Origin of the sequence: Bifidobacterium sp. MSK.13.1, from assembly GCF_019131435.1 — a bacterium.
Lineage (GTDB): Bacteria > Actinomycetota > Actinomycetes > Actinomycetales > Bifidobacteriaceae > Bifidobacterium > Bifidobacterium pseudocatenulatum.
This window is the reverse complement of sequence record NZ_JAHOMM010000002.1, coordinates 57,672-173,014: the sequence shown is the minus strand read 5'-3', so window position 1 is coordinate 173,014 and position 115,343 is coordinate 57,672. Positions and strand designations below refer to the sequence as shown.

Below are 115,343 nucleotides of genomic sequence, written 5' to 3'. Positions count from 1 at the left end.
GAGGTAGCCGAGCGGATGGCCCACATGCAGGCCCTTGCCCGACGGGTACGGGAACATATCCATGGCGAAGTACGACGGGCGTCCTTCGGCGTTGCGACCCTTGCCGTCCTTCAGATCGCCATTGACGTTGGCGGCCCAGAAGGTGCCTTCGTCATCCCAAATCTTCTGCCATTTTTCCTCAATGCCCTGAGCCAAATCCGCGTTGTAACGGAACGACGGTTCGGCTGGTTCGTTCGACTGCGTCTGCGCGCTTTTCTCAATGTCACTCATAATGCATGAAACTAGCCGCGCAACTGGACACTTCGCAAGGCGTCAATCATTATGCAAGAAGCGTTTTGCAAAGCGTCACGCAAGGCGGGGGCCGTCAGCCTTCCGACGCTGCCGAGAGCGTTATCGCGGGAGGGTTGAGCGACATGTCGGGAACGTAGCCGATCGACTGTTTCATCTTGTCTATGGCCTGCTTCCACGAGCCGTCGTCCATCATGGACTGCAATGCGGCGTCGATCTGTTTGGCCAGCGTGGATTGGCCGGATTTGACCGCGATCGCGTACGAACGTTCGCCGAACGTTTCGCCTACGACCTTGAGATATCCGCCTCCCCTGTTGGATGCGAGGCCCGCCGCTATGGCGTCATCTGCCGCGATGGCGTCCGCCTGCCCGATCATCAATGCCGTTTCGCATTGCGGATACGTGTCGCGTTCGCTCACGGTCACATCTTCCGCAAGATTTCGCACGCTGTAGGAGGGTACTCCTCCTTTGGCCACGCATACCGTCCTTCCGGCAAGATCATCGGTTCCGGTGATGGTTCCCGCACTGTCGGAACGTACCAACAATGCCGCATGCACAGTCAGATACGGTCCTGCAAGCTCAACCTCACCATCCTGAACGTCATCAGCGGCGAAAGCATCGACCACCATGTCCACGGTGCCGTCTTCAAGTGACGAAACGCGCGTCGACGGCAGCACCTGTTTGAACACGATCTGTTTTTTCGCGAATCCCAGCGTGTTCGCCACATATTGCGCCACGGAAATATCGAAACCCGAATACTCTCCCCCATGCAGAAAACCCAAACCAGGCTGGTCCGCGGCCACGCCAATCGCAATGGTCGGCCCCTGCGCGAGACCATTGGTCACTACGGAAATGGAAGTGCCGCACGCGCTCGTGCACAATACGGTCGAAGCGGCGCATACCAGCGCCGCGATATTTCGTGACAGACGTGACAGACGTAGCATACGCGCGATTCTACGCGATTCTACTTGAACATGCGCGAACGCGTCAGGAACCAGGTGACAATGGCCGAAACGACCAGCGAGATTCCGATGATCACGGCGAAGCCCCACGGCTTGTCCGTCAACGGCATGCCTAGCATGCCCTCCTGGAAGTTCATGCCGTACATTGAGAAGATCAATGTCGGAATCGACAGCGTGATGGAGATGATCGTGAAGATGCGCATCACGTTGTTCAGATTGTTCGACACGATCGACGCGAACGCGTCGGTCATGTTGGCAAGAACGCCGCTGTAGATGTTGGCCATCTCGATTGCCTGCTTGTTTTCGGTGATGACGTCGTCGAGCAGATCCTCGTCTTCCGGATACTGCTTGATGCGCGGCAGCGTGGTCAGCTTTTCCATCACGATTTCGTTCGATTTGAGCGACGTGGTGAAGTAGACCAACGTTTTGCTCAGTTCGAGCAGCATGAGAATCTCACGATTCTGCATGGAATGGCGCAGTTTGAGTTCGAGCTTGTCGCTTTCGCGGTCGATGATACGCAGATACCGCAGATACATGGTGGCGTTGCGGTACAGGATCTGCAGGATGAAACGCGTTTTCATATACGTGTTGAAACCGCGGATCGTACCTTCCATGAACGGGTGCAACACCGGAGTGTCCTGCATGCAGACGGTGATGATGGCCGACTGCGTGATGATGATCGACAACGGGATGGTCTCGTACCAGTCTCGCCCGCCGCGCTCTTCGACGGTTGGAATGTCGACGATGATCATCGTGTAATCGTCTTCCACGTCCACGCGGGAGCGTTCTTCGTCATCAAGCGGGGCGCGCAGGTCGGCGAGATCAACGCCGGTTTCCATGGAAACGTTGGCGAGTTCCACATCCGTCGGATCCGAAAGGCATAACCAAGATCCGTTTTCGGGTTTTTGGATCTGCTCCACCTGGCCGTTAATCGTTCTGAACATTCTCAACATGTCTCTCACCCGCCTTTCGCGCTTTCCGACGTTCTATCGCTGTACGGCAGCCCGAATCCAACATCTCCGGCGATCGGTCTCTTGCGATCGATCTGGAACATTCGGGCAAACAACCTTATTTAGGATAGTCCCACCTTGAGAGTTGGCCGGCCGCGTGCCTGAGATTTCATCGAGAATTCATGTTCGACGCATGCGTCCGCGGCAGGCGACAGTCACTGCAGATCGTTGCGGTTACTGCGGATCACTGCACGATGGGCTTCCACAATGGCATGTTGGGGCCTCGCAATTCCTTCGGCCCATTCTCCCAATCGGTAAGCGCGGCGATGGCGGGACCTTGGTTGAAGGCGTCGAGCTTCCACTGCCATGTGTCGGGATCCGCAGGACCGTTGGAACCGCCTGTGTTGACGCTCATGCTCGTCCAGAAGGCGTTGCGCATGGCTCCGAGATTGTTGAGGTCGTCCGGATCCATGTCGAGCAGCACGGCGACGGTGGCCACGATCCACGATCCATGGCCGACTGCGAGCAGCGTGGTGGCCGTCGGATCATCGGCATGTTCGGCGATGATGCTTCGTATGGCTTGGGAGCCACGCTGGCCGGTATGCCTGCGGCTTTCGACGCCATGCTTGGTTTCGCCTCCGGTGTGGGCACGCCATGAATGGTAGTCGTCGGCGTACTGTTCGAGGATTTCCTCGCGGGTCATGCCTTCCCATTCGCCGAAGCTGCGTTCGCGCAGGCGTGGGTCGAGGGCTACGTCAAGTCCGAGAAGGTCGGCGATGGCGTGAGCGGTCTGTTGGGCGCGGAAAAGGTCGGATGATACGACGACCATGCGTCGGCTCGCGGCCGGTGCCTCGTTGATTTCGTTAAGATCGGCGAGATACGCGCCCTCGTACGCGGGTTGGGCGAGTTCATCATTATGGTCGGCGATGTGCGCGACTTTCGCCCAATAGTATGTTTTGGCGAGTTCATAAGCGCTTTGGTCGGCCTGCCACCTGCCGACGATGTCGAGGGGAATGTCGATTTGGCCTTGCAGTCGTCTTGCGAGATTGTATGCGGTGCGTCCGTGGCGCAGGAAGAGTACTTCGTCGATCATGCATTTCATTGTAGCTATGCCGTGCGAGTGTGGTGAGGGTCGCCCAGATGGCTGTGAGCGCGAATGCCGTGGTGGAGAGGGTTCCGTCGGTGAGGCATCCTGTTTCTGGCGGGCATTCGTCGTGGTTGGGGACGCGCGTTCCTGTGATGAGAAGCCGGTGGGTGTTGATGCCGTATGGGGTGCAGGTCATAAGGGTGGCCTGATCGGCGCTGGCGTCGTGTTTGTTTATCCAGGTGAAATCGTCGGGGGTGATGGTGCGGATTGTTTGCACTTGATAGGTGAGGGTTTCGCCGAGGGTGGTGATGGTGAATTCGTCACCTTCTCGGGCTTGGTCGAGTTTGGTGAACATGAGTTTGTCGGCGAGGCCCCGGTGTGCGGTGATGACGGTATGGGTTCCCGCTCCCCCGATTGGCAGGGATGTGCCTTCCCAATGCCCTGCGCCGATGGCGAGCGTCTGTTCGCTTGTTCCGTGGCGTATGGGTAGGCTGATGCCGAGTTTCGGGTAGTTGATGGTTGCCATGACGTCGCTGGGTGGGATGACGAGTTGCCGATTGTATTCGTCGGGATTTTGCGTTGCGGGTTCGCCGTCTGTTTGGTTGCTGGTTTGGTTTGCGAGGCGCGCGTTGTAGAGTTTCGCCTGCCGTTTGCTTTCTTGGATTGCCTTGTTTGCGGTGTTGGTGATGGTGGCTGCGTACGCTTTGACGTTGGCTGCTTGTTGGATGTTGTCTTCGGCGCGCATGATCAGGGGGATGCTGATGATGAGTGCCGTTGCGGTGAGCATGGCGGTTCCCACGCACCATCGGATGATGCTGCGTTTGTTGGGCGCTTTTTTGTGCCGTGGTTTGCTATGCGGGGGAATCGCCATGTGTTGCCTATTGTCGGATGTTGGCTAGTCGTTGCTTGATCGGCACATGCGCAGCATGACGATGCCTCCTATGAAGAGGAGTGCCGCGATGCTGAAGAGCATGGTGAGGCCTGCCGCACCAGTCAACGGTATTTCGGTGATGGTACGGATGTTGGTGACGACCACGGTGTGGCTGTCGCCTTTTTTGATGAGGTTGTTGGGGTCGGATTTGACGTCGAGGCTCCACGTCATGTTGGTGTCGTCAACGTTGACGGTGACGACTGCGCTGGGCAGCATGAGCGACGAGTAGTCCTGGGGCGCTTGTGTTTCGGTGATGGTGTATTCGCCTTTGAGTCCTTGGATTTTGGTTTCGCCGGCTTCGAATGTGGTGGTTGTGGTGGTATCGCCGCTGGTGGCGAGGCGGTAGGTGCCGTTGCCGAGGGCCACGAGTTTCAAAGGCGTTTTGTCGCTGGCGCCTTGGGCGATGGCGAATTTCGCGCCGGTGAGCTTTTGGCTTTTGGCGTCGACCTTGCGTAATGCGATTTCACCGGTGCAGACTTTAACCTCGTTGCCGGGCTGGTTGTTGTGGCCCTGCCATGCGTTGGGATTGTGGGAGTATTCCAAGTCGATGGAGTTGACGTTGCAGGGGCTTCCGATGACCGCATTGCCGTTGAGTCTGGCCTTGTAGGTGACTGTGATCGTCGCGCCGACCGGCAGGGCCGCCTTTGATGCGTCCGAGGCGAGAATGTCTCCGTTGACGCCGAACAGCCAGCTGATGGTTTTGCCGTTGACGTTTTCCTTGTAGAACGTGCTCGCCAATGCTTTGCCGCCGACGGTGATCGAGGTGAGCGAACCATAGTCGAGACCCGCGCCAAGCGTATCGTTCAACGCAAGATAGTAGTGCTCGTAGCCTGTCCAGTTGGGGATTTTCTGCGTCACACGGTAGGTCAGGTCCTTGCCTATCGCTTCGGATGCGCTGTCTTTCCAGGCACTGCCGACGTTGACTTTTTTGTCTGGCGATTCCACGTTGGATACCTTGTAGATCACTTGCCCGAGGGTCAGGGTCGTGCCGCCGGCCGTACGTAGTTGGTTGACGCCGTTGACCGCGGTGCCGTTCATCATCATGATGGACGCGGTTGTTTTGATGGCGGTGCCGCTGCTTAGTGTGGTTGTCGCCGGTGTACGGTCCACGATGGCGTAGATTCCCGGTACGAGTACGTTGCCGGTCGACATGGTGGCTTTGTCTTGGCTGAGTGTGGAAACCGCCGTTCCATCCTGCTTGGCGAAGTTGGTTTGTTTGGCGAGGCTGTTGCAGAAGTTGCGTAGCTTTCCGCTCCATGGATCGCTGCGCGAGTCGGTCAGGTTCTTCACCACCCACACCATCGGATCGTTTTTGCCGTTGACGGTAAGGTTCGTATCGGTGGCTCCGGCCGCTTTGGCTGCCGCGGTGATGTCGGATGCCAATGCCGTGTTCGTGGTCAGATCGTAGCCGACGATCGTGTTGCCGTCCACGCTTGCGGCGGTATATGTGGCAAGCTGGATGGCGCGGAGGTCCTTGCCTTCGAGGCTTTCCCCGTTGCTTGCCTTCACGCTCATGGACTGCTTGACGCCTAAATCGCCGAGTTGCGGCGTGGCTTGGGCCGTGCCCGGCATGGTAAGAGCCGCGATCATGCCCAGCGCAAGCATGGAGGTCCATCGGCGGCGTATGGTGTGTTGTGTCATGGTTCACCTTCTTTGGTTGTTGGTTGTCGCATAGGCGTCTTCGCTTATGCGTGCAGACCAGCATGGCAGAAACCAATATTCGCCCGCCACCTCTTTAAGAAAATCTGTGGATAAGTGGATGAGCGAACACTTATCCACACTTATCCACAACCCATGCATGCAACTGCCGTATAGGAATCCATGGTCGAACCGCCGCGAACGATATGCTGCAGATTCGCGATCTTCCGTTCCGATATCGGAGAACCGCAGACCGGACATACAGTCCCGTCTGCGGTTCTCCGATATTGTCGTTTCGACTGGTTCAGTATGGAACCGATCAGTCCTTGACGATGGTTTTGCCTGCCGTAGCGCCCGGAGTGAGATCCTGAATTTCCGTGATCTCCAAAACCGGAATGGTCATCGGCTTTTTCGTGCCGCGTTCTTCGGCGACTTTGACCTGTTCGTCATAGATGGCGTCATCGGAATGCAGCACGACGTTGCCGCGGAAACGGTATCCCTTCTTCTGTTCGAGGTTGGCGACCGCGACGACCAGATCACTGCCGTCAAGCAGGTTACGGTATGTCTGGCCCGCGGTGCGCTCGTGGTAGCCGATATGGTTGTTGTCGATGATGAACATGCTCATCTTCGGACCGAGATCGACCTGGCCTTCTTTGCTGATGGTGGCCACCCATGCGAGGTTGCTGTTGAGGAATCCCTTCATCTCATCGGTGAGATCTGCCATGATGCCGTCCTTTCGTCTATATGCCCATGGAATGCGGGCATACTTTCAGACTACGACAAGAAACCCCACAACGCATGTTCGCCCAACGTGAATAACATCACATACGCGCTCCATCTGAAACCGAATTTAGGAGAGATAACACCTGTTTCGCACTTTGCTGAGGCGTCAGACCACGATCATCCGCTATCCAATCAATCATGGAAAAGAAAGGATTGATTTTGGGTTGGCATCAGCGGTATCTGCTGGACGATATGCACGTCGAGTTGATTCGCAATGGGTTCAAAGACAAAGCCTGCAGCATGCCGATATCCGCACTTGGTTTAGATATTGTGTGTGAATTCCTTTATTCCATTGATGGGTTTTTCCCTCAAAAGAATTTATGCAGATTCAGACATTTCCGATTTAGCCTGGGCTTTTTGCGATGTGGCAATTCTTGTTTGCTGGCTTAGATATGTCAGACAGTATCTGCCAGAGAAAGCACAAAGGCATTTTATTCCATCCCCCATTCTCGCTTTGCTTGTATGCGCGTACGCAACGCCCCGGAGGCCCTGAATCTGAGAGGGCGTCTTCCTGTGAACTCGATGAGGCTCGCGCCCGCCAGCTCATCCACGTATTTGCGGATCGTCTGTTTCGTCAGCATGAGGTCGCCGCCTGCATCTTCGAGCGTCATGGACTTGGTGGTGTCGAACAGCTCCTCCTGCATGACTGCGTAGAGAAGCAGGGTCGCGTTCGTGGACAGTGCATGTTCCCTCCGTAGCTCGTCACGCAGGACGGTCGCCTTGTCGAGCTGGTCGATTTTGACGCCGAGCTCCTCGATCAGGGATTCCTGCGCCCGTTCGATGAGTCCGAGGATGGTGTATACGAAGAACGTGAGTTCCCCGCTGTTGAGTTTGTCCTCGGCCTCAGTGAACGCCTTGTAGTATTCGTTCTTGTTCTCCGCGATCGTCCTGGAGAGGGACAGCACGGTGGGCAGAGTGAGATCGTTGCTGAGGTAGAGCGCGAGCAGATACCTGCCTGTCCTGCCGTTGCCGTCGTAGAACGGGTGGATGTATTCGAACAGGAAGTGGCTGGCTATCGCCCGCTGCAGGAACGGTATGGTATCCGACCGGGCGAGGTCCATCATCTGTGCGAGCAGCGCTGATATCCGCGCCTCGCTGCTGACGCCGCTGTGGATGACGGTGCCGTGCGGTCCTTGGACCTCGACATCGCCTTTCCTGAACAGCTCCCCGTCGGGCCTGTTCTTGTCGTCGATCTCGTCGAGGGCTATCTTGTCGTAGATGTCCCTGATGTCCTCGAGAGTCTTGGGCAGTTCAACGTCGCGATTGGTGAGGTTGAGATACAGTTTCGCGAACTCGCCGAACCTGGCCTTCTCCATGTCGCCCTCGGTCCTGGCCTGCCGGGCTGCGGCCACGGCGGCTTCCGTCTCCTTCCGCGTCGACCTGACCCCCTCCATCTCGTTGGTGGCGAGCAATTCCTCGGATATGGCGTGGTAGATATAGTTCCACCGCATGACTCCTGGGATGCTCCGCCACATGGCCGATACCCGGCGTTCGGCGAGGAGCACCTTCTGTGTGAGCATGCACACGCAGCGCGGCGTGGCGATGAACAGTTCGCCCAAGGGTGTGCCGATTCCGGTTGTGAATGTGGAGTCCGCTTCGAGGCGTTGTCTGACGAGCCGGTCGTGGTTGGCGTAGGAGTCCATGCTCCTGTCGGCGTGGAACAGCCGCGCCAAAGTCCTGTATTCCATGCTCATAACGGTCACTGCTTTCAAAAAGTCATTTATATTTTATGAGAATTATAAATTAGAAGCACTCATAAGACAAGACAAAGCATCTATGAATGAAAATTAACAATAAGCCCATGTCGGCTCTACCGTCCGTCGCCGACACCCCTGCCGACACAGGTCGTTCATGCGTCCGTCTGTTCGGCTTGTATACGATCTTGCCGAAGGTTCTCCGCGTCGTCGTGGAAGTCCTGTTTCTTTACCACCTTATAACCGGTTTCTATCACCTTGAACCGTTTTTGAGGTTCGGCAAGCACGTCCGCGAAACAGCGTCGTTTCAACAAAAAGGACCACCCCTTACGGAGTGGCCTTCGATAATCGTGGAGCTAAGGGGATTCGAACCCCTGACCCTCTCCATGCCATGGAGATGCGCTACCAGCTGCGCCATAGCCCCAAAGTCTGCCCTGCAAACTCTGTATAATATACATCGCAGACATAAGTCACGCAAATTTCGGCGTGTCGCCCGCACTGAGGAATTGGCATGAGTAAAACCGCACTACGCAATCACCTTATGTGAACCTTATGCGGGCGACATGGGAAGTGCGCCACCAGCGACATTAGTTACTACTTGCATCTCCCGTCGAGCCGGTAGTACCGTCGGTGGATCCCGACGTGCCAGTGCCAGTCGAACCATCGGTTCCGCTGTTTCCGGATCCGGATGATGAGCCATCACCAGTGGTGCCGGACGTGCCTCCGTTTGAGCCAGTGCCGTTGGACGAATCCGTTCCGTTCTGGCTGGAACCATTGCTGGAATTATCGGATGACGACCCGCTGTTTCCGGACGTGGATCCATTGGTATTGCTCGATGTGCCGTTGGAAGTGGACGAGTCGGTGGATCCGTTGGTGGTTTTGTCGCTGCCGTCCGTGGTGGTTTCGTCGTTCGAATCCGTGGAATCGGACTTAGGCTTTTGCACGGGGGTCTGCCCGTCGCCAGTCTGATAGTCATCGGTATTTCCATGCGAAGGTACAACCTTCTCATGCACCACGTCACGCACCACGGTGTCCGTCCCCTGACCGCCGGTGAAAGCAAGAATCAATCCCGCGCTCACTCCCACACCAACCAAAGCACTGACGAATGCGATGATCGCCGGAGCGTACTTGCTATGCAACCAATTCGAGGAACGCTGCCCAGCATGCTGTACTCGGGCATCATGCGCGCTTCCGAGTGTTCCGGTCTTACCGGTAACTACGCCAACATCGCTGACGCCACGCTGTCCGTTCGGGAAAACGGAAGTCTCCCCTGCCCCGGCAATATCGCCGAGCGCACGAGTCGCATCCGCATATTCCTGTCCGGAGGAAATGACGCGCGGTAAACCGGACTGCGCTACCGCAGCCGTATCGGCAGACAATACCATCGTGACATCCGACGCAACAGGAGACGATCCAATAATCCTCGTCTCATCATCCTGTTCGGAAGAGCCAAGCACCTGCGTTTCATCCGCAGCTCGCTCATTCGAAACCGTCTCGCTACTCGACGGGAACGGCACGGCCTGTTGGATCTTCTCCCCTGATGCCTTCAAAACGTTCTTGTAGACCTGCGTGGCAACCGCGGAAACAACCGAACCCGCGGCCACACCAATCACCGATCCCGCGATACCGATTTTCGCGGAAAGTAGGAATGACGTGACCGCCGCCAGCGCACCCGCGCAAATCGACGAAAAAGAGATTCCCTTAAAAAAGTTTTTCACAAGCCATGACGATAGCTAATTTCGCTATGAAAGTACTGGCGATTCTGTGAAAAGCTTGAAAAAGCGGTGACAGACCAGCGTCCGACATCATGTATCGGCCGGCTACAGGCTGGCTACAGGCTGGGATGCTCCCATTCCTCGGAATCGGCGATAGCGGGACCGTGATTGTAGTCCATCAAACGCCAACGCAATGTGGAACCGATCTCCAATGGAATGAGCCGCACCCAGTGAGCGTTGCGCATCGACAAAATGTCGGCGAAATCGCCATGCGCATCCGCCATTCCCAGCAGCGTCTGCAACGTTTGGGAAATCCATGCACCATGCGAGAACACGTACAAGTCCGTGTCGGATCCGGCACGGAACGCCCAATCGTTCAACGCTTCGACGCCACGACGTCCGACTTCCTCCTTGGGTTCGGCACCGTATTTGAGTTCGCCGCCACGGAATTCAGCCCAGGAACGATAGTCTTCCGGGTACCGTTGCGCGAGTTCCTCAACCGGAATGCCTTCCCAATCGCCGAAGCTGCGTTCACGCACGCGGATGTCGGGATGCACTTCCAAGCCCAGCGGGTCGGCGAACGCATGCGCGGTGGCTGCGGCACGCCCCAGATCGGAACAGATGACCAGCCGGTTCGGAATATCGGGACGACGATCAACATACAGTTCACGCAATGCGTCGGCCGTCTGGCGAACCTGCCATTGTCCGACTTCGTCGAGGGGAATGTCGATCTGGCCTTGCAGACGATGCTGCGCATTGTAGGCGGTACGTCCGTGACGCACCAGCGTGATGGCGTGCACGTGTTCCGGTACTGCGCTGTTATGCTCAAGTTCGACGTTTCGAGGCATGCTGCTGCTCTCCGTTGCTTTCTCGATTATGGAATGTTTGCGAAAACTGCTTCGCTTGATATGAAAACATGCCTTCCGCATCTATACGGGAAGGCATGTTCATACGTGTTATTCCGCGGTTTCCGCGGTCTCTTCGTCGGAAGTCTCCGGATGTTCGAGCTGCAGGTCGATGCTCGGGCAATCCTTCCACAAGCGTTCGAGGCGATAGAAGTCGCGGGACTCCTGATGCATGACGTGGATCACGAAATCACCATAGTCGAGCAGCACCCACTGGCCTTCGGTCAAGCCTTCGCGGGAACGCGGTTGACGCTTGCCGCTTTTGAGATACAGGTCCTTTTCGATCTCTTCGGCAACCGCCAACACCTGACGTTCGTTCGAAGCGGTGGCGACGAGCATCGCGTCGGTAATGGCCAATGGTTCGGTGACGTCGAAGGCAACAAGGTCGGTGGCCTTCATACGGTCGGCCGCGGCGGCGGCGATGCGGATGGCGTCGATGGAATCTTGTACTGCCGGCATATTCAGCGCTCCCATTCGGGCTTCCAGCCCTCTACTACATGTTGTGTGTTTTCGGAATAGACCATGGAATCGTCCGGAACGTCGTGGCGTACCACGGAACCGGCTCCGGTAGTGACGCCGCTGCCGACTTCGACAGGGGCCACGAACAGGTTGCCGGCACCGACGTGCACGTTCGATCCGATGGTGGTGTGGTGCTTGTGCACGCCATCATAGTTGGCGGTGATGGTACCGCCGCCGATATTGGTGTGCTCACCCAAGTCGGCGTCGCCGACATAGCTCAGATGCGGCACCTTGGTGCCGTTGCCGATGTGCGCCTTCTTCATTTCCACAAAGGCGCCGGCCTTGGACTCCTCGCCAAGATCGTTGCCCGGACGCAGGTACGTCCACGGACCGATGTTGGCCGCGCGACCGATGTGGGTTTCCTGCACGCGGGAACGCTCCACATGGGCGTCGGCATCGATGACCGCGCTGATAAGTGTTGTGTATGGGCCGACCTGCGCGCCCTCGCCGATCACGGTCTGGCCTTCCAGGAAGCATCCGGGAAGGATCACCGCATCGCGTTCGATACGCACGTCATCTTCGATCCACGTGGTTTCAGAGTCGAGAATGGTCACGCCCTTACGCATCCAATGCTCGCAGATACGCTTGTTGTGAGCTTTGGCGAGCGCTGCGAGCTGCACGCGGTCGTTGACACCTTCGACGCTCAACGGGTCGGGGGCGGCGAACGCACCGACGGCACCGTTGGCTTTGGCGGTTTCGAGTGCGTCGGTCAGGTAGAACTCGCCTTGGGCGTTGTTGGATTTGAGGTTGGCGATCGCTTCAGCCAGCAGTTTGGCATCGAACACGTAGACGGACGTGTTCACTTCATGCACGGCCAGTTCGCTGCTGTTGGCGTCCTTCTGTTCCACGATGCGCAGCACGTTGCCTTTGCTGTCGCGGATGATGCGACCATAGCCAGTAGGATCGTCAAGAATGGTGGTGAGCACGGTGGCTCCGTTGCCGCTTTGCTCATGGAAGGCAAGCAGCTGGTTCAACGTGTCGGCGTCGAGCAGCGGCATATCCGAAGCTGCGATCAGCACCGAGCCGTCAAGACCGCCTTGCTCCTTCAACTGCGTCATGGCGCACTGCACGGCTCGCCCGGTGCCGGGAATGTCGTCCTGATTGACGATGGTGACACGCTCATTGTAGGAGCGGGCCGCTTCGGCGACTCGTTCCGCCTGGTAGTGCACGACCACGGCCAACGTTTCAGGGTCGAGCGCCGACACGGAGTCCATCACACGGTTCAAAAACGTCTTTCCGGCCAAAGTGTGCAGCACTTTCGGCTTGTTGGAACGCATGCGGGTGCCCTCACCCGCCGCAAGAATAATCGCGGCACTTAATGCCATGTCTAATCTCCAATTCCTCCGGCTCTCACAAATCCAGACACGAAGCCAGTTATCCGACGTTCCATCTTAAAACGAGCCCTCCCTAAACGCAAAACAACCACGTCTCGGAATGACTTGTGGAGCGCTGGAATGTCAGCATGCGTGCCTCGGAATGACTACCGTCTGATAGACGACTATGGAAAACAGCAATAACTACAAGGCGTTGCGCCGGAGACGGAGCGGATAGATTGATGTCCGACATGAACGTGGGGGTATCTCACGTAATGTATCACCATTTTTTGGGAAGGGAATGATAGTAATGTCAGACATCGCATATGATTGGATCGCCCTCGGCGTAGCCGCGATCCTGTTCGTCATCCTGGCGTTTCTCAAACGTAAGAAAAACGCGGGTTTCACCACACGCGTGTTGCTTGCAACGGCATTCGGTATCATTTTGGGAATCGCTTTCAACGGCCACACTGATTATGTCGGCGCGGTGGGTTCCATCTGGTCCAACGCAATTACCGCACTGGTGGTTCCGCTGCTGCTGTTCAGCATCATCTCCAGCATCACGAACCTTGGAGAGTCCATGCGCTTAAAGAGTATTGGTGCGAAAACCGTATTCTTCCTGCTGCTTAACACTGACGAAGTTGAATCCAATCCACTTCTTCAAAGCGTTCTTCCCTGCCGGAGTGGTCGCGTTCACCTCGGAAAGCAGCATCGGCACGGTTCCAGTCACCGTGCGTCAGTTACGTAGCGCAGGCGTTCCAGGAGATATCGCCTCGTTCGTTGCCGGAACGGAGCCCTCACAGAGGGCAAATATCACGAATGACGCCAAATCCGATTCAGCCAACGTCTCCCACCAACAGAGCGGTTTCGCTCTGAACTTCGCACCCAATGCAATGTTCTCCGCCAGTGGAGATGTCGCCTGCTGCGGCACGAAGCCGAACAAATAATCCATCCACAAATCAACAGACACCTGTGGGAGAATACCGGATCGAAGTGTTCGAACGACGTTAGGCTGTCAGAGCATGCCGAGCAGCTCGGCCTCGTCACGCATGGCGCGGTACAGCATCCACTCCTGCCTGGCGTCGGACAATGCGCGGTGCTCCTCCATGTCGGCGATGTGGTAGTCGACGATGAGGGTGGAAACTTTGTGGCTTCGTTTTTCCGGATGCAGTCGACGGCTGAGGTCCAGAGTGTCGACGAAATGGTGCGCAAAGCGCGCGTCTCGCTCCGAGTAAGCGAGCTGTACAGCATTGTCGAGGAACGACATGTCGAAGGACGCATTGTGCGCCATGACCACGGCTGTGTCCGAACACCAGCGTGCAAACTCATCCATGACTTCACGCACATCCGGTTTGCCGAGCAGCATGCCATCGTCGATTCCCGTCAAACCAGTGATTCTTGACGGGACGTGTTCGAACGGGTTGATGAGCTGGTCGAATTCGTCAACCAGCTCATCATTACGGATTTTGACCGCGCCGATCTCAATGAGCTTGGCACCTTTGCGCACACTCAATCCGGTTGTTTCCGTATCGATCACGATGTAATCCGTGAATCGTCCGGACAACGGGTCCAAACGTCGGGAATCGCCACTTCTATGCGCTGCCATTCATCTCACCTCTGCTCTTTCATTTGCGATGTATAGCTTAATCATTCCAACCTGACTTTCTTAGCCGGGGAAACATAACAAAAAAAAGATCCTGCAGCATGACGCTGCAGGATCAATGAACCGTTATTCAGGCTTTACCGCAAAGCTCGTTCAGCGGGTCGGAGCGACCGTGACCGGGCAACGCTGGAAGCTCTTGAGATCGACATAGCCGGTGGTTGCCATGGCACGACGGAGCGCGCCAATGTAATTGGTGGTGCCGTCCGCATTGTGGCTGGGGCCGAACATGATATCTTCCAGGGTGCCGACGGTGCCGACGTTCGTGCGGAAGCCGCGCGGAAGCGTCTGATGACGGGCTTCGGCACCCCAATGCATGCCCTTGCCCGGAGCTTCCTCGGCACGGGCCAGCGGAGAGCCAAGCATCACGGCATCGGCGCCAAGCGCGAACGCCTTGATGAAGCTGCCGGAGTCGCCCATGCCGCCGTCGGCGATCACTTGGACGTAACGGCCGCCGGACTCGTCCATGTAGTCGCGGCGGGCTTCGGCCACGTCGGCGATGGCGGTGGCCATCGGAGCGTGAACACCGATGGTGTTGCGGTTCGCGGATACTGCGCCGCCGCCGAAGCCGACGAGCACGCCGGCCGCGCCGGTACGCATCAAGTGCAGGGCCGCGGTGTAGTTGGCGGCGCCGCCTACGATGACGGGCACATCCAGATCGTAGATGAACTTCTTCAGGTTCAATGGCTCGTGATCCTGGGAGACGTGCTCGGCGGAAACGACCGTGCCGCGGATGACGAACAGGTCGACGCCCGCTTCGAGCACGGTCGAATAATAGTCCTGCGTGCGCTGCGGGGACAGGGCGCCCGCAACGGTGACGCCGGCGTCACGAATCTCATGCAGACGCTCGACAATGAGCTCCGGCTTGATCGGCTCGGCGTAGATCTGCTGAATACGCTCGGTCGCGCTTTCGGCCGGCAGTTCGGCGATCTCGTCAAGCAGCGGCTGCGGATCGTCGTAGCGGGTCCACAGGCCTTCGAGGTCGAGCACGCCAAGCGCGCCCATCTTGCCCATGGCGATGGCGGTGGCCGGGCTGGTCACCGAATCCATCGGAGCGCCGATAACCGGCACGTCGAATTCATAAGCGTCAACCTGCCACGAGGTGGACACATCCTGCGGATCGCGAGTACGACGGGAGGGAACAATGGAAACGTCGTCCAGAGAGTATGCCAGACGGCCCTTCTTGCCCAAACCGATTTCAATTTCCTGAGACATGTTTTCAAGGCTAATGCTCAGCAATGACAGTATGCAAGAGCGTGTCACCTGCCGCCACACCGTTTTTTTGGACATTAACAGGTGCCGTTAACACGTTCGTTATAAGACAGGAACTTATCACCTTCAATCCCGACAGGAGGGCAACACATGGCCAAAATCAAGGTCGAAGGCAAGGTCGTCGAACTCGACGGCGACGAAATGACCCGCGTCATCTGGAAAGATATCAAGGATCGCCTGATCCTTCCATACCTCGACGTGGATCTCGAGTATTACGATCTCGGCATCGAAAACCGCGATGCCACCGACGATCAGGTGACCGTCGACGCGGCGAAGGCCATCCAGCGTGAACATGTCGGCGTAAAGTGCGCCACCATCACGCCGGATGAGGCGCGTGTCAAGGAATTCGGCCTGAAGAAGATGTGGAAGTCCCCCAATGGCACCATCCGCAATATTCTCGGCGGAACCATTTTCCGCGAGCCGATCGTGATGAGCAACGTTCCGCGCCTGGTTCCCGGCTGGACCAAGCCGATTGTAGTAGCCCGCCATGCGTTCGGCGACCAGTATAAGGCCACTGATTTCAAGGTTCCGGGGGCAGGCACGCTTACCGTCACCTTCACTCCGGAAGATGGTTCCGAGCCGATCGAACATGTCGTGTACAACTATGGTGCCGACGGCGGCGTGGCCCAGGTGCAGTACAACGTGAACGATTCCATCCGTGGTTTCGCCCGCGCCTGCTTTAACTATGGTCTGATGCGCGGCTATCCGGTGTATCTTTCCACCAAGAACACGATTCTCAAGGCATACGACGGCCAGTTCAAGGATACGTTCGCCGAAGTGTTCGAAAACGAATACAAAGACAAGTACGCCGCAGCGGGCCTGACTTATGAGCATCGTCTGATCGACGACATGGTGGCCAGCTCCCTCAAGTGGCATGGCGGCTACATTTGGGCCTGCAAGAACTATGATGGCGACGTGCAGTCCGATTCCGTGGCGCAAGGCTTCGGCTCTCTCGGCCTCATGACCTCCGTGCTCATGACCCCTGACGGCCAGACCGTCGAGGCCGAGGCCGCACACGGCACTGTGACCCGCCACTACCGCCGCTGGCAGAAGGGCGAGAAGACCTCCACCAATCCGATCGCATCGATTTTCGCTTGGACCGGCGGTCTCAAGCACCGCGCCGACTTGGATAACACTCCGGAAGTCAAGTATTTCGCCGAAACTTTGGAGAAGGTCATCGTGTCTACCGTTGAAGGCGGTCAGATGACCAAGGATCTCGCCATGCTCGTTGGTCCGGATCAGGCCTGGCTTGACACCGAAGGCTTCATGAACGCTTTGGACGAGAATCTCGCCAAGGCTCTGGCCGAATGACCTAGCCGAATAACCTTTGGCTGAACGGCCAGCAGCAGGCTCAAAAGGGCTGGATATGTATGGTTCACACGCATATCCAGCCCTTTTTGACGTCCGGATATTACAATCGGAGCTCAGCATAGGAATCATCATTCGATTTTCATGAAGGAAACGGCATGACACTGCACCGCACGACCGTGACGAAACGTCTGTTCGCACTGTTGGCATCGACCTCGCTCATCATGACCATGGGCGCCTGCTCATCCGCCAATGAAACGCAATCGCATGAAACGGACTCCCCCAGCACCGCCACTGCCACCGATGCCGGCAACGTGGTGATCTTCACCCCTTCGGACGGCATCACCATCTCCCAGCAGACGCCTCTGAGCAAATGGGAGAAGCTGGTGCCGGAAATCGTTTCATCATTGAAAGACAATGATGTCAAAGGCGCCAACATCACCGTCAAAGCGGCGCCAAGTCTCGACAAGCAAAGCCAAAGCGTGCAGGATTACGTGGTGAATCACGTCAACAGCACCAGCGACGATGCGGATTCCTCCGACAAAACCACTCTGGTAGTGGCGCCGGTGGCCGACACCACCGAATCCGACCGCCAATATGGAGACTATGTGTCGCACGCCATCACATGGAATGGGAGCTCCTCCGACGAAGACGCCCAGGACTACGCCCAATCCGCGGAACGTTTGGTTTCCGCATTGCAGCTCGCTCAAAACGAGGGCATGAAAGTCGTGTTAGTGTCGAACACGCTGCAGGGTTTCACTCCGGATGTGTACGTGCCGATGACCACGGCCGAGCAGATCGGCCAGCTTCAAGCCAAACAGCTGGTCAGCAAGCTCGAGCTCGACAAAACCAGCTCCGACAATCCGAAGCATATCGAAGTGCTACTCCCCTACGATGCCGCCAATGAAAGCGGCAGCACAGCGGACGCGACTTTCGCGCAAGGCGTGTTCAAAGGCATTTGGTCAGTGCTTGGACCGTATTTCAAAGATGGGAAGGCCGTTTCCCCATCCGGCACGCTGACCTCGTCGAGCACGGAATCCGATTGGGTGTCCGTGGCGTTCGACGCGGCGAAAAGTGAGCGGGTCAAATCCACGCTCGCCGGACGTCTCGGCATGGATAAGGACACATCGCGCCATACCCGCATCGACGGCATCATCTCCTGCAATGATTATGTGGCCGGCTATGCTTCCGAAGAGCTCAACGATCTTGGATATACCGGTTCGGCGGCCGACATCAACCCATCCATCACCATTTCCGGCATCGTAGACAATATCACCGGCAAGAAAGACCTGAAAAAACAGTCCGTTCCCGATCCTGCGCAGGCGCCTGAATCCGATGACGGCGATTCCGATACGGAGGATACCAGCGATTCCCTTGACGAGCAGAACTCGCAATGGCCGATCATCACCGGTTACGGCGCCTACGTCAGCTCCATACCGAATATCGTGAACGGCAAACAGTGGATGACCGCTTTGGAAAATCGCAAGACCTTAGCATCCGACATCGCACAGACCTGCGTGCAGCTCAACACGTCGGGCAAACTTGCGAAGCTGACGTTCATCTCATCCGTCGCCATGGAAGACATGAAAGTGCCGACCATTCAGGAAGAGGCGCTTGCGGTCAGCGCCAGCAATCTGAAGAAAACGCTGATCGAACCGGGATATATCTCGCTCGCCGAAGCAGGCTTGTAGACCGGCAACAAGGTAATCCGGATTATCAGACATAGGAAATCCGACAAGAGATGGAAAAAGCTGGCCTCCGTCGAACCGCCGCGACGGAAGCCAGCTTTTTATGTTGCGGCCGGCACATTCCTACCGCCGATCATCGCATTCTACTTCTTCGGAACGTAGATGACGGTGTCGATCAGCATGCGGTAGTGATCAACCACCGCCTGACGGCGTGCCTTCATGCTCGGCGTGACCAAGCCGTTTTCTTCGGTGAACTCGTCCGGCACGATTTCGAACTTACGGATCGATTCGGCACGGGATGCGAGCTCGTTGGCTTTGTTGACGGCACGTTCCACTTCGGCGCGCACGATCGGATTGCGGGAGGCCTCCTCGAGGGATGCCGCGCATTCCGCGCCTTTCGATGCAAGCCATGCGTTCGTTTCGCCAAGATCCAACGCAATGATGGCCGCTATGAACGGCTTGCGGTCGCCGATCATCACGCATTGACTCACCACGGGCGACGTCATGATCGACGCTTCCATTTCGCATGGAGAGACGTTCTTGCCGCCGGCGGTGATGATGAGGTCCTTCTTACGTCCGACGATGGAGACGAAGCCTTCGTCGTCGATGGAACCAAGATCACCGGTATGCAGCCAGCCGTCGACAATCTGCTGCCTGGTGACGTCGGGATTGTTGTGGTAGCCGGCGCATACGGCCGGGCTCTTGATGCACAGTTCACCTTCCTCGTCGACACCCATGGCCACGCCCTGCAGAGGCAGTCCGATGGTGCCAATCTTGTATCCGGAGGTCGGATTGACGCTTGACGGAGCGCAGGTTTCGGTCATGCCGTAGCCTTCCAGCAGCGGCAGTCCGACGCCATTGAAAAAATGCGCGATGGATGAATCAAGCGGAGCGCCTCCGGAAACCGCGTATTCCACATGGCCGCCGAACACGTCCATGATCGAGGAGTACACCAGCTTGTTGTACAGCGCATGCTTGAGATTCAAGACAACCGGAATGCCTTCGCCTGACTGCTGTGCGTACGACCAGTCGCGCGCCGTCTGCGTGGCACCTGCGAAAATACGTCCTTTGAGGCCGGCTCCGGCCTTTTGCGACGCCGCATTGTATATCTTTTCGAAGATACGCGGCACGGCAAGGATGAACGTCGGCTTGAACGCTTTGAAATCAGCCAGGATCGTCTTCAAGTTGCTGGATAGGCCGAGCGAGACGTTACCTGCGAAGCAGAAGAACTGCATGTAGCGTGCGAACACGTGCGCCAGTGGAAGGAACAGCAGCAGACGACGGTTCGGCTTCATCGCGATATCGGGCATGGAGCTAATGCCCGAATAGGTGATGAACACGAAATTGGAATGGGTGAGCTCAATGCCTTTTGGCGTGCCTGTGGAGCCGGAGGTGTACACGATGGTGGCGAGGTCCGATCCTTTGACCGCATGTTCGCGCTCTTGGAATTCGGCGTCGGACACGGCATGTCCGTATTCGATCATCGTGTCGATCGCGCCAAGTCCGATGACGTAGACGTCGCCAAGATTGGAGCATTCGTTTCTGATGGATTCGATCTTGTCGCGTTGCGCGTCATCTTCTGCGAACGCCATTTTGACGTTGGCGTCGTTGAAGATCATTTTGACCTGCGCGGGAGAATTCGTCTCGTATACGGGAACGGTGAGCGCTCCGATCGACATGATGGCCACGTCGAGCGCAGTCCACTGCCAGCAGGTGTGAGAGATGATGGACACCGATTCGCCGGGCATGATGCCTTGGGCGATCAGGCCTTTGGCGATGGCGATGACCTTGGCACGGAATTCGGTGGCGCTGAACGACGACCACTCGCCATGCTCGTTCTTGTATTCGACCAATGAATCGTTCGGAGTGCGGTTCGCTCGTTCATCAAGCACCGAGAAAATGTTCTTATCCGTGTCGATCTGCTGTTCCAAAGGCCGCGTGTATTCCTTGTACATGGCATTTCTCCCCTGCGTAATCGTCGTACATGTAGCATCATAGCCTGAGAGCTTCACTTTTTTCGACGAGGCCACGACGTATGGACAAAATCAATGGTTCTGTCGACCCCTGTTTCACAGGCCTTTCAATCCGATTCTCACCGTACGGGTTTTGCTTTCCGGATTGGTGTATTGCCGTCCTTCCGATTTTATCCCCCAATGCAGGCACCGCTCGTCGCAATGGTCGGATTCGCCCTCCACACGCGCGAAACGCTCCCCCTGCGCAACATGTGCGCCGACATCGCGTTCCGCAATGGCGGGTTCGAACGTCGAGGTCAGGCCGGAAAGGTCGCCTCCATGCCGGATGGTGACCACGGCTTTGCCTCCCACGTTGCCGCTGAAGGCGATCACGCCGTCCGCGGGCGCGACGATGGCTTCCTGAGGGTCCGCAAGCAGGTCGACACCCCGATGGCCTGGAAGCCACTGTTGTTTCGGCGCATCGTACTTGCCGACCACCTGCGCGCCGTTCAGCGGCCATCGCATCAGGACGGCGCAGGAACCGGACGCGGTCGCCGCATTCGTTTTCGCATACGTCGGTTCGGCCGACCATAGGCAGCACACGAGCAGCATGACACATGCCAGAGCGCATACGACCATGGTTTGGCGCAACTGCTGGCGGATGCGCTTCTTTTCCTCCTGTGCGATTCTGTTCCGTCGGATTCGCCTGCGATATTCACGTTCGTCCATGATGGCTCCTTCACGTTGCTGTGTTTGCGCCGTTGCGTTGTGCTGTGGTAAATCGCCAGCATGACAGTGTGAAGTTGTGCTTGTCCAGCTGAAACGGCCCTGTGGTCGGAGGATGAGTTATCCACAGGCTCCGGGCGTGTCTCGGCATACGATGGAACGTATGAGCGATAACACGTCACAGCGCAAAGCGTTGCAGCAACTGGAAAGCGAGTCCGATTACGATCGGATCACCTACTATCAGAAGCCTTTTATGGTGCTGTGGGCGGCCGTGCAGGAAGCGTCAAGCGAATTGCAGGACGATTACGCGCTCTCCCCCGAACTGGCGCAGTTGTGGGTTGCCGAGCAGATCCGCAAGGTGTCGGACTCGCTGGTGGACCGTCTTGCGGAAACGGCTTTGGCGCACGGCGAGTCGAAATCGAATGTGGCGCGCGCGGCCGGGGCAAGTCCCGCCAACGCGTTGCGGCGCTTTCCTCGGCTCAAGACCGATGGACCGCACGAGCGCACGCTGATCGACGACGTGCTTGATTCGTTAGAGTAACAAAAAGCCCTTGATTTCCAAGGGCTTTCATGTGGCTCCTGCGACTGGGCTTGAACCAGTGACCGTCCGATTAACAGTCGGATGCTCTGCCAACTGAGCTACGCAGGAATATTCTCCTGTTCTAAGCTTCTCCCCGACGAAAATCAGGAAAAACCTAAAAACGCGCTCCTGCGACTGGGCTTGAACCAGTGACCGTCCGATTAACAGTCGGATGCTCTGCCAACTGAGCTACGCAGGAATGTGCTTCCTGTACGGAATTGCTTCCGTGCACAAGTCACATATATTACACAAATCCTTTGTCTTCGCAAATCGAGTGTCGCACAGCGTGTCGCGACATCACCATTCGAGTTCCGCGATGTCCATCGGATGCTCGTTGACGTCGACGGCGGTGACCTTGCCATCATGCATGCGGATCACACGGTCCGCGATCGGCGCGATCGCGGAATTATGGGTCACGATCACCACGGTGGCGCCTTTCTTACGGCTCATGTCCTGCAGAATCTGCAGGACCTGCTTGCCGGTGTTGTAGTCCAACGCGCCGGTCGGCTCGTCGCACAGCAGGATCTTCGGATTCTTCGCCACAGCTCGGGCGATGGCCACACGCTGCTGTTCACCGCCGGAAAGCTGCGCGGGAAAATTGTCGACACGATCGCCGAGACCGACGTCTTCCAACACTTTGACGGCATCCTGAGCATCGGAAACGATCTGCGAGGCGAGCTCGACGTTTTCCTTCGCGGTCAAATTCGCCACAAGATTGTAGAACTGGAACACGAAACCGATGTCCGTCCTGCGATAAGCCGTCAGCTGTTTCGGGGAATAGTTGGAAATGTCGCGTCCGTCGATGACCACGCTGCCTTCTGAATTCGTGTCCATGCCACCCAAAATGTTGAGCACCGTCGACTTGCCCGCGCCCGACGCGCCCAGAATGATGGCCAGTTCGCCTTTTTCGATGCCGAAGCTCACATCATCGTTCGCGGTGATGGTGGTGGAACCCATTTGGTAACGCTTGTAACTATGCTGCATTTCGATATATGCCATTTTGGTCTCCATTCCACGCCGAAAAATCCTTGACTCCCAATATTACGACTACAGTAGGGATTGTTGCTCATAGACGACGAGGAAGGGAACGTTATGGACATCGCCGACGACGCCGACCGTTTGCAAACACTGCTGTACAGCGCTTACGATTCCGATACCGTGCGCGAGATGGAACGTCCGCTGCTTGACGACGGCGTGCCGCTGATGCGCATGGCCGCCTCGGCTGCGGCCCATGTGACCATGACACTGCTCGATGATGAGGACCTCGCCGTCGAGGACGCGCGGGTAGCCCTCCTTGTAGGGGCGGGAGATAATGGCGGCGACGGTCTATACGCCGGCGCGGAACTGGCGAACGAAGGCGCGCATGTCACCGCGATCGCCGTGGGACGTTCCCTGCACGAGGAGGCGTTCGGCGCGTTCGTGCATGCCGGAGGCCGTGTTCTCGTACTTGATCCCGCCGCCGAAATCCCAGGATGCACCACGGGTTTTTCCGCGGGAGAGGCCGGAGAACGACTGCAGGCCGCCGTTGAATACGTTCAGGGTTCCCATGTGATCATCGACGCGATGACCGGAATCGACGTAAGCGGCGCATTGCGTGGCATCGCAGGCGCCATCGCTTCCTCCTTGGGATTCGATGGCGAACTTCCCGACAGGCCCGCCCTGCCGAACAACGAGCCTTCCTCCGCCCTGCCGCTCGTCGTGGCGATCGACACGCCGTCCGGCGTTGGCGTAAATGACGGTTCGCTTCCAGGACCGTACATTCCTGCTGATGTTACGGTAACATTCGGCGCGATGAAGCCGTGCGCGATGGTGCCACCCGCCTCATACGCATGCGGCCGCCTCACTTTGGTCGATTTCGGTTTCGACATTGATGATTGCGTCCCCGCGGCCGAAATGACGGACGGCGATTCCGTAACGGATTCGATTCGCCTTCCGCAACTTTCGGACGGCAAGTATTCGCGTGGAGTGGTCGGCTTGGTGACCGGCTCCGCCCGTTACCCCGGTGCAGCCGTATTGTCGGCCACGGCGGCGGCGCGCGCCAACACTGGCATGGTGCGCTATCTCGGCCCGCAACGAGCGCAGGACATGGTGCTTTCCTCGTTGCCCGAGGCGGTGATCGGCAAGGGCCGCGTCCAATCATGGGTGGTTGGTTCCGGCGTTCCCACGGGTGACGACGAAGCCGCCGACACCGACATTCAACGCGAAACCATAACCGCGTTGTTGAAGCATTACGCACTGCAGGAAAAAACCGGCTCCAATGACGACGCCAGGAATGAAAGCGCCCTGGGCATGCCGCCGATCGTGGTAGACGCCGGAGCTTTGGACCTGCTGCCAGGCAAAGTGCCGGCTCAAGTGGTTGTCACCCCGCACGTCGGGGAGCTGGCCCGCATGTTGACTCGGCTAGACGGAAACGAAGCCAGCGTCGACAAAGTGCGCTCGCAGCCGCTCGCCTGCGCCCGCAGGGTCCATGAGCTGACCGGCGCGACCGTATTGTTGAAGGGCGCGGTGACCATGGTGGTCGGCACGGACGGCGAAGGCAACGAGCGGGTGATTCTTTCCGGACGCGCGCCGGCGTGGATGTCCACCGCAGGATCGGGCGATGTGCTTGCCGGCATGTTGGGCGCCCTGCTCGCGCAACAGGACGATATGCTTGCCGAGGATCCGGCATTAGTTCCCGAAGTCGTGGCGGCCGGAGCCTACATACATGGTCTTGCGGGCTCGATCGCATCGCGATCCGAACAGCGTGGATGGCATCGTCCGCAGATCTATGGGCATTCCAAAAAGCAGCATTTCGGGGAAATCGGCCATCCGATCATCGCGAGCGATATTATCGGCGGCATTCAGCCGGCATTTTTGCAATTACTTTAATTGCAAAACAAATTTACCGAACACCAGCCCCAACATCGGTGGCTTTGCGCTACACTAGCGTTGCCAATCCGTATTTTGCAGGAAGGATTTTCATGACCTCCCCCAGTGCCAACGTCACCGATGTGGTCTTTGATTTTTGCGGCGTGCTTATCGACTGGCAGACGCGCGCATGCCTTGAAGGCAGGTACCCCCAAGTGGTTGTAGACCGTATTTGCGCGGATAATGATCCGTGCGGCTTCTACGATTATGAGGATCGCATGGACCATGGCGAGGATTTCGAAGCCATTTATCCCGACGTGGTACGTGAACAGGGCGAAGAGATCGCCGAGATTTTCCGCGATTACATCGAACGTTACGGCGATGCGCTCCCCCGCATGATTCCGGATATGGAACAGCTGCTTCGTGATTTGAAGGCTGCAGGCTACGGCGTGTGGGGGTTGACGAATTGGTCGCATGAGACGTTCCATTTCGCATTCGAACGTTTCCCGCAGCTCGGCGAGCTGCTGCAGGGCACGGTGGTGTCCGGCGTAGAGAAGATGCACAAGCCGAATGCCGACATCTACGAACTGGCGCTGAGCCGTTTCAATCTCAGGCCGGAATCCAGCGTGTTCTTCGACGACACCGCGAAGAACGTCACTGGCGCACAGGCCGTGGGCATGCACGCGTTCCGCTTCACTAACGCCGGTCAGGCTCGCCGCGATCTGAAATCTTTGGGCATGGATTTCTGACTTTTTCAAAACGAACACTTGAATTAACAAAGGGTGCGGATCGCACGCATGTGAACCGCACCCCGATTGTTGGACTGAAGAAATTCAGATTCGATTCCTTCACTGTTTGCAATTGGTTCTCCTGAGTCCGTTCATTAAACTTTCCCAGATTGCCAACGGCGTTTGTCAACGTTGATTTGTGTTCTGTGTCAAGGCGACGGTATCTAGCGTCGCTATGACGTTACTTCAGTTTTGCCGCGAACCGCGACTGCGGCGGAACAACAGGTAGCTGTATACATAAGGAACGAGCGCTGCACCAACCGCTATCGTCACAATAATTGCGACCATGAGCATGTCGCCCACAGGCACGACAGAGCTGACAACACCCGCCACAATCAACAGCACTCCCAACACCATGAAAGAGATGCCACCCACACGCTGCGTACGCTTCCAATTGTTCTCGTCGACCAGAGCCCAAGGCGTTCTGATGCCGAAAGTGTAATTCTGGCGCATGCGCGGAAGGTAATTGCCTAAGCCGACGAACAGCGCGCCCAATACCACGCTGACAATAAGCCCAACGGGACCGCCGGTAGCTGGGATTACACCGAATGCGGTGGCTTCAGTGAACCATGTGACACCGCACATGATGAGTGTGAACGCGATGACGAATCCACGATACAGTCCGCTGGCCTTCATGTAGTTTTCTCCCTTGGGGTCCATCTTCGGGATGACGAGGAAAAGTCCCAAGCACAGCAACGGCAATACATCAAGAATCAACGTTACGGCACGCGGGCCATAACCATTGACCGAACCATCGGCACCCCAATGAATCGGCACGTTTTCGGGAAGCCGACTATAGCAGGCAAGATGTGCGATGATGTTGACTACACACAGTGCAACAAGCGCAATGCACAGATTGCGTCCGATCGGAGCGATCTTCTCCCCCGAATCAGTCTTGTTCTTGTCTTCGGCATTGTTGATGTTGTTTTTTAAATCGTTCAAGTTGTTCCCGCGCATAAGACCCTCCTTTATTTATTGTCTGTTTGATCATTCGCTTGATTGACGTTTCCATCGCCGTCCATGAATCCCATGAACCATCCGATCAGATCCTGCATCACCGTGGTGTTGAGACTGTAGATGATGTTCTGCCCGTGCCGTTCGTCGGTTACCAGTCCCGCGGTTTTCAACGTGGTCAGATGGTGGCTGATCGACGGTTTGCTCATGTTGAATTGTTCCGCAAGTTCACCAGCCGTCATGTCACGTTCGCGCAGCAATTCCAAAATGCGCCGTCGCGTGGGATCGGAGAGCGCTTTGAATCCCTCCCCTGCCATACATTCCTCCTTCACTTCGCAATGTTCACACATTTTCTTATTTAGATAATTATCTAAATATCTACCGCGGACATGCGTGCGTTACGTTTCGCACGTTATGGTGGGAAGCATGATTGATTGGAGCAACCAGGACTGAGTTTTCAAAGAAGGCGCACCTTGCCCGTGTGGTGGAGCAATGGTGCGCCCGGTATTTCGCTTGACAGTCGCAAATTATGAGATCGTGGATCTGTCATAACGACTAGTCCACGATGATTCGACCTGTTTGAACGGTTGGTCGATAGTGATTTGTTTTACTGCTTCTGGTCATAGGGTGGGTTGATCATGCGGTCACGCCAATAGTAGACGTCATCATGTTCGCCGATTTCGCGATACACCTTGCATGGCTGTCCGAATGCGACCATATTGGCGGGAATATCTTTGGTAACCAGCGAGCATGCGCCAATCACCGAATTGTCGCCAATGGTGACGCCGGGAAGCACGGTAACGTTGGCGCCCAACCACACATTACGGCCGATGGTGACCGGCAGAGAATACTGTGTGACCTTCTCGCGCAGGTCAGGACGAATCGGATGGCCGGTGGTAATGATAGTGCAGTTCGGGCCGATCATGGTATGTTCGCCGATATGCACTTCACCATCATCAACTAACGTAAGGTTGAAATTGGCGTAAGCGTGCGCACTGAAATACGTGTTGCATCCCCAATTGGCATGTAACGGCGGTTCGATATAAGCGTCCTCGCCGAATTCGCCAAGCAGTTGGCGTGCGATTTCGTTGCGTTGCGTCATTTGACTGGGGCGGGTTGCATTGAAGTCGTATAGCAGTTCCATCTGTTCCTTCTGTGCTTTGATCATCTCTTCGTCATCGCAGGTGTAGATCAGTCCGGAATTCATAGTGTCAAGCACTCGTTGCGGCACAGTCATGGCAGCCTCCTTGCAGTCGTTCATGTCCGTTGCGATTATATACGAACACAACGCAACTCATGTCGTGATTCCGCATGCCTTTCGCGATTCTTTGCACAATCATCGGCCGCGCGTCTGCCAATATCGGAACGCCATGCAGTGTCATTTGCCCCCATTTATTCCAGCATTGAAAACTCTGCGGACGGACGGAAGTACGTTGTCAACCAGGCGGATGGAATGCGTCGCGTTCGCAGGTGGTGGGATAGCATATTGTTGGTTTTGTCGTTGTGATTGTTAATCGCAAATCAATAGCCAAAGGAGAATCATGGCATATTCCAAGAATGCGCCGTTCCGCGCCGATGTGGTCGGTTCTTATCTGCGTCCGGACGAACTCAAGCAGGCTCGCGCAGATTATGCTGCAGGCACCATCGATGCCGCTGGGCTGAAGGCCGTCGAAGACAGGCTGATCACTGATCTGGTTGCCAAGCAGAAGGCCGCCGGCCTGCATGTCATCACCGATGGGGAATTCCGTCGCGGCTGGTGGCATTTCGATTTCATGTGGGGCTTCAACGGCGTGGACCATGTTTCCGCCGCCCATCGCGTTGCCTTCCATGACGAGGTCACTCCCGCCGACACTGCCACGGTGACCGGCAAGCTCGACGGACACGATCATCCGTTCGTGGAGCATTTCAAGTTCGTCAAGCAGTTTGAAGATGACAATACCGTTGCTCGCCAGACCATGCCTTCCCCAGCGCAGACCCGTTTCGTGCTTACCGGCAACAAGAACGCCTACCCGTACGACGAGTTCTACAAAGATGACGACGAGCTGACCGCGGATATCGTGGCCGCATACCGTCAGGTCATTGCCGACCTGTATGCCGCCGGCTGCCGTAACGTGCAGTTCGATGACTGCACTTGGACTCGCCTGTGCGACAAGAGCGTGCGTGAGCGTCTCGGCTGGAGCGATGAGGATGCGGCCCGCCTGCAGCAGGAGAATCTTGACGTGATCAACACAGTGATCGCAGACCAGCCTGATGATTTGGTGATCAACACCCATATCTGCCGTGGTAATTTCCATTCCACGTGGCTGTCGTCCGGCGGTTATGCTCCGGTCGCAGCCAAGCTGTTCGGCGAAGAGAACGTGGACGCCTACTATCTGGAGTTCGACGACGACCGTTCCGGTGACTTCGCGCCACTGGCTGAGGTTTCCGGCGATAAACAGGTTGTGCTTGGCCTCGTCACCTCCAAGAGACCGGAACTTGAAGATCCGGAAGTGATTAAGGCTCGCATCTCCGAAGCGGCCCAGCATGTGCCGCTCGACCGCTTATGCCTGTCCACCCAGTGCGGTTTTGCCTCCACTGAGGAAGGCAACAAGCTCACTGAGGAGCAGCAGTGGGCCAAGATCGCACTCGTAAGGTCCATCGCCGAAGAAGTCTGGGGCGAATAATCCAAGCCAATGCCCGGTACGACCAGCTTATGACATGGTCGTACCGGGCATTGTGTTATTCGATGATGTGAACGCGGAGCATTGGGCGAAACGTATAATACGGGACAGCAATCGTGAAATCATAACATCGCAGACAGGGAAAGCTATGAGAAAAGTGGCTTTTATTTGCATGCATAATTCATGCCGCAGCCAGATTGCCGAAGCGTTGGGAAAGCATCTACGCGGAACCGATTGTGATTTTTATTCCGCAGGTGTGGAAACCAAGCCGCAGATCAATCAGGATGCCGTACGACTCATGAAAGAGCTTTACGGCATCGACATGGAGAAAACGCAATACTCCAAGCTGATTTCGGATATTCCAAAACCTGACACCGCGATCTCCATGGGCTGCGACGTGGGATGTCCCTATATCGGCAAGGCTTTCGACGATAATTGGAATCTGCCAGATCCAACCGGGCACAACGATGAAGCTTTCATTGACGTCATCCGTCGCATCGAGGAAAACATCATGAAGCTCTAAAGGGTCTTGACCAGCATCCGTTCGAAGCCCACCAAGACCCTTCCAAAGCATTCTAGGTTAGCTTCTAGCACAATCAGCAGGCAGCTAAATTTTGCCAGCGTGATTTGGTAAGAACATTCACGTGCCCGACACGCACCTCGTGCATAAGAGGCACCGGCACCTCATCACACGTGTGATGATAGACAAAACCAACCTTCTCCTGCACCCGCTTCGACTTCAGATTGCCGTCATAATAACCGCACCAAATCGCACTCATACCAAGATCAACAAAACCATGACGGATAACCTCCTTGGCTGCCTCCGGCATATAACCCCTCCCCCAGAAAGGCTTGCCCAGCCAGTAACCCAACTCACACTCATCATCACGATCCGTCATATCCGTATGACCATTAAGCTTTAACTCAATCGAACCAATGGGGTTATTGCTGCCGCGCTCGCAAATCGCGTAGCATTCCTTGCCATTGAGCACATGACGAATCGTATTGAGACTTTCTTCTTTCGATCGGTGTGCGGGCCAGCCCGCGACAGGCCCGATATCCGGATCTTTCGCATAGGAGTACAAGCTTTCCGCATCTGTTTCCGCCCAAGCCCTCAATGTCAGCCGTTCCGTTTCCAACATGTAGTCGACCTCTTTCACACGCAATGCATTGAACTGAAGTATAGATTAGCCTGCAAGGAGAGTTTGCTGTGAGTTGCGCGGCGGAGGCGTGACGCGGATGGAGGCGATACATGCGAAAGTGACGGCTGGCCTGACTCTCCTGTGGGCTTCGATGAAAGTTACGTCCAGTGCAGGGCGTAGATTCATAGCCAACACGTAAAGCAGGGGGGCTCCCCAACGGAGCTGAGATAGGCGAATGCCTGACCCTTTGAACCTGTTGGTTAACACCATCGTAGGGAGCGAAGAATGAGTGTCGTAGCGCACACGCATTGCCAGCGTCAATTGGCATCCGTAAAAGTCTGCGCAGCAGATGCGTCGACCAAACAGTCTGCATCACGCAATCATCAATCGTGATTCCGTTTTCTATCCCGTATAACCGAGCATACGGGCGCGTCAGCATACCCATTGCCTGCGAAATCAAGTTTTCCCAACCCAAAACATCATAATCAAGGGGGAATCATGAGCAATTATCCATATGCGTCGATGCGAGACAGCTTCGACCTGAGCGCCTATTTTGTGGTAGGACCACAGGATTGCAAAGGCCGACCGATCACCGACGTCATCGATGACGCATTGCGCGGGGGCGCAAGCTTCATCCAACTGCGCGTCAAAGACGCTGACGCGAAGGATCTCACCGACATGGCGCGTGATATCGCGCAAATCATCGAAGACAACAATAAGTCGGATTCCGTGGCATTCGTGATCGACGACCGTGTGGACGTGGTCTGGCAGGCCCGCAGCAAAGGCATCAAGGTTGACGGCGTGCACATCGGACAGACCGATATGGAACCGCGCGAAGCCCGTGCACTGCTTGGCGAAGATGCCATCGTGGGCTTGTCCGCCGAAACGGAAAGCCTGGTCAAACTCATCAACGAATTGCCCGACGGCTGCATCGACTATATCGGTGCGGCACCACTGCATGTTTCCGTCACCAAGCCGGAAGCGTCCGTAGGCGGCAATGACGGTTCCGGTCGCACGCTTGACGAAGAGCAGATCAACACCATTTGTTCAGCCAGTGGTTTTCCGGTAGTGATAGGCGGTGGCGTGACCGCAGATGATATGGAGATGCTGGCGCATTCAAAGGCGGCAGGCTGGTTCGTGGTGTCCGCGATTGCAGGAGCTGATGATCCGGAAGCTGCAACCCGCAATATGGTAGCGCGCTGGAAAGCCGTACGTGGCGACACGAAGCACGGGTACGCGCCGCGCGTGAAAGCCCAGAAAACAGCGGAAATCAACACTGACAACACAGCCGACGGCGCATCCGGCGAAAAGAAGTTCACCAATGCGAAGGAAGCCAAGGCCGCCTCCAAGCTTGCCAAGCAACAGCGCGTCGACATTGCCGCACGTGATTCCAAGCAGCGAGACAAAGCACATATTCGCAAAACCACGCCGGTGCATTTCGAAAACGAATTCGGTTCCTACGATCTGCAAGTGCCGTACACTGAAATCAAACTGTCTGACACTCCTGGCGTCGGACCGAACGCACCATTCAAGGATTACAACACCGAAGGTCCGAAATGCGATCCGAAGGAGGGTCTCGCTCCCCTACGTTTGGACTGGATTCTTGACCGTGGAGACGTCGAAGAATATGAAGGACGTCGCCGCAATTTGGAAGATGACGGCAAACGCGCCATCAAACGTGGCAAGGCTTCCAAGGAGTGGCGTGGTCGCCAGCATAAGCCGATGAAGGCCAAGGATCATCCGGTGACGCAAATGTGGTACGCGCGCCACAACATCATCACGCCGGAAATGCGCTATGTGGCGGAGCGCGAGCATTGCAGCGTGGAATTGGTACGCAGCGAACTGGCCGCAGGGCGTGCGGTCATGCCTTGCAATATCAACCATCCCGAAGCTGAACCCATGATCATCGGCTCGAAGTTCCTCACCAAGCTCAACGCCAATATGGGCAATTCGGCGGTCACTTCGTCTATTGACGAGGAGGTGGAGAAGCTCACGTGGGCCACCAAGTGGGGTGCCGACACTGTGATGGATCTGTCTACCGGCAACGACATTCACACCACTCGTGAATGGATTCTGCGCAACTCCCCCGTGCCGATCGGCACCGTGCCAATGTATCAGGCGCTCGAAAAGGTGGAGGATGATGCGTCCAAGCTCAGCTGGGAACTGTTCCGCGACACAGTGATCGAACAGTGCGAGCAAGGCGTGGATTACATGACGATTCACGCCGGTGTGCTGCTGCGTTTCGTGCCGTTGACGGCGAATCGTATGACGGGCATCGTTTCGCGTGGCGGTTCGATCATGGCCGAATGGTGTTTGCAGCATCATCAGGAAAGCTTCCTGTATACGCATTTCGATGAGTTGTGTGAGATCTTCGCCAAGTACGATGTCGCATTCTCACTGGGTGATGGACTTCGTCCGGGATCGCTTGCCGATGCGAACGATGCGGCACAGTTCGCCGAACTGATGACTTTGGGCGAGCTTACGCAGCGCGCATGGGAACACGACGTGCAGGTGATGATCGAAGGACCCGGCCATATTCCGTTCGACACCGTGCGCATGAACATCGAGATGGAAAAGGCGATCTGCAAGGACGCGCCGTTCTATACGCTTGGACCGCTCACCACCGACACCGCTCCCGGCTACGACCACATCACGTCGGCGATCGGCGGTGTGGAAATCGCCCGCTATGGCACTGCCATGCTGTGTTATGTGACGCCGAAGGAACATCTTGGGCTGCCAAATAAGGACGATGTGAAGCAAGGTGTGATCGCATACAAGATCGCCTGCCATGCGGCTGATATCGCCAAGCATCATCCGCATGCCATCGACCGCGACAATGCCATGAGCAAGGCACGTTTCGAATTCCGTTGGCTTGACCAGTTCAACCTGAGCTACGATCCGGACACCGCCATCGCGTTCCATGATGATACTTTGCCGGCCGAGCCTGCGAAGATGGCGCATTTCTGTTCGATGTGCGGTCCGAAGTTCTGCTCCATGGCCATCAGCCAAAACATCCGCAAAAAATTCGGTAATGCCGAAGCACAGGAGAAGCTCGTCGCCGACGCGCAAACCATCGCTGCCGGCATGCAAGAGATGAGCGAGCGCTTCCGCGAGCAGGGCGGCCATCTGTACCAGTAGACCGAACTGTAGTAGGTTGTGACGAACGGGATTGTCTGGTGTGTAGAAAGCCGGGCAATCCCTTTTTGTCGCTTATGCCGATATGGAGCACTCCGATAGGGGCAACTCTTTTGCTTGTGGGCCTGACCCGTCAAGCCGGTCCGCTCCCATTGGGCGAACACCTGACCGGTTTTGTCGAGCACGGTTTGTGGGGTTTCCAACTGTGTGCGATCCTCGTCAAGCTGCAATTGGTTTTTCACGTCCTTGATCTGCGCGATCGGCAGTCCACTATCCAGACAAGAGGGTATAAGCACTCCCCCACGGTCAGTACATGGCTCTAACCTGAATTTATGACTCTTCTTCAGCTGAAATATATTGTGAAAATCGTGGAATGCGGTTCCATGAACGAAGCCTCGCACGAGCTGTACGTGTCACAGCCCGCGTTGAGCTCGTCTGTGAAGGAACTCGAGAATGAGCTTGGCATCGAGATCTTCACCCGCTCGTCGCAAGGCATCGCCTTGACCGTGGACGGAGCGGAATTCCTCACCTACGCGCGCCAGGTGCTCGATCAGGCGTCGCTGCTCGAAGAACGTTACAAGAACGCGAAGCCACGCAAGCAGCTGTGTTCCGTGTCCACACAGCATTACATGTTCGCCGTCGAAGCGTTCGTGGAAATGATCAACTCCATCAAATCCGACGAATACGAGTTCACCATTCGTGAGACGCGCACCAAAGACATCATCAACCAAGTGGCGAACATGCTTTCCGAAATCGGCATCATCTACCTGTCCGATTTCAACAAAGACGTGATTGGCAAGATGTTGCGCGAAAAGCATTTGGAATTCCATCCACTGTTCCGTGCTCCGTTGCATGTGTTCATTTCACGCAACAATCCACTGGCCGGCAAGAAGAAAGTCACGATGGACGACTTGAAGCCGTTCCCGTTCATCCAGTACGAGCAGGGCGAGGAGGGCAGCTTCTTCTTCGCCGAAGAGGCGGTCTGGCCGGAATACTCCCCCAAGCAGATCAACGTGACCGACCGTGCGACGATTCTGAACTTCATCATCGGTCTGAACGGCTACACCGTGTGCACCGGCATCGACAACGGCGATCTCAACAATGAGAAAATCGTGACCGTGCCGCTTGACACCGATGAGACCATGCTGGTCGGCTGGATCACGAACGAGCGTGCGAAGCTGTCGAAGGCCGCGGAAAACTATTTGGAGAAGCTCAAGTCGGTGGTGGCCGACCATGGATACAACCTGATCGACTGAATGCACTCATCAACTGGATGCACTCTGATATGAGATTGAAAAGTGCCTCGCACCGATGCTTTCGATTGGTGTGAGGCACTTTTCATATGTCAACTATAGGACCCGCCTATAGAATTCAGGCACCATACTGCTCCAGATAAGCGTCGGCAGCGGCCTTGATCTCGTCGGTCACATACGCGGTGCCGTCAGCGGTTTCGATATGCTGGCCGGCCTCGAAGATCTCGCGCACGTTGGCAATGGCGAATACCGGGAAGCCGAACTCTGCTTCGACGGCCTTCACCGCGGACGTGTCGGAATCCTTGGTCTTTTCCATACGATCCACGGAAAGCACCAAGCCGACGACCTCCACATCCGCTTCGGCCTTGAGCTTGGGAATGACCTCGCGTACTGCGGTGCCTGCGGTCATCACATCGTCGACGAGCAGTACCTTCATGCCGTCGGTCAGCTGGGTGCCGACCATCATGCCGCCGTCGCCATGATCCTTCTTCTCCTTGCGGTCGAAGGTGTAGCCGACTTCCATACCGTGGCCGGAAGTCAGAGCGATCGCGGTGGAGACGCCCAGCGGAATGCCCTTGTAGGCAGGACCGAAAATGGTGTCGATGTCGTTCGGCAGATTGCCTGCTTCGATTTCCGCCGCGATCTTCTCCGCATAGAATGCGCCGAGCGTGGCGATCTTACGTCCGTCGTTGAATGCGCCCGCATTGATGAAATACGGCGACTTACGACCGGACTTCAGCGTGAACTCGCCGAATTTCAGCGCCTGCGCTTCCAGCAGGAACTTGGTAAAACGGTGGTCGAGGGATTCAGTCATGTCATGCTCCTTTGATGAATGATCGAGGTCAACGCCAAGTTTCGCCCTTGGCGAGCTTGTCTGCGAGTTCGGGACGTGCGTCGAGCAGCTCGTCGAGTTCGCGGGCCACACGCAATGGCGCGGTCGGTTCGAACAGTGCGGCCGCACCGACTTCCACGGCGTTCGCTCCGGCATACAGGTATTCAAGCGCCTTCTCACCGGAATCGATGCCACCGATGCCGATGATCGGAGTGTTCGGTAATGCGGAGCGGGTCTTCCACACGGCCACGAGTCCCATCGGCAGCACGGCCGGTCCGGAAACGCCGCCGGTCACATGGTCGATGATCGGTTCTCCAGTGCGAATGTTGATGCGCATGCCGAGCAGTGTGTTGATCATGCTCAGCGCGTCGGCGCCGCTTTCCACGGCCGCGCGGGCAGGCACGGTGATGTCGGTGACGTTCGGCGTGAGCTTGACAATCATCTTCTTGTCGGTGAGCTTGCGCAGGCGGGTGATCAGACGGCTCAACGCCACCGGATCAGTGCCGACGCTCATACCTCCGGCGGACACGTTCGGGCAGCTCACGTTGATTTCCAGCATGTCTGCCGGAGAATCATTCAGCTTGGACACGACTTCGACATAGTCGTCGTCGCAGTGACCGGCCACATTGGCGATGACCGTGGCGTTGATGGCCTTGAGCTTGGGCAGGTCGTCTTCCAAATAATGGTCCACACCCGGGTTCTGCAGGCCGACCGCGTTGATGTTGCTGGATGGGCCTTCAGCGGTACGAATGCCGGGATTGCCTTCCCATGGCACCGGGGAGACGCCCTTGGTGGTGACCGCGCCCAGTTGGCTCACGTCGTAGAACCAGCGGACCGCCGCATACTGGAAGGTGCCGGAAGCCGTGGCGACCGGATTCTTCCACGGCACGCCCGCCACCTGCGTGGGATGCTTCCACTCGTACGAACCGTACAGGTTCTCATGCTGGGTATCGTCGATCATCTCATTCACCCCATCCCAAACGTTCGCGAGTAAAGACCGGACCATCGGAGCAGACCTTCAAACGTCCGTCCAACGTGTCGACCGTACACAGCACGCAAGTGCCATAGCCACAGCCCATGCGCTGTTCCAAGCTCAGCTGGCACGCCATGTCACGCTTCACGGCCCATGCGGCGACGGCCTTCATCATCGGCAGAGGACCGCAGGTCAGAATCACCGGCTTGAGTCCCGAATCCATCAACTCGCCTTCGATGCGGTCAAGCAAGGTGATCACGTTGCCTTCGCTCTCGTCGATGCTGTACACCTTGTCGGCATACTTGCCCGCATATTCGTCGCCGAAACGCACGTTGCGGTAGCCGAACACCGCGGTGCTGACCGCGCCTTCGATGCCGGCGATATGCTGTGCCGCATGCACGAGCGGAGGCACGCCAAGACCTCCTGCCACGAGCACATAATTGGCGGGCTCCTTGGTCTTGAACGAATTGCCGAGCGGGCCCATCACACGAATGGTGTCCCCAGCTTTCAATCCGGCAAATTCTGCGGTGCCCTTGCCTACCACGGCGAACATGAGGCTGACTTCGTCGCCGTTGGTTTCGCAAACGCCGAACGGACGCGGCATCAGCTTGCTTGGATCGTTGGAATATACGTCAACGAATTGTGCCGGCTTTGCATGGCTGGCGATGTATTCGTCACGGAACGTCAAACGGTACACGCCGTCAGTCAGTTCCTGATTGTCAACGACCTCGACTTCATGCCGGCTCGGGAAAAAGCCTGCCGCAGTCGCTTCGGCAACGGTCGGAACGAACGTTGTTGCGGTGGTCATGAACTCCCTCTCTGTTACGTTCGATGGTTTGGTGGTTGTTTTTCTTTCAGATTGAACAGTTGGCCAGTCGGCAGGTTACGGCAAGACCGCACGCAGATTGTCACGCATATCTTTGGCTGCCTCACGGGCTGATTCCGCAACCAGATCCAGAGCATCGTCGGCGCTCATGGATTCAGAATACTTGCCGGACTTTTTCCATGCACCGATAACGCCACGTGACGAGTTGACAAGCGCACCCATGCCGTCACGGTCGAACATGCCGGCCACACCTTGCGCGGTGCCGCCTTGAGCGCCGTATCCCGGTACAAGGAAGAACGTGTGCGGCATGCGTGCGCGCAATGCCTTGCCTTCCTCTGGGTGCGTGGCTCCGACCACTGCGCCTACACGTGAATAGCCGTTCTTGCCGATGGTTTCGGCGCCCCAGCCTTCCACCAGATCGGCGACATGCTCGTATACGCGTTCACCGGAGGCGAGTTCAAGTTCCTGCAGTTCACTGCTAGACGGATTGGAGGTGCGTACAAGCACGAAAATGTCTTTGTCGTTGGCGGTGGCGGCGTCGACGAACGGTGTGATGCCATCGGTGCCGAGGTATGGGTTCACGGTCACCGCATCCTCATGCCATGGATCATAGGCGGTGTCGTCCAATCCTATACCGCTGAGGTGATGAGCATATGCAGCCGCGGTAGAGCCGATGTCTCCGCGCTTGACGTCGCCGAGCACGTACAGGCCCTGCTGCTTGGCGTATTCGCAGGTCATGGTGTAGGCGTCGATGCCTGCCGGACCGAGCGTCTCATACATGGCGATCTGCGGTTTGACCGCAGGCACGATGTCTGCGACGGCGTCGATGATGGCGCGGTTGAATTCGAAGAAGGCCACGGAAAGCTGCATGGACGGCGCTTCCGCCGGATCTTCAACCTGTTCGCTGATTTCCTCGGCAAAGCCGGCCACGATTTGCGCTGGCACGAGCGCTTCGGTCGGGTCAAGTCCCACAACGCTCGGATTCTGCTTGGCTTCGATTGCTTCGATCAGGCGATCCATCAATCCTCCTTGTTGATACGGCTGAAGACTAGTTTCGAGCCGATGATGGTGGCGAGCGGACGGCCGGTGACCTGCCATCCACCAAACGGGGTGTTACGAGCCGAGGAATGGAATCGTTCAGGATTCACGGTCCATGCCTCGTCGGTGTTGAGCACCACCAGATCCGCGCGGTCTTCTGCAGGAACCTTGACGAGGTCCAGCACGCGTTTGGTGTCGTCGTCTCCGGGGACGGCGTCTGCGTATTCGTCAAGCAACGCTGTGACGTCGGCCTTGCTGTGGCCCATAAGTTCGGCTGGCGCAGTCGACATGAGTTCAATCAGGCGTTCGTCGGAGATAAAGCCACCGTCCACAAGAATCTTGTGGCATACGCCATACGCGCATTCAAGACCAATGATGCCGTTCGGAGCATCGAGGAAACCAAGGTCCTTCTCTTCCATGGTATGCGGTGCATGGTCGGTGGCCAGCAGATCGACGGTGCCGTCAGCTACGGCTGCGATGGTTGCCTTGCGATCCTCTTCGGAGCGCAACGGCGGATTCATCTTGGCGAGAGTGCCGTATTTCAGCAATGCTTCATCGCACAACGCAACGTAGTGCGGTGCAGTTTCGCACGTGATCGGTAAGCCTTCAGCTTTGGCCTTGCGAATCGCGTCGAAAGAAATCGCAGTGCTGACATGCTGGAAGTGCACATGCACGCCGGTTTTGCGCGCCATCTCGATATCGCGTTCGACGATTTTCAGTTCGGTATCTTCGGGAATGCCGGGTACGCCCAGTTCTCGTGATACGGGACCTTCATTGACCGCCCCGGTGTCGTGGTGTTCGCAATGCTCGATCAGGTATAAGCCTGATTTCTTGACGTTGTCGAACACTTGGTCGAGGATTTCCGGTGTTACCGCGGAACCGTCATCGCTGATGGCGGTCACCGGGTGGCACAGCTGGTAGGCGTCCTTGTTGTCGTCATCGTGTTCAGGCAGGTAGCCGATCCAGTCGGCCACGTCGGTTGCTTCCTTGCCTGCACGCCCTTTGGAAGCGCATACGCACAGGTCATAACGCACCGGCAAGGTCACATCATGGGCTTGTTCGTAATGCTGCAAATAGTCGATGACCGTGTCGAAACCGGCGTCGAGCACTTCACTGGCGCCCGGTTCCCCCGCCGTCACCTTCACGCCATCCATGGCGGGAACGGTGTTCGGCATGATGAGCACGTTCGTATACCCGCCAGAGGCGGCAGCCGCGCAACCGGAAACCATGGATTCCTTGTAGGTCTGGCCCGGATCGCGGAAGTGGACGTGGGGATCTTCGAATCCCGGGGCGATGGTCATGGCCGAAGCGTCCACCGTTTCATCAGCGTCAGATGGGACGATCAGGTCGATGACTTCGCCGGTGTTCCAAACCTTGATGTCGTGAAGGGTGAGGGTCATGGGTCAGAACTTCGCTTCCTCGTCACAGTAGTCGCAGCGGTATTCCTGACGGTCGGAATGCACCAGGTGGAACATCTGTACGGCCGGCTCGGTGGTAGTCACGCAGCGCGGGTTCACGCATTTGATGATATTGACCACATGTTCCGGCAGTGTAGGCTGCTTTTTCTCTACGATTTTACCGCCGCGCACAATGCCGACGGTTGCGGTGCGTGCCACAAGGCCGAGCACGTCAAGGTCGATGGTTTCGGCTTCCTCTTCGCTTTCGATTTTGATGATGTCTTTGGTGCCGAACATGTGGCTGTCGGTGTTCATGATCAGCGCGAGCTTGGTCTTAGCCGGATCAATTTTCAGGTATTCGAGCACCTTGAGCGCGGTGCCAGCAGGCACATGGTCGATGATGATGCCGTTCTGAATGCTGGTGACTTCCATCAGGCTGCAACCTCCTTGGATTCAAGCGGTTCATATCCCGGCAGTTCGTCTCCGACCACCGAGCTTTCCAATGCCATGCGCATAAGCATGCCGTTCTTGACCTGTTCGAAGTAGGCAGCGCGTGGGTCGTCATCCACTTCGACGGCGATTTCGTTGACTCGCGGCAGCGGGTGCAGCACGGCCATGTCTTTCTTGGCGTAAGCCATCTTGGCTTCGTCGAGAATGTAGGTGTCGCGCAGTCGCAGATAGTCGTCTTCGTTGAAGAAGCGTTCCTTCTGCACTCGGGTCATGTACAGCACGTCGAGATCGCCGATCACGGAAACGAGATCCTTGACTTCCGTGTAGGAGCAGGAGTCGGTGGCGTTGATGCGGTCGAGCACATACTGCGGGGTCTTGAGCTCATCCGGGCTGATCAGCACGAAGTTCACGTTGCCGAAACGGCACAGGGTTTCGATCAGGGAATGCACGGTGCGCCCGAAAGTCAGATCGCCGCACAGTCCGACAGTCAGATTGTTCACGCGACCGAAGCGCGACTGCATCGTCGCAAGATCGGCCAGAGTCTGCGTGGGGTGCATATGTCCACCATCGCCGGCGTTGATGACCGGCACGGAGGCTGCACGGGACGCCACGAGCGCGGCGCCTTCCTTCGGGTGGCGGATCGCCACCACGTCCACGTAGTTGGACACGGTTTTCAGGGTGTCCGAAATGGTTTCGCCCTTGGTCACGGAAGCGAGCTGGGCGCCGGCGAAGCCGATCACCTTGCCGCCGAGTCGGAGCATGGCGGTTTCAAAGCTCAGACGCGTACGGGTGCTGGGCTCATAAAATAAAGTGGCGAGCACCCTGCCATCGCAGGTGTGCGCCACTTCTTTACGATGAGAATCAATGTACTGCGCCTTGTGGAGTAATTCCTGAATCTGGCGAATGGAAAGATCATCCAATGTGATGACGCTTTTCCCGACCATCGGCGTTTCAACCGCCTGTTCGAGTACTGAAGACAACGGCTCACCTTTCATGCAACTTGTGGTTGAAGGTGGCCACTCGAAGTGACCTAGCCAACTATAGCCTGAAATGCAGACCCTGCCAGTTCACCGCGTGTTCACAAGTATTCGTGGCGCAACCTCCATCCTTCCATGCACGAAACCCTGAATCAGCATAACCGTCAGAGCCGTATAACTTCGGTCCGACGGCCACACCATGCTCCTAGCCGTTCAAATGGCACGACTCACGAACGACCGTAGAACAGGCGTTCCGTTACGTCACGGGCTTTGCGTATCACGGCGAGCAGGTCGTTTTCGAAATGTTGGCCGCGATTCGCATCGTAACCGAGATACACGGCGATGCCTCCCAGCGAATATGAATCGTCCGGCAAAATATCAGCCTGATTGACGCGTCCGCTCCACAGATAACTGCCGTTGCGCGCGGCCGTGCACATACGCCATGCCTTACGCAACACCACAGCATCGCCAGCGGAAATCAGCTTGCGATGTTCCAACTCGTTCAATGCCTGCAACGTACCGTTGACACGCAAGTTGGCATTGTCTCCCGCATGCTGCAATTGCAGCAACTGGATCGTCCACTCAACGTCAGACAGTCCGCCCTTGCCGAGCTTCAGATGGCGATCCCTACGTACTCCGCGCGGCAGACGTTCAGCTTCCATACGTGCCTTGAGTTTGCGGATTTCGGCGATCTGCGTTTCCGTAAGATCGATTTTCGGATAACGCAACGGGTCGGCGATGTTCATGAGGAAATCCTCGGCAAGAGACGCGTCGCCTGCCGCATATCGTGCGCGTAACAGCGCCTGATGCTCCCATGTGCTTGCCCAGGATCGATAGTATTCCTCGCAGGATGCGTAGGAACGTACGAGCGGTCCGTTTTTGCCTTCAGGCCTAAGATCCATGTCAAGTTCGATTTTTGGTTCGAATGTGGTTGGACCTTGCAGGATCGCACGTAGGTCTTCCTGCACTTTTCGTGCGAAAAGGTTGGCTTGGTCGTCATCGGCACCTTCGGCCGGCCTGTAGATGATGATCACGTCAGCATCAGAGCTGAAGTTCACTTCCCTACCGCCGTACCGTCCCATGCCGATGATGGCGATCGCCGCCGGAGCTTCGTCGATCTGTATGTCGTTGATGCGATGCTGGATGGCCCACTGCAGCGATGCTTCGATGGCCGCGTCGTATACGTCGGTCATGCCGGCGAGCGATGCTTCATCGTCGATCACGCCACTCATCCAAGCGAGACCGATGCGTTCGATTTCGTGTCTGCGCATGGCTCGGATGGAGTTGGCGAAATCGTTGATGTTGCCGGCATTGCGTTCAAGCGCCGCCTTGGTTTGAATGTCGAGGCTTTCTCGCGAACGTGGTTGCAAAGAGTCGTCGTTGCCGAGCCATGTGACTGATTCGACGGATTTGTTGAGTGCGTCGCCGAGGAATCGTGAGTTGGATAGTACGTGGCATAGGCGTTGTGCCGCGGATGGTGAATCGCGTAGGAATCCGAGGTATCCGCTTTCGGAGCCGAAGTTTTCTTCAAGTTTGCGCCAGTTAAGCAGTCCCATGTCGGGATTCTGCCCTTCGCCGAGCCATTGCAGTACTGCGGGGAGCAGGATGCGGTTGATTTTTGCCGCACGGGAGATGCCTGCGGTGAGCGCGGTGACGTGCCGCATGGCCGCGTCGGCATCGGCGAATCCGATGGATTCGAATCGTTCCTGCGTGGCTTTCGTGGAGAGTTCCACCTGTTCGTCGTCGAGTCCCGCGTTGATGGGCAGCATGGGCCGGTAATAGATGTCCATGTGCAGGTGACGCACCTCACGACGTGTCTCATCGTATTTGTTGACGAGTTCTTCGGGATGCATGTGAAATGCGCGCGCGAGTCGACGTAGTTCGGGATTTTGGTTCAGCTCGTCGATGGTGATGTCTCGTTTGCGTTCAAGACCGCCAGCGTTGGCTTTGCCGAGGTCTGGGAACAGGTGGGTGCGTTTGAGCGCCCACATTTGCTGGCGGTGTTCCATCACACGTTCGAATCGGTAGTCCCATGAAAGTTTCTTGGCTTGTTTGCGTGAGACGTACCCGCCTTCGGCCAAGGCCTGCAGGGATTCGAGTGTGGAGCTGGTACGCAATGCTTCGTCGGAGCGGCCGTGCACGAGTTGGAGCATCTGCACGGTGAATTCGACGTCGCGCAAGCCTCCCCTGCCGAGTTTGATTTCGCGGTCTTTCAGCGGGTTGGGAATAAAGTCTTCGACACGTTTGCGCATCTGCTGGCAGTCATAGACGAAGTTGTCTCGCTTGGAAGCTGTCCAAACGAACGGTCGGGTCATATCCATATACGCTTGTCCGAGGTCGGTGTCGCCGGCTACCGGGCGGGCTTTGAGCAGGGCCTGGAATTCCCAGTTTTCCGCCCATTGCTCGTAATAGGCTTCGTGGGATTCGAGTCTGCGTACCAGCGGACCGTCCTTGCCTTCGGGGCGTAGTCCACCGTCGATCTGCCAGAGTGTCGGTTCTGCGACGCCCATGATGACGGATTGGCATACACGTTGCAGCGTGGTGGCCATTTTGGTGCCGATTCGGCTGAGTGCCATGCCGTTGGTGTCCATGTCGGCGGGTTCCACCACGTAGATCAGGTCCACGTCGGATACATAGTTGAGCTCCTGTGCGCCCAGTTTGCCCATGCCGATGATGGCGAAACGCACATGTTCGCTGCCGTCCACTTCATGGCGTGCGATGGCGAGCGCGCCTTCAAGCGCCGCGTCCGCAAGGTCGGAAAGTTCGGTGCTGATGCGCGGTTGGATTTCGATGGGATCGTTCGCCGTGGCGTCTTGCGCCATGATTGCGGCGAGTTGTTTGCGATAGGTTTTACGTAGCGCCGTCGCAGCTTCGGCAAGTGGCAGGCTTGCGGTCGGCATGGTGTGGTCATTGGGATCGGCTCCTACCGATTTGAGCACATGCGCTCTGCGCTGTTCGTGATTGTAAAGGTGGCTTTCGCAGGCATCGTTGGCTGCGGCCTCCACGAGTTCCGGGCGGAATCGCATGAGCTTGCCCATTTCATCGGATACGCCGAGCACGGTGATCAGTCGCACGAAAGAGTTTTCATCGGCGATGATGTTGGTGAAATCCTTGCCTCGGCTTTGCATCACTTTGATGATGTCCACCAGGTTGCTGAGTGCGATGTCGGGATCGCACGCTTTTTCCAGCGTGGCTAGTAGCAGCCGCATCCTGTCGTCATCGATGCCGTCATTGTGCAGCTCGTCGAACAACGTGCGAGCCCTGTCGAGATCTTGCAGCCCTGCTCGAATCAGATCAAGCGCCCCGAACTTGTGTTGCATGGAAGTCATGGTTTCTATAGTAACCGCTGATAAAACCAAGGGCGGTTGCGAAATACCCGCAACCGCCCTTGATGTTTGTTGCATCGCCTGAAATCAGACGAAGAATGGTTTGACGTTGGACCAAATGCGTCGGCTGACACATGGATGGTTCATCGTGTACAGGTGCACGCCGTCGACGCCCCGCGCCACCAGTTCGCAGATCTGCTCGGATGCGTAGGCGATGCCCGCTTCTTTGAGCAGAGCCTTGTCACCTCCCCATTTATCGAGCATGATGCCGAGTTTTTCAGGAACTTTCGACTGGCATTTGTTCGACATGTTCAGCACCGATTTCGCGTTCATGACCGGCATGATGCCCGCTTCGATCGGCGCATCGATGCCTGCGGCCCTCGCTTTGTCGAGGAATCTCAGGAAGTCCTCGTTGTCGTAGAACAGTTGTGAGATCAGATGCGTCACGCCGGCATCGACTTTCTTTTTGAGATTGTCGATGTCCTCTTCCAGCGTTGCCGACTGTGGGTGCTTTTCCGGGTAGCAGGCGCCGTAGATTTTCATGTCCGGACGTTGCTGGCGGATGTATACGGCCAGATCGCTGGCATGTTCGAATACTCCTGCCGGTTCGGCACCGTCGATGCGGTCGCCACGCAAGGCGAGTACGCCGGAGACCTTGGCCTGTTCGAACATGTCGAGTGCCTGGTCGACGTCATCCTTGTTCAGATACTGCGCGGTCAGATGGGCCACGCTGGGGATGCCGTATTCGCTTACCGTGTGGGCGATGCGCGCGGTCAATGTACGGTCGGATGATTTGCCGGTGCCGTAGGTGACGGAAATGAAATCGGGGTCCAACCCCTGCAGGCCATCCAACGTGTCGTAGATGGTGCCTACAGGGGAGGTTCGCTTCGGAGGGAACACCTCGAGCGAGAACATTGGCGAATGCATGGCTGTCGTCTTGTTCCTAACGTTTCGCCTTATTTGGTCAGCTTGGCACGCACAGCCTGGGCTGCGGCCACGAGGTTTTCGAGGCTTGGCCAGGTTTCGGCGTTGCCGCGGGTCTTCAAACCGCAGTCGGGGTTGATCCACACCTTTTCGACGTCCATCTTCTTGAGGATTTCGTAGATGCGTTCCTCGATTTCGGCTTCGGACGGGATGCGCGGCGAGTGGATATCGTAGACGCCCGGGCCAGCTTCGGTTTCGAAGTTGGCGTCGTGAATGGCGTCGAGCACCACGAGATCGCCGCGGGAGGCTTCGAAGGAGATCACGTCGGCGTCCATGGCGTCGATGTCGGTGATGATGTCGTTGAACTCCGAGTAGCACATGTGGGTGTGGATCTGCGTGGTCGGCTTGACCGCGGAGTGCACCAGTCGGAATGCCGGAATGGCCCAGTCGAGGTACTTCTTGTGCCAGTCGGTCTTCCTGAGCGGCAGCTTTTCACGCAGGGCGGCCTCGTCGATCTGGATGACCTTGATGCCTGCGGCTTCGAGGTCGAGCACTTCGTCGCGGATGGCGAGGGCCAGCTGCTGGGTCTGCTGCTCGTGGGTGATGTCCTCGCGTGGCCAGGACCAGTTGAGAATAGTGACCGGGCCGGTGAGCATGCCCTTCATCACATGGCTGGTACGGGACTGTGCGTAGGCGCTCCATTCCACGGTGATCGGGTTGGCGCGGGACACGTCGCCCCATACGATCGGAGGCTTCACACAACGGGTGCCGTAGGACTGCACCCAAGCGTTCTTGGTGAACAGGAAACCGTTGAGGTTCTGGCCGAAGTATTCGACCATATCGTTACGCTCGAATTCGCCGTGCACGAGCACGTCAAGGCCGATCTGCTCCTGATGCTTGATGCAGGCGTCGATCTGCGCCTTCATGTATTCGTCGTATTCAGTCTTGGTGATTTCGCCCTTGCGCAGTCTGGCGCGTTCGGCGCGCACTTCCTTGGTTTGCGGGAAGGATCCGATGGTGGTGGTCGGCAGCAATGGCAGGTTCAACGCCTCCCGCTGTGCCTTCTGACGTTCGGCACGTGCCGGCTGGCGCACGAAGTCCGAGTCGGTCAGGGCTGCGAGACGTTCCGCCACGTTCTTGTCGGCGGCGACGCGGGTACCGTCGAAGAGCGCCTGGTTGGCTGCCAATGCCCCGGATGCCTTCTTGTCTTCCTCGCTGGCGTCGGCGAGAACCGCGAGGTCGTGCAGTTCGCCGAGCTTTTCAACGGCGAAGGCGAAATGCTTGCGCACATCATCGGCGAGACCGTCTTCACCTTCGGTGCTGAACGGCACATGCAGCAGGGAGCTTGCGGTGGAGACGGCCACGTTGTCGGTGACCTTCTTCAGCGCGTCGACGAGTCCAAGGCTGACGGCGTAATCGTTACGCCAGATGTTGCGGCCGTTGACCACACCGGCGAAGATGGTGGTGCTCTCTGCGACGCCGAACTTTTCAACGGCGGCGAGATTCTCGTCCTTGCCTTCGTTGAGGTCGAGTCCGATGCCGTCGAAGGCGAGCAGGTTGACTGTCTCATACACGTCGGCGATGTGGCCGAAGTAGGTGTTGAGCAGCACCTTGATCTTGCCGTCGCGTGCGGGCAGGATCTTGGTGTACAGGCTCTTGAACAGTTCGACGTCGCCCGGCTCCTTGTCGAGCACGAGGTACGGTTCGTCGATCTGGATCCATTCGGCGCCCAGCTCGGCGAACTTGGCCACGACCTCGGCGTAGACGGCGGCGACCGCGTTGACCAGGCCCTTGTCGTATTCGAGTTCTTCGGCCTGCGGATTGCGGGCGAGCTTGAGGAAGGTGTACGGGCCGATGAGCACCGGCTTGGTGGTGATGCCGAGCGCCTTCGCCTCGTTGAATTCGTCGAACGGCTTGGTGCTGTTGAGCTTGATGTCGGTGGCTTCGTCGACTTCCGGCACCAGATAGTGGTAGTTGGTGGTGAACCACTTCTTCATCGGCAGCGCGGTGACGTCGCCCTTGTCTCCTTGGTAGCCGCGGCCCATGGCGAACAGCGTCTCTTCGGGATTGTCGAAGGCGAGGCGCTGGTAGCGCTGCGGAATGACGTTCAGCAGGATGGCAGTGTCGAGCATTTGGTCGTAATAGCTGAAGTCGTTGCTCGGAATCAAATCGATTCCGGCTTCCTGCTGCAGCTTCCAATGCTTGGCGCGCAGCTCCTTGGCGGTGGCGCGCACGTCGTCGAGCGTTGCGACACCCTTCCAATAAGCTTCGATAATCTTCTTCAGCTCGCGGTTCTGGCCGATGCGAGGGAAACCGGAGACGGAAGTGAGAACGGACATGAATCCTCCATCTGATATGAACAATGCAACCCGCTCAAGCTACCACGAAATCGCCAGCTATAACTCATCAAGAAAATTTAAGTGTCGCTATAAGCACGATTTATATCAGTTGGCATGGCAACATTTCACGCCTCTCAGCATCATGTCGAGAGGCGAAGGAATCATTCAAAATCCTTGGCCGTCAGCAATGCGATGAGTTCGCCACTGTGCAGCTGCCATTGGTTGAATGGCTCATTTGATCCGAACACGGCGAGCGATGCCGGCGACATGCCCAGATTCAGCATGTCGAGCAGCATTGCATCCGATTCGGAGCTCGCCAGCCATTGGCATGCGATCGACACAGTGGGCTCATGGCCGAGCACCAACAGCTCGCGATGCTTCTCCTTGGTCTGGGCAAGCTCGTCAAATACCGACTGCACCCCACCTTCGTACAGACTCTGACGATAGTCGACCTTCGGGTCGTCGCCGAACACCTTAAGCATGCGATCGCAGGTCTGCCTAGCCCTGGTGGCGCTGGAGCACGCAATGCGCGTCGGCACCATCTTGTGCGCGGCCAGGCCTTTGGCGACGGCTTTCGCCTGCTTACGCCCCTTGTCGGTCAGCTCACGCCCGGCGTCGCCACCGTCACCAAACGGCTCGGTTTTGGCGTGACGCATCACCAGCAACACATACTTGTAATCCTTGGCTTTTTTCGCAACCTTCTTGAGGCTCGTTCCCATGGACGAATGCTCCAATCCTTAACGATCCAGCGTATGTACCAACGCAACGCGCTATGACTATTGTCTCAGAACAACGGCAAGAAACACCGTATCAATCGCCGATAGCCTCGACCTGCGCGTCGAGATCACGCAGCACCTTACGCAACTTGCGATCGGAAATATCCCGCAACTCAAGATCTTCGAGCTGTTCGGCACGTTCTTCGGCGCTCAGCGAATCAATATCGGTGGTCGTGTCTTTCGTGGCACGGTCACGCTTGCGCAACGCCTGAAATCCCGGCGCCATAGCCCGCGAAACCATAAGGAAGCCGGTGTGTCCGATCATCTGATGGTCGGGACGTATCGCCAATCCCTGAACCTTCCAGTCGCGTTCCAGAGTCTCCTGGATATCCGGTTCCGTCCAGCAGCCAGCCTCCCTCAACGCCTCCGCCATACGGCTTAGCTGCGTAGTAGTGGTCACATACGCCACGAGCACACCGCCGGGCGCAATCACTCGGTATGACTGCTCAAGACGGTTCCAGGGGTCAAGCATGTCAAGCATGATGCGGTCGAAGGAATGCTCCGGCAATGTGGCGGCGACCGAATCGAAATCACCGATTTTCAGATCCCACCATGCGGGGCGCCCACCGAAATAGACCGTGGCATTCGCTTCGGCCACGCGGGCGAATTCCGAACGCATCTCGATGGTGGTCAGTCTTCCACGCTCCCCCACCGCGTCCAGCAGGTTGACGCTCATGGCGCCGGATCCGGCACCGGATTCCAACACGTTCATGCCGGAACGAATGTCGCCAAGCTGAATCACTTGGGCAATGTCCTTCGGATACATGATCTGCGCGCCACGAGGCATCGACAGCACATAATCGGCCAACCGAGGGCGCATCACCGCGAACTGCCATCCGCCAATGGCGCGCGTTCCCTTCCAAGGCTTGTTGGCGTCGCGTTCCGGATGATCCTGATTGATCTGCGCCTCACGTTTGGCGCTCACCGTCACCACCACGGACCCTTCCGACTGCCCGATCACATCGTCATGCAGAATGATGCCGTGCGAGGTCTGCGTCACACCGCCCGGCACCAATTGGTCGGTGATCTTATTGGATCTGCGATCCGTGAACTGTACCTTCTCACCCGCCGTCAACGGTCCTCGACGCATCAATCACTCCTTCATACCCACACGGATTCCACCATCACGACAGCACGGAACCGAATGACTCCTGTCCGACGCTATTCATGCTACAGCATATTCCGGCGCACACAGCACCCGTTACCGCGCGTACGCGCTCCAACGTCCATTCGCATGCGTCACCTCAAGCTCCAAACCGAACACTTCGCTCAACCGTTCCGAAGTGAAACCGTGTTCCAGATCACCCGAGTACACGATGGTGCCCGGAGCCGGATCGTTGCCTGCGACATTGTCGGCGTAGGCGTCGGCCTCGCTGCCGGTGATCCTGCCCATGATCGCCACATGGTCGAATCCCTGCGGAATCTCCTCAAGACGATGCGTCACCAGCACCACGGCACGATCCGACTGCTCGGCGCCGACACGGCTCAACGCACGAAGCGCAATCTCACGACCGCCCAAATCAAGACCGGTAGTCGGCTCGTCCAAAATCAGCAGATCCGGATCAGCCATCAACGCACGGCAGATCAGCACGCGCGTACACTCGCCTTCCGAAAGTTTGAACATCATTTTACCTTCGAGATATTCGATACCGAATTCACGCATCAGGGAACGCGCCTTGGCATAGTCTTCGTCGGTGTAGGTGTCGCGCCAACGGCCGGTGGTCGCGGTCAATGCGGTCACGATGGCGTCGAGCGGATCTTCTTGGGGAGGGAACGCGCGACTCAGTTCCGCGGAGCTCAAACCGATACGGTTGCGATAGGAGAACACATCGACCTTGCCCAAGCGATTGCCGAGAATGTCGACGGTGCCTTCCGACGGGAATCCTCTGGTGCTCATCATTTGAACCAAGCTGGATTTGCCGATGCCGTTGGGTCCGAACAGCACCCATTTCTCGCCCTTGTTGATTTTCAGATTGACCTTGGTGAGAATCACGCGTCCACGGCGACGAAATTCCACGTCAGCGAGTTCCAGTGCGATGTTCTGCTCCGGCATTCTTCCTCCCCTATCGTTGTTCGGCTTGTAGATATGGAAACGCCTTCCGCCAGCATAATGCTTTCAGCGGAAGGCGTTCCACGCATCGTCTACGTGGTGAACTGGTTATTCGGCGGTTTTGCCCTGCTCGGCAAGCACGTCTTCATAGACCTTGACGGTCTTGTCGGCGATCGACTCCCAGCTGAAGTGGTCGCGCGCACGCTCGTAACCGGCCTGTCCCATCTGCTTCGCCTTTTCAGGATCGGCCATGATGCGGTTGATAGCGTCGGCCATGTCATGCACGAACTTGTCTGGATTGGTCGGAGTGCCGGTGCCGTCGTGCAGCTGGTCGACAGGCACGAGATATCCGGTTTCGCCATCGACGACGACTTCGGGAATGCCGCCGGTCGCGGAGGCCACCACCGGAAGGCCACACGCCATGGCCTCCAAGTTCACGATACCGAGTGGCTCGTAGATGGATGGGCAGATGAACGCGTCGCAACCGTGCTCAAGCGCGTTGAGCTCCGGCTTCGGCAGCATCTCCTCAATCCAGATGATGTTGCCGCGCTCCTCGTCAAGCTTGGCGAACGCGGTTTTGACCTCGTTCATGATCTCCGGAGTGTCGGGCGCGCCCGCGCATAGCACGATCTGGATGCCCGGATCGACGAAATGCAACGCCCGAAGCAGGTATGGCAGGCCCTTCTGCCGGGTGATACGTCCGACGAACAGCAGCGTGGGCTTGTTGCGGTCGATATTGTAGCGTTCGAACACCTTCCAGCCCGGATCGTCGTCGGATGGGGTTTCGAACTGGCTCATGGTGATACCGTTGTGCACCACGACCACCTTGTCGGGGTCAAGATTCGGATAGGCGCTCAGGATGTCTTCGCGCATTCCTGCGGACACGGCGATCACGCGGTCGGCATGCTCGTATGCGTCACGCTCGGCCCACGAGCTCAAATCGTAGCCGCCACCCAGCTGTTCACGCTTCCATGGGCGGAACGGTTCGAGGGAATGCGCGGTGATGACCAGCGGCGTTCCGTGCAGCATCTTGGCAAGGTATCCGGCCAAGCATGCATACCACGTGTGCGCGTGGATAATGTCGGCGTCCACATCGTCGGCGATCTGCAGATCGACGCCGAACGTCTTCAGCGCGCCGTTTGCTTCCTGGAGTTCCTTGGGAACGTCGTATCCGACGACCTTGAGCGAACCTTTCGGATTGTCACCCGGGATTTCGGGAATCTCATTCTCGGCACGTGGTCCGTCAAACGCACGGACCGTCACATCCACGCGTTCCGCCAGAACTTTGGAAAGCTCCTCCGCGTGCACGCCTGCGCCGCCATACACCTTGGGCGGATATTCACGGGAAAGGATGTCAACCTTCATATCTGTGCTCTCCTCTTCGAGTCAGGCAGTTGTTCCATCACTACTGTAAGGCAATTTTTCAATGAAACGCCTGATTGTTTCATTCGTGTCACAAAGTTTTGCATCTTTCCTAAAAATGCAGGCAAGGAGGTCAATAAACCAGGAACGAATAGTGCCGTCATTCGTGACTCGCATGTGAAAGCGGGGCTGCATCCTTCCATCGGATGCAGCCCCGCTTTACGTTCATCGCCTTGCTATCAGACGGCCGTACCATTCTGATCGAGGTTCGGATTATGCTTCGGGTTACCCGCCGTGAAGAACAGGCTAAGCACACCGACAGCGAAGACGATGGAGACCGTGGCGACCAACCACATGGGATGTGACGGCAGCCACATGATCACCAGGAATGCGATTGCGGACAGTGCGATGAGCAGCCAGCTGATCACGCGGAACCATTGGCGTGCGGAATGCGGTGCCTTGAACATCTTCGGGTTCGTGTAGTTCGGGCTGGTGGTCAGCAGGCTTTCGGTTTCTTCGATGGTGCCGCCGGTCGGCTTCCAAGGTCCATCGGTACCGTCTTGCAGTCGGCGGGACTTTTCCTGCAGCTGGTATTCGTCCAGCATTCCGGAACGTGCGCGGCCATGGGTTTGGTCGTACTGCTGCGGCACTCCCCTACGGTTGTTCTTTGCCTGCGCTCGACGTTCTGCACGATTTGGCATTGGGTCACTCCTTTGTTGCGATGTGCTGCAGTTCACTTTACTGCATGACTGCCGGTTTTTCGCCGAACGGCACGTCATTCGGACGTTTATGCCACGTCTGTATTGTTCGAGGTTCCGGGAAGTGGGGATATGAAAAATCGTCCGATTCCGTTTTGGCGGAGAATCGGACGATTTTTCTGTTACGTTAACTGCTTATGTTCAGCGCGGCAGCATCATCGGCCTTTTGGATGCGACGATGGGTGCCGGCAGTTCGGTGGCGCCGGTGAGGTATTCGTCCACGGCGGCCGCGCAGGAACGGCCTTCGGAGATGGCCCACACCACGAGGCTCTGACCGCGTCCGGCGTCACCACAGGCGAACACGCCGTCCTGGCTGGTAGCGAACTTGTCGTTGCGCGCCACATTGCCTCGTCCGTCAAGGTCGACGGGCAGCTGGTCCACGAGCGTGGTGGTGTCCGGGTGCAGGAAGCCGACGGAGATGAGCACCAAATCAGCCGGAATCACGCGTTCGGTGCCGGGCTGACGGGTGAACGGTCCGTTTTCGCCGGGTGCAACGTTCACTACCTTGAGACCGGTCACATGTCCGTTCTCATCGGCCACGAAGCCTTCAGTAGCGGTGGAGTGCTCCACCTTCACCTTGGCCTGTTCCTCTTCGGTACCGACGAAGTTCACAGAATCCGTGCTGTACACGTACTCGGCGCGCTGGGTTTCGAAGCCTTCTTCCATGGAGGAGGTCTTCTGGTACAGGCGCGCGAAGGTCGGCCATGGCTGGTTGGCCGGGCGTTCGCTTGGTTCCTGCGGCATGATCTGCAGCACAGTGACGTCCTTGGCGCCTTGGCGGATGGACGTGCCCAGGCAGTCGGATCCGGTGTCGCCGCCACCGATGATCACGACGTGCTTGCCTTCAGCGGTGATGTCGTTGACTGGCTTGACGCCGTAGACGCGGCGGGTCGCGTCGGGCAGGAATTCCATGGCAAAGTGGATGCCCTTGAGTTCACGGCCCGGAATCTTCATGTCGCGCGGCACGGTGGAGCCGATGGCGACGACCACGGCATCGTAGCGGGATCGCAGATCGTCCCATGAGATGTCTTTGCCGATCTCCACGCCGGTGCGGAACACGGTGCCTTCGGCTTCCATCTGTTCCACGCGGCGGTCGATGAGTCTCTTGTCGAGTTTGAAGTTCGGGATACCGTAGCGCATCAGGCCGCCGATGGCGTCATCACGCTCGTATACGACCACGGTGTGGCCTGCGCGGGTAAGCTGCTGGGCGCATGCCAGACCGGACGGGCCGGAGCCGACCACGGCGACGGTCTGGTCGGTCAGGCGCTGCGGAGGCAATGGCTTGACGTAGTCGAGTTCCCAAGCCTGATCGATGATCGTGCATTCGTCGTTCTTGATCATGGTCGGCGGCTGGTGAATGCCGAGCACGCAGGCCGCCTCGCACAACGCGGGGCAGATGCGGCCTGTGACTTCGGGGAAGTTGTTCGTTTCGGACAGGCGGTTGTACGCGTCCTCCCACTTCTCCTGGCGCACCAGATCGTTGAATTCTGGGATGATGTTGCCCAGCGGGCAGCCGCTCATGCAGAACGGCGTGCCGCAGTCCATGCATCGGGCCGCCTGTTCGGTGGTCCAAGGCTGCAGGCCGGATTCGGCGTGGACGTCGAACCAATCCTTGATTCGCTCCTCGACGGGGCGTTCGGCCAGTTCGCGACGGGTACGGACCTTCAGGAATCCACGTGGATCTCCCATGTCAGCGCGCTCCTTCCATAACCTGCTCGTACACCTGTTCCCAGACGCCGGGCGTATTGAAATCGATGTTGTTCTCTTCGGCGTTCTTCATCGCCTTCTGCATGGCGAGGAAGTGCTTCGGAACGATGTGTGTGAATCGCTTGGATGCGTTCTCCCAGTCGGCGAGCAGTCCGGCCGCGAATGCGGAGCCTGTTTCTTCGGCATGCTGCTTGACCAGACCGTGCACGATTTCGTTCGACTCACTGTCGAGCGGTTCGAACAGCAACGCGCCGTTGGCGGCGGCAGCCGGGTTGACCTGCTTCATGTCAAGGTCGAGCACGTACACGTGGCCACCGGAGAAGCCTGCGCCGAGGTTGCGACCCGTGGGACCGAGGATCACGACGGTGCCGCCGGTCATGTATTCGCAACCATGGTCGCCGACGCCCTCCACCACGAAGGTGGCGCCGCCGTTGCGCACGCCGAAGCGTTCGCCTGCACGACCTGCCACGAACATCTGGCCGGAAGTGGCACCGAAGCCGGTGACGTTGCCCGCGATCACGTTCTCATGCGGATCGAAGGTGATGCCCGCCTCCGGACGCACGACCATGCGTCCGCCGGAAAGTCCCTTGCCCGCGTAGTCGTTGACTTCGCCGTACACGCGGATGGTCTCGCCACGCGGAATGAACGCGCCGATGGACTGGCCGCCCGCACCATGGAACGTCATGTCGATGGTGTCGTCAGGCAGGCCTTCCTCGCCGTAACGCTTGGTGATCTCGTAGCCGACCATGGTGCCGAGCGTACGGTACACGTTACGGATCGGCATCTCGATGCGCACCGGCTCCTTCTTCTCAAGGGCGGGCTGCGCGAGCTCGATGAGCTTGTTGTCGAGCGCCTTGTCGAGCTCGTGGTTCTGCTCGATGGTTTGGTGCAGGATGGTTCCCGGCACCGGTCCCGGCTGCATGAGCACGTTGCTCAGGTCGATGCCGTCAGACTTCCAACGCTTGATCGCTTCGTTCTGGTCGAGGCATTCGACATGGCCGACGGCCTCTTCCAAGGTGCGGAAGCCGAGCTGGGCGAGCAGCTCGCGTACTTCCTCGGCGATGAACATGAAGAAGTTGATGACATGTTCCGGCTTGCCCTTGAAGCGTGCGCGCAGTTCGGGATCCTGGGTTGCGATGCCCTGCGGGCAGGTGTTCTTCTGGCAGGCGCGCATCATGACGCAGCCTTCGACGATCAGCGCGGCGGTGGCGAAACCGAATTCCTCGGCGCCGAGCAGGGCTGCGATCACCACGTCGCGGCCCGTCTTGAGCTCGCCGTCACATTGCACGGTGATGCGGGAACGCAGGCCGTTGAGCACGAGCGTCTGCTGGGTTTCGGACAGGCCGATCTCCCACGGGGTGCCGGCGTGCTTGATGGCGTTGAGCGGAGCCGCGCCAGTGCCGCCGTCGTAGCCGGAGATCAGCACCACGTCGGCATGGCACTTGGCAACGCCTGCGGCGATGGTGCCCACACCGAACTCGGAAACGAGCTTGACGTGCACGCGGGCCTTCGGATTGGCCATCTTCGCGTCGTTGATCAGCTGCTTCAGATCCTCGATGGAGTAGATGTCATGGTGCGGCGGCGGGGAGATGAGCTCGACGCCCGGAGTCGCGTGACGCACCTTGGCGATCCACGGCGGAACCTTGGCGCCAGGAAGATGTCCGCCTTCGCCAGGCTTGGCGCCTTGGGCGAGCTTGATCTGCAGGTCGGTGGCGTGCACCAAGTAGTCGCTGGTCACGCCGAAACGTGCCGATGCGATCTGCTTGATCTTGCTGTAGCGCAGCGGATCATTGATGCGGTCTTCGGATTCGCCGCCTTCACCGGAGTTGGAACGTGCGCCGATGGTGTTCATGGCGATCGCGAGGGTCTCGTGCGCCTCCTGGGAGATGGAGCCATAGCTCATGGCGCCGGTGGAGAAACGCTTGACGATCTCGCTGGCCGGTTCGACCTCGCTGATGTCGATCGGCTTGCGATCGGACTTGAACTTCATCAGGCCGCGCAGCGTCATCAAACGGTTGGAGGTGTCGTTGATGTGCGCCGAGTACTTCTTGAACATGTCGTAGTCACCGCGCTGGGTGGACTGCTGCAGCAGGAAGATGGCTTCAGGGTCGTTGAGGTGGTCTTCGCCGGTACGACGCCACTTGTAGTCGCCGCCGGTGCGCAGGTTGCGGTGCGGGCGGGCGGTCCACTGCGACGGGTAGGCCACGCGATGGCGGATGGCGACCTCTTCGGCCAGTTCGTCGAGTCCGACGCCTCCGACGCGGGAGGTGGTGCCGGTGAAGTATTCGTCGATGACGTCCTTGTTCAGGCCGATGGCTTCGAACAGCTGTGCGCCACGGTAGCTCATGATGGTGGAGACGCCCATCTTCGCCATGATCTTGAGCACGCCGGTCGACAACGCGTTGGTCAGGTTCTTCACCGCGGTTTCGGCATCGACGTTGAGATAGCCCTTGCGGGACAGGTCTTCGACGGATTCGAACGCCAGATACGGGTTGACGGCCGCCGCGCCATAGGCGATCAGCAGAGCGACATGGTGGATTTCACGCACATCGCCGGCCTCGACGACCATGGAGATCTGGGTGCGCGTGTGTCTGCGCAGCAGATGGTGCTGCACCGCGGAGGTGAGCAGCAGCGACGGAATCGGTCCCCACGTGTAGTTGGAGTCGCGATCGGAGAGCACGAGGAAGTTGGATCCGTTTTCGATGGCTTCGTCGACTTCCTGGAAGATCTCGTCGAGACGTTCCTTCAGCGCCTTGCCGCCGCCAGCGACCTGATAAAGACCCTTGACGACGAACGGCTTATAGTAGCCGCCGAGGATCTTGGCGCGGTCGAGGCGCTTGAGCTGCGCCATCTCGTCGGAGTTGAGCACCGGCAACGGAATGAGGATCTTCTTGGCATGCAGTTCGGAATCGGCCAGCAGGTTCGGCTCGGGACCGATGGCGGATTCAAGGCAGGTCACGATCTTTTCACGCTCCCAGTCGAGCGGCGGATTGGTGACCTGCGCGAACTTCTGGGTGAAGTAGTCGAACAGCATGCGGCTGCGGGAGGAAAGCGCGGCCATAGGCGCATCATTGCCCATGGATCCGAGCGGCTCCTTGCCGGTGTTGGCCATCGGGGCGAGCAGCAGCTTCAGATCCTCTTCGGTGTAGCCGAAGGCGCGCTGGCGGCGTTGCACGGACTGGCCGGAGTGGTTGACGTGCTCGCGCTTGGGCAGCTGGCTCATCTCGACGGTGTTGCCTTCGACCCACTGACGGTACGGATGCTGGGACGCGAGGGACTTCTTGATCTCCTCGTCCGGGATGATGCGGCCTTCCTTGGTATCGACGAGGAACATCTTGCCCGGTTCCAGGCGGCCCTTGGACACGATGTGTTCCTCGGCGTTCTCCGGGAGCACGCCGGTTTCGGATGCGAGCACGATGTAGCCGTCGTCGGTAAGCTGCCAGCGGCCGGGGCGGAAGCCGTTGCGGTCGAGCAGCGCGCCGACCTGGGTGCCGTCAGTGAAGATGATGTGCGCCGGACCGTCCCACGGTTCGATCAGCGTATTGTTGTATTCGTAGAACGCCCTGACATCGGGGTCAAGCTGGTCGTTCTTCTCCCATGCCGGCGGCAGCATCATGGAGATGGCATGTGGCATGGAACGTCCGGACAGGTGCAGCAGTTCGAGGCATTCGTCGAACGTGCCGGAATCGGAGTAGCCCGGGGTAGCGATCGGCAGCAGCGGCTTGAATTCGCCGAGCAGTTCGGAGCTTAGGCGGCCTTCACGTGCGGACAGCCAGTTGCGGTTGCCCTGGATGGTGTTGATCTCGCCGTTATGGGCCAGCTGGCGGAACGGCTGGGCCAGCGGCCAGCTCGGGAACGTGTTGGTGGAGAAGCGGGAGTGCACGATGGCGATCTTCGCCTTCATGCGCTCGTCGGAAAGATCCAGGAAGAAGGGCTTGAGCTGCATGGTGGTGAGCATGCCCTTGTAGGTGATGGTGCGTGCGGACAGGGACGCGAAGTAGATGCCCACCTCGTGTTCGACGCGCTTGCGGATGCGGAAGGTCTTGCGGTCCAGTTCGATGCCTGCGAGCTGGCCTTCGGGGTCGGCCACGACCAGCGTCTTGAACGCGGGCATGCTGGCGAGCGCCTGCAGTCCGAGTCCGTCCGGGTTGGTGGGTACGACGCGCCATGCGAGTACTTCGAGGCCTTCTTCGCGCACGATTTTGGCGATGGCTTGTTCTTGTTGTCCGGAGGTGGCGATGTCGCGGTCGAGGAATGCGATGCCGGCGGCGTAGTGGCCTTCTTCGGGCAGTTCGACGCCTGCGGTGGCGCGCATGAATTCGTCGGGCATGCTCATGAGGATGCCTGCGCCGTCGCCGGTGTTTTCTTCGGCGCCTACGGCTCCGCGGTGGTTGAGGTTGACGAGCACTTCGATGGCGTCGTCGACGATTTTGCGTTCGGGGCGCTTGTTGAGGGTGGTGACCATACCCACGCCGCAGGCGTCGTGCTCGGCGCCGGGATCGTACATACCTTGGGAATCATGGATCGTGAGATCTAACGGGGCGTGGAAAGTCACCGAAACCACCTTCAATGTTTTTGGGCAAGAAAAGTCTTGCGGTTCTTTAATGCGTGGTTTAGAATACCGCGCCCCTGTATCAAATACGTTTCGCGTGTCCATATAACGAATACTCGGAAAAGTCAAGACTGTTTTTTCTTGGGAAAATGTGGAGGATATGTGTTGGGTTGTGGTGGTTGCCGGTATCGATGCGTGTCGTTATGCTGGTGGTTGTCCGAAGAGTACAGGGGAGCCGATGTGGCTGAGATGGGCGTTTGCCCGGACCCTTATGACCTGAACAGGGTAGTGCCTGCGTAGGGATGTTACGAACGGTGCGCGTGCGCGTCTTCTCTGTGCTGACGGCTGGTGTTTGGCCGTGTGTTTCGTGGAAAGAGAAGGGATTTGGCGTGTCTGATGCGTCGCAGGTGCCTGAGCAGCTTGGTTCGGGTTCGAAGAAGTTGACTCCGAAGAATGTGCTGCTGGGTTTGCAGCATGTGTTGGTGTCCAATGTGTGGCTTGATCCGGTGTTTGTGGCTGGTGCCATTGGCTTGCCGTTGGCGTTGTCGTCAAATATGGTGAATGCCATTTTCATTGTGTCTGGTTTGGTCACATTGATTCAGGCCACGAGGTTGGTGCGTTTGCCGATTGTGCAGGGTCCGTCCGCCGCGTTCGATGCGTTGATGATCGCTGCGGGCACTGCTGGTTCGTTGGCTGCCGCTGGTACGTCGATTTTTGTCAGTTCGCTGATTTTCTTGGTGCTGTGTCTGACCCGTGTGATTGAGAAGATGCGTTTTCTGTTCGCGCCGATGGTGTCGGGCGTGATTATTTTTCTGGTTGGCGTTTCGCTGTCGCGTTTCACGTTGAGCGAGTTTCTTGGTGGCGCTCCCGGCGATGATGGTTTTGCCGATCCGAAGACGTTGGCCGTGTCTATCGTGACTTGCGTGCTGGTGGTGGCGCTTTCCCAGTTCGGCAAGGGTATGGTCAGGGCGCTTTCCTATCTGATTGCTCTGGTTGCCGGCACTGCGCTTTCGATGGTATTTGGCATGGCTGATTTTTCCGGTGTCGCGTCGAAGCCTTGGTTTGGTCTTCCTCAGATTATGCCGTATGGCGGTTTTGACTTTGATGCGGCGGTGTTTGTGCCGTTCTTCATCGCATATATGGTTGCGATTATGGAGGCGCTTGGCGTGTATCAGGCGGCCAGTGAGATCCAGGGCGTCAAGCTTGAGGATCGTCAGGTTCGTTATGGTTTGGCCGGCGAGGCTGCCGGTTCCGCGATTTCTTCGCTGATCGGCGGTTTCACCACTACCGCGTATCCGCAGAATGTCGCGTTGCTTAAGGTCACGGATGAGGGCAAGACCCGTACCCGTGTGCCGGTGATCATCGCCGGCGTGGTGTTTGTGGTTCTTGGTTTCATTCCGAAGGCCGGAGCGGTATTGTCGTTGATTCCTTCCCCTGTGATCGGCGGCATTTTCCTGCCGGCCGCGGCAAGCCTGATCAGCACGGGCTTCAATACGCTGCGCAAGGTGGAGTCGGACGACCGTTCCCAGGCGGTCATTGGATTGTCCCTGCTGTTGGGCATCGCGCTGCCGAGCGCGTTGAGCGGCTTGGAGGGCGGCGCTCACGTGTTCTTCTCCAATTCGATTCTGGTTGGGGCGTTCTGTGTGGTGATTCTCAAGGCACTGCTGATCGACCTGCCGAATCTGATCAATCGTCGTAAAGGAAACAGCGAAGCTGAAGTTCCGTCGCAGATCTGATTTGCTTTCGAATATCAGTATCGTTTATAGAAAGGAATACCGCATATGACATCAATGTCGTTGGGTGCCGACGCGCAGGAAGTCAAGGCAAACGTGCTTGAGTTCATCGAAAAGTATGGTTGCGAGGTCGCTCCGGATGAGGCGTTCGACGCGCTCGCACATAAGATTTTCGCTTTCCAGTTTGCCCATAACATGCAGTATCGCGCGTATTGCATGTCTCGTAGGGTGACTCCGCAGATGTTGTCGGATTGGATGGATATTCCGCCGATGCCGGTGGATGGGTTCAAGATGCTGACGCTCACTTCGGTGTCTGAAGATGATTGCGAGGCAGTGTTCATGACCAGCGGCACTACGCATCCGGGTCAGCGTGGACGCAACTATCATCCTGATCTTGAGGTGTGGGATGCGTCGATGATCGGCCCGTTCCGTCATTTCATCATGCCTGACCGTGAGCGCATGCGTATCGCGGTGCTCTCCCCTGCCTGGGAGATGAATCATAATGGTTCGTTGGCCCGTTATCTGACGCGTGCGGTGGAGCAGTGCGGCAGCGAGGGCAGCGGCTTCTTCTTCCATGAGGATGGTTTGGACTTCGCTGGTGTGGAAAAGTTCCTTGATCAGTCGGTGGCGGACGGCGAGCCGGTGATGCTGATGGGCGCTTCGTCCGCGTATCTGTATCTGCTTGACTATCTTGCCGAGCGGGGCAAAACCTATGCGTTGGCGAAGGATTCGCGTGTTTTCGATACCGGTGGTTTCAAGAGTACGAAAACCGATATGACCGTCGATGATTTGTATGCGAAGTTCCTTGAGGTGTTTGGCGTCGCACGCACGCATTGCGTGAACATGTACGGTATGACGGAGTTGAGTTCGCAGATTTACGATCAGAATCTGCTGTCGTACTATACGGATGGTTCGTCGAATTATCTGAAGGCGACGCCGTCGTGGGTTCGTTCCGTGTTCCTCGATCCGGCGACGCTCACGCCTGTCGCCGATGGCGAGCAGGGGGTGATCGCGCATTACGATTTGGCGAATTGGAATTCCTGTCTGGCGATTCTGACCGAAGATCTTGGCGTGCGCACCGATTCCGGTTACGAGCTCAACGGTCGTGCGAAGGGTGCGGAGGCACGCGGCTGCTCCATCGCCGTCGACGAGGTGATGGCGGCAAACGCATGAGCGTCATCGACATTTTCCATGCGCCGCGCGGCTTCGTATTTGAGGATTTCGAAACACGCGGCGTTCTCACCGACCGCGGTGAGGCCACGTTGCGTTATCCGGTACTCACGCCTGAGACTGTCCAAGATTTGTGCGAGACAACGCGTTGCAATCGATCGCAGACATTGGCAGCATATTCCGTCGAACACATCGTCGACATCATCGGCGAGGCGGTGGAATTGTGGACGAATCCCGATTATGAGGGTCGCCAGATAGCGGAGTCTCTGATTCCCTCCATCACCGGCTATGACGCGACGATGACGCGTATCGAACTGAAACGTTACATGCGCATGTTCCGCAGACGCGAACTATTGCGTTTTCTTGATGACGAACTGCCAAGCCCGCGCATGCTGGACGAATACCGACCGAACAAGTCCGGCGGATACACGCGCCTGTACGGGCCGGACTTGACATTCCACGTGTTTTCCAGCAATGTTCCCGGCATTCCCGTATGGAGCATGACCATGAGTCTGCTGACGAAAAGCGCGATCATCGGCAAATCATCGTTCGACGAACCGCTGATGCCCGTACTGTTCGCTCGTTCTCTGACACAGATCAACCCGGATCTCGCCGACGTATTGGCCATAGTGCCGTGGCGCGGCGGCACGGTAGAGCTTGAAGACGTGGCGATCGGCGAAGCGAACGCCGTGATCGCCTACGGTTCGTCGCACACCACCGAGGCGATCCGTCCACGCGTGAGCGCGGGCAAACCGTTCCTCAGCTATGGCGCACGCATCGGCTTCTCACTCATCGGACGTGAAGCGCTACGCGCGGACACTCACGTGCAAACCGTGCACCGTATGGCCGTGGACGTGGCCACCTACGACCAGCAAAGCTGCCTGGCGCCGCAAACCATCTTCGTGGAACGCGGCGGAGCCATCTCCCCCGCTCAGACGGCGGAACTGCTCGCCAGCGAGCTCGACTCGCAACAACGCAAATATCCACGATCAACCCCTTCCGACACGGAATCCCTCGCCATCCGCAGGGCACGCTCTCAAACCGAGATGCAAGCGCTGTGCATGACGTCCATGACTCCAGACAGCGCCGCACAGGCCGACCCACAGGCACCGTTCGTCATCGAATCGCCGCAAGGCACCGACTGGACCGTGCTCTACTACCCCAATACCAGCAGTCTCCCCTCGTTGGGGACACCGCTCAACCGCACCATTAACATCGTCGCCGTGGACCAACTCAAACACGCGCTGCCCACACTGAAACCCTACCGCGAGTGGCTGCAAACCTGCGCGATCGCCACAAGCTCATCCAGACTGTTCGCACTCGCGCAACAAGTGGGCGAATACGGCATCGACCGCATCTGCCCCGTCGGAGAAATGAACCGCGCGAAATCCGGATGGCACCACGACGGCGGATTCAACATCCTCGACCTCGTCAGAGCCGTCGACATCGAACGCAATACCGACCGTTACGCCGACACCTTCGACATCGACTACGAATAATCCCAAAGGACCTTACGTGAACCAGCAATCCGAACACCGGACACTCACCGGCAAAACCGCCATCATCACCGGCGCAAGCCGAGGCATCGGCGCCGCAATCGCACTCAGACTCGCACAACTCGGCGCCAACGTGACCATCGACTACCTAAGCAACGACGAACGCGCCCAACACACCAAGCAACACATCGAAAACGAAGCGGACGCACAAGGACGCGTCATCACATGCAAAGCCGACGTGACCGACGAAACCCAAGTCAACGAACTCGCACAAACCACAGCCAACACCTTCGGCGGCATCGACATCCTCATCAACAACGCGCTCAGCCACTACTCGTTCGACCCACGCAACCGCAACACCTTCAGCAACACCAGCTGGAACGACTACGCGACCCAACTCGAAGGATGTCTCAAAGGCACCTACAACACCTGCACGACCGCGCTGCCCTACATGCGACGCCAATCATGGGGACGCATCGTCAACATCTCCAGCAACCTCGTAGACAGCCCGATCGTCCCCTACCACGACTACATCGCAGCCAAAGGAGCACTCATCGGATTCACGCGCTCGCTGGCGCAGGAGGCCGGGGCGTGGGGCGTCACGGTGAACGCCATCGCGGCCGGTTTGACCGTGGGCACGGATTCGAGCCGCGCCACCACCGAAGACGTCCGCGAGCGCATCATCGCGCAGACGCCTTTGGGCAGGCTTGCCACGGCTGATGATATTGCGGGCGGTGTGGCGATGCTGGTTGGCGAGGACGCTCGTTTCGTCACCGGTCAGACGTTGCATGTCGATGGCGGACTCACGATGCGCTGATTACGAACATCCGGTGACAGCCTCGTTCTAGGCTCTATGCCATCGGGCCTGGAATGCAACAACTTGCATCCGAGGCCCGTTTCAATCTGCACACTGTATCCACCCATACCAAGATGGATCATCTAAAACCAATTCGTCAGAGGATTATCGGCATTACAACGAGCAGGCGTCGAAGAAACGCTCGATGACGGTGTCGTTGAGCAAGCGTCCGGTTCGGGTTGGAATCACACGTCCGTCACGGATAACGATAAGGCCTTCGTCTTCCATGGGCTGGATGCGAGCCATATCAACCATGTTTCCAAGGCGACTCAAATCCAGACCCTCACGTATGCGCAGACCAAGCATGATGATTTCTTCGAGGTTCTCCTCGTTGGAGATTCGTTCGCTTCCCGACCATGGCACATTATCATCGTTGATAGCCTGCCCCCACATGCGAGGATGCGCAATATCCCAGCTGCGCAAGCCCGACGATTTGACCGTTTCAGATGTTTCAGCCGACGCGGACTGTTCAACATCCATCACATTGCCGTAATGGCTGTGTGCGCCGGGACCGAGCCCCGCCCAATCAACATTGCGCCAATAGCCAAGATTATGTTGCGATTCATAACCAGGACGTGCCCAATTGCTGATCTCATACCATTTAAGACCGGCTGCGCTCAGTAGATCGTCGGCAATCTCATACTTGGTCGCCTCATCGTCATCATCAGGCGTAGGCAAGGTTCCAACAGCAATCTGACGTCCCATTTTCGTGTTCGGTGCGACGGTCAACGCATATGCCGAAATATGGTCAACACCCAAGTCGATCGCCGTCCGTACGGAAACACGCCAATCGTCGAGACTCTCCCCCGGCGCACCGTAAATCAAATCCACGCTGGAACGCATGCCGACAGCATTTGCCGCTGCGATTCCCGCCGCCACATTGGCCGGGGTATGCGTACGATCCAATGTTTTCAGCACGCTTGGCACAGCCGACTGCATGCCGAAAGAGATGCGGTTGAATCCGCCGTCCGCGAGTTCCTTCACGTAATCGGCGTTCACCGTGTCCGGATTCGCTTCGGTGGTGATTTCCGCATTGTCGGCAATGCCCCACGTGTCACGCACGGCATTCAACATGGCGACCAGATCCGAAGCTTTCAGAATCGTGGGAGTGCCACCGCCGAAAAAGACGGTGGCCGCTTCCGGTTCGTTAACGCCATGCGCGATCTGCCAATCATGGACGATTGACATCTCGCGAATCACCATATTGGCGTAATTGCCACGCGAAGCGCCCGCTCCCATGTCGACAGCGGTATACGTGTTGAAATCACAGTACCCACAGCGCCGTATGCAGAACGGCACATGAATGTAGGCTTCGAACATCAGCCTTCGGTTTTCTGGGCGGCGCGAATCTTGTCTTTGGTGTCGCGGTCGTTGCCTGCGTCTCCGGTCGACAATGCGGCGATGAACGCCTCCTGCGGCACCTCGACATGGCCGAGCATCTTCATACGCTTCTTGCCGGCCTTCTGCTTTTCGAGCAGCTTGCGCTTACGGGAAATATCGCCGCCATAACACTTGGCGAGCACGTCCTTGCGCAGTGCGCGAATGTTCTCACGTGCGATAATGCGGGAGCCGATGGCGGCCTGAATCGGAATTTCGAACTGCTGGCGAGGAATGAGCTCACGCAACTTCTTCGTCATCATCACGCCGTAGGAATACGCCTTATCCTTATGCACGATGGCGCTGAACGCATCGACCTTCTCACCCTGGATGAGAATATCGACCTTCACCAGATCGGCGGACTGTTCGCCGTCCTCATGGTAGTCGAGCGACGCATAGCCCTTGGTGCGGCTCTTCAACTGGTCGAAGAAGTCGAACACGATTTCGGCCAACGGAATGCGATAATGCATTTCCACACGGTCGGCGGAAATATATTCCATAGTGCCCATCTGTCCACGATGGTCCTGGCACAAGTCCATAACCGCGCCGATGAATTCCTTCGGAGTGATGATGTCGGCGGCAACCACCGGTTCGACGATCTGCTTGATCTTGCCGTCGGGGAATTCGCTCGGATTGGTCACACGATGCACGGAATTGTCTTCCGCGGTGACCTCGTATGGCACGTTCGGTGCGGTGGAGATCAAGTCGAGATCGAATTCGCGGCTCAGTCGTTCGGTCACGATTTCCATATGCAGCAGGCCAAGGAAGCCACAGCGGAAACCGAAGCCCAACGCCACGGACGTTTCCGGCTCGTAGATCAAAGCCGCGTCGTTGAGCTTGAGCTTGTCGAGCGCCTCACGAAGTTCCGGATACTGCGCGTTGTCGATTGGGAACAGGCCAGCGTAGACCATGGGCTGCGGGTCACGATAGCCTTCGAGCGGATCGGCCGCAGGCTTGAGCGCGGAAGTGATGGTGTCGCCCACCTTGGACTGGCTGACGTCTTTCGCGCCGGTGATAACATAACCGACCTCACCCGCACCAAGCGCCTTCGTAGGCATCATGTCTGGGCTGATCACGCCGATTTCAATCGGATCATGGGTCATGCCGATACCCATCATGTGCAGTTTCTCACGGGAACGCAACTCGCCATCGACCATACGAATGTAGGTGACGATGCCGCGGTAGGAGTCGTAGACGGAGTCGAAGATCAGCGCACGCGCGGGAGCTTCCGGATCGCCGGTTGGTGCAGGAACGTCGGCAACAATGCGGTCGAGCAGTTCGGTCACGCCTTCACCGGTTTTACCGGACACGCGCAGCACTTCGGAAGGATCGCAACCAATCAGGCCTGCGATTTCCTCGGCATGCTTGTCTGGTTCCGCGCTGGGAAGATCGATTTTGTTCAGTACAGGAATGATGGCCAGATCATGGTCGATGGCCATATACAGGTTCGACAGGGTCTGCGCTTCGATGCCCTGCGTCGCGTCGACAAGCAGCACTGCGCCTTCGCATGCGGCGAGAGCGCGGGAAACCTCATAAGTGAAATCGACGTGGCCTGGAGTGTCGATCATGCCGAGGGTATATTCAGTGCCGTCGAACGTCCACGGCACGCGCACAGCCTGCGATTTGATGGTGATGCCACGCTCCTGCTCAATATCCATACGATCCAGGAAACGATCACGCATCTCACGTTCGGGCACGATGCCGCTGAGCTGCAGAATACGGTCTGCCACCGTGGACTTGCCGTGATCGATATGCGCGATGATGCAGAAATTGCGAATCAACGACTGATCGGTGAAACCGGGCTGGTTATGCTGCTGGCCCACGCCATCCTCCTCTTGAAATATTCGACGCAAACGATTCTAACTGCTAGTATCGGCATGGTGAGTCGCGACACTCCTAAGCCCGTTGGCAATTTATCCGCGCGCCATGTTATCATCATCGTTTGTATGTCCTTATAGAAAACGTCGTTTGGAGAAATAGTGGCAAACATTAAGTCGCAGAAGAAGCGCGTTCTCACCAACGAGAAGGCCCACAAGCGCAACGTGGCCGTGAAGTCCAGCCTGAAGACTGCCGTTCGCGCCACCCGTGAAGCTATCGCCGCCGGCGATAAGTCCGCAGCAGAAGCCGCCTACAAGGTCGCAGCTCAGAAGCTCGACAAGGCTGCTGGCGCTGGCGTGATTCACAAGAACCAGGCTGCTAACCGCAAGTCCGGTCTTGCCGTGGCCATCAACGCTCTCTGAGTTTTAGAAGCTCACAGCTAACGAAAATCCCGCAGGTTTTTCCTGCGGGATTTTTTGTTACGCAAATGTCTTCCGTTTAATTACCATCTCACTGTCGCTACCTACGCTTGTCACACTTGCGTTTGTCGGAATCCTTATCAGAATGAATGACCGGTCGTTTCAAATATTTCGCTTCACTTGGCAGATATGTATTATGACGCACCAACGCTCCCGGAAGCTGAATGTCGAAAATCACCGATACCAATCGCATGCTGACCATCAATGCGACGATCAGCAGATCAAGCACCACTTCGGCTGGAAAACTGACGATTCCAGCGTCCACGCCTTTGCAGACAAGCACCGTCAGTACGCACCCCACGGCAGATGGAACCGCATACCAATGTTTGTCACGAATCACCATCGGCACTTCGTTGATGAGCATGTCTCGAATCAGGCCACCTCCAAGCGCGGTGAACATGCCGAGAAAAACCGCGGTCATGCCTGACGTGTGGTACATCATGGCTTTGCTGGTACCGTTGACCGCATACAATCCCAATGCCAGAGCATCCAACGACAGCATGGACCATTTGAGCCTGTTGATTTCGGGATGGCACACCGCGACGGCCACCGAAGCCAGCAGAGCAACGATCACCAGTCCTTTATCCGACACGCCTACCGGTGGCGCGATGCCCAGCAGCACGTCACGGATGATTCCTCCGCCCAATGCGGTGAGCCATGTGGTGACGAGAATCGCGAAGATATCGTAGCCTTTGCGCACGGCGGCAAGTCCGCCGCACATGCCGCAGCAGAACGTCGCCAAATATTCAATCCCCCAAAAGAAGGCATTACTCTCCAACGCCACCGACATGCTTTCCCATCCTTTTCCCTTCCCTCACTTCCCCCACTCTCGGATTTCGCGACTTCCCATCGTACACAATAAGCCGAGGGGCGGGAAACATGGTGTTCGACCGTAGGCTTGGCCGAACGGCCTTGAGTGTGCCGAATACCATGTTCCCCGCCCCTCGGCGGACTTTGAACTATAAGTCAGTCGCGAAAAATCAGCAGACCTTCCACATCCAGTTGTGCGGATCCTCGATCTCGCCAAGCTGGATGCCCAGCAGCTGGTTGCGCAGGTTCACGGTGAATTCGCCGGAGTTGCCGTCGGCAACGGTCACGTCGAACTTCTCGGACTTGAAACGACCGATCGGGGTGATGATGGCTGCGGTACCGCAAGCGAACACCTCGGTGACTTCGCCGGACTTGATGTCTTCGAGCAACTGGTCCAGAGCGATCATGGTTTCGACCACGTCGTGGCCGTTGTCCTGGATGAGCTGAATCAGGGAGCGACGAGTCACGCCCGGCAGAATGTTGCCGGTCAGAGACGGGGTCTCTACGTGGCCGTCCTTGTGCACAACCATCATGTTCATGCCGCCAAGCTCCTCGAGGTAGGTCTTGGTAGCGGCGTCGACGAAGCAGACCTGCTCGCAGCCGTGGTCGATGCCGGTGTATTCGCCCAGCAGGGATGCGGCGTAGTTGCCACCGCACTTGGCGAAGCCGGTGCCGCCAGGGCCGGTGCGGAACCACTTGTCTTCAACCCAGATGCTGACCGGCTTCACGCCGCCTGGGAAGTACGGGCCGGACGGGGATGCGATCACGCAGTAGTCCACTTCCTGCGGAGCACGCACGCCGAGGAACGGCTCGGAAGCGAACATGAACGGACGCATGTACAGGGTGTACTCGCGGCGGGTCGGAACCCAGTTCACGTCACGCTTGACGAGGGCGGCCACGGAACCGATGAAATCGTCGATCGGCAGTTCCGGCAGGTACAGACGCTTGGCAGAGTTCTGGAAACGCTCGGCGTTCGCATCCGGACGGAACAGCCAGGTGGAGCCATCGGCATGACGGTAGGCCTTCAGACCTTCGAAGCATTCCTGAGCATAGTGCAGAACGGATGCGCCCGGATCCATCTTCAGCGGCGCATACGGCTCGATGCGGCGGTCTCCCCAGCCTTCGCCCTTGGTCCAAGTCATGTGGGCCATGTTGTCGGAGAAGACCTGACCGAATGCCGGCTTGTCGATGAGTTCGGCACGTTTGGCGTCGGATGCCGGGTTTTCGTTCGGGAGCACGGTGAACTTCTCGGTGAGCTTGTCAAGCTCTGCCGGATCGTGATGATTCTGTTCAGTCATTCTTTACTTCTTCTTGTTGCAGCCGCCCGAAAGCGGCCCGCGGTTGTTGGTATCCCAGTGCTTGTGGCACCGGTTCTGGTTAGTAACTTTCCCACATCATAATCTCTTTCGATTACAAGCGTTCGCGATATGAGATAGGAAGAAACATCCTGCGAAAAAGTCGCCGCCCTCACGCCTGATTGATGCTCTATAGACTCGGAACGTATTCTGAATTGTTCAAAAAATGACTGTACCTCATTCCCCAAAACACCATTATGACGTTCAGGTCTCTGACAGCGGGATGTGGGTGAGAATGATGGGGCGAGTAGTTTCGACGTCGTAGTACAACATGCCGCTGTCGCCTATTGGGGTGAGGAGACTTCATGGCGGAAGGCGCTGGAAACGCAGCCTTCCCAACGCTCGTCGCGTTCTGCGCGTTCCGTTCGTCGCTTCCGGTCATGCTGCGATCCTTTCGGGTGAAGCATGCAAGCCAACCCTCCGATGTATTGGCGGATACTCGAAAAAGCAATACCCCCGTCATTAGACGAGGGCAATAAGATTGTTGGCGTCACGATGCTTGCTTCAGCGGCGTTCTCCCGGATTGCGGATCTGCATGGCCGCGCCGTCTTCCATGATTGAGAAGCCGTGCTTCTGGTAGAAGGTGGCGTTCTTGCTTTCTTCCGGCATGACTTCAATATAAAGGTAGTCGCGATATCTCTCTTTGACCATGCCCACCAGGTGGCCTGCGATGCCATGACCCTGATATTCCGGATCGACCAGCACGTAATGCATATAAGCCACCATCTCAGTGTCATCGAGCACGCGCACCAAGCCTACCAAGCGGTCGCCGTCCCATGCGCTGAACACGGTGGACGATCCCATCAGAGCCTTGTACAGACGTTCCGGATATTTGCCTGACACCCATCCGACGGATCGGAACAGTTGCTGCGTCTGTTCTTTGGTGAACTTCTTTTCATCGGTATACGTGATTCCCATAGCCCCGAGCGTGGTTGCATGCTACGCGCGGACTGAAGCCAGTCTCTGCATTCGGACGTGATTTTGGAATCACGTTTACGGTGGCTCAGGCCAGCCAGTAACCGCACGCAACGGCCATGACGGGCACGACGATCGAAGCCAGCGCATAGCCGATGAAACAAGCGATTTTCCCATTGCGCAGGAGCGTAACCGTCTCGTTCATCATGGTTGAGAACGTTGAGAAACCGCCGAGAAATCCTGTTGCGAGCAGTAGGCGGCAGTCGGGGCTTATGGTGTTCGCCGCGAACAATCCCGCCACCAAGCCGGCAAGCAGACCAGCCACAACATTGATGGCAAACGTCGAAAGCGGGAACGTTTTGCGCCACAATGCCTTGATATACGAATCGCAGATATAGCGTGCGGCCGCGCCGACGCCACCGCATGCGCATACGCCGATCGCAAGCATTGCGCTCATCGGATCGCCTCCTTGTCAGCATGTTCGTCTTTGTTTCGTTCCGCCAACCACGAACCGCATAAGGCACCGGCGTAGGCGAGCGAAAAACCGACAATGAACGTTACGCAGCAATAGGTGAGGACTCCGGGAATCGCGTGATCGTCAATCATCATGAATTCTTCCAATGCGAGCGTGGACATGGTGGAAAGGCCTCCGCACATGCCCATGCCGAATCCACGATTCACGTATTCTTTTGCACGGCCTTTCAACAGGCTGGAAGATCCCAGCCATGCGGAAAGCGCCGCATATACGAAGCAGGCCACCATATTGGCCGCGAACGTACCGACATGGAAGCCGCCCACGTCCGCAATGGACGAGCTCGCATACCGCAGTCCCGTGCCGACGCATCCGCCAAGGAATACCACCGTCACCACATCAAGCCGAATAATATGCTTATTCAAATGTTTCTCTCTTCCGCACCGTCTCACTTCGTCTCTCGTGCATTGTTTCCATGCATCGTCAGTCATGCTAGTCGTTATTCGATTGGAATGCTGATGCATGCCACGTATTTGCTGGAATCCTACGTCAGATCATTGTCGATCAGTGTGATCTCACGTGGGAAGCCTACCACCGTCAAATGATGATTCTCGATATAGTCCATTAATGTGCGGCATCAGGATGGCTGCCGGGAAAACGGATCGTCACGCAGTCCGTCTCCGGCAGTACGCAATCGCTCCCTTCGTACCCGACAGTGCCATACGGGTTCACTGAACGTATAGGCGAGTATAGTCCGTATCCACCCGTTGTATCAATATTGCGTAAGGAATGCAGGATTTGCCGTCAGTCTCTTATGTCTTCCAGCTCATAGAACGGGTGTTGCCGGGTATGAAAAAGCCCATGCGCGTCTGAGCACATGGGCTTTTCATCATCTCTTACGGTTGTTCAAAACCGTAGAATGGAAGTTTGCTTCCTTAAGCTATCTGAACTCACTCAGCGTTTTCAGCCGGAGCGGTTTCGACCGGAGCAGCCTCATCGGCAGCGTCTTCCGGCACCTCGACGGTGACGACGGACTCTTCCGGATCCTCGACGTCGAGCACAACGCCTTCCGGCAGCACGACATCCTTGGCGAAGACCTTGGAACCGTCGGTCAGGCCGTCAACGTTGACCACGATCTTCTCCGGCAGGTTGGCGACATCGGCGCGAACCTTGAGCTCCTGAATGTCGACGAATGCGACGGCAGCGCCCTTCGGGGTGCCCTCGACGAACACCGGCACCTCGACGTCGATCTTCTCGCCGGCCTTGACCTCGTAGAAGTCAACGTGCTCGACGATGCGCTTCACCGGGTTGCGCTGAACGTCCTTGACGACGGCCATCTTGGTCTCGTCACCGAACTTGATGGTGAACAGAGCGTTGGTGTGACGCAGGGACAGGGTGGTTTCCTTCATCGGCAGCTGCACGAAGACCGGCTCTTCGCCGCCTGCGTACACGGTGGCCGGAATAAGGTTGGCGACGCGCATGCGGCGGGCAGCGCCCTTGCCGAACTCGGTACGGGCAGCGCCTTCGAGGGTAATGGTGGTAGCCATGGGCTATTTCTCCTTATGTTTTATTCGTTCATTCTGTTTCGGCGCATCAACGAGCCGTGAATCAACCCACAAGGAGCCTACAATCACACGCCGAGTCGATTACGGAAGCCATACGCTTCCCTCGCCAAGACAACAGTTAACCAGTATACGGCGAGGGCGGACATTATCGAAAAACGTCTCACATCAAAAATGAAAAAATCTGTCAAAGCCCACGAAAACGCCGTACGCACGTACAATCGATAGTAATTGTGAACAATCCGTCAATCGCAAGGAAACGAGACAGCAATGAAGCATGACAATGACACAATCGTTCGCGACATTTGCATCGCCACGGGAGCCGTGACGGCTGCCTGTATCGCATCGTTGGCTACGACTGCGAAATACCTGTTCCATTTCTGCATCGATACGCAATGGAAACGTTCCGTTTTCCATCGATCGCTGATTGCGCCGGAGCGTATCGAAAAACTTCAGCAGGGTGAGGCACAGGAAGCAGGAGAATGGTTCGCGCAAGCCAAACAGCCTGTGACGATTACCAGCGATGATGGACTTCGACTGCATGGATGGCTGTTCGATCCGGATTGCACTGCGCCAAAACCACACCTGTACGCAATCTGCATGCATGGTTATACCGGTGTACCGGAGGAAACCGCGAAATGGGCACATCGTTACGCCCGCATGGGCTTCACCGTATTGGTTCCGTCACAGCGTGCCCAAGACTTGAGCGAGGGACGGTACGTCGGCATGGGCTGGCTTGAACGCAATGATCTACTGAATTGGATCGACCTTATCGCGTCGAGTGACGCCGACGCCCGTATCCTGCTGTATGGCGGTTCGATGGGCGCGGCAACGGTGATGATGACGACGGGAGACCCGCGTCTGCCGCGCAATGTGGTGTCCGCGATTGTCGATAGCGGCTACACGTCTGCGCGCATGGTGTTCATCGACAGCCTTCGGCATTCGTCGCGTCTGCCGAAACCGCTTGCCGCGGTATGTGTGGATGCCGCGGGATTGTTCTGCAAACATTATGCAGGGTACGATTTTTCGGAAGCCACCTGTCTGCAGTCGCTCAGACATACTGTCATTCCGATGCTGTTCATTCATGGCGAACAGGACGACATCGTGAGCTCACGTTTTCTCAAGATCAATTACGAAGCGTGCTCGAGCATCGATCGAGAAAAGCTCATGGTTCCCGACGCACGCCATATGGAAGCATCCGTCGTGGATCCCGAACTGTATTGGAACACCGTCAATGCCTTCATCAAACGCGCATTCGAATTGTGAGCCATGAAAACTGTGTCAAGGTTCACATGAGTTTTTCCTCATGCTTATCCCCAAGGTGAACATACACAATGTTCATTTGTTGGAAAATCCAATGAAATCAACGGCTTACCCACTTCTGCCGCCTCCCGGCACGCTCAAGGCCACGGAATACTTCACCATTATCTTGTTGTTTGTTCGTCGCAGGGCGAACAAACAACAGAGAGGAACGAATATTACATGGCCAATCAACATCCTTGGCATGTCGGCCGCCTTCCTTGGACCCTTCGTCGAAAAGGACATCAAGAAATCGGCTTTGATCTCAACGGTCTGCTTCGCCTGCAGGTTCGCCGGTACCGGAGCCAGTATCGCGGCAGGATGCCCCCGGCGTGCTCATCTTCTATGGCGTAATCATGGGCATTGGATTGGGCGTCGGCTATCTGACGCCGGTGAAGAACCTAATGCTGTGGTTCGCCAAAAGTCTCGCCACCGGCATCGCCGTCGCGGGATTCGGTCTGGCCAAGGCCATCGCGGGAAGCATCAGCGTCATCCTGACCGTCGATGCCGTGTTCAACGCTGCCGGTGCTGCTTGAGCAGCACTTTGGCATGAAGTCAGTGTCCACCGTGCACGGACTGGCTTTGAGCGCGTGGGCGTTCGCCGGATTGTCCGGCAACCAGTTGGCATCCTTCGTCGTCTCTCATGCGACGGATGCAGCCCACCGATACAGCGCGCTGATTCCGATCATCACCGTACTGTACGCCGTCGCTCTCGCGTCCATCATCGCCGTGACGCTCGCCACGAAAGGCAAGGGCGCCAACGCCTTATCATCACGTTGAGCGGCATGATACATCGTTCAACACGCTGACACGGCGGATGAGCCCATCAACGCCTTATGCGGATGTTCTGGGCATTCGCTTGTTAGCCGCCCTGCGCCGGGGAACAGACTTTGGTTCCGCTCCCCGGCGAACTTCTTCCCATTGATATATACGATGTATATGATTCCTTCCTTTCCCAATCCATTTCCCCGTATTCCACCGCATCGCCTTCCGATTCACGTACGCTGACGGTAGCCGTGAAAAACAATGGCATCCCCTCCGTTGCGGTCGAATATATGGATCAGATACCACAATTGCAGCAATACCATGACGAACAAGGTTCCCCTGCCCGCGTGTTTTCCGCCACACAGGTACTGTAGTGGGTATGGAACAATCATCTGGAGCTTTCCCGCCGTCCCGCATCGAAGTGCGCGGTGCCTGCGTACATAATCTCAAGAACGTCGACGTCGACATTCCGTTGAACAAATTAGTCGGCATCGCCGGTATCTCCGGGTCCGGAAAGAGCTCTCTCGCTTTAGGTGTGCTATACGCTGAAGGATCCCGACGTTATCTGGAGGCTTTGTCGACGTATACCAGGCGACGTCTCACCCAAGCGAGTCGAGCGCAGGTAGTCGACATACGTCATGTGCCCGCGGCTCTCGCCCTCCATCAAAGACCTTCAGTGCCCGGCGTGCGATCCACGTTCGGCACGATGACGGAGCTGCTCAACAGTCTGCGTCTGTTGTTCTCCCGTTGCGCCTCACATGTCTGCGAGCATTGTGGCGAACGCAACCGTCCCACAATGAACGTGGCGGCCGAGTTGCCTATACGATGCACATCCTGCAATCAACTCATGCACCCACCATCCGCCGAACAGCTGTCGTTCAATTCCGCCGGCGCATGCCCGACCTGCTCCGGAACAGGCATCGTGCGAACCGTCGACCGTGCTTCCCTGGTACCAGACGAGACCAAAAGCATCGACGCCGGCGCAGTATTACCATGGGGATCGTTGATGTGGGATCTGATGAAGCAGGTGTGCGGCGCGATGGGAGTGCGCACGAACATTCCATTCAACCAGCTGACCGACGCCGAGCGGGACATCGTGTTCAACGGCCCGGCCGTCAAGAAGCATATTCTATACAAACCGAAGAAAGGCAATGATTTCGCCGAACTTGACTTCACGTACTTCAACGCCGTGTATACCGTGGAGAACGCGCTCGCCAAAGCCAAGGATGAGAAGGGTATCAAACGCGTGTCGAGATTCCTCAGCGAGCAACCATGTCCGGATTGTTCCGGTACGAGGCTTTCACAGCAGGCTCGTCAACCGCAGATTCTCGGTATTAATCTGGCACAAGCCACGGCAATGACACTTGACGAAACGATACGTTGGGTGCGTTCAGTACCCAAGTCATTGCCGCAGGAGATGCGTGCGATGGCCACAGCCATCTGCGAATCGTTCGAGGATACGGCCGAGCGGCTCGTGGAACTCGGATTATGCTATTTGTCGCTTGACCGCGCAGGTGCGACACTGTCCACCGGCGAGCGCCAACGTGTGCAGTTGGCCCGTTCGGTGCGTAACCGCACTACAGGCGTGCTGTATGTGCTGGATGAACCGTCTATCGGATTGCATCCGGCGAATGTGGATGGACTGTTGGGCGTGATGCGCGATTTGGTGGCTGACGGCAATTCGGTGGTTGTGGTCGATCATGATACCCGTGTGCTTGCCGCGATGGATCATTTGGTGGAGATGGGTCCAACGGCCGGTGCCGAAGGCGGTCATGTGATCGCTCAGGGTGCGGTGGCGGATGTTATGACGGCACCTGGTTCTCAGATAGCGCCTTTTCTGCGTGATGGTGGCAAAATACATGAGCGGGCGCGGCCGCAGATTGACTTAGATGCGATGTTCGCCAAGGGTCGGATTCATTTGGAGACGAATACCGTGCATACGGTGCATCCGTTATTGGTGGACATTCCGCGAGGACGTCTCACTGTGGTGTCTGGCGTGTCGGGTTCCGGTAAGACGACGATGGTATTGGAGACACTGGTCCCTGCGTTGCGCTCGGCCGCTGATGGTACCGTTTCCCCGAGCTCGATTCGTCTGATTGACGCGGATGGCATTTCGAAAGTGGAACTGATCGATGCCACGCCCATTGGAGCAAACATCCGTTCGACCGTGGCGACATATTGCGGTGTTCACGATGATCTGCGTCGTGCGTTTGCGAAGACTTCCGATGCCCATAAGAAGAATCTCAAACCTGGCGCATTCTCATACAACACGGGCAAGTTGCGCTGCTCCACTTGCGATGGAACCGGTACCATTTCGTTGGACGTGCAGTTCCTGCCCGATGTTGACGTCACGTGTCCCGATTGCCATGGGACACGGTATGCACAGACCGCCGATGACATTCGATTGGTTTGCGCGGACAGCGTCGCCCGTTCACTGCCGGAATTGATGTTGCTAAGCGTCGACGAGATGATGCCTCTATTGGATTTCCTACGCCCCGTTCGATCGAAACTGGCCACACTGCATGAGCTTGGCCTGGGGTATCTGACACTTGGCGAGCCGACTCCTGCGTTATCAGGCGGCGAAGCGCAACGGCTGAAGCTGGCCAGCGAAATGGGACGCGGACAGTCCGGTTCGGTATTCGTGTTCGACGAGCCGACGATCGGGCTACACCCGTTGGATGTGCTGGTATTACTACGCGTGTTCGACTCGTTGGTGGCTTCTGGGGCGACAGTTGTAGTAATCGAACATGATCTTGATGTAATCGCGAACGCGGATTATCTCATCGACATGGGTCCGGGCGGAGGCATGGCCGGCGGTCGCATCGTATGCGAGGGAACACCGGAAACGGTCCGTGCCTGTCCTGACAGCGTCACGGGCAGATATCTGCGTGGATGATCCGACGCGAACTCGCCCGTGACGGTTTCCCATAGCTGCTTTCCTCGGGGTTGTCTGGGATACAGTCAGAAATCCCAGTCATCGTCGTCGGTCTCGACTGATTTGCCCATTACGTACGAGCTTCCCGAACCGGAGAAGAAGTCATGGTTCTCATCGGCGTTCGGACTTAACGCGGCAAGGATCGACGGGTTCACGTCGCAGATCTCTTGTGGGAAAAGCGCTGGATATCCGAGATTCATCAACGCCTTGTTGCCGTTGTATCGCAGGAACTTTTCGACATCTTGCGTCAATCCGACAGGCTCGTAGAGGCTGCGCGTGTACTCCACCTCGTTGTCATACAACTCGTTGAGCAGGTCGTAGGTGTAGTCGCGCAGTTCGCCGCGTTTGTCCTCGCTGACCCGCTCAAGCCCTTTTTGATATTTGTATCCGATGTAATAACCATGCACGGCTTCGTCGCGGATAATAAGACGGATCACGTCGGCGGTGTTGGTGAGTTTGGCATGCGCGGAGAAATACATCGGTAGATAGAAGCCTGAGTAGAACAGGAACGATTCCAGCAGCGTGGAGGCCACTTTACGCTTGAGTGGACTATCCCCCTCGTAATAGTCGAGCACGATGCGCGCTTTCCTTTGCAGATACTCGTTCTCCTCACTCCAAGAGAACGCCTCGTCGATCTGTCGGGTGGAACACAAGGTGGAGAAAATCGAGGAATAGCTCTTGGCGTGCACTGACTCCATGAACGCGATGTTCGTATAGACGGCTTCCTCATGCGGGGTAAGCGCATCGGGTATGAGGCTGACCGCGCCAACGGTTCCCTGGATGGTGTCAAGCAAGGTGAGACCGGTGAACACGCGCATGGTCAACGTATGCTCGGCCTCGCTCATTGTGCGCCAAACGGGCAAATCATTGGAGACGGGCACTTTCTCCGGCAGCCAAAAATTGCCGGTCAACCTGTCCCATACCTCAAGGTCCTTGTCATCCTCAAGTTTGTTCCAGTTGATGGCACTCACACGGTCAATGAGCTTAATCCTCTGTCGAGGTACGGATATCGGCGCCATGATGGTCGTCCTTTCTAATCGTCGTCTTATCGTCGCGGCCGTATAACCGCCTGTATTCGTCCGGAGCCGTCAGACGAAGCATCGCGCGGTAAACCAAACGAGACATGTCTTTTCTTTTCCTTTCAAGTCACAGGTTTCACAACATGCAACTGACGCAGCCTTGTACTTCGGTGCCAGACAACGCCTGCTGACGAATGCGGATGTAATACAGCGTTTTGATGCCTTTGCGCCATGCATAAATCTGCGCCTTGTTCAAATCTCGGGTAGTCGCCGTATCGGGGAAGAACAAGGTCAACGACAGGCCTTGATCGACATGCCGCGTTGCCTCGGCATACGTATCAACAATGGCCTTCCATCCGATTTCGTACGCATCCGCGAAATACTGGAGATTGTCGTTGGTCATATACGGAGCTGGATAGTAGATCCGTCCAATCTTGCCTTCCTTGCGAATCTCAATCTTCGAGGCGATAGGATGGATGGAGCTCGTGGAATGATTGATGTACGAAATTGACCCGGTGGGCGGCACGGCCTGTAGATATTGGTTGAAGATACCGTCACGTATGATGTCGTCACGCAGACGACGCCAATCATGCTCGTTGGGGATATGGATGCCCCGCCGTGCGAACAGCGACGCGATTTTCCCGGTCTTCGGCGCCAGCGAGCGCTCGCCGTTCGTATATTTGTCGAAATAGTTGCCTGCGCCTGCAGGCTTCGCATAGGCGGACCGTTCGAAGCCTGCAAACCGTGTTCCGCGTTCGACTGCGAGCTCATGCGAGGCACGGTAGGCATGGTATGCAACGGTCATGAAGTACATGTCGGTGAAGTCGAGGGCTTCCGGTGAACCGTACATGATCGATTCTCTGGCAAGGAATCCATGGAGGTTCATCTGTCCCAAGCCGATGGCATGACCTTCGTCGTTGGCGCGTCGGATGGATGGCACACACGCGATGTCCGTATGTTCCGACACCGAGGTCAATGCGCGAATCGCACGTTCCACGGTTCGTCCCAAATCACCGTCCATCGCTTTGGCGATGTTGAGCGACCCAAGATTGCAGGACACGTCACGTCCCACGTGATTGTAGGACAGATCCTCATGATAGGTGCTTGGCTCCTGCACTTGGAGGATCTCCGAGCACAGGTTGCTCATGGCGATTCGTCCGTCGATCGGGTTGGCTCGGTTCACAGTATCTTCGAACACCATGTACGGGTATCCGGATTCGAATTGCAATTCGGCCAAAGTCATGAAGAACTCTCGTGCGTCGATGTAGGTTTTCCCGATGCGTTCATCGTCCACCATATTCCGGTAGTTTTCGCTGATGGAAACATCGGCGAAGGGTCTACCCATGACGCGTTCGACGTCATATGGGCTGAACAGGGCCATAGGTTCGTGTCTCTTCGCCAGCTCGAATGTGATGTCGGGTATCACTACTCCAAGAGCCAAAGATTTGATACGGATCTTCTCATCCGCGTTCTCGCGTTTGGTATCGAGGAAATGCATGATGTCCGGATGATGAGCGTTGAGGTACACCGCACCGGCACCCTGTCTAGCGCCCAACTGGTTGGCGTAGCTGAAAGAGTCCTCAAGCAGTTTCATCACAGGCACAACGCCGCTGGACTGGTGTTTGATGCGCTTGATGGGCGCGCCGGCCTCGCGCAGATTGCTAAGCAACAGCGCGACGCCTCCACCTCGTTTGCTCAGCTGCAATGCGGCGTTGATGCCACGCGATATGGACTCCATGTTGTCTTCGATACGTACGAGAAAACAGCTGACCGCCTCTCCGCGCTGCGCTTTGCCGAGGTTGAGAAAAGTGGGCGTCGCCGGTTGGAAACGTCCTGATATAAGTTCTTCGAAATACGATTCGGCGGCCGCATGGTCGCCGGCGGCAAGCGCGAGCGCAACGGCGGCCGCGCGTTGCGGGAAGTTCTCCAGGTACTGTTTGCCGTCAAAGGTTTTCAATGCGTATGAGCGGTGAAACTTGAAAGCTCCGAGGAATGTATCGAATTCGAATCCGCAGTCATCCACGTTGCGGTAGAACCTGTCAAGGAATTCGGCATCATATTGGGCAAATACGGATTCGTCGTAATAGCCGTCTGCGATGAGCCGGCTGAGTCTGTCTTGTGTGGAGTTGAAACGGACGGTGTTCGGCAGCACGTGCTTTTCGACGTACTCGCGTACGGCTTGGATGTCTTTATCAAATTGGATGCGCCCCTGCTTGTCGTAGAGATTCAGCATCGCATTGAGCGAGTGCCAGTCATGGGCGCGATCGTAGGAGGCTATGACGTCGGTTGCTGCGTGTGGTGTCGTTGAATCTTCTGGCATGGTTATCGTTGTTCCTGTTGTGTGTATTCGTCGAAAAATCTGCGCAGTCCTTCGCGCACGGTCGCGGTGTCTTCTGAAGTGCCCATCAGTTCGAACCGGTAGAGTAGCGGCACGCGGCATTTAGCCGCGATGATGTCGCCTGCGATGCCGTAGGCTTCGCCGAAGTTGGTGTTACCCGATGCGATGACGCCGATGATGCCACTGCGGTTGCGTTCATCATTGAGGAATCGTTTGACTTGCACGGGCACTGCTTTGCCGATTGTTCCTCCGCCGTATGTGGGTGTCAGCAAGACGTAGGGCTCATCCACATGCAGCTCCGGCTCGTCCGGCCGCAGCGGGATGCGCATTGTATGAATGCCGAATTCATCCAATCGGCATCCTTCGACGAAGCGTGTCGTATTGCCCGATGCCGACGAGAAGTACACCAACGCACTCACCGGCAGCGAGCCTCCAGCTCGTGGATTTTGTCGGGACGATACCCGGACCAGGATTCGTCGTCTGCGATGATGACTGGCATCTGCCGCCATCCTTCGTTCCGCAATCTGTCGGAAATACGTGCGTTGGCCGTAATGTCGACAGTCGTATAGGGAAGGCCTCGTTTGTCCAATTGGCGTTTCGTCGCCGTGCATTGCGGGCAGTTTGCTTTGGTGTATAACGTAATGTTCATGTTCCACGTCCTTTCACGACCGTACGTCGTTGGTATGTGGCACACATTATCCGAACGAAAATAAAAATCAAGACCACAACATACAGTGTCTCGTCACATTTTCAAACACTATATACGGCGTGTTTCCAGTATTGGCAACAGTTTTGAAGTTCTAGAGCAGGACGTGGGCCGGATTTGTGGGATTTTTCACATCGGATGCAATCGTTCTTCACCGAAAGCCCCATGCCATAAAAAGGCATATAGGAACCAGGGTCTTATTCCCTTCGGGAACCCAGCCGTCACTCACTCAAGTTGACCTTGGACACCCAATCATGCACCAACCGCAGAAAAGACAGACATCCCGCACCCCGGCAACGCAGATTCAGGTTTCTTCGCAGAAATCTGCAGAGATTCTTTCGGTACCTCTTCGACCGAGCTGGGAAGTGTCCGACATACCACACCGACCAACGGTATGTATAATGTCGGTGTATTCGACTCCATCATCGAAGGAGAGGCATATGGCGCGCAATGCGCACCCTGAAGTGACGCGACAGCGAATCCTTGACGCCGCGAAAAAGCTGTTCGCGCAAAAGGGGTATGAGCGCACCACGATTCAAGATATTCTCGACGAGCTCGAAGACCTCAGCAAAGGCGCTATCTACCATCATTTCAAAAACAAAGAAGCGATGCTGCATGCCCTGATAGATTCCGACAACGAACGACTTCTTCCCCAGGCAAATCAAGAGGATGGCTCACGAAACGGATTGCAGAAACTACGCAATTCGCTCATGATGCAGATTACCGACACCGAACATATGACCCTCATGCGCGATGCGTTTCCCCTGCTGAACGACCCGAAAATCCTCGCCGAAAATCTTCGCATCTGGCGAACCGACAGCACCAAAATCGCGTACGACTTCATCCAGGAGGGGTTAAGGGACGGTTCAATCACAACCGAATACCCTCAAGAAGCCGCGGAACTTTTTTCACTGCTGTTCAATTACTGGCTAGCCCCAAACTTCTACCCCATCACTACCCTAAGTGAATTCAAGCATCGCATCCACTGTCTTGGATTGATTATGGACTCGCTCGGAGTTCCACTTATCGATCACGACAGTGATATGGAAGATCGGCTTGCGGAAGGCTTCTTCCTACTCGCCAGTAATCCGCAATAAAAGCTCGGCAATGTCAATCTATCTTTATTTGTACCTTTTTTACATACCGTCAGTCGGTATCGAAAGGAATAGTCATGAAAAACTCGTCAGCAAAGACACTCCAATCCAGCTTGCGCTCCGCAAACTTCATCCTGCTTGTACTCGGTCAAGGCATTTCCTTGTTCGGCAATACCATGCTCCGATTTGCCATGTCCATGTGGGTACTGGACGAAACCGCATCATCCACGACCTTCGCCACCGTGCTGGCCATATCCGTCATCCCGACCATACTTATTAGCCCATTCGGAGGTGTTATGGCCGACCGAGTAAGCAAACGTGCCATGATGGTGGCGCTCGATATCATCTCAGGAATCGTCACACTGCTCGCGACTGTGTTTTTCGCACTATCCGGATTCAACATTCTCGCCATCGCCATCATGCAGGTAGTGTTGGCAGTACTCGATGCCATGGAAACTCCCGTCGTGCAATCCGCACTGCCACAAATCATCGGAAGAGAGTCCTCCACTGATCTTCGCCGAGGCGCGGCCATCATCAACCAAGTGCAGCAGCTCAGCCAATTACTCCCGAGTTTCCTAGGTGGCGTGATGTACGGGCTGGTCGGCATTCGACCGATGATGCTCATCACCGCAGCATGTCTTATGTCGGCAGCCATGGTTGAATGCTTCATCAGACTCGCAAAGCCCCTATCGAATCAAGATGATGCCGGCATCTGCCTGCTCGACGTCATCATTGGCGATATGCATTCGGCGACCGCTTTCCTGCTTCGCAAGGAGCCGACCGTAGCACGATTAGCCGGTGTTTGCACATGGATCAATCTGATACTGACTGGATTCAGTTCAGTAAGCTTTCCTTACATTATTCGAACTACGTTAGGCTACGATGCGGCGACATATGGTCTATGCGATGGCATTATCGGCATTGCCGGCATAGCGGGAACATTCATCGCTGGCTGTTTCGCCAACCGTTTGAAATCACGAAACGCCCCTTCGTTGTTGTTCGTGGAAAGTCTTATGCTGCTCCCACCGGCCATCGCCTTCCTGCTTCCATGTTCAACGCAAACCAAGCTCATCATGCTGGTGCTCTGCACTGCGGCAGTCATAATCGCCGTTGATTTCTTGAACCTCATTCTCGTACCATCTATTCAGATGAGGACACCAACCGCGCTTACAGGCAAGGTCATGGCCATTATTTCATCATTGACGATATGCGCCCAGCCACTCGGGCAAATGCTTTACGGATGGCTGCACGCACATTGCACGGTTTGGCTTATACTGCTGATTTCAGCACTGGCATCACTACCCTTGGCATGGTTGGCTCGCCCACTGTTTGCGCACCTTGACGATACGATTTCCAAGTAAGGCAGGGTAATGAAGCCGATATACGAACGTCCGTATGCTGAGAATGCCGCCCAACATATTGCGATTCGGCTTGAAATCAGCCTTCCTTAAACGAATGCCTTTCTGCTTGCAACGAATCACCACCAGCGCGACGATCACACTGATGGTCTGTGCAAAGATTGTGCCAAGGACCGCATCTGCCGGACCAAGCTGAAAATGCCCCATGAACAGGTAGACGAGTGCGATATTGAAACACTGATTCCCAAGCTGGCAGGAACCACTTGGCTGAATCACTATCTTGAGAGCCTGCCAAATCTGGAAGCCCAGAAACAGATGTGCAGACAAGTTATCAGCATGCGATGTTCAACGGCTGACATCAGTTATACAGGAATGTTCGATCGGGGTTCTTTGGCACGGCATGTCCAAAATTGTTACGCCTATGCGGATTGGACGTCCACGCTGGTGGAAGTGAATTACGTAAACGAGAACTTCTGTCTGTCATTCACACAGAAGTTCGCCACAGATAGATACGTAAAAGCATTTCGCGAATTGTTGGAGCAATACGGCATAGCATGCACCGAGATCGAAGAGACAAAGTTCATCTGAACGTTCCGCCATTCAATCTCGGCACAACCATGATGCATACGCTTTGACGTTCGCGATCTGAGAGGCCGATCAGTCGCCGATTGAAACCGGCCTCCCCTCGTTTCCTCCCGTCTCATCCGCGCTTCCCATGTATGGACCCATCAGATCGATATATCCCTTCGCGTCATGAGCGAGAAGCGCACGCGTTGCACGCAGGGATTCGATATCCCTTGGAAAACGGTAGAGCGCAACCATTGCCGACAAATCCCTAAGCCCGTTACAGGCGTCCATTAATCGTTTCTTCTCCTTTCGCGGTGCGAAAAGCGCATCATCCCTACTTTCCGGTTCCGGGAAGCAGATATACCCTCCCAATGTCATCGCCAACCCCATCCCTTTAACGGATTCAGTCGTTCGTCTCAGACTTTCCACTCCCTGCTGGAACATCTTGTCATCACGAGTCCGGAACCCTTCAGTAAGGGGCCGCGAGCCGACTGCCCCCAACAGCGACAGGGCAAGATCATGCAGGTACAGCGGATCCTCCCAAATGTTCGTCACCTGATACGCGCCCTTCTGGTAAACGCGTTCCATGATTTGCGAAGCTGATTCAGTCTGCTTGTTCCACAAAGCACGATACGCTTCCACGATTTTCCCCGCATCGTACAGATATCGCGCATCCATACACGCGGGATATTCAAGCAACATGGATTCGGCAAGGTCGGCATTGCAAGCATAGTCCAGATCGGCTTGAATTCTAAGATCGCGCAGATGGTCGCACAGATTTCGATAGGAGAAGTCTTCATCGCATCCGGAATCCACTACTTTCGGATCGTCCCTCAGCATGCACATGCCGATACCGCCATATCCAAGCACCATCAACGCAACATCGGCCGCACGCGGCTCTTCCTCACCCCAACGTAGCAGACTGTACGCGGCCAGCCAATATACTTCCTGCAAATATTCAGCCATGCAGGCCAGTCTCTTCTTTTTGCTGGTAGCGTATTTTCCACCCTTTTTCTTGCTTCTCCGAAACACATCCTTGGTGTAGGTCAATCCAATCTGGAATGGCATTCTGCTGCTGGGCCTTTGCAAAGCCACCGCTATCGAAGCGTCATTGATCATTTCATAGAGCCAAACGCTCATACCGTACTTACGCACGATGTTACGGCATCCATCAAGAAAATTCGCATCATGCTCAACCAGATCATAATCGAACGAAATCATGGCCCACGCCAGATTCGCCACCCATGATGTGCTGCAGAATAATTCCTTCCCCAGTTCACAGACTTTTTCGTCAAAAAGCGAAAGAGATCCGATCTCACCGTATTCATCGTGGATTTTTCCCAATTCCGCAAGATATTTGCCAGAACTGTATCCATCAAACCGCTTGATAAGTTCTTCGATCGTTGCCAAAAATCCCTGTTCATCCATATGGAACGGGCCAGTGATTATTTCCGCCATGTGCAACTCCTTTGTTGTAGGGTGCACCTACTGTCTCATATTCAAATCATCTTGCGCCACCGAACCTTGAAAATCTGTGGATATGTGGAAAACTCCACCCATATCCACAGGCGAATAACGACTGTGGATAACTCACAATTCGCATGCAACAGACCTGATCTTACGAAAATCACCATATGCAAAAAGGTCCCTTCCCTCACCGGAAGAGACCTTTCAGGAAAAGCATCAACGCAACGTTTCAGCTGTTAGTTGATGAGCTCCTTGACTGCCGCGATAACGGCCTGCAGGCTTGCCTTGGCGTCGCCGAAAAGCATCTGCGTGTTGTCTTCGAAGTACAGTTCGTTCTGGATACCGGCATAACCGGTACCGCGACCGCGCTTCATGACCACCACATTCTGGGCCTTGTCGACGTCGAGGATCGGCATGCCGGAGACCGGGGTGCCCGGCTTGCGTGCGGCCGGGTTGGTCACATCGTTGGCGCCGACCACAAGAGCCACGTTGGCCTGCGGGAACTGCGGATTGATGTCATCCAGATCGACGAGCTCCTCGTACGGCACGTTGGCTTCGGCGAGCAGCACGTTCATGTGGCCAGGCATACGGCCTGCCACCGGATGGATGGCGTAGGAGACTTCGACGCCGTGGTTCTTGAGGAGCACACCAAGATCAGCAAGCTCGCGCTGGGCCTGAGCCTGGGCCAGACCGAAGCCCGGCACGAAGATGACCTTTTCGGCGTATACGAGCTGTACGGCCAGATCGTCCGCGGAAGTTTCCTTCATGCTGCCTTCCGGACCCTCACCAGCGCCAGCGGCGGCATTGGCACCACCGAAACCGCCTGCAAGCACGGACAGCAGCGGACGGTTCATGGCCTTGGACATGGCGATGGACAGGGTCACACCGGCGGCACCAACCAGTGCGCCGGCCACGATCAGAGCGATGTTATTGATAGCCAAGCCGGACATGGCCACTGCAGTACCGGTGCAGGCGTTGAGTACGGAAATGACCACCGGCATATCGGCGCCACCGATCGGGATGACGAACACGAGACCGTAGCACAGCGCGAACACGGTGGTGAGCACGGACCACAGCAGACGCTGGCCCGGCTGCACGCACAGCATGACGAAGGATACGACGGTCAGTACGGCGAACAGAATGTTCCAGAAGCCCTTGCCCGGCAAGTTCAGCTTCTTCACCCACTTGATGCCCTGCAGCTTGCCGGCTGCGATCAGAGAGCCGGAGAACGTGACGGAACCGATCATGATGCCCAAACCAGCGGTGATCAACACCACGATGGAAGGCGTGCCCTCGGAGGTCAGAATGTCGTTCAAAGCCACAAGCGCGGCGGCGCCGCCACCCACGGTGTTGAATACGGAAACGAGCTGCGGCATGTCGGTCATCTTGACCTTCTTGGCGGAAACCACACCGGCGACGGCACCGATGATGATGCCGGCTATCAGCAGCACAACGGCAACGCCATGCTGGAATCCGTTGGAGATCTCACCTGCGAACAGCACAATGAACGCCATGACCACGGCAAGGATCATGCCGACAGCGGAGACCATATTGCCCTTGCGAGCGGTCTTCGGAGAGTTCATCAAGTGCAGGCCGATAACGAACATCACGGCGGCCAGCAGATAGACGAACCATTCGATGACGCCGAGCGGCGTGCTCAGCATTTCAGCCATGGTACCCATTTACTTGGCCTCCTCTTCCTTCTTCTTGCCCTTGTCGGACTTGAACATCTCCAGCATGCGGTCGGTGACGACATAGCCGCCGACCACGTTCATCGTGCCCAGCACTGCAGCCAGGAAGATGAACACCCAGGCGAGCGGGCTGGTGGCATGCGCGGCGACGATAACAACGCCGGCGATGACGATGCCGTGGATCGAGTTCGCGCCCGACATCAACGGAGTATGCAAGGTGGCCGGCACCTTGCCGATAACCTCAACGCCGATCAGCAGCGCGAGGACGAACAGAGTAATCGCAACAACGATATCCATTGCTTACTCCCCTTCCTTCTTGGCTTCCTCGCCGCGGCCGGCCACGACCATGGCGTTGTCAAGCTCTTCGTTCAGATCGATGGCCAGCTTGCCGTCACGCACGAAATGCGCAAGCACATCGGCCACATTGCGGCTCAGCAGGTTGGATGCGGTAGTGGAAACGCCGCTTGACAGGTACGGAGCGCCGATGATGGTCACGCCGTTTTCAGTGACTTGGGTGCCGACGGTGGAACCTTCGACGTTGCCGCCGAGGTCGCTTGCCGCGCAGTCGACGATCACAGCGCCACGGTGCAGTCCGGCCACGCCAGCCTTGGTCAGCAGAACCGGAGGCTTGCGGCCGGGAACCTTGGCGGTGGTGATGACGATATCGAAGCCGGCAGCCTTCTGATCGACGGCAGCCTGCTGCTGGGCCTGCTCTTCGGCACTCAGCGCACGGGCATAGCCGCCCTCGCCCTGACCCTTGGAGAAGTCAAGACCCAGATCCAGGAACTTCGCGCCCAAGGATTCAACTTCGCCCTTGGAAGCCGGACGCACATCGTACGCGGTGACAACCGCGCCAAGACGCTTGGCGGTGCCGATGGCCTGCAGACCCGCGATGCCTGCGCCAAGAATAAGCACCTTGGCCGGGCGGATCGTGCCAGCGGCGGTGGTCATCATCGGCAGGAACGAACCGTACGCGTTGGCCGCCACGATGGCCGCCTTATAACCCATTACGGAATTCTGAGAAGTCATCTCGTCCATAGACTGCGCGGAGCTCAACTGACGCGGCAGCTTCTCCATGGCAACACCGACCAGACCGGCCTTTTCAATCGCAGTGACATAATCGGCGTCGGTGAACGAACCGAGCATACCGATAATCCAGGTACCCTGCTTAACGCGTCCGAGCAGCGCGCTGCTCGGACGATCGACGAAACCAAGCACGTCGGCACGCGCAATCACTTCATCGGCGGAGACGACCTGCGCTCCGGCCTTACTATAATCCTCATCAACATAATGCGATGCGACGCCCGCACCGGATTCGATCAGGCAGTTAACACCCGATTTACGCAACCTCGTTACGATATCCGGTGTCAGAGCAACACGAGACTCGTGTTCGGAGGTCTCATTGAGAACTCCGAAGACCACGGTGGCTTCAGCTGTTTCAGCCATAGGTGCCCTTTCTTCCTCGTTAAAGAAATCAAAATGAACAGATACAGCGCACCAGTGTAACGTAGGTCACACCTTTGTATGAAGAAAAGTTCACCTATTGAATGGCATCGCATGGCAATTCCTTTACGCAGGCCCCGCTGGATGCGCACTTTCCCTACGCTACCGTAAGGTGACGTGTCGCATTCATGGGTCTATCATTCCTACAGATATTGGATTTAAATGTGTAGGAGAGTCACGTGTCTGTCATCACCTCTTTGAACAAGCGAGCTGCAAATCTTGCGCAGAAGGCACTGCGTTTGGGAGGTGACTTCGTTCACCCCGTCAGCGACGATTCCGGCAACACTCCGGATTACAACGATCCGAACAACATCATCTCCCCCGACGGCCATATCGACCTTCCGCACACCGTCGAATGGGGCGAAGGATTCCCATCCACCACGTTCCTCGATCCGGAAACCGGTCTGTTGACCACCAAAACCGAGGGCAAGCCGCCGCTGGACGAGGGCACCACCATCTACGATATTTACGCCGATCGAGCCGAGCGTATGGGTGACGAGCCGCTCTACACCTATAAGACGAACGGCGAATGGGTGACCAAAACCGGCAACGAGGTGCTCGCCGATATTCGTCAGATCGCCAAGGGTCTGATGCATTACGGTCTTAAGAAGGGCGACGGCGTGGCGTTCATGTGCCGTACCTCGTACGAGTGGGATGTGTTCGACGCGGCCGTCATGGCATGTGGTGGTGTGCTCGCCACGATCTACGACACGGATTCCGCGGAGCAGATCCGTAATATCGTCAATAATTCCGATTCCCGCCTGCTGGTGGTCGAGACCACCGATATGCGCGCCAAAGCCGATGGTGCCGATAAGGAATGCCCGGCACTGGAACACATTATCTGCTTCGAGAACGGCGGTCTCGACGAAATCATGGCCTACGGCTCCGGCGTGAGCGACGAAGAGCTTGACGAGCGCATCGCTTCCATCAAGAAAACCGACCTGTGCTCCATTGTGTATACTTCTGGTTCTACCGCCGCGCCGAAGGGTGTGGAGATGACCCATGAGCATTATTGCACCACCGCGTTGAATCTTCCGGCGTATATGCCGAAACTGCTGCATGAGAGGAAGAACAGCGTGCTGCTGTTCCTTCCACAGGCGCACTCTTTCGCACGTGCCATCAACTACATTTGCGTAGCCAGCGAACTGCATATTTACATCGCGCAGGGCATCAAGACGCTGATCGCCGATCTTCAGGTCGCCAAGCCGTCCGTCATGATCGTTGTTCCGCGTGTTCTTGAGAAGGTGTATAACGCGGCCTCGCAGAAGGCTGGTCATGGCGCCAAGGGCGTGGCGTTCGCCGCAGCCGTTGTGGCAGCCCAGAATTACATGAAGGAGGTCAGTGCGAAGGGTAAGGCCGGAGCTTTGGCCAAGGCTCGCCGTATGGCGTTCGACCCGGTGGTCTACGCTTCGCTACGCGAGGTGCTCGGCGGACGTGCCCAGTGGATCGTGGCGGGCGGCGCTCCTCTTGACCCGGAACTTATGGCGTTCTTCCGTGGCGCCGGAGTGCCCGTGTATGAGGGTTATGGCTTGACCGAGACCACGGCTCCTTGCGCGTTCAATCCGCTTGGTGTGCCCTATCATCAGGGTTCCGTCGGCGTGGCTTTCCCTGGCTTCGAGCTGCGTATCGCCGAAGATGAGGAGATTCAGGTCAAGGGTACCGCCGTGTTCCCGAAGTACCACAAGAACGAGGAAGCCTCCGAGGATTCATTCACTGAAGACGGCTGGTATCGTACCGGCGATTTGGGACGTATCGACGATGACGGCTTCCTGTATATCATCGGACGTAAGAAGGATCTCATCATCACCGCAGGCGGCAAGAATGTCTCGCCCGGTCCGATCGAAGAGGTTATCAAGCGTTGCGAATTCGTTTCCCAGGCCTTGGTGCTTGGCGACAAGCGTCCATTCATTTCCGCACTTGTTACGCTTGACGAGGAATCCTTGCGTCCGTGGTTGGAAAGCAAGGGGCTGAATCGCGACATACCCATGGAGGAGGCCGCCAACAATGCCGCCGTCCGTGCGGAAGTGCAGAAGTGGGTCGATCAGGCCAACGAAGGTGTTTCCCGTGCGGAGTCCGTACGTAAGTTCATCATTCTGCCGGAGGAATTCACTCAGGAGAATGGTTTGATGACCGCTTCCATGAAGGTGATTCGTCCGAAGGTCATCAAGCGTTATGCCACTTTGCTGAATACGCAGATGTACACCAAGAAGAAGTAGTCTTCGAAACAGCAGAATGAGGTCTGACTCCTACGGGAATCAGACCTCATTTATTATTTTCCACGCAATCGTTGCGAAGCGGATCCTAAGCAGATCAGAAGCCTAGCTTCTCGAGCTGTTTGGCTGAACCGTCAAAAGGACAGTCCAGTGGACTGTCCTTAGGTGAAGTGAGCAGCTTCGCTGCGAAGCGGATCCTAAACAGATCAGAAGCCTAGCTTCTCGAGCTGTTTAGGATCCGACTGCCATCCCTTGGCAACCTTGACATGCAAATCGAGTTTGGCTTTCTGTCCAACAATACGGTTGACCGGCGTACGCAACTTCTTCTTGACACGCACAAGATGTTCCGCTCCCTTGCCGATGATGATCGGTTTCTGGGAATCGCGTTCCACATAAATCGACACAATCACGTGGGCTTTGCCATCGTAAGCTTCGCCACTATCGTTGTCTTCCGGATATTCGATGGAATCCACGACTACGGCCAGTGAATGCGGCAACTCGTCATCCAATTCTTCCAGGAAAGCGCCACGGACCAGTTCCGCAATGGTTTCTTCCGGACGCTCTTCGGTGATCTGCTCGGCCGGGTACATTTGCGGGCCTTCCGGCATGTTCTCGATAAGCACGTTCTTGACTTCCGCAAGATTGTCATGCTTCAGCGCGCTGACTGGCACAATATCGGTGAAGTCGGCGAATTCGTTGATTTCAATGAGCTTATTGATCAGCCCGTCACGGCTTAATTCGTCAATCTTGGTAACGATGGCAACCAGCGGCACCTTCCATTTGAATGTGCCATCATCTCGCTTGACTGCGAAATCAGAACGCAGACGGCTCAAAATGCGCTTGTCGCCGGGACCAATCTCCTGATTACCAGGCAGCAGGAAAGCAACGGCGTCCACGTCGGCGAGCGACTCGTCCACAACATCGTTCAGACGCTGCCCAAGTAGTGTGCGCGGTCGATGGATGCCAGGCGTATCAACCAAAACGATCTGCGCATTATCCGTGGTTAAAATGCCACGAATGGCTTTACGAGTGGTTTCCGGGCGAGATGATGCGATGGCGATCTGCGTACCGATCAACGCGTTGATCAACGTCGACTTGCCCACGTTAGGACGCCCGACCACGGCAACGAAACCGGACCGATATGGAACGGGCGTGGCGGAATCGGAATGGTCGGAAGTCGTCTCGGTTGTTGCTGCGTCAGTCATGCTTGTCTTTGGAATCCTTATCGTTGTCGGATGCCTTTTCGGCATCATCCGCATGTTCTTCGTTACGTGTTTCAGTTTCGTCCACGCCCTCGACGTGGGCCGGCTCCACCACAATGGTCGACACTTTTTTGCGGCGTCCTGCGGAGTCGACCGCGGTCATGCGCAAGCCTCGAGTGACTGCGGAGGATCCGACGATCGGCACACGTCCCAACAGCTTGGTCAGCAAGCCGTAAACGGTGTCGACATCATCCTCGTCAATGTCGATTTCGAAAATCTCTTCCAAGTCGGCGATAGGCGTGCGTGCGGGCATGCTCCATTTCTTGTCACCGATCCGTTCCGGATCGGCATGTTGCGTGCGATCATGTTCGTCTTCCAGTTCGCCCACAATCTGCTCGATGGCATCTTCGATGGTGACCATGCCCGCGATTCCGCCATATTCATCCACCACAATGGCGACATGCTGGCGTGTGCGCTGCATTTGGTGGAAAAGATCATCGACCGGCTTGGATTCCGGCACGAGCATGGGGTCACGAACTATCGATTCGACTTCTCGTGTCATCGCCGCATGGTTGAAGGCCGTCGCGCGCACGGCATCTTTCAAATAAGCCACGCCGACCAGATCGTCCACATCGTCGCCGATGACCGGCACACGTGAGAATCCGGAACGGGAGCAAAGCTTAAGCATATTCTCCAACGTTTCGTCTCGCTCGATGCAAATCATGTCGGTGCGCGGCACCATGATCTCGCGAGTCAGCGTTTCGGAAAGCGTGAGCACATTGCGCAGCATTTCGGAAACTTCAGGATCGAAATCGTTGGCTTCGACCAGACGGTCAATGGTTGCCCGTCCTTGTTCGATCTGGATTTTTTCGAGCTCCTCGTCGTCGGAAAGATCACTGCCGCGACGCTTCGCGCCTTTTTGCCCCCCGATTTTTGCGAATGGGGTTAATAGAACCGCAATGGAAACAGCATCCACATGCTGCAGCATAATGTCGGCTGGCTTGGATGCCCCGGCGCTACGCGGACGCACCAACAGCGAAATCACCGCAACGACGATGGCAAAAACAAATCCGGCAAGCAATTCGGCCCATAGTGGAGCGTCCAACATGCCCGCAATCACCGTCACGAGCACACCATCAACCACATTGCAGCAGATGCGGAAGAACGCGCACGATCCGGCGGTGGCATAGCGATCGGCCACCAACCGCTGAACCTTATGAATGCGCCTGATTTTCTTGTCGCGTATGAATTGCGAAAGCTCGGCATCCGTTTGAATTTCGAGAATAAGGTTATTCAGGCTCGCCCTGGTCACACGTCCCACAGCGCCTTCAGTCGCGGCCATTGAAAGCGACAGCCAGACCAACAGCAGCGCCACCACGGCGAGCACCACGATCATCGCAATCATTGTTGCCTGCATAATTCAGCCCCCATCATGCCGGACGATATGCTACCGGCAACGTCAATCATTATTTGGCGATCTGCCGTCCCGTGCCATGCTGCCTATCCCATTCGGCGAGCGCGTCCGGCGTATCCGGCGGAAGGATGGCCTGCGTCCCCGCTCCCTGGCGAAGCGCGAAGAAGGTGAGTAGCAGCTGTCGCTGCAGACCGAACATCTGACGCTCCTGTTCTGGGGTGGCATGGTCGTATCCGAGTAGGTGGAGGATGCCATGAATCGTCAGCAGCATCATTTCCTCCATGGTGTTATGTCCGGCCGCGAGCGCCTGCTGCGCAGCCACCCACGGGCAAATCACGATATCTCCAAGCACGCCTTCCATCACAGTTCGGCCGTCTCCTGGGCGCAGCTCGTCCATGGGGAAGCTCATCACGTCGGTGGGGCCTTCAAGATTCATCCAACGCATGTGCAGTTGGGCGATGGGATCGGGGTCTACGAACATGATGGTCAGGTCGGATTGCGTGCTGACCCGCATTTGGTCCATCACCCATATGCCAAGATCGGAGAACACCTTGCCGTCAATTTGCCAGACGGTTTCGTTGGTTACCTCGACGCTCATTCAGCGTTCCTTTCGATTTGCTCGCTTGTTTGCCTGGATGTGGTTTTGCCCGTGGCGTGTCTGCTGTGGTCGCCGGCAATGGCCGCGTGTCGGTCGTACGCTGCGACGATTTTGCCGACAAGCGCGTGTCGCACTACGTCTTCCGGTTTGAGGTGGGCGAATGCGATGTCGTCAATGCCGTCAAGGATGCGTTCGATGGTGGCGAGCCCGGATTTCGGTACTGTCAGATCGACCTGCGTCACGTCGCCGGTGATAATCATTTTCGTATTGAAGCCTAGTCGGGTCAGGAACATCTTCATTTGTTGTTCGGTGGTGTTCTGCGCTTCATCGAGGATCACGAATGCATCGTTGAGCGTGCGTCCACGCATGTATGCGAGCGGTGCGACTTCGATGGTGCCGTCGTCCATGTAGCGCTTGAGCTGGTCCGCCCCGAGCATGTCAGAAAGCGCATCATATAGCGGACGCAGATATGGATCGACTTTTTCGTTCAATGTGCCGGGAAGAAAACCAAGGCTTTCTCCCGCCTCGACGGCTGGTCTGGTCAGGATAATGCGGCGCACCTGCCTATCTTGGAATGCGCGTACCGCTTTCGCCACTGCAAGGTATGTTTTGCCGGTGCCTGCCGGTCCGATGGCAAATGTGATGGTATGTGATTCGATGGCATTGACATATGTGATCTGACCAGCCGTTTTGGCACGCACCGGCTTGCCGAGCGCAAAGGTGATCACTCCGGGCACATGCGGTTTGCGTCGGTCCGCATGATTCTCGCGATTGGAGGTATGCTCCTGTTGCCGATCGGCCAGCCGTAGTTCCTCCACTACACGTCCATGGCCCGGGCGAGTAGCACGCACAGGATTTTTCAACACGTTTTGATCGAGCATGCGTCGCACCGTATCGGCGTCCATCGGAGCCGTATATGCGGCTTGGATGATGTTTTCGATCACATGCTCGGCCTGTGCGGCTTGGGATTCGGATTTGCTGGAACGTGACATGATCGCGATGCGGTTGCCTCTGACGATAATGGTCAAGTCGGGGAACGCACGTTCCACTTCCCGAAGGACCTCGTCGACCGGTCCGAGCACGGTCACCGGGTCAAGCTGCTGCGGAATCGCGATGGTACGTGTAGTAGTGGCCACAAAACCTCTTCTGACGTCGATATATGGGGAAAGGGAAGATTATTCGTCAAGCTTTTCGCCGGTCAGCACGTGAGCATGCACGTGGAATACCGTCTGGCCAGCATCAATTCCGGTGTTGAAGATCAGGCGGAAGGCACCGTGGAATTCCTGGTCGGCGATATTTTGCGCGACCTGAGCCATGTGGGCGAGCTGCTGGGGATCGGCCGCCGCAAGCTCGGCCACGTTCGCATAATGCTTGCGAGGCACCACGAGCACATGTACTTTGGCTTTCGGATTGATGTCCTTGAATGCGTAGGTGGTATCGTCCTCATACACTTTTTCGCTTGGAATTTCTCCTGCGATGATCTTGCAGAACAGGCAATCCTTGTCGCTCATAATGCTCCTTAATGCTGGTTGTCCTTCGGTACCCATGCTATTGCGCAACCGGGATAATCCGCCGCATTTCGCCGGCGTGTGGCGTCAGATGAATCGTCCCAACGCCCGTGCGAGCAGCGATAACGCGACGGGACCAGCTGTCGACGCTCGCAGAATATTGCTTCCAAGCACGCATGCTTCAGCTCCCGCATTGGTGAAGGATTCGATTTCAGCATCGCTGATGCCGCCTTCCGGGCCGACCACCACGTACACGGTACGCTGGCGCCCGTCCTGCAAGCATTTGTCGGAAAGCACCGCGATCGCTTCCTCCAGCTGGCTCCAAGTTTTGGTAGCATCCTGGTGCAGCACAATCACCATGTCGCCGTGCACACAGGCACGCTTGCAAATGGCAATCAACTGCTTGCTGGTCACGCACTCCCCCAATTCCGGCGTCCAGGAGCGTCGGGATTGTTCAGTGGCGGCATCAAGCACTTGCCGCCACTTCTTATCGGTGCGCCCCGCCTTCCATTTGGCGATGGAACGATCAGCCTGCCATGGAATCACCTCATCCACACCGATCTGCGTTGCGGTGTCGATGGCCTGCTCATCGTGTCCTGTTTTTGCCAGCGCTTGGATCAAAGCGAGTTTGGTGGTAGGCTGCGGTTCTTTGCCGAAGCTCGACACTTCCGCGATTCCTTGTTGCGCATCGCGCAACACCGCGTGGATACGTAGCCCTTTACCGTCGGAAAGCTGCAATTCGTCACCGTCTTTCAGACGCATGGCCTGAATGGCATGTCGACGCACCGACTGGGGCAACGTCAATTTCCATCCGGCGTTCAATTCGTCACTGTTCACCGGCACATCATCATGTTCCGTATCAAGCAGGAAAAGGGCATCAGTCATAGTTTCAGAGCCTACCAGCACCTCGGATACCAATGGCGTAATTCCGCGCGACACGCCGAGACTTGCATCACACCGAGCATCTGCTATAGTTTTCGTTTGTTGCCGCTGAGCAACGCACCTGTCCGGGTGGCGGAATGGTAGACGCGCTAGCTTGAGGTGCTAGTGCCTATTTATACAGGCGTGCGGGTTCAAGTCCCGCTCCGGACACCAGCAAACCCCTTGGAAACAAGGGGTTTTCTTGTATCTGAAAGCTATTCGGCGAAAGATCGATCACATGCAGTTCATCCATCTTGATTCCATTGACGACGAGCGCGTGTCGGCATACACGAATCTCACGGAAATCCAGCTTCGCAACAAGCTTGAACCCAGCAAGGGCCTGTTCATCGCGGAATCGCCGAAAGTCATCGATCGCGCGCTGACCGCCGACCGGGAACCGATTTCCCTGCTTGTCGAAGAACCGTGGATCGGAGGCATGTCGGAAACCTTCGCACGCATCGACCAACGTTGGGGCACCGACATTCCCGTGTACGTGGCATCCCCTGAACAGCTCAAGCAGCTGACCGGCTACCGCTTGCATCGTGGCGCCCTGGCCGCGATGAAACGCTGGCCACTGCCCAGCGTCGAGGAGGTGTGTCGCGGCGCACGACGCATCGCGGTCATGGAAAACATCGTTGACCACACCAATGTCGGAGCCCTCATGCGATCAGCCGCCGCGTTGAACGTCGATGCAGTGTTGGTGACGCCCTCCTGCGGCGATCCATTGTATCGACGCGCCGCCCGCGTGTCGATGGGCACGGTGTTTCAGATTCCGTGGACTCGTATTGGCGGAGATGATAAACACTACTGGCCATTCACCGGCATGCAGGAATTGCGCGATCTTGGGTTCACCACCGTTGCGATGGCCCTTGAAGACGATTCCATTTCGCTGGAGGAGCTTGTTCGTCGTTTGAACAACGACAACGGCGAAAAGGACCATATCGACAAATTGGCGCTGATTTTCGGCACCGAAGGCGACGGTCTGTCGCATCACACCATCTCCCGCGCCGACCTGACGGTCAAGATTCCCATGAGCCACGGAGTGGACAGTCTTAACGTCGCCGCATCGAGCGCCGTGGCCTTCTATTCAACAGCTGTTCACTGAAACAGTCAGCAAATTTTCAAGACTCGCGATGCAAACTCCTTGCATGTTGCAAAAAATATGCAATTATTGAGTGCGTAAGTGGTTTGCGATGATGCAGACCGACCAATGTGTGCGGTGTCGTAACGACGCTCTAGGAGAGGAGTTCTCATGGCAAAGAATCCGAAAATTCTTTCCATCGTGCTTGCAGGAGGCGAAGGCACTCGTCTAATGCCTTTGACCAGAGACCGGGCAAAGCCCGCCGTCCCGTTCGGCGGCGTGTTCCGTCTGATTGATTTCCCGCTGAGCAATTTGGTCAATTCAGGCTATATGCAGACCGTGGTGCTCACCCAGTACAAGTCCCATTCGCTTGACCGTCATATTTCCACGGTGTGGCGTTTTTCGCCGTTGCTCGGCAACTACGTCTCCCCTGTTCCGGCTCAGCAGCGACTTGGCAAGCACTGGTATCTCGGCTCTGCCGACGCCATCTACCAGACCATCAACATCATCGAGGACGTGCAGCCGGATATTGTGGTGATCGTCGGCGCCGACCACGTCTACCGCATGGATTTCCAGCAGATGGTGCAGCAGCATATCGAATCCGGCGCGGAGTTCACGGTAGCGGGTATTCGTCAGCCGATCAGCCAGTCCAACCAGTTCGGCGTGATCGAGGTTGATCCGGAGCACCCGAATATGATCAAGAGCTTCCAGGAGAAGCCGCAGACCACGACCGGCCTGCCAGATGATCCGAACTCCATTCTTGCTTCCATGGGCAACTACGTGGCCAACACCGACGCCCTGTTCGAAGCTTTGGCGCTTGACGAGAAGGCCGAAGACACCAAGCATGATATGGGCGGCGATATCGCACCGTACTTCGCGGCCCGTAACGAGGCTGGCGTGTACGACTTCAACTCCAACGAGATTCCGGGAGCGACGCCGACCGATCATGCCTACTGGCGCGACGTGGGTACTCTGAAGCAGTTCTACGATGCGCATATGGATCTGATCTCGTATGTGCCGGAATTCAACCTGTACAACACCGAATGGCCGATTTACACGCTATCCGGCAATCTGCCGCCAGCGAAGTTCGTCCATGCCGGTCGCGACCGTCTCGGACACGCCACCGACTCGATCGTCTCCCCTGGCGTCATCGTATCGGGCGGTGAAGTGCATCATTCCGTGCTTTCGCCGAACGTGCGTATCCACTCGTGGTCCCAGGTCGTCGATTCGATTCTGTTCGACGGCGTGACCATCAATCGTCGAGCACGCGTCTACAAGGCGATCCTCGACAAGAATGTTGTGCTTACCGAGAATTCGACCGTCGGTATCGATACCGAACATGATCTGGCCCGTGGCTTCACCGTCACGCCGGAAGGCATCACCGTGGTGCCGAAGGGTACCGTGGTCGACGACTGACGTTCTGCCGCACACAGAACAAAAGCGTGCTTCCCGGCGTCGGGAGCACGCTTTTTCTGTGCCATTTTTCTTGATGATGATATCCAATCAAATATCATCAAAATCTGTTTTACAAAAAAAATTCCGCAACGAACATGCAGTTTCGCTGCGGAATCAACATATCAGCAATATCAGGTTGATATATCACAGATTTTCTGTCAGTATTTTGGCAGATTGTCGAAATTGAAGCCGAGCGCAGCCAACTGCTCGCGACCTTCCGGCGTGATCTTTTCCATGCTCCAACGCGGTTGCCACGTCCAGTCGATGCGGAATTCCTCGACGAGGCCGGCAAGCGTGCTCGCGCACTCGTCTTCGATCAGATCAGTCAACGGGCATGCCGGAGTGGTCAATGTCATCGTGATAATGGCACGACCAAGCTCATCGATCTCAATGCCATACACCAATCCCAAATCAATCACATCAATGCCAAGTTCAGGATCAATGACCTGATGCAACGCTTCCTTCACGTCGGCCGCAGTAGCTCGACCAATGTCGTCAATAGCCTTCAACGCGATGCCGTCATCCTGTTCTTCGGAACAACCGCATGCTCCAGCCTGATTGCCGCAGCCACAAGCGTCCTGCTTGGTGTCTTCGTGTTCGATTTCCACTGGTTTGCCGTCCTTGAATCCTTTGGCGAGATTTGGGTTAAGCATGACGCGACGCGCCGCGGCCTCGTCATTGCCCAATGCCTTGGCCACGGAATCGAAAATCGAGGCTTGCGGTTCAGGTACCAAGGTATCGCTCATTGTCGCTCCATATATGATTCGAATATGTTCCGTTGAGTAGCCTATCGCGTTGGCTGGAGTTTGTCTCACGTGTTTCGCCCGTTGTAGAACGCGGCGCACGAAGCACGGGAGACATCCTGCTTTCCACCATAGAACAATACTTGTCAGGCTTTCGCGGCCAATGCCTTGGCCACGGAGTCCTTCATGCCTTCCCATCCGAGCAGCGCGCACTTGATACGCATTGGATACTTGGACACTCCTTGGAACACGATGCCGTCTTCCAACGATTCCTCGGCGGATTCATCGTCCAAGCCTTTGCCGCGTGATTCCATGAGCTTATGGAACGTTCCGGCCAATTCCATGGCCTCATCCACGGTTTTGCCTTCCACCAGATCCACCATCACCGAAAGGCTGGCCTGTGAAATGGAGCAGCCGTGACCGTCCCACACCAGTCGTTCGATAACGTGCGGCTCCTGGTCGGAAACCTCCACATGCACGGTGGCCTCGTCTCCGCAGGTCGGATTGAACTGGTGGGACTCGCCGGGAGTGCAATACTCGTGGGTTGCCTGAACCGTGGTCTTTCCCGCCTGGGAGGCGTTTTCGGAAGCCAGATCCGGAGCGAAATGCTCCTTGCCATGCGGATTCTTCGAGGCTTCGAGAATGACCTCTTGGTACATCTGCTCGAGATCGTCGCCAGACATTGCAAAATCACTCATATGCGTTACTCAACTCCAAAAAACGGACGGACCTTCTTCAACGCCTCAACCAATGCCTGCGCGTCTTCGACGGAATTGTAGATGCCACTGGATGCGCGGTTGGATGCGTACACGCCGAAGTGACGGTGGACCGGCTGTGCGCAATGATGTCCGACACGAATGGCGATGCCCTGCGCATCGATGAACTGTCCAACATCATGCGGATGCACGCCGTCGATTTCAAAAGCCACCGTGCCGATGCGCTGCTCGTTGGTCTGCGGTCCGAGAATGCGCACGCCGTCGATCTGCCCCATCTTGAGGAGTTCGCCTGCGATAACGCGCTCGTGGGCTTCGAGATTCTCCATGCCGATATTCATCAGCCATTCGGCTGCGACACCGGCCGCAACGACCTGCGCGACCGGCTGCGTGCCCGCCTCGAAACGCGCAGGAGGAGCCATGTATTGGGCTTCCTGATCCATCCAGGCAAGTTCCACCATGGATCCACCGAAATTCGCCGGTGGCAACGCCTCCAACATGTCGCGCTTGCCGTAGAGGAAGCCGACACCGGTCGGGCCGTACATCTTATGCGCGCTCCATGCCGCGAAGTCAACGTCCAAAGCGTGGAGGTCGATCTTCAGGTGCGGTACGGACTGGCATGCGTCGAGCACAACCACCGCGCCTACCTCGTGCGCACGTTTCACCATCGGCGCGATGTCGGTGATGGCACCGGTGGTGTTGCCCACATGGGTGACGGCCACGATCTTTGTGCGTTCGGTGATCACCTCGTCCGCAGTGTTGGAAAGGATGCGACCTTCACTGTCCAGATCGAACCATTTCAATGTCGCTCCGGTACGCACGGCAAGCTCCTGGAACGGCAATAGCACGGAGTGGTGTTCGGCCTTGGATACGACGATTTCGTCTCCCGGCTTCACAGCGAAACGTCGTGCCGCTTCTCCCCCACGCCCTTGGGATGCGTTGCCGAATGCGGTTGCTAGCAGATTCAGTCCTGCGGTGGCGCCGGAGGTGACAACGATCTCCTCTTCGCCTTCAGCGGAGTTGGCGCCGACAAGACGTGCGACTTTGGCACGTGCCTCTTCGAACGCCATGGTGCTGCGTGCGGCAAGCTCATGCGCTCCACGATGCACGCCGGCGTTGATGGTGCGGTAAAAATCGCTTTCGGCGTCGATCACGCATTGCGGCTTCTGAGAAGTCGCCGCGGAATCCAAATACACGAGCGGATGGCCGTGGATCTCCTGATCAAGGATCGGAAATTCCTTGCGAATCGCTGCAAAATCGGTCATGCCAGCGCGCTTTCGGAATCGGATCCTTCCGGCAGGTATGCGTCATAGCCGGATTCCTCGAGCTCATCGGCCAGTTCAGGGCCGCCGGTCTTGACGAAGTGACCGGCTGCGAACACATGCACGATGTCCGGCTTGATGTACTTGAGGATTCGCGTGTAGTGCGTGACCATGAGAATACCGAACTGGTTGGCTTCCTTGGCGCGGTTCACACCTTCGGAGACAATGCGCAACGCGTCAACGTCAAGGCCGGAGTCGGTTTCGTCGAGGATGGCGAACTTCGGCTTGAGCAGTTCGAGCTGCAGCACTTCGGCACGCTTCTTCTCGCCGCCGGAGAAACCCTCGTTCACGGAACGGGTGGCGAACTTCGGATCCATCTTCAGGCGCTTCATCGCCTCGGACAGTTCCTTGGTCCACGTGCGGATGGCCGGAGCCTTGCCGTCGACTTCGGTTTTTGCGGTGCGCAGGAAGTTGGTCATCGACACGCCCGGCACTTCGACCGGATACTGCATGGCTAGGAAGATGCCTGCCTTGGCTCGCTCGTCCGGGGTCATCTTGAGGATGTCTTCGCCGTCGAGCAGCACCTGTCCGGAATCGACCACGTACTTGGGGTGGCCCGCCAGCGTGTAGGCCAGCGTGGATTTGCCGGATCCGTTCGGCCCCATGATGGCATGGGTTTCACCGGAGTTGACGGTCAGGTTCACGCCTTTGAGGATCGGCTTGATGCCGTCCTTGGTTTCGACGTGCGCGTACAGATCTTTGATTTCAAGAGTTGACATGGTTTTCGCTCCTACGTTCTACTTCTCTTCCAACACCTGGGCGATCGCGTCGTTCTCGCCGCGTGCCAGGCGCTTGTCGATAACGTTCATGAGATGTTCGCTGATTGCGGGAATGCCGATTTCCTCGACGAGTTCGCCAAAAAAGCCTCGCACCACAAGTTTGCGGGCTTCGGTTTCCGGAATGCCGCGAGACTGCAGATAGAACAGCTCCTCATCGTCAAAGCGCCCAACGGAAGAGGCATGTCCGGCTCCGATGATGTTGCCGTTTTCGATTTCCAGATTCGGTTCGGAATCGGCGATCGCGCCCGGAGTAAGTACCAAATTGCGGTTGAGCTCATACGAGTCGGTACCCGGCGCGGTCGGAGCAATCAGCGCGTTGCCGACCCATGTGGAGTGCGCGCCCTTGCCGTCAAGAGCGCCTTTATATACCACACGACTCTTGCACTCGGGATGGTTGTGCACAATCATGGTGCGATGTTCGATATGCTCGCCCGGATCCACAAAGTAGATGCCAAGCATGTTGAGATCGCCTTGATCGCCGCCAAAATCCTGATCCATACGAATCCGAACGACATCGCCGCCAAGCGTGACCACGGAATGGCGCAGGGACGCACCCTCCCCCAAGTGGATACGCTGGTTGCCCACATGCTTGGAGCCCTTGTTCCACTCTTGAATGAACGTGGTGGACACATGGGAGTCCCTACCTGTGAGAATCTCCACACCTTCGGCGATACGTGCATCGCCGTCATGCTCTACCACAACGTCAGCGTGGGCGCGATCGGCGGCAATGATCACCAGGTGGAATGCGTCCAGATCCGTTCCGGCACCATGAATCTTAACGAGTATCGGCTGGCTGATTTCACCGTCGATACGCAGAATTCCGGCACGGGAGGCGGAGTTCCATTCCACTGCGGACACACGATCGCAGGGCTTGGAAACGATGCCCGTATCGGCGTCTCCCGGCTTGCCCTCGCTATAGGTCACGCCTTCAGTAAGAGCCGTGCCGTCGATCATAGTGACGGCAATCTGGGTTTCGTTCGACGGCGTGAACGCGTTGAAGAACTCTTCGACACGTTCCACAGGGGTATAACGCCAATCATCCTGCTTGCGGTCGGGCACTTCAAATGCGTCCACATCAAATGACCGCGGCGAGCGATCCGCCGAAGAGGGCATGGCTGCCGGATTCGCATACGGATCGTTCGGATCCGCAACGGGAATATTGATTTCCTGAGTTTGTGCCATGGTAATCAGCCCACCGATCCTTCCATCTGCAATTCCACCAGTCGGTTCAGTTCAAGCGCATATTCCATCGGCAGCTCACGGCTGATAGGCTCCACGAAGCCTCGCACGATCATGCCCATGGCCTCCTCTTCGGAAAGACCGCGGCTCATCAGGTAGAACAGCTGGTCTTCGGAAACCTTGGAAACCGTAGCCTCATGTGCCATGGAAACGTCATCTTCGCGCACGTCCACATGCGGGTAGGTGTCGGAGCGGCTGAACTCATCTACAAGCAGTGCATCGCATACCGTCGAGTTGGACGATCCTTCGGCACCCTTGACGATTTTGACGAGACCACGGTATGCGGAACGTCCACCGCCGCGGGAAATCGACTTCGCCACAATGGTGGAGCTGGTATGCGGGGCAAGATGGATCATCTTCGCACCGGTATCCTGATACTGGCCCTTGCCTGCGAAGCCGAGCGACATGGTGCTGGCCTTCGCATACGGCTCGGCGAGAATGCAGGCCGGATACTTCATGGTTGCCTTGGAACCAATGTTGCCATCGACCCATTCCATGGTGCCGCCTTCACGCACGTAGGCACGCTGCGTCACCAGATTGTAAACGTTGTTCGACCAGTTCTGCACGGTGGTGTAGCGCACGCGGGCATGCGGCTCGACGAAAATCTCCACCACGCCGGAATGCAACGAATCGGTCGAGTAGATCGGTGCGGTGCAGCCTTCCACATAATGCACGTACGATCCCTCGTCGGCAATGATCAACGTGCGCTCGAACTGACCCATATTCGGCGTATTGATACGGAAGTATGCCTGCAACGGAATATCGACATGCACACCCTTCGGCACGTAGACGAACGATCCGCCCGACCATGCGGCGGTGTTCAATGCCGAGAATTTGTTGTCGTTGCTCGGAATGCACTTGCCGAAATACTTCTTGACGATTTCCGGATACTTCTGCACCGCGGTGTCGGTGTCGACGAAAATCACGCCTTGGTCTTCAAGATCCTTCTGGATTGAGTTGTAGATGACCTCGGATTCGTACTGTGCCGCGATGCCGGAGACAAGACGGCTTTTTTCCGCTTCGGGAATACCGAGCTTGTCATACGTCGCACGGATCTCGTCAGGCAATTCCTCCCAAGTCGTGGCCTGCTTGTCGATCGGCTTGACGTAATACTTGAAATCGTCGGCGTCGAAATCCTTCAGATCGACACCCCATTGAGGCATCGGACGGTTGATGAAATCGCGATAGCCTTCCAATCGCTTTTCCAGCATCCATTCCGGCTCGTTCTTATCTGCGGAAATAGCGCGCACGACATTCTCGTCAATGCCTTTTTTTGCCGCTTCTCCGGCGAAATCCGTGTCATGCCATCCGTACGTATAGTCGCCGAACTGCTGGATGATCTCGTCATCCTGCTTGATCTTGTCTTCATTCACTCGCGTGCGATCAGCCACATACTGGCTCATCTCCACGTCAGCCGCGGCGTTGGGCGCTTGGTTCTCTGCCACCGTACGCTGCCTCCAATCACTCGTTTGTACCTATGACAACCTAACAGAACGTGGGGCTAAACACTAGCGCCCCTTTCGCTATTCGGCAATGATTTGTCGTGATTTATCTTACATAGCGTAAAGGCGGAAACCGAACATTCAGTCTTCCGCCTTTGCGTCTTTCTGCCGTTAGCCCGCATATCAGGCCTGAACGTGAACCGTCGTTCCCATCAGGCACCAATTGTAGAACCATTCAGCCTGATCCCAGCCGACGCCGACGCAACCATGGGACGTGTTCTTCCCCATAGCCTGAATACTGCTGTCGTTAAACGCACTTTGAGTGGCGATGCGATGAATCGCGCAACCTGTTTTCGAGAAATAGTTGACGAATCCAACATCCTTGACATCCCACTTCTCGGTGTTTCCATCCGATAGGGTAAGGGTGCCGCTCATATCTTGGGACTGGTACTTGAGCCACACTTTGAAGTCACCGTCAGGCGTGCAGTTGTCGTAGGAGTTCGGATCGCAGTAGGTTGGCGTGCACAAGTCGCCGCTCGGCTGGCACTGGCCCGTCTGATAATCATTGCCCTGACCGGCAGACATATGCATGACACGGACGGTCTGCCCATTTTCAATGGCTGTAACGGTATGCGAAGACAAGCTGACTACCACGGTACGCGTGGTTTTTTTCTCATTCTGTGGGTCGCAAGTGCCTTGAATACTTACTGAATCAGAACCTTTGGCAAACGCCTCAGCGGCATCACGGCCAACATTGGTGTCGCTACCATCAGTAACGGTTATACCATCATGCCCAGCTACATTGGTTTGCAGCACATCACCGACACTATTAACGATGACATCACCGTCAACTCGATCAGCATGGAAGTTCGATTTGATGGAATCGTTATAGTATTGCTGCAATTTGTCACCATCGATAATCAAAGAGCCATTTCGGGTTTGATTATCGCCGAGCTTCTCACTATCCGGTCCAAGCGTGATGGCCGATGCAATGGACTGCGCACCGAATTCCGCCACTTTATGGTCGCCGATCTTGATAGCCACCGGCTTCGCTATCCACGCGTCAGCAGAAGCCTTGGCCTCGTTGGCTTGGTCATCCGTGATGGCGGGATCAGTAACCTTACTTTTAAGAGTCACCATTTGAGCGGTCTGCTTGCCAAAGGACTCAAGCACGTTCTTGGCTTCTTTGACGATATCCGTCACATCGATACCAGTCCCCTGCTGACCTGGCGTCACATCGAAAGCGGTACCATCCGCGTTGAGCTGTAGCGACGGGTTGGTGGCGGACACGGACTGCACTCCCAACATGTCACCTACCGTCTGGGCGCTGACTCGAGAATCATCGAAAGACTCGACGTCGACATCCTCACGGGTCCAGAATGCATACTTCTGAAAGAAGGAATCGTCACGTTTCGCATTCATCACATTTTCGGCGATGGATTCCGCGTCAATGGCGACGCCAAGATCCTTCAACGTGACTTTCTTGCTCGTTCCCTCATAGGAAACGGGAACCGTTAATGATTCCGCCGTATCGGAAATCTCTTGGATGATATGATCTCGGGATTGTCCTGTCATGGACTTGCCCCAGAGCGTGACACCTGGCAACGCATGTGACTGGAAGAACCAGTATCCGCCGCCGGCCACGGCACCGAGAAGAAGCATCACCGCAAGAACAATCCACAGCCACAACAGGTGGCGCTTCTTGCTGGCATTCACAGTCAACGCTGCACCATCATCAATGGAATCGGCCGTTTCGGCAAACGAATCCAAGCTCACCTGCGAGATGACTTTTGGTTCATCGCCCATGTTCGGGAAGGCGAACTTACCGTTGCCGCTTTCCGGAGAATCCATATCGTTCAAGCTCATGCTCCCTCGTAAAGGTTTTTCATTACGAATACGTCTTGTTGATAATTCAAGGCCAAGCCCTTATTATGCAACATGGCCATGAACTCCTTTGGACTCATGACCATGTTGCATATCGGGTTATCCGACGTTAATCACAATTCGTCGATTTAGCGCTCCTGCTGGTGGTCCAGAGCGGCCTTGACCAGACCTGCGAACAGCGGGTGCGGCTTGGTCGGGCGGGACTTGAACTCAGGATGAGCCTGAGTGGACACATAGAACGGGTGCACCTCGCGAGGAAGCTCGACGAACTCGGTGAGTTCGCCGTCCGGACTCTGGCCGGAAATGCGCAGACCCGCTTCACGCAGACGGTCCTTATATGCCACGTTCACTTCGTAACGGTGACGATGACGTTCAGTGACATGCGTGGTGCCGTACAGTTCCGCGACGATGGAACCTTCTTCAAGCTCAGCCGGATAGGAGCCAAGACGCATGGTGTGTCCCATGTCACCATTGCCGGCGACGATGTCTTTCTGCTCCTCCATGGTTGCGATGACTGGGGTCGCGCAATCGGGCTCGAACTCGGTGGAGTTCGCGTCCTCCAAGCCGAGGACGTGGCGGGCGTATTCGATGACCATGGACTGCAGGCCGAGGCACAGGCCGAGGGCCGGCAGCTTGTTCTCACGGGCGAACTTCAGGGCACCGATCTTGCCGTCGATGCCACGGATGCCGAAGCCTCCGGGAACGACGATGCCGTCGACCTGGTCGAGCGCGGCGGCCGCGCCCTCCTCGGTCTCGCACTTATCGGCGGCGACCCACTTGACGTTCACCTTGGCATAGTTGGCGAAACCACCGGCCTTAATGGCTTCGGTGACGGACAGGTAGGCATCCGGCAAATCGATGTACTTGCCGACGATGGCGATGTTCACCTCATGCTTCGGGTGGTGCACACGCTCCAGCAGGTCCTCCCACTCGTCCCAATCGACATCGTGGAACGGCAGGCCGAGCTCGCGCACGACATAGGCGTCGAGGCCTTCGTCGAACAGGGTCTTCGGCACGTCATAGATGCTCGGGGCGTCCACACAGTTGACCACGCCTTCGGAATCCACGTCGCACATCAGGGAGATCTTGTCCTTGATGGACTGATTCAGCGGGCGGTCGGAACGAAGCACCAGCGCGTCCGGGGAGATGCCCAGCTGACGCAGCATCATGACGGAGTGCTGGGTCGGCTTGGTCTTGAGCTCATGGGCGGCGGCAATGTACGGTACCAAGGAGACGTGCACGAACATGCAGTTCTCGGCGCCCAGATCGCGGCGGACCTCACGCGCGGCCTCCAGGAACGGCTGGGATTCGATATCGCCGACGGTGCCACCGATTTCGGTGATGATCACGTCGACGTCATCGGACGCCTGCGCACGCATGCGGGACTTGATTTCGTTGGTGATGTGCGGGATGACCTGCACGCATTGTCCAAGGTATTCGCCGGCGCGTTCCTTGCGCAGCACTTCCTGGTAGATCTGGCCGGTGGTGACGTTTGCCTTCTGGCTCAGGTACACGTCAAGGAAACGCTCATAGTGGCCGATGTCGAGATCGGTTTCGGCACCGTCTTCGGTGACATAGACTTCACCATGCTGGAATGGATTCATCGTGCCCGGATCCACGTTGATGTACGGATCGAGCTTCTGCTGCAAAACCTTGATGCCGCGGCTACGAAGCAGGCGGCCGAGGGAGGAGGCGGTCAGGCCTTTGCCGAGAGAGGAAACGACGCCACCGGTGACGAAAATATGCTTGGTAACGTGCTCTTGAGAATTGCCATGTTGTCTTCTAACCATGGAACTTCAGTCTATCAGCGGCATGAGACGCGGCGTGTTTCCTTCAATACAAAAAGGCGGGGCCATCATTGCCTTGATGGCCCCGCCTAGCAGGAATAGGAGATACATTCAGTCAATCATTGGCTTATGAGATCAGTCCTCCTTTCTGCGGGAGGCCGCGAACGCGAACACGGATGCGATGGCAAGAGCCACCGCGGCCAGTGCGAAACCGGTGATGGCGGAACCAGTATTCGGGCTTTGCACAGCATCGCTCTTCTTGTCGGGAGCTGGCTGGACCGCGGGTTTGCGCACGGTTACCGTGCGCGTGAAGGTGGCGGTCTTGCCCCTGCTGTTGGTCACCGAGTACACGAGCGTGTATTCGCCTTCCTTAGAGGTATCGACCGAACCTTCGACCGTGATCTTGTCGGTCAGATCGCCGTCAACCTCATCCCATGCGCTGACGCCGGACATCGGATCGAACTTTGATCCCAGAGTCACGCTGTCGGAAGCCACCAGACCCTTGATGACAGGCGCGCTGTCGGTATCGGGCTTGGTGCTGCTGTCGAGTTTCAGCACAGTGGCAGACAGTGCGCCCGCTTCGTACGAGGCCCCTTCGGCGAGATCGACATTGGCGATAGCATCATCGGAGTAGACCTTGCCGTCGGCTGCAAGCACTTGGTAGGAGCCGTTTGCCAAGCCTTCGATCGCGGTCTTGTCTGCGTTGGCGTTGAAGATCACCACGTAGGTGCCGTCGGACTGCTCGGCCTGGTAGGCCACGACGCCGTCAGCGGACTTGAGCATCGTCACGTTGGCGTTGATGTCGTTGTAGTCGGTCAGACGCAGCGCGTTGATCTGCTTGCGCAGCTTGATCAGGCCCTTGACGTAGTCGACGGAATCGGCGTACTGGGTGGTGCGGTCCCAATCGATGGCGTTCACCGCGTCGCCCGTGTTGTAGCTGTTGCCGTCTCCGCCCTTGGTGCGCAGGAACTCTTGGCCGAGCTGGATCGCGGGGATGCCTTCCGACAGATACACGACGGAGTCGGCAAGCTTGGCACGTGCCACGGTCGTGGCGTCGTCATCCGTCGGGACGGACTTCCTGAGCTTGTCGTACAGGGTCATGTTGTCGTGGATTTCGGCATAGTTGACCACCTGTCCGGCATCGGCGTAGTGATCCTGCGCGTTGCCGTTCCAGCAGGTCGTGGTCGCGTTCTCGTCGTACTGGCAGCCGAGCACGTTGTGGGCGATCAGGCTCTCCTGGTCGGCCTTGCCGGAAACGAAACCGGTGTCGGTGTCGGAGAACACGGATCCCTTCAAGCCGTCACGCACGGAATCGTTGAAGAACGCGATGCCGTTGTTCGTGCCGTCGGACGCGACTTGGTACGCGTTCGGCTGGATGGTCATCTCGCCCTCGTCCATGGTGGTGTTCATATCCCAGCCTTCGCCGAGGATGATGATGGACGGGTCGATCTCGTCGAGCGCTGCACGCACTTCCTTCATCGTTTCGGTGTCGATCAGACCCATGAGATCGAATCGGAAGCCGTCGACGTTGTAGTTCTTCGCCCAATACGTCACCGAATCGACGATGTACTTGCGCATCATCTTGCGCTCGGAGGCCGTATCGTTGCCGCAGCCGGAGTTGTTGACCAGGGAACCGTTGTCATCATAACGGAAGTAGTAGCCGGGAACGGTCTTGTTGAACGAGTGGTTGGCGGCATTGTAGACGTGGTTGTACACCACATCCATGATCACGCGAATGTCGTTCTCGTGCAGTCCCTTGACCATCTGCTTCATTTCGGTGACGCGAGAGGCGGGGTCGGATGGATCGGAGGAATACGAGCCTTCCGGCACGTTGTAGTTCTCCGGATCGTAGCCCCAGTTCTGCGCACCTTGCGCGTTGTAGCTCAGATCGCCGGTCTCATCAACGGAACCGTAGTCGTACATCGGCATGATCTGCACGTGGCTGACGCCCAACTGCTTGAGATAGTCAAGACCGGAGGTGGCGCCGTTCGCCGTCTTCGTTCCGGATTCCACAACACCCAGATACTTGCCCCGCTTGTCGGCTGAGATTCCGGAATTCGGGTTGATGGAGAAGTCGCGGATGTTCATTTCGGCGATGGTGGCGTCAGTGGTCTTGCCGAATTCCGGCATGCGGTCGCCTGCGGAGCCCATGTCTTCGCTGGAGAGCACCACGGAACGTTCGCCGTTGGCGACCGCAGCGGTCGCGTACGGGTCGGCGGAGACGTTCACCGTGCCGTCCGCGAAGGTGAGCTTGTAGGAGTAGGCCGTGCCGCTAGCAAGGTTCTTCACCAGGGCGCTCCACACACCCTTGTCTTCAGAGGCCATGTCGATGGTCTTGTCGACTTCGGCATTCACATCGTCGGACTGGTAGGTGACAAGCTCAACCTTGGTGGCGGTTGGAGCCCACACCTTGAATCCGGTCTTCGCGCTCGTGTAAGTGGCGCCCAGATCGTCGCCGTCATAGGCGTACTTCTTGTCGAAGGCATCCGTACGCACCACCGAGCCCGCAATGGCGTCCTGCGAACCGAAGCCCTTGACTTCGACGGTGTACTTGCCTCGCACGTCAAGATCCTTGGCCGTGGTGATGATCACCTTGGTGCCGTCGGTCTTGATGTTCTTGACATCTACAGCCTTGCCGTCGGCGTCAGTGACGGAGACCTTGCCTTCAAGCTCATCCGCAGTGACCTTTTTGGACAGTCTTGCGGTCAGCTTGTTGACGTCGGAGATTTCAACGGACTTCATGGACGCTCCCAACGATGGACGTGAGGAATACACGGTGGCGTCGCCGCCCATCAGCCACACTTCGGCCGATGCGGTGCCGTCCGATTCGTTGAACACCAAGGCGTTTGACGGGATCTTGTAATCGGCGTCATCCGGATCCTTGGCCTTCCACGCATCCTTTCCGTAACGGCGCAGCATGCCGATGTCGGAGGCTCCGTCGACGTTGTAGTAGGTGTAGTTGGTGAAGGAGTATTCCGCGACCTCGCCCCAGTCATCGTGGGTGGTGAAGGTGGCGGCTCCGCCGTTCCAATTGGAAGCCCAGGTCCAGATGTCCCACTGGGGAACGGTGACCGAGGTGTCTTCGGCGTTGTAGTACAGGCCGTCATCACGGTTGTAGTGGACCTTCACGGTAACGGTGTTGGCCTTGCATTCGTAGTCGCTCGGAGCGGAGTCGAGGGTTTCGACGGTGGTCGATTCGCCTTGATCCTCATATTTGGTGCCGTCGATCCACACTTCGGCTGTGCCGTCGGCGTTCACCGTGGCGCTACGGTCGCCACCGTACTTGTTCCAGTCTGCGGTGGTGACGATGAAGCCGAACTTGTCGAACTTGCCGCCGAAGGTCAGCGTAGCCACCTTGCCCCAGCAGTCAGCTCCGGTGAAGGGATGGTTGACTGCCGAGAGGCTCGAGCCGCCAGCGTCTGTGCCCCACACGTACACGCCGCGATTATCGGAATCGCTGGCTGGCTTGTAGTGCACGACGAGTCGGGTCTGGCCGTTGACGGATTCCGGATTACCCACGGTCGCGGCCTGATCGGCCACACCCACGTGCGTGATGCCCGCGTTGGCGTGGTAGTTGCCGCCGCCCTTCGGGTTCTCCCACTGGTCGGTGCCGGTATCGTGAAACACGAAGTCGATCTTCTTGCCCCTGGTGTCGATGGTGGCGCGATAGTACCCCTGCTCGTCGAGGGTCATGTCGGCTTCCGGCTGGTTCCAGTCATCGCCAAGACCGTAGTGGACCTTCGGGCTCTTCCAGCTGGAATCGGCGGGCTTGTAGTAGATGGTGACGCTTCTGTCGTCGGGCAGGGTCTCGTCCCCTTCCTGGTTCACGTCAGGATCGGACGGGTCGTTGGCCACGCTGGATGCCGGGTGGCTGTCCTTGGTGGCGCCTGCATACAGTGCGATGGCGGAATGCGCCGGTACCGTGGTCTCGACCTTGCCGTTCTTGACGCTTACAGTCTGGGAGCAGTCCATGGTGGCGTACACGTTGCAGTATTCGCCGTCGGCGAGCGATGTCGTGTAGGAGGCGTCCTTGTCGGTCTTGCCGTTGTTGATGGCGATGAAGCCCTTATCCCCGCGGGAGAAGGCGATGTTGTCGCCGCCGTCATCCTGCCAGTCGGCGACCTTGGTGCCGTTGACGTAGTTGCGGAAGGCGATCATGCCTCGGGTGGAGGTCCAGCGCTGCTCGCAGTTCCAGTCGGAGCTGTTGGTGGAACAGACCTCGTCCATGTTCACGTCCGGAACGGATGTGGCGGCGGCTCCCGGTGCGCCGTTGTCGTTCTCATCCCACTTGTAGTCGGAAAGCAGACGCGGCGTGCCGTAGTCGTAGGCAAGCATGAATGCGTTGGCCAGCTGATACTTGGCACCGTCCTTGTAGGTCAGGGCGCCCTCGTTGCGCGCGGTGTCCCAGTTGGTGACGAACACGTTGGCGTCTTCGGAGGCGAGATCCTTGCTCAACCGCTCATTAAGTCCCTTGAGGTTTGCGATCTTGTCTTTGAAGGTCTGGTTCATTTCGGACTTGAAGCCGAATTCGGTCACCGTGCCGTTTTGCACGTAGTTGCTCGGCTGGATGCCCGCGGCTTCGGAGGAGTTCCCGATGACCTCCTGGATCCAGTAGATGCTGTCGGCATTCACGCCGATCTTCTTTGCGAACTTCTCCTTGATGGCCTTCATGCTGTCCGTGTGGATGTGCTTGACGGCATCCATACGGAAGCCGCGAACACCAGCATTCCACAGGGCGGCAAGATAGTCAGATTGAATATCCTGGACCTTTTCGCTCTCGGAGTCGAAGTCCCACATGGAGCTCAGGCGGCATTCCTGGACTTCCTGCTGGTTGGCGTAGTTGGAGATGTTCTTGGAGCAGCTGTGGAAGTCGGAGGCCGTGATGCCTTCCGGATACTGTTCGGTGGCAAATCCCGGGTAGTCGCCGGTCGAACCGTTGTATTCGGTTCCTGCGACGCCGGTCTGCTTGCCGTCGGCCACGTCGGCACCGGTGGTCTGGTTCAGCACAACGTCGGCGATGATGTCAACGCCGACGGCATTGCACTGCTTGATCATGTTTTTGAATTCGGCTTCCGTGCCGAGCTTGGAATCGAGCTTGTAGCTTACCGGCTGGTAGGACGTCCACCATTGCGTGCCTTGGATGGATTCCTGCGGCGGCGACACCTCGACGTATGCCACGCCTTCCGGACCGTATGTGCTCGTGCATTCCTTGGCGACCGTG

The 115,343-nt window shown here is 56.9% G+C and carries 93 protein-coding genes, 4 tRNA genes, 1 pseudogene and 2 riboswitches (2 of these 100 cut by a window edge); of the genes and pseudogenes, 25 read left to right on the top strand and 73 right to left on the bottom strand.

Annotated features, from left to right (window positions below; genetic code table 11):
* From leuS to glmU, 13 genes are all read right to left on the bottom strand, one after another.
* Window positions 1-270, bottom strand: partial view of a leucine--tRNA ligase gene (leuS, locus tag KSY55_RS03460; RefSeq protein ID WP_117754666.1) — the 5' portion only. Its footprint begins 2,703 nt before the window's first position; the window shows 270 of its 2,973 coding nt (coding positions 1-270); the start codon lies at window positions 268-270; the stop codon falls past the left edge of the window.
* A gap of 94 nt (window positions 271-364) precedes the next feature.
* On the bottom strand, window positions 365-1,222 hold the full coding sequence (locus KSY55_RS03455) for a transporter substrate-binding domain-containing protein (protein WP_117754707.1): 858 nt from the start codon (window positions 1,220-1,222) through the stop codon (window positions 365-367).
* Between the two features lie 29 nt (window positions 1,223-1,251).
* Window positions 1,252-2,202: a magnesium transporter CorA family protein gene (locus KSY55_RS03450; protein ID WP_003834895.1), complete on the bottom strand. Its 951-nt coding sequence runs from the start codon at window positions 2,200-2,202 to the stop codon at window positions 1,252-1,254.
* 241 nt (window positions 2,203-2,443) lie between these two features.
* Window positions 2,444-3,232, bottom strand: coding sequence for a histidine phosphatase family protein (locus tag KSY55_RS03445; RefSeq protein ID WP_072043554.1), 789 nt, complete (start codon window positions 3,230-3,232; stop codon window positions 2,444-2,446).
* Window positions 3,165-4,073 (bottom strand): class C sortase, encoded by a 909-nt coding sequence (locus tag KSY55_RS03440; protein WP_226555617.1) that lies wholly within the window; start codon window positions 4,071-4,073, stop codon window positions 3,165-3,167. Before KSY55_RS03440 ends, KSY55_RS03445 begins: the two co-directional genes overlap by 68 nt.
* A 108-nt stretch (window positions 4,074-4,181) precedes the next feature.
* Window positions 4,182-5,858 carry an isopeptide-forming domain-containing fimbrial protein gene (locus KSY55_RS03435; RefSeq protein ID WP_217749532.1) on the bottom strand — a complete coding sequence of 559 codons (1,677 nt, stop codon included), beginning with the start codon at window positions 5,856-5,858 and terminating at the stop codon, window positions 4,182-4,184.
* A 316-nt stretch (window positions 5,859-6,174) separates the two neighbouring features.
* Window positions 6,175-6,579 (bottom strand): pyridoxamine 5'-phosphate oxidase family protein, encoded by a 405-nt coding sequence (locus KSY55_RS03430; RefSeq protein ID WP_055063388.1) that lies wholly within the window; start codon window positions 6,577-6,579, stop codon window positions 6,175-6,177.
* 490 nt (window positions 6,580-7,069) lie between these two features.
* Complete coding sequence (locus KSY55_RS03425; RefSeq protein WP_004221966.1) at window positions 7,070-8,332, bottom strand: Fic family protein; 1,263 nt, start codon at window positions 8,330-8,332, stop codon at window positions 7,070-7,072.
* 351 nt (window positions 8,333-8,683) lie between these two features.
* A tRNA-Ala gene (locus KSY55_RS03420) sits at window positions 8,684-8,756 on the bottom strand.
* A gap of 163 nt (window positions 8,757-8,919) precedes the next feature.
* Window positions 8,920-10,050 carry a hypothetical protein gene (locus KSY55_RS03415; RefSeq protein ID WP_004221963.1) on the bottom strand — a complete coding sequence of 377 codons (1,131 nt, stop codon included), beginning with the start codon at window positions 10,048-10,050 and terminating at the stop codon, window positions 8,920-8,922.
* Between the two features lie 113 nt (window positions 10,051-10,163).
* On the bottom strand, window positions 10,164-10,895 hold the full coding sequence (locus KSY55_RS03410; protein WP_022244725.1) for a histidine phosphatase family protein: 732 nt from the start codon (window positions 10,893-10,895) through the stop codon (window positions 10,164-10,166).
* A 108-nt stretch (window positions 10,896-11,003) separates the two neighbouring features.
* Entirely contained in the window at window positions 11,004-11,411 is a 408-nt protein-coding gene (gene rsfS, locus KSY55_RS03405) for a ribosome silencing factor (RefSeq protein WP_117501910.1), read from the bottom strand.
* 2 nt (window positions 11,412-11,413) lie between these two features.
* A complete protein-coding gene (gene glmU / locus KSY55_RS03400; protein WP_004221957.1) occupies window positions 11,414-12,796 on the bottom strand; it encodes a bifunctional UDP-N-acetylglucosamine diphosphorylase/glucosamine-1-phosphate N-acetyltransferase GlmU in 1,383 nt (460 codons plus the stop codon).
* 298 nt (window positions 12,797-13,094) lie between these two features.
* Here glmU and KSY55_RS03395 point away from each other — a divergent pair, with 298 nt between their 5' ends.
* Together KSY55_RS03395 and KSY55_RS09060 are read left to right on the top strand one after the other, a co-directional pair.
* Complete coding sequence (locus tag KSY55_RS03395) at window positions 13,095-13,532, top strand: cation:dicarboxylase symporter family transporter (RefSeq protein ID WP_226565225.1); 438 nt, start codon at window positions 13,095-13,097, stop codon at window positions 13,530-13,532.
* Window positions 13,468-13,731, top strand: a complete 264-nt coding sequence (locus KSY55_RS09060; protein WP_270188774.1) for a hypothetical protein — start codon at window positions 13,468-13,470, stop codon at window positions 13,729-13,731. The genes KSY55_RS03395 and KSY55_RS09060 overlap by 65 nt, the downstream gene beginning before the upstream one ends.
* Window positions 13,732-13,799: 68 nt before the next feature.
* Here KSY55_RS09060 and KSY55_RS03390 read toward each other — a convergent pair whose 3' ends face one another.
* On the bottom strand, window positions 13,800-14,390 hold the full coding sequence (locus KSY55_RS03390; protein ID WP_004221936.1) for a PolC-type DNA polymerase III: 591 nt from the start codon (window positions 14,388-14,390) through the stop codon (window positions 13,800-13,802).
* 150 nt (window positions 14,391-14,540) lie between these two features.
* A complete protein-coding gene (locus tag KSY55_RS03385; protein WP_004221934.1) occupies window positions 14,541-15,659 on the bottom strand; it encodes a GuaB3 family IMP dehydrogenase-related protein in 1,119 nt (372 codons plus the stop codon).
* 147 nt (window positions 15,660-15,806) lie between these two features.
* Here KSY55_RS03385 and KSY55_RS03380 point away from each other — a divergent pair, with 147 nt between their 5' ends.
* Both KSY55_RS03380 and KSY55_RS03375 read left to right on the top strand, forming a co-directional pair.
* Window positions 15,807-17,027 carry an NADP-dependent isocitrate dehydrogenase gene (locus KSY55_RS03380; RefSeq protein ID WP_004221932.1) on the top strand — a complete coding sequence of 407 codons (1,221 nt, stop codon included), beginning with the start codon at window positions 15,807-15,809 and terminating at the stop codon, window positions 17,025-17,027.
* A 155-nt stretch (window positions 17,028-17,182) separates the two neighbouring features.
* Window positions 17,183-18,715: a substrate-binding domain-containing protein gene (locus KSY55_RS03375; RefSeq protein WP_065434686.1), complete on the top strand. Its 1,533-nt coding sequence runs from the start codon at window positions 17,183-17,185 to the stop codon at window positions 18,713-18,715.
* A 140-nt stretch (window positions 18,716-18,855) separates the two neighbouring features.
* Here the strand turns inward: KSY55_RS03375 and KSY55_RS03370 are convergent, their stop codons facing one another.
* Window positions 18,856-20,667 (bottom strand): long-chain fatty acid--CoA ligase, encoded by a 1,812-nt coding sequence (locus KSY55_RS03370; RefSeq protein WP_004221926.1) that lies wholly within the window; start codon window positions 20,665-20,667, stop codon window positions 18,856-18,858.
* A gap of 114 nt (window positions 20,668-20,781) precedes the next feature.
* Window positions 20,782-21,393 carry a M23 family metallopeptidase gene (locus KSY55_RS03365; RefSeq protein ID WP_022245198.1) on the bottom strand — a complete coding sequence of 204 codons (612 nt, stop codon included), beginning with the start codon at window positions 21,391-21,393 and terminating at the stop codon, window positions 20,782-20,784.
* Window positions 21,394-21,553: 160 nt separating this feature from the next.
* On the opposite strand from KSY55_RS03365, the gene KSY55_RS03360 reads away from it, so the two are divergent.
* Window positions 21,554-21,931: a hypothetical protein gene (locus KSY55_RS03360; protein WP_022245197.1), complete on the top strand. Its 378-nt coding sequence runs from the start codon at window positions 21,554-21,556 to the stop codon at window positions 21,929-21,931.
* A gap of 32 nt (window positions 21,932-21,963) precedes the next feature.
* Here the strand turns inward: KSY55_RS03360 and KSY55_RS03355 are convergent.
* From KSY55_RS03355 to KSY55_RS03345, 3 genes are all read right to left on the bottom strand, one after another.
* Window positions 21,964-22,039: transfer RNA gene (locus tag KSY55_RS03355), tRNA-Asn, on the bottom strand.
* 57 nt (window positions 22,040-22,096) lie between these two features.
* A tRNA-Asn gene (locus tag KSY55_RS03350) sits at window positions 22,097-22,169 on the bottom strand.
* A gap of 98 nt (window positions 22,170-22,267) precedes the next feature.
* Window positions 22,268-22,969 carry an ABC transporter ATP-binding protein gene (locus KSY55_RS03345; RefSeq protein ID WP_065437844.1) on the bottom strand — a complete coding sequence of 234 codons (702 nt, stop codon included), beginning with the start codon at window positions 22,967-22,969 and terminating at the stop codon, window positions 22,268-22,270.
* 93 nt (window positions 22,970-23,062) lie between these two features.
* On the opposite strand from KSY55_RS03345, the gene KSY55_RS03340 reads away from it, so the two are divergent.
* Together KSY55_RS03340 and KSY55_RS03335 are read left to right on the top strand one after the other, a co-directional pair.
* Entirely contained in the window at window positions 23,063-24,838 is a 1,776-nt protein-coding gene (locus KSY55_RS03340) for a bifunctional ADP-dependent NAD(P)H-hydrate dehydratase/NAD(P)H-hydrate epimerase (RefSeq protein WP_217749533.1), read from the top strand.
* A 92-nt stretch (window positions 24,839-24,930) separates the two neighbouring features.
* Window positions 24,931-25,566 (top strand): HAD family phosphatase, encoded by a 636-nt coding sequence (locus tag KSY55_RS03335; protein ID WP_004221913.1) that lies wholly within the window; start codon window positions 24,931-24,933, stop codon window positions 25,564-25,566.
* 225 nt (window positions 25,567-25,791) lie between these two features.
* On the opposite strand, the gene KSY55_RS03330 is transcribed toward KSY55_RS03335, so the two are convergent.
* From KSY55_RS03330 to KSY55_RS03320, 3 genes are all read right to left on the bottom strand, one after another.
* A complete protein-coding gene (locus KSY55_RS03330) occupies window positions 25,792-26,562 on the bottom strand; it encodes an SdpI family protein (RefSeq protein ID WP_004221911.1) in 771 nt (256 codons plus the stop codon).
* A gap of 11 nt (window positions 26,563-26,573) precedes the next feature.
* On the bottom strand, window positions 26,574-26,876 hold the full coding sequence (locus KSY55_RS03325) for an autorepressor SdpR family transcription factor (protein ID WP_022245193.1): 303 nt from the start codon (window positions 26,874-26,876) through the stop codon (window positions 26,574-26,576).
* Between the two features lie 290 nt (window positions 26,877-27,166).
* Window positions 27,167-27,796, bottom strand: coding sequence for a sugar O-acetyltransferase (locus KSY55_RS03320; protein ID WP_022245192.1), 630 nt, complete (start codon window positions 27,794-27,796; stop codon window positions 27,167-27,169).
* A gap of 304 nt (window positions 27,797-28,100) precedes the next feature.
* On the opposite strand from KSY55_RS03320, the gene KSY55_RS03315 reads away from it, so the two are divergent.
* The gene (locus tag KSY55_RS03315; RefSeq protein ID WP_117675147.1) at window positions 28,101-29,222 is read left to right on the top strand and encodes a 5-methyltetrahydropteroyltriglutamate--homocysteine S-methyltransferase; all 1,122 of its coding nucleotides are present in this window, start codon (window positions 28,101-28,103) and stop codon (window positions 29,220-29,222) included.
* A gap of 145 nt (window positions 29,223-29,367) precedes the next feature.
* Complete coding sequence (locus KSY55_RS03310) at window positions 29,368-29,742, top strand: low molecular weight phosphatase family protein (RefSeq protein ID WP_022245191.1); 375 nt, start codon at window positions 29,368-29,370, stop codon at window positions 29,740-29,742.
* 73 nt (window positions 29,743-29,815) lie between these two features.
* Here the strand turns inward: KSY55_RS03310 and KSY55_RS03305 are convergent, their stop codons facing one another.
* Window positions 29,816-30,361: a GNAT family N-acetyltransferase gene (locus tag KSY55_RS03305; protein WP_117754664.1), complete on the bottom strand. Its 546-nt coding sequence runs from the start codon at window positions 30,359-30,361 to the stop codon at window positions 29,816-29,818.
* Between the two features lie 192 nt (window positions 30,362-30,553).
* A riboswitch (TPP riboswitch) is annotated at window positions 30,554-30,656 on the top strand.
* Between the two features lie 203 nt (window positions 30,657-30,859).
* On the opposite strand from KSY55_RS03305, the gene thiC reads away from it, so the two are divergent.
* Together thiC and KSY55_RS03295 are read left to right on the top strand one after the other, a co-directional pair.
* A complete protein-coding gene (gene thiC, locus KSY55_RS03300; RefSeq protein WP_118292647.1) occupies window positions 30,860-33,499 on the top strand; it encodes a phosphomethylpyrimidine synthase ThiC in 2,640 nt (879 codons plus the stop codon).
* A 329-nt stretch (window positions 33,500-33,828) separates the two neighbouring features.
* Window positions 33,829-34,752 carry a LysR family transcriptional regulator gene (locus tag KSY55_RS03295; protein WP_004221895.1) on the top strand — a complete coding sequence of 308 codons (924 nt, stop codon included), beginning with the start codon at window positions 33,829-33,831 and terminating at the stop codon, window positions 34,750-34,752.
* Between the two features lie 115 nt (window positions 34,753-34,867).
* Here the strand turns inward: KSY55_RS03295 and pyrE are convergent, their stop codons facing one another.
* The 17 genes from pyrE to gltB all read right to left on the bottom strand — a co-directional run bounded on the left by pyrE (window position 34,868) and on the right by gltB (window position 59,039).
* Window positions 34,868-35,563, bottom strand: a complete 696-nt coding sequence (gene pyrE, locus KSY55_RS03290) for an orotate phosphoribosyltransferase (protein WP_004221893.1) — start codon at window positions 35,561-35,563, stop codon at window positions 34,868-34,870.
* Window positions 35,564-35,591: 28 nt separating this feature from the next.
* Window positions 35,592-36,542, bottom strand: a complete 951-nt coding sequence (locus tag KSY55_RS03285; protein WP_004221891.1) for a dihydroorotate dehydrogenase — start codon at window positions 36,540-36,542, stop codon at window positions 35,592-35,594.
* A 1-nt stretch (window position 36,543) separates the two neighbouring features.
* The gene (locus KSY55_RS03280) at window positions 36,544-37,362 is read right to left on the bottom strand and encodes a dihydroorotate dehydrogenase electron transfer subunit (protein WP_065439672.1); all 819 of its coding nucleotides are present in this window, start codon (window positions 37,360-37,362) and stop codon (window positions 36,544-36,546) included.
* 75 nt (window positions 37,363-37,437) lie between these two features.
* Entirely contained in the window at window positions 37,438-38,400 is a 963-nt protein-coding gene (gene pyrF / locus KSY55_RS03275) for an orotidine-5'-phosphate decarboxylase (RefSeq protein WP_004221887.1), read from the bottom strand.
* Window positions 38,400-39,818 carry a dihydroorotase gene (locus KSY55_RS03270; RefSeq protein WP_022245185.1) on the bottom strand — a complete coding sequence of 473 codons (1,419 nt, stop codon included), beginning with the start codon at window positions 39,816-39,818 and terminating at the stop codon, window positions 38,400-38,402. Before KSY55_RS03270 ends, pyrF begins: the two co-directional genes overlap by 1 nt.
* Window positions 39,819-39,821: 3 nt before the next feature.
* Window positions 39,822-40,247 (bottom strand): aspartate carbamoyltransferase regulatory subunit, encoded by a 426-nt coding sequence (locus KSY55_RS03265; RefSeq protein WP_003834948.1) that lies wholly within the window; start codon window positions 40,245-40,247, stop codon window positions 39,822-39,824.
* On the bottom strand, window positions 40,247-41,260 hold the full coding sequence (gene pyrB, locus KSY55_RS03260) for an aspartate carbamoyltransferase (protein WP_004221884.1): 1,014 nt from the start codon (window positions 41,258-41,260) through the stop codon (window positions 40,247-40,249). The genes KSY55_RS03265 and pyrB overlap by 1 nt, the downstream gene beginning before the upstream one ends.
* Before the next feature lie 209 nt (window positions 41,261-41,469).
* On the bottom strand, window positions 41,470-44,562 hold the full coding sequence (locus KSY55_RS03255) for a bifunctional [glutamine synthetase] adenylyltransferase/[glutamine synthetase]-adenylyl-L-tyrosine phosphorylase (RefSeq protein ID WP_118233478.1): 3,093 nt from the start codon (window positions 44,560-44,562) through the stop codon (window positions 41,470-41,472).
* 93 nt (window positions 44,563-44,655) lie between these two features.
* Window positions 44,656-45,495 (bottom strand): methylenetetrahydrofolate reductase [NAD(P)H], encoded by an 840-nt coding sequence (metF, locus tag KSY55_RS03250; RefSeq protein WP_117750204.1) that lies wholly within the window; start codon window positions 45,493-45,495, stop codon window positions 44,656-44,658.
* Between the two features lie 29 nt (window positions 45,496-45,524).
* Window positions 45,525-47,831 (bottom strand): 5-methyltetrahydropteroyltriglutamate--homocysteine S-methyltransferase, encoded by a 2,307-nt coding sequence (gene metE, locus KSY55_RS03245; protein ID WP_004221876.1) that lies wholly within the window; start codon window positions 47,829-47,831, stop codon window positions 45,525-45,527.
* Between the two features lie 161 nt (window positions 47,832-47,992).
* Window positions 47,993-48,550: a histidine phosphatase family protein gene (locus KSY55_RS03240; RefSeq protein ID WP_004221875.1), complete on the bottom strand. Its 558-nt coding sequence runs from the start codon at window positions 48,548-48,550 to the stop codon at window positions 47,993-47,995.
* Between the two features lie 91 nt (window positions 48,551-48,641).
* Entirely contained in the window at window positions 48,642-49,697 is a 1,056-nt protein-coding gene (locus KSY55_RS03235; protein ID WP_117611901.1) for a tRNA (adenine-N1)-methyltransferase, read from the bottom strand.
* A gap of 111 nt (window positions 49,698-49,808) precedes the next feature.
* A complete protein-coding gene (locus KSY55_RS03230; protein WP_217749534.1) occupies window positions 49,809-50,660 on the bottom strand; it encodes an ABC transporter ATP-binding protein in 852 nt (283 codons plus the stop codon).
* A gap of 105 nt (window positions 50,661-50,765) precedes the next feature.
* Window positions 50,766-52,022 (bottom strand): glycogen synthase, encoded by a 1,257-nt coding sequence (glgA, locus tag KSY55_RS03225; RefSeq protein ID WP_055063372.1) that lies wholly within the window; start codon window positions 52,020-52,022, stop codon window positions 50,766-50,768.
* A 236-nt stretch (window positions 52,023-52,258) separates the two neighbouring features.
* Window positions 52,259-52,720, bottom strand: a complete 462-nt coding sequence (locus tag KSY55_RS03220) for a DUF2975 domain-containing protein (protein ID WP_022245180.1) — start codon at window positions 52,718-52,720, stop codon at window positions 52,259-52,261.
* A gap of 198 nt (window positions 52,721-52,918) precedes the next feature.
* Window positions 52,919-54,466 carry a glutamate synthase subunit beta gene (locus KSY55_RS03215; protein ID WP_004221851.1) on the bottom strand — a complete coding sequence of 516 codons (1,548 nt, stop codon included), beginning with the start codon at window positions 54,464-54,466 and terminating at the stop codon, window positions 52,919-52,921.
* A 1-nt stretch (window position 54,467) separates the two neighbouring features.
* Window positions 54,468-59,039 carry a glutamate synthase large subunit gene (gene gltB / locus KSY55_RS03210; protein ID WP_065441742.1) on the bottom strand — a complete coding sequence of 1,524 codons (4,572 nt, stop codon included), beginning with the start codon at window positions 59,037-59,039 and terminating at the stop codon, window positions 54,468-54,470.
* Between the two features lie 215 nt (window positions 59,040-59,254).
* A riboswitch (TPP riboswitch) is annotated at window positions 59,255-59,358 on the top strand.
* Here gltB and KSY55_RS03205 point away from each other — a divergent pair.
* From KSY55_RS03205 to KSY55_RS03190, 4 genes are all read left to right on the top strand, one after another.
* Window positions 59,339-60,772, top strand: coding sequence for a solute carrier family 23 protein (locus KSY55_RS03205; protein WP_254881847.1), 1,434 nt, complete (start codon window positions 59,339-59,341; stop codon window positions 60,770-60,772). It overlaps the preceding riboswitch by 20 nt.
* Window positions 60,773-60,817: 45 nt before the next feature.
* Window positions 60,818-61,942: a coenzyme F390 synthetase gene (locus tag KSY55_RS03200; protein ID WP_034880568.1), complete on the top strand. Its 1,125-nt coding sequence runs from the start codon at window positions 60,818-60,820 to the stop codon at window positions 61,940-61,942.
* Entirely contained in the window at window positions 61,939-63,438 is a 1,500-nt protein-coding gene (locus tag KSY55_RS03195; protein ID WP_217749535.1) for an acyl-CoA reductase, read from the top strand. Before KSY55_RS03200 ends, KSY55_RS03195 begins: the two co-directional genes overlap by 4 nt.
* Before the next feature lie 16 nt (window positions 63,439-63,454).
* On the top strand, window positions 63,455-64,252 hold the full coding sequence (locus KSY55_RS03190; RefSeq protein ID WP_004221839.1) for an SDR family oxidoreductase: 798 nt from the start codon (window positions 63,455-63,457) through the stop codon (window positions 64,250-64,252).
* A gap of 153 nt (window positions 64,253-64,405) precedes the next feature.
* Here KSY55_RS03190 and hemW read toward each other — a convergent pair whose 3' ends face one another.
* Together hemW and lepA are read right to left on the bottom strand one after the other, a co-directional pair.
* Window positions 64,406-65,611: a radical SAM family heme chaperone HemW gene (hemW, locus tag KSY55_RS03185; RefSeq protein WP_217749536.1), complete on the bottom strand. Its 1,206-nt coding sequence runs from the start codon at window positions 65,609-65,611 to the stop codon at window positions 64,406-64,408.
* Window positions 65,611-67,491 carry a translation elongation factor 4 gene (gene lepA / locus KSY55_RS03180; protein ID WP_022245173.1) on the bottom strand — a complete coding sequence of 627 codons (1,881 nt, stop codon included), beginning with the start codon at window positions 67,489-67,491 and terminating at the stop codon, window positions 65,611-65,613. The genes hemW and lepA overlap by 1 nt, the downstream gene beginning before the upstream one ends.
* A gap of 156 nt (window positions 67,492-67,647) precedes the next feature.
* Between lepA and rpsT the strand changes: the two genes are divergently transcribed.
* A complete protein-coding gene (rpsT, locus tag KSY55_RS03175) occupies window positions 67,648-67,908 on the top strand; it encodes a 30S ribosomal protein S20 (RefSeq protein WP_003835031.1) in 261 nt (86 codons plus the stop codon).
* Window positions 67,909-68,005: 97 nt separating this feature from the next.
* Here rpsT and KSY55_RS03170 read toward each other — a convergent pair whose 3' ends face one another.
* The 6 genes from KSY55_RS03170 to KSY55_RS03145 form a co-directional block, all read right to left on the bottom strand.
* On the bottom strand, window positions 68,006-68,755 hold the full coding sequence (locus tag KSY55_RS03170) for a trimeric intracellular cation channel family protein (RefSeq protein ID WP_004221823.1): 750 nt from the start codon (window positions 68,753-68,755) through the stop codon (window positions 68,006-68,008).
* Window positions 68,756-68,945: 190 nt separating this feature from the next.
* Window positions 68,946-70,073 (bottom strand): branched-chain amino acid aminotransferase, encoded by a 1,128-nt coding sequence (locus tag KSY55_RS03165; RefSeq protein ID WP_003835037.1) that lies wholly within the window; start codon window positions 70,071-70,073, stop codon window positions 68,946-68,948.
* A 561-nt stretch (window positions 70,074-70,634) separates the two neighbouring features.
* Complete coding sequence (locus KSY55_RS03160; protein ID WP_022245170.1) at window positions 70,635-71,048, bottom strand: GNAT family N-acetyltransferase; 414 nt, start codon at window positions 71,046-71,048, stop codon at window positions 70,635-70,637.
* A gap of 85 nt (window positions 71,049-71,133) precedes the next feature.
* Complete coding sequence (gene crcB, locus KSY55_RS03155) at window positions 71,134-71,502, bottom strand: fluoride efflux transporter CrcB (protein WP_004221807.1); 369 nt, start codon at window positions 71,500-71,502, stop codon at window positions 71,134-71,136.
* Entirely contained in the window at window positions 71,499-72,008 is a 510-nt protein-coding gene (locus KSY55_RS03150; RefSeq protein ID WP_171842445.1) for a CrcB family protein, read from the bottom strand. The genes crcB and KSY55_RS03150 overlap by 4 nt, the downstream gene beginning before the upstream one ends.
* Window positions 72,009-72,467: 459 nt before the next feature.
* The gene (locus KSY55_RS03145; protein ID WP_004221801.1) at window positions 72,468-73,064 is read right to left on the bottom strand and encodes a 50S ribosomal protein L25/general stress protein Ctc; all 597 of its coding nucleotides are present in this window, start codon (window positions 73,062-73,064) and stop codon (window positions 72,468-72,470) included.
* A 285-nt stretch (window positions 73,065-73,349) separates the two neighbouring features.
* Here KSY55_RS03145 and KSY55_RS03140 point away from each other — a divergent pair, with 285 nt between their 5' ends.
* From KSY55_RS03140 to KSY55_RS03130, 3 genes and pseudogenes are all read left to right on the top strand, one after another.
* Window positions 73,350-74,345 carry an alpha/beta hydrolase gene (locus KSY55_RS03140; protein ID WP_217749537.1) on the top strand — a complete coding sequence of 332 codons (996 nt, stop codon included), beginning with the start codon at window positions 73,350-73,352 and terminating at the stop codon, window positions 74,343-74,345.
* 232 nt (window positions 74,346-74,577) lie between these two features.
* Window positions 74,578-75,158 (top strand): annotated as a pseudogene (locus KSY55_RS03135) (MFS transporter); the annotation flags it as partial.
* 364 nt (window positions 75,159-75,522) lie between these two features.
* Window positions 75,523-78,039, top strand: a complete 2,517-nt coding sequence (locus KSY55_RS03130; RefSeq protein ID WP_065439432.1) for an excinuclease ABC subunit A — start codon at window positions 75,523-75,525, stop codon at window positions 78,037-78,039.
* 65 nt (window positions 78,040-78,104) lie between these two features.
* Here KSY55_RS03130 and nrdF read toward each other — a convergent pair whose 3' ends face one another.
* The 4 genes from nrdF to nrdH all read right to left on the bottom strand — a co-directional run bounded on the left by nrdF (window position 78,105) and on the right by nrdH (window position 82,084).
* Window positions 78,105-79,097: a class 1b ribonucleoside-diphosphate reductase subunit beta gene (gene nrdF, locus KSY55_RS03125; RefSeq protein WP_034880571.1), complete on the bottom strand. Its 993-nt coding sequence runs from the start codon at window positions 79,095-79,097 to the stop codon at window positions 78,105-78,107.
* 136 nt (window positions 79,098-79,233) lie between these two features.
* Window positions 79,234-81,417 carry a class 1b ribonucleoside-diphosphate reductase subunit alpha gene (gene nrdE, locus KSY55_RS03120; protein ID WP_217749538.1) on the bottom strand — a complete coding sequence of 728 codons (2,184 nt, stop codon included), beginning with the start codon at window positions 81,415-81,417 and terminating at the stop codon, window positions 79,234-79,236.
* Between the two features lie 2 nt (window positions 81,418-81,419).
* Window positions 81,420-81,905, bottom strand: coding sequence for a class Ib ribonucleoside-diphosphate reductase assembly flavoprotein NrdI (nrdI, locus tag KSY55_RS03115; protein WP_065434739.1), 486 nt, complete (start codon window positions 81,903-81,905; stop codon window positions 81,420-81,422).
* A complete protein-coding gene (nrdH, locus tag KSY55_RS03110; protein ID WP_003835061.1) occupies window positions 81,851-82,084 on the bottom strand; it encodes a glutaredoxin-like protein NrdH in 234 nt (77 codons plus the stop codon). The genes nrdI and nrdH overlap by 55 nt, the downstream gene beginning before the upstream one ends.
* A gap of 497 nt (window positions 82,085-82,581) precedes the next feature.
* On the opposite strand from nrdH, the gene KSY55_RS03105 reads away from it, so the two are divergent.
* A complete protein-coding gene (locus KSY55_RS03105; protein WP_034880575.1) occupies window positions 82,582-83,238 on the top strand; it encodes a TetR/AcrR family transcriptional regulator in 657 nt (218 codons plus the stop codon).
* Window positions 83,239-83,312: 74 nt separating this feature from the next.
* Window positions 83,313-84,596, top strand: a complete 1,284-nt coding sequence (locus KSY55_RS03100) for an MFS transporter (RefSeq protein ID WP_055063362.1) — start codon at window positions 83,313-83,315, stop codon at window positions 84,594-84,596.
* Here the strand turns inward: KSY55_RS03100 and KSY55_RS03095 are convergent.
* The 5 genes from KSY55_RS03095 to KSY55_RS03075 form a co-directional block, all read right to left on the bottom strand.
* On the bottom strand, window positions 84,534-84,920 hold the full coding sequence (locus tag KSY55_RS03095) for a hypothetical protein (protein WP_181974367.1): 387 nt from the start codon (window positions 84,918-84,920) through the stop codon (window positions 84,534-84,536). The two genes, KSY55_RS03100 and KSY55_RS03095, sit on opposite strands and share 63 nt — an antisense overlap.
* A 330-nt stretch (window positions 84,921-85,250) precedes the next feature.
* Entirely contained in the window at window positions 85,251-86,618 is a 1,368-nt protein-coding gene (locus KSY55_RS03090; protein ID WP_055063360.1) for a hypothetical protein, read from the bottom strand.
* Window positions 86,619-86,863: 245 nt separating this feature from the next.
* Window positions 86,864-88,291 (bottom strand): NAD(P)(+) transhydrogenase (Re/Si-specific) subunit beta, encoded by a 1,428-nt coding sequence (locus KSY55_RS03085; protein ID WP_171025328.1) that lies wholly within the window; start codon window positions 88,289-88,291, stop codon window positions 86,864-86,866.
* A gap of 18 nt (window positions 88,292-88,309) precedes the next feature.
* Entirely contained in the window at window positions 88,310-88,615 is a 306-nt protein-coding gene (locus KSY55_RS03080; protein ID WP_003809446.1) for an NAD(P) transhydrogenase subunit alpha, read from the bottom strand.
* Window positions 88,616-88,618: 3 nt separating this feature from the next.
* Window positions 88,619-89,764, bottom strand: a complete 1,146-nt coding sequence (locus KSY55_RS03075; protein ID WP_004221753.1) for an NAD(P) transhydrogenase subunit alpha — start codon at window positions 89,762-89,764, stop codon at window positions 88,619-88,621.
* Between the two features lie 236 nt (window positions 89,765-90,000).
* Between KSY55_RS03075 and KSY55_RS03070 the strand changes: the two genes are divergently transcribed.
* Window positions 90,001-92,037 carry a long-chain fatty acid--CoA ligase gene (locus KSY55_RS03070; protein WP_004221752.1) on the top strand — a complete coding sequence of 679 codons (2,037 nt, stop codon included), beginning with the start codon at window positions 90,001-90,003 and terminating at the stop codon, window positions 92,035-92,037.
* Between the two features lie 203 nt (window positions 92,038-92,240).
* Here KSY55_RS03070 and era read toward each other — a convergent pair whose 3' ends face one another.
* The 6 genes from era to KSY55_RS03040 all read right to left on the bottom strand — a co-directional run bounded on the left by era (window position 92,241) and on the right by KSY55_RS03040 (window position 97,641).
* Window positions 92,241-93,239: a GTPase Era gene (era, locus tag KSY55_RS03065; protein WP_034880588.1), complete on the bottom strand. Its 999-nt coding sequence runs from the start codon at window positions 93,237-93,239 to the stop codon at window positions 92,241-92,243.
* Window positions 93,232-94,653: a hemolysin family protein gene (locus KSY55_RS03060; RefSeq protein ID WP_065434704.1), complete on the bottom strand. Its 1,422-nt coding sequence runs from the start codon at window positions 94,651-94,653 to the stop codon at window positions 93,232-93,234. Before KSY55_RS03060 ends, era begins: the two co-directional genes overlap by 8 nt.
* A gap of 49 nt (window positions 94,654-94,702) precedes the next feature.
* A complete protein-coding gene (gene ybeY, locus KSY55_RS03055; protein ID WP_004221746.1) occupies window positions 94,703-95,248 on the bottom strand; it encodes an rRNA maturation RNase YbeY in 546 nt (181 codons plus the stop codon).
* Complete coding sequence (locus KSY55_RS03050) at window positions 95,245-96,384, bottom strand: PhoH family protein (RefSeq protein WP_004221744.1); 1,140 nt, start codon at window positions 96,382-96,384, stop codon at window positions 95,245-95,247. The genes ybeY and KSY55_RS03050 overlap by 4 nt, the downstream gene beginning before the upstream one ends.
* Before the next feature lie 39 nt (window positions 96,385-96,423).
* On the bottom strand, window positions 96,424-96,759 hold the full coding sequence (locus tag KSY55_RS03045) for a histidine triad nucleotide-binding protein (RefSeq protein WP_022245412.1): 336 nt from the start codon (window positions 96,757-96,759) through the stop codon (window positions 96,424-96,426).
* 84 nt (window positions 96,760-96,843) lie between these two features.
* Window positions 96,844-97,641: a 16S rRNA (uracil(1498)-N(3))-methyltransferase gene (locus KSY55_RS03040; RefSeq protein WP_004221741.1), complete on the bottom strand. Its 798-nt coding sequence runs from the start codon at window positions 97,639-97,641 to the stop codon at window positions 96,844-96,846.
* A gap of 120 nt (window positions 97,642-97,761) precedes the next feature.
* Here KSY55_RS03040 and KSY55_RS03035 point away from each other — a divergent pair.
* From KSY55_RS03035 to glgC, 3 genes are all read left to right on the top strand, one after another.
* Window positions 97,762-97,851: transfer RNA gene (locus tag KSY55_RS03035), tRNA-Leu, on the top strand.
* A 64-nt stretch (window positions 97,852-97,915) separates the two neighbouring features.
* Window positions 97,916-98,782, top strand: a complete 867-nt coding sequence (locus KSY55_RS03030; RefSeq protein ID WP_004221739.1) for an RNA methyltransferase — start codon at window positions 97,916-97,918, stop codon at window positions 98,780-98,782.
* 147 nt (window positions 98,783-98,929) lie between these two features.
* Window positions 98,930-100,174, top strand: a complete 1,245-nt coding sequence (glgC, locus tag KSY55_RS03025; protein WP_004221738.1) for a glucose-1-phosphate adenylyltransferase — start codon at window positions 98,930-98,932, stop codon at window positions 100,172-100,174.
* 197 nt (window positions 100,175-100,371) lie between these two features.
* Here the strand turns inward: glgC and KSY55_RS03020 are convergent, their stop codons facing one another.
* The 9 genes from KSY55_RS03020 to pulA form a co-directional block, all read right to left on the bottom strand.
* Complete coding sequence (locus tag KSY55_RS03020; RefSeq protein ID WP_004221736.1) at window positions 100,372-100,959, bottom strand: metal-sulfur cluster assembly factor; 588 nt, start codon at window positions 100,957-100,959, stop codon at window positions 100,372-100,374.
* 143 nt (window positions 100,960-101,102) lie between these two features.
* Window positions 101,103-101,654: a Fe-S cluster assembly sulfur transfer protein SufU gene (sufU, locus tag KSY55_RS03015; protein WP_004221733.1), complete on the bottom strand. Its 552-nt coding sequence runs from the start codon at window positions 101,652-101,654 to the stop codon at window positions 101,103-101,105.
* A 5-nt stretch (window positions 101,655-101,659) separates the two neighbouring features.
* Window positions 101,660-102,934 (bottom strand): cysteine desulfurase, encoded by a 1,275-nt coding sequence (locus tag KSY55_RS03010; protein ID WP_117611894.1) that lies wholly within the window; start codon window positions 102,932-102,934, stop codon window positions 101,660-101,662.
* Window positions 102,931-103,710, bottom strand: coding sequence for a Fe-S cluster assembly ATPase SufC (sufC, locus tag KSY55_RS03005; protein WP_004221731.1), 780 nt, complete (start codon window positions 103,708-103,710; stop codon window positions 102,931-102,933). Before sufC ends, KSY55_RS03010 begins: the two co-directional genes overlap by 4 nt.
* A gap of 18 nt (window positions 103,711-103,728) precedes the next feature.
* The gene (gene sufD, locus KSY55_RS03000) at window positions 103,729-104,952 is read right to left on the bottom strand and encodes a Fe-S cluster assembly protein SufD (RefSeq protein WP_004221730.1); all 1,224 of its coding nucleotides are present in this window, start codon (window positions 104,950-104,952) and stop codon (window positions 103,729-103,731) included.
* Window positions 104,953-104,957: 5 nt separating this feature from the next.
* Complete coding sequence (gene sufB, locus KSY55_RS02995) at window positions 104,958-106,412, bottom strand: Fe-S cluster assembly protein SufB (RefSeq protein ID WP_117501912.1); 1,455 nt, start codon at window positions 106,410-106,412, stop codon at window positions 104,958-104,960.
* 222 nt (window positions 106,413-106,634) lie between these two features.
* Window positions 106,635-108,317 carry a L,D-transpeptidase family protein gene (locus KSY55_RS02990; protein ID WP_217749539.1) on the bottom strand — a complete coding sequence of 561 codons (1,683 nt, stop codon included), beginning with the start codon at window positions 108,315-108,317 and terminating at the stop codon, window positions 106,635-106,637.
* Window positions 108,318-108,463: 146 nt separating this feature from the next.
* A complete protein-coding gene (locus KSY55_RS02985; protein ID WP_004221727.1) occupies window positions 108,464-110,125 on the bottom strand; it encodes a CTP synthase in 1,662 nt (553 codons plus the stop codon).
* Window positions 110,126-110,257: 132 nt separating this feature from the next.
* Window positions 110,258-115,343, bottom strand: partial view of a type I pullulanase gene (pulA, locus tag KSY55_RS02980; protein WP_217749540.1) — the 3' portion only. 173 nt of this gene lie beyond the right edge of the window; the window shows 5,086 of its 5,259 coding nt (coding positions 174-5,259); its start codon lies beyond the right edge, outside the window; it ends in the stop codon at window positions 110,258-110,260.

Bases quoted from the DNA above. Each gene is read 5' to 3' on its own strand.
- metF (WP_117750204.1), bottom strand. From the start codon at position 45,495: ATGCATTCGCCAATGTTCTCGCTCGAGGTGTTCCCTCCGAAGCGAACC.
- thiC (WP_118292647.1), top strand. From the start codon at position 30,860: ATGAGCAATTATCCATATGCGTCGATGCGAGACAGCTTCGACCTGAGC.
- KSY55_RS03235 (WP_117611901.1), bottom strand. From the start codon at position 49,697: ATGCGTCGAGGACCGTTGACGGCGGGTGAGAAGGTACAGTTCACGGAT.
- KSY55_RS03305 (WP_117754664.1), bottom strand. From the start codon at position 30,361: ATGTTGGAAACGGAACGGCTGACATTGAGGGCTTGGGCGGAAACAGAT.
- KSY55_RS03160 (WP_022245170.1), bottom strand. From the start codon at position 71,048: ATGGGAATCACGTATACCGATGAAAAGAAGTTCACCAAAGAACAGACG.
- sufB (WP_117501912.1), bottom strand. From the start codon at position 106,412: ATGAGCCAGTATGTGGCTGATCGCACGCGAGTGAATGAAGACAAGATC.
- hemW (WP_217749536.1), bottom strand. From the start codon at position 65,611: ATGTTCGAAGCCTACATTCATGTGCCGTTCTGCATACGGCGCTGTGGG.
- KSY55_RS03390 (WP_004221936.1), bottom strand. From the start codon at position 14,390: ATGGCAGCGCATAGAAGTGGCGATTCCCGACGTTTGGACCCGTTGTCC.
- KSY55_RS03150 (WP_171842445.1), bottom strand. From the start codon at position 72,008: ATGACTGACGATGCATGGAAACAATGCACGAGAGACGAAGTGAGACGG.
- KSY55_RS03090 (WP_055063360.1), bottom strand. From the start codon at position 86,618: ATGGCGGAAATAATCACTGGCCCGTTCCATATGGATGAACAGGGATTT.
- rsfS (WP_117501910.1), bottom strand. From the start codon at position 11,411: ATGCCGGCAGTACAAGATTCCATCGACGCCATCCGCATCGCCGCCGCC.
- KSY55_RS03310 (WP_022245191.1), top strand. From the start codon at position 29,368: ATGAGAAAAGTGGCTTTTATTTGCATGCATAATTCATGCCGCAGCCAG.
- KSY55_RS03255 (WP_118233478.1), bottom strand. From the start codon at position 44,562: ATGCAACACAAGTTCGGGGCGCTTGATCTGATTCGAGCAGGGCTGCAA.
- KSY55_RS03435 (WP_217749532.1), bottom strand. From the start codon at position 5,858: ATGACACAACACACCATACGCCGCCGATGGACCTCCATGCTTGCGCTG.
- KSY55_RS03430 (WP_055063388.1), bottom strand. From the start codon at position 6,579: ATGGCAGATCTCACCGATGAGATGAAGGGATTCCTCAACAGCAACCTC.
- nrdF (WP_034880571.1), bottom strand. From the start codon at position 79,097: ATGGCGCCGATATCCGTACCTCGACAGAGGATTAAGCTCATTGACCGT.
- KSY55_RS03080 (WP_003809446.1), bottom strand. From the start codon at position 88,615: ATGGATATCGTTGTTGCGATTACTCTGTTCGTCCTCGCGCTGCTGATC.
- KSY55_RS03365 (WP_022245198.1), bottom strand. From the start codon at position 21,393: ATGGACGAACGTGAATATCGCAGGCGAATCCGACGGAACAGAATCGCA.
- KSY55_RS03265 (WP_003834948.1), bottom strand. From the start codon at position 40,247: ATGGAAGTCACCAGCATTCAGAACGGCATCATCATCGACCATGTGCCT.
- ybeY (WP_004221746.1), bottom strand. From the start codon at position 95,248: ATGAGCGTCGAGGTAACCAACGAAACCGTCTGGCAAATTGACGGCAAG.
- KSY55_RS03240 (WP_004221875.1), bottom strand. From the start codon at position 48,550: ATGGGAACGAGCCTCAAGAAGGTTGCGAAAAAAGCCAAGGATTACAAG.
- KSY55_RS03130 (WP_065439432.1), top strand. From the start codon at position 75,523: ATGGAACAATCATCTGGAGCTTTCCCGCCGTCCCGCATCGAAGTGCGC.
- KSY55_RS03020 (WP_004221736.1), bottom strand. From the start codon at position 100,959: ATGAGCGATACCTTGGTACCTGAACCGCAAGCCTCGATTTTCGATTCC.
- KSY55_RS03195 (WP_217749535.1), top strand. From the start codon at position 61,939: ATGAGCGTCATCGACATTTTCCATGCGCCGCGCGGCTTCGTATTTGAG.
- KSY55_RS03335 (WP_004221913.1), top strand. From the start codon at position 24,931: ATGACCTCCCCCAGTGCCAACGTCACCGATGTGGTCTTTGATTTTTGC.
- KSY55_RS03040 (WP_004221741.1), bottom strand. From the start codon at position 97,641: ATGACTGATGCCCTTTTCCTGCTTGATACGGAACATGATGATGTGCCG.
- glmU (WP_004221957.1), bottom strand. From the start codon at position 12,796: ATGGCATTAAGTGCCGCGATTATTCTTGCGGCGGGTGAGGGCACCCGC.
- KSY55_RS03425 (WP_004221966.1), bottom strand. From the start codon at position 8,332: ATGAGCATGGAATACAGGACTTTGGCGCGGCTGTTCCACGCCGACAGG.
- KSY55_RS03030 (WP_004221739.1), top strand. From the start codon at position 97,916: ATGCAGTTCATCCATCTTGATTCCATTGACGACGAGCGCGTGTCGGCA.
- sufC (WP_004221731.1), bottom strand. From the start codon at position 103,710: ATGTCAACTCTTGAAATCAAAGATCTGTACGCGCACGTCGAAACCAAG.
- KSY55_RS03320 (WP_022245192.1), bottom strand. From the start codon at position 27,796: ATGACTGTGCCGCAACGAGTGCTTGACACTATGAATTCCGGACTGATC.
- KSY55_RS03450 (WP_003834895.1), bottom strand. From the start codon at position 2,202: ATGTTGAGAATGTTCAGAACGATTAACGGCCAGGTGGAGCAGATCCAA.
- pyrF (WP_004221887.1), bottom strand. From the start codon at position 38,400: ATGGATCGCCTGATCGAAGCAATCGAAGCCAAGCAGAATCCGAGCGTT.
- KSY55_RS03205 (WP_254881847.1), top strand. From the start codon at position 59,339: ATGTTACGAACGGTGCGCGTGCGCGTCTTCTCTGTGCTGACGGCTGGT.
- KSY55_RS03075 (WP_004221753.1), bottom strand. From the start codon at position 89,764: ATGGCTGAAACAGCTGAAGCCACCGTGGTCTTCGGAGTTCTCAATGAG.
- KSY55_RS02990 (WP_217749539.1), bottom strand. From the start codon at position 108,317: ATGAGCTTGAACGATATGGATTCTCCGGAAAGCGGCAACGGTAAGTTC.
- pyrB (WP_004221884.1), bottom strand. From the start codon at position 41,260: ATGAAAGGTGAGCCGTTGTCTTCAGTACTCGAACAGGCGGTTGAAACG.
- KSY55_RS03315 (WP_117675147.1), top strand. From the start codon at position 28,101: ATGGCATATTCCAAGAATGCGCCGTTCCGCGCCGATGTGGTCGGTTCT.
- nrdH (WP_003835061.1), bottom strand. From the start codon at position 82,084: ATGAACATTACGTTATACACCAAAGCAAACTGCCCGCAATGCACGGCG.
- KSY55_RS03010 (WP_117611894.1), bottom strand. From the start codon at position 102,934: ATGACCGATTTTGCAGCGATTCGCAAGGAATTTCCGATCCTTGATCAG.
- crcB (WP_004221807.1), bottom strand. From the start codon at position 71,502: ATGAGCGCAATGCTTGCGATCGGCGTATGCGCATGCGGTGGCGTCGGC.
- KSY55_RS03340 (WP_217749533.1), top strand. From the start codon at position 23,063: ATGGACATCGCCGACGACGCCGACCGTTTGCAAACACTGCTGTACAGC.
- glgC (WP_004221738.1), top strand. From the start codon at position 98,930: ATGGCAAAGAATCCGAAAATTCTTTCCATCGTGCTTGCAGGAGGCGAA.
- KSY55_RS03230 (WP_217749534.1), bottom strand. From the start codon at position 50,660: ATGCCGGAGCAGAACATCGCACTGGAACTCGCTGACGTGGAATTTCGT.
- KSY55_RS03170 (WP_004221823.1), bottom strand. From the start codon at position 68,755: ATGTCGGTGGCGTTGGAGAGTAATGCCTTCTTTTGGGGGATTGAATAT.
- KSY55_RS03325 (WP_022245193.1), bottom strand. From the start codon at position 26,876: ATGGCAGGGGAGGGATTCAAAGCGCTCTCCGATCCCACGCGACGGCGC.
- KSY55_RS03295 (WP_004221895.1), top strand. From the start codon at position 33,829: ATGACTCTTCTTCAGCTGAAATATATTGTGAAAATCGTGGAATGCGGT.
- KSY55_RS03280 (WP_065439672.1), bottom strand. From the start codon at position 37,362: ATGACCACCGCAACAACGTTCGTTCCGACCGTTGCCGAAGCGACTGCG.
- KSY55_RS03370 (WP_004221926.1), bottom strand. From the start codon at position 20,667: ATGTACAAGGAATACACGCGGCCTTTGGAACAGCAGATCGACACGGAT.
- KSY55_RS03440 (WP_226555617.1), bottom strand. From the start codon at position 4,073: ATGCTCACCGCAACGGCACTCATCATCAGCATCCCCCTGATCATGCGC.
- KSY55_RS03270 (WP_022245185.1), bottom strand. From the start codon at position 39,818: ATGACCCTCACCCTTCACGACATCAAGGTTTGGAACACCGGCGAAGTC.
- KSY55_RS03085 (WP_171025328.1), bottom strand. From the start codon at position 88,291: ATGCTGAGCACGCCGCTCGGCGTCATCGAATGGTTCGTCTATCTGCTG.
- KSY55_RS03395 (WP_226565225.1), top strand. From the start codon at position 13,095: ATGTCAGACATCGCATATGATTGGATCGCCCTCGGCGTAGCCGCGATC.
- KSY55_RS03100 (WP_055063362.1), top strand. From the start codon at position 83,313: ATGAAAAACTCGTCAGCAAAGACACTCCAATCCAGCTTGCGCTCCGCA.
- KSY55_RS03360 (WP_022245197.1), top strand. From the start codon at position 21,554: ATGAGCGATAACACGTCACAGCGCAAAGCGTTGCAGCAACTGGAAAGC.
- metE (WP_004221876.1), bottom strand. From the start codon at position 47,831: ATGTCCGTTCTCACTTCCGTCTCCGGTTTCCCTCGCATCGGCCAGAAC.
- KSY55_RS03375 (WP_065434686.1), top strand. From the start codon at position 17,183: ATGACACTGCACCGCACGACCGTGACGAAACGTCTGTTCGCACTGTTG.
- pyrE (WP_004221893.1), bottom strand. From the start codon at position 35,563: ATGACTGAATCCCTCGACCACCGTTTTACCAAGTTCCTGCTGGAAGCG.
- KSY55_RS03385 (WP_004221934.1), bottom strand. From the start codon at position 15,659: ATGTCTCAGGAAATTGAAATCGGTTTGGGCAAGAAGGGCCGTCTGGCA.
- KSY55_RS03060 (WP_065434704.1), bottom strand. From the start codon at position 94,653: ATGCAGGCAACAATGATTGCGATGATCGTGGTGCTCGCCGTGGTGGCG.
- KSY55_RS03345 (WP_065437844.1), bottom strand. From the start codon at position 22,969: ATGGCATATATCGAAATGCAGCATAGTTACAAGCGTTACCAAATGGGT.
- KSY55_RS03330 (WP_004221911.1), bottom strand. From the start codon at position 26,562: ATGCGCGGGAACAACTTGAACGATTTAAAAAACAACATCAACAATGCC.
- KSY55_RS03380 (WP_004221932.1), top strand. From the start codon at position 15,807: ATGGCCAAAATCAAGGTCGAAGGCAAGGTCGTCGAACTCGACGGCGAC.
- KSY55_RS03200 (WP_034880568.1), top strand. From the start codon at position 60,818: ATGACATCAATGTCGTTGGGTGCCGACGCGCAGGAAGTCAAGGCAAAC.
- KSY55_RS03220 (WP_022245180.1), bottom strand. From the start codon at position 52,720: ATGCCAAATCGTGCAGAACGTCGAGCGCAGGCAAAGAACAACCGTAGG.
- KSY55_RS03140 (WP_217749537.1), top strand. From the start codon at position 73,350: ATGAAGCATGACAATGACACAATCGTTCGCGACATTTGCATCGCCACG.
- era (WP_034880588.1), bottom strand. From the start codon at position 93,239: ATGACTGACGCAGCAACAACCGAGACGACTTCCGACCATTCCGATTCC.
- KSY55_RS03105 (WP_034880575.1), top strand. From the start codon at position 82,582: ATGGCGCGCAATGCGCACCCTGAAGTGACGCGACAGCGAATCCTTGAC.
- KSY55_RS03165 (WP_003835037.1), bottom strand. From the start codon at position 70,073: ATGACTGAACAGAATCATCACGATCCGGCAGAGCTTGACAAGCTCACC.
- KSY55_RS03410 (WP_022244725.1), bottom strand. From the start codon at position 10,895: ATGCCTCGAAACGTCGAACTTGAGCATAACAGCGCAGTACCGGAACAC.
- sufD (WP_004221730.1), bottom strand. From the start codon at position 104,952: ATGGCACAAACTCAGGAAATCAATATTCCCGTTGCGGATCCGAACGAT.
- KSY55_RS03145 (WP_004221801.1), bottom strand. From the start codon at position 73,064: ATGGCTACCACCATTACCCTCGAAGGCGCTGCCCGTACCGAGTTCGGC.
- KSY55_RS03215 (WP_004221851.1), bottom strand. From the start codon at position 54,466: ATGGGAGATCCACGTGGATTCCTGAAGGTCCGTACCCGTCGCGAACTG.
- KSY55_RS03045 (WP_022245412.1), bottom strand. From the start codon at position 96,759: ATGAGCGACAAGGATTGCCTGTTCTGCAAGATCATCGCAGGAGAAATT.
- glgA (WP_055063372.1), bottom strand. From the start codon at position 52,022: ATGAAGGTTGACATCCTTTCCCGTGAATATCCGCCCAAGGTGTATGGC.
- sufU (WP_004221733.1), bottom strand. From the start codon at position 101,654: ATGAGTGATTTTGCAATGTCTGGCGACGATCTCGAGCAGATGTACCAA.
- nrdE (WP_217749538.1), bottom strand. From the start codon at position 81,417: ATGCCAGAAGATTCAACGACACCACACGCAGCAACCGACGTCATAGCC.
- KSY55_RS03285 (WP_004221891.1), bottom strand. From the start codon at position 36,542: ATGATCGACGATACCCAGCATGAGAACCTGTACGGTTCGTACGAGTGG.
- KSY55_RS02985 (WP_004221727.1), bottom strand. From the start codon at position 110,125: ATGGTTAGAAGACAACATGGCAATTCTCAAGAGCACGTTACCAAGCAT.